We start from the raw sequence: 112,777 nt of genomic DNA, 5'->3' as shown, positions 1-112,777 counted from the left end.
GAAATCGCCAAACGCGGGCTCGATGCGCGCATCGTGCGCAACGGCTCACGCGGCATGTTCTGGCTCGAACCTCTGGTCGAAGTCGAGATTGGCGGCAAGCGCATCGGCTATGGACCGGTGAAGGCGAAGGACGTTCCCGCATTATTCGATGCCGGGCTCGCCGGAGGCGGCGAGCATCCGCTCTGTCTTGGGGAGGTCGAAAGCCTCCCATTCCTCAAAGAACAGACCCGCCTGACCTTTGCCCGCTGCGGCATCACCGACCCGCTTTCGTTGCAGGATTATGAGGCTCATGGCGGCCTGAAAGGTCTGCGTCGCGCCATCGGCATGGCTGCTGGCGATATCGTCAAGGACGTCACCGATTCCGGCCTGCGCGGCCGCGGCGGTGCGGGCTTTCCGACCGGCATCAAGTGGAAGACGGTGCTGGATGCGCCGGGGACACGCAAATACATTGTCTGCAACGCGGACGAGGGCGATAGCGGCACTTTTGCCGACCGGATGATCATGGAGGGCGATCCCTTCGTGCTGATCGAGGGCATGGCGATCGCTGGGCTGGCGACCGGCGCGACGAAGGGCTTCGTCTATACGCGCTCGGAATATCCGCATGCGATAGCCGCGATGACGGAAGCTGTCGAAATCGCGCGCGAGGCCGGTATTCTCGGCGCATCCGTGCTCGGCTCAGGCAAAGCTTTCGACATGGAAATCCGCACCGGCGCCGGCGCCTATGTCTGCGGCGAGGAAACGGCACTCTTGAACAGCCTCGAGGGCAAGCGCGGCATCGTGCGTGCCAAACCGCCGTTGCCGGCGCATAAGGGCCTGTTCAACTGTCCCACCGTCATCAACAACGTGATCTCGCTTGCCTCGGTCCCCGTCATCATGGATAAGGGCGCTGCCTTCTATCGCGATTTCGGCATGGGCCGGTCGCGCGGCACGATCCCGTTGCAGATCGCCGGCAACGTTAGATATGGCGGCCTTTACGAGACGGCCTTCGGTCTTTCGCTCGGTGACATCGTCGACCGGATCGGCGGCGGCACGGCGACGGGGCGGCCGGTCAAGGCCGTGCAAGTGGGTGGGCCGCTGGGGGCCTATTTCCCGCGCGCCCTGTTCGACACGCCGTTCGACTATGAAGCTTTCGCGGCCAAGGACGGTCTCATCGGCCATGCCGGCATCGTCATCTTCGACAATACCGCCGACATGCTGAAGCAGGCGCGTTTTGCGATGGAATTCTGTGCGGTCGAAAGCTGCGGCAAGTGCACACCCTGCCGCATCGGCTCGACGCGCGGCGTCGAGACGGCCGACAAGATCGCGCAGGGGATCGAGCCGGAGAAGAACCGGGTGCTGCTTGCCGATCTCTGCAACACGATGAAGTTCGGCTCGCTCTGCGCGCTCGGCGGCTTCACCCCATATCCCGTCATGAGCGCGATGACCCATTTCCCGGAGGACTTTTCTCCGGCTCCTTTGATTGAAGCGGCGGAGTAAGATCCATGTCCCTCGTTCCAGAAATCGATTACGGCACGCCGGCCTTGACCTCCGAAACCATGGTGACGCTGACCATTGATGGGCGCCAGATCACGGTGCCCGAGGGTACGTCGATCATGCGCGCCTCGATGGAAGCCGGCATTCAGGTGCCGAAGCTCTGCGCCACCGATATGGTCGATGCCTTCGGCTCCTGCCGCCTCTGTCTCGTCGAGATCGAGGGCCGCAACGGTACCCCGGCCTCATGCACGACGCCTGTGGCACCAGGCCTCGTCGTTCACACGCAGACGGGCCGGCTGAAGGATATCCGCCGCGGCGTGATGGAGCTCTATATTTCCGACCATCCGCTCGACTGTCTGACCTGCGCCGCCAACGGTGATTGCGAGCTGCAGGACATGGCAGGCGCCGTCGGCCTGCGCGACGTGCGCTACGGCTATGAGGGCGACAACCACGTCAAGGCGCGCAACAACGGCGACATCAATCTGAAATGGATGCCGAAGGACGAGTCGAACCCTTATTTCACCTATGATCCTTCGAAGTGCATCGTCTGTTCGCGCTGCGTGCGGGCCTGCGAGGAAGTGCAGGGCACGTTTGCGCTGACCATCGAGGGCCGCGGCTTCGGCTCGCGCGTCTCGCCCGGCATGCATGAGAGTTTCATCGACAGCGAGTGCGTTTCCTGCGGCGCCTGCGTGCAGGCCTGCCCGACGGCGACACTGACGGAAAAATCCGTCATATCGATCGGTCAGCCGGAGCATTCGGTCGTCACCACCTGCGCCTATTGCGGCGTCGGCTGCTCGTTCAAGGCGGAAATGCGCGGCGAGGAACTGGTGCGCATGGTGCCCTGGAAGGACGGCCAGGCCAATCGCGGCCATTCCTGCGTCAAGGGCCGCTTCGCCTATGGCTATTCGACCCACAAGGACCGCATCCTCAACCCGATGGTCCGCGAGAAGGTGACCGATCCTTGGCGCGAAGTGACCTGGGATGAGGCCTTTGCCCATATCGCCACCGAGTTCAAGCGGCTGCAATATCAGTATGGCCGCGATTCCATCGGCGGCATCACCTCATCACGCTGCACCAACGAGGAAACCTATCTGGTGCAGAAGCTGGTGCGAGCCGGCTTCGGCAACAACAATGTCGATACCTGCGCCCGGGTCTGCCATTCTCCCACAGGCTACGGCCTCGGCCAGGCCTTCGGCACCTCGGCCGGTACGCAGAATTTCGACAGCGTCGAGCATTCCGATGTCGTCATCGTCATCGGCGCCAACCCGACGGACGGTCATCCGGTCTTCGGTTCGCGCCTGAAGAAGCGGTTGCGCCAGGGCGCCAAGCTCATCGTCATCGATCCGCGCCGCATCGATCTGGTGCGCACACCGCATGTCGAAGCCAGCTATCACCTGCCGCTGAAGCCGGGCACCAATGTCGCCATGCTGACCGCGCTCGCCCATGTGATCGTCACCGAAGGCCTGTTCGACGAGAAATTCATCCGGGAACGCTGCGACTGGTCCGAATTCGAGGATTGGGCCGCCTTCGTTTCCGAGCCGCAGCATAGCCCGGAGGAAACGGAGAAATATACCGGCGTTTCTGCCGAACTCGTCCGCGGAGCCGCTCGTCTCTTTGCCAAGGGCGGCAACGGTGCGATCTATTACGGCCTCGGTGTTACCGAGCACAGCCAGGGTTCGACCACGGTCATGGCGATTGCCAATCTTGCCATGGTGACGGGCAATATCGGCCGTCCGGGTGTCGGCGTGAACCCGCTGCGCGGACAGAACAATGTGCAGGGCTCCTGTGACATGGGCTCCTTCCCGCACGAGCTGCCGGGCTATCGCCACATCTCCGACGATGCGACCCGCGATATCTTCGAAAAGCTCTGGGGCGTGAAGCTCAACAACGAGCCCGGCCTGCGCATCCCAAACATGCTGGATGCCGCCGTCGAAGGCACCTTCAAGGGCATCTACATTCAGGGCGAGGACATTCTCCAGTCCGATCCGGATACAAAGCATGTCGCCGCCGGCCTTGCCGCGATGGAATGCGTCGTCGTCCACGACCTCTTCCTGAACGAGACGGCCAACTACGCGCATGTCTTCCTGCCCGGCTCGACCTTCCTCGAAAAGGACGGCACCTTCACCAATGCCGAGCGCCGCATCAATCGCGTGCGCAAGGTCATGACCCCGCGCAACGGCTATGCCGACTGGGAAGTGACGCAGAAGATGGCGCAGGCCATGGGTCTCGGCTGGAACTACACGCACCCGTCCGAGATCATGGACGAGATCGCCGCAGCGACGCCGAGCTTCGCGCTCGTTTCCTACGACTATCTCGAGAAGATGGGCTCCGTGCAGTGGCCCTGCAACGAAAAGACGCCGCTCGGCTCGCCGATCATGCATGTCGACGGCTTCGTGCGCGGCAAGGGCAAGTTCATCCGCACCGAATATGTCCCGACCGACGAGCGCACCGGTCCGCGTTTCCCGCTGCTGCTGACGACCGGGCGTATCCTCAGCCAGTACAACGTCGGCGCCCAGACGCGGCGTACCGAGAATGTCGTCTGGCACGCCGAGGATCGCCTGGAGATCCATCCGCACGATGCCGAGCAGCGCGGCATCCGTGAGGGCGACTGGATCCGGCTCAGCAGCCGCTCCGGCGACACGACGCTTCGCGCGCTGATCACCGATCGCGTTGCGCCCGGCGTCGTCTACACGACCTTCCATCATCCGGATACGCAGGCGAACGTCATCACCACCGATTATACCGACTGGGCGACGAACTGCCCGGAATATAAGGTGACGGCCGTGCAGGTCTCGCCATCGAACGGTCCGTCGCAATGGCAGGTCGAGTATGACGAACAGGCCCGGCAGTCGCGGCGGATCGTTGGGAAGATGGAGGCAGCGGAGTGAGTTTGAGGATGCCTTCTCCTTCTCCCCTTGGGGAGAAGGTGCCTGCAGGGCGGATGAGGGGGTCTTTCCGCACGGGAAGAATGGGCCTTCGCTCGCGCTCAGGACGCTCGGAGCCGTCGCTCTTCGCCCCCCTCATCCGACGCTTCGCGCCGCCTTCTCCCCGAGGGGAGAAGGGGAGACCGGATAATGACTAAATTCACACCCACCACCACCGTTCCCGAAACCGCCCGCCGCAATGGTTTGGTCCGCTCGGGTACGCGTATCGTTCCCGAAGAAGTGCCGATCGCCTTTTCTTATGGCGGCACCTCGCACGCGGTCATGATGGGGACGCCCGCCGATATCGAGGATTTCGCCGTCGGCTTCAGCCTCACCGAGGGCATCATCACCGATATGGGTGAGATTGCTGCGATCGAGCCGATCGAGGACGAGCAAGGGATCGATGTGCAGATCAGTCTGGTCGATGACGCTGCGGATGCCCTGCGATTGCGCCGCCGCCATATGGCAGGCCCCGTCGGCTGTGGTCTCTGCGGCATCGAATCGATCGAGCAGGCGGTGCGCAAGGTGCCTGACGTTTCAAAGGTTGCTTTAAAGCTCACGCAAAAGGACATCGTTCGCGCCATCGCTCTCCTCAATGATGCCCAGCCGCTGCATCGCGAGACTCACGCCGTACATGGCGCTGGCTTCTATATCCCGTCCGAGGGTCTGCTTGCCGTGCGCGAGGATGTCGGGCGGCACAATGCGCTCGACAAGCTCTGCGGCGCGGTCATTCGGTCCGGCCATAAGGGCGCGGATGGCGTGGTGGCCGTCACCAGCCGCCTTTCCGTCGAGATGGTGCAGAAGGCGGCGATTGTAGGCAGTTCCGTCCTTGTAGCGATTTCCGCGCCGACGGCGCTTGCCATCCGTACGGCCGAGGAGGCCGGCATGACGCTGGTGGCGCTGGTGCGCGGCGACGATTTCGAGGTTTTCACCCATCCGCATCGCATCATCACGGGGAGCATCGCCGATGTCGCCTGACGACACGCCGCACGGCAAGACCGAAACCAAGCTCATCTACATGGCGAACCAGATCGCCACTTTCTTCAAGACGCAGCCGGCAAACGAAGCGGTGCAGGGGGTTGCCACCCATATCAATAAATTCTGGGAGCCGCGCATGCGCCGTCAGCTTTTCGCGATCATCGATCATGGCGACGGTGGGCTGAACCCTTTGGTCTTGGAGGCGGCCTCGCTGATCCACAGGCCGGCGCCGGTCGAGCAAGTTAAGTCGGCTTAATACTAGCATTGATGGTGCATTGGGATGGAGAGTGGAGGCTCCAGCCACAAATACGATTGCTGTCGAGTGAATCGGTGCCGGTCTTCGAAACAAGGAGGAGTTGTTCATGACGGCTGCGGATACCAATATTTCCCAAGGTACGACAACGGCGGGTCTGCTCGACCGCGAGCGAATCATCGCCAAGCCGGGCTTCAACCGATGGCTCGTGCCGCCGGCGGCGCTGGCGATTCATCTCTGCATCGGCATGGCCTATGGCTTCAGCGTGTTCTGGCTGCCGCTCTCCAAGGCGCTCGGCACTTCGACTCCAGCCCCTGCAGAATGCGCCAGCCTCAATCTTCTGACCGCCCTGTTCACGACGAGTTGCGATTGGCGCGTCAGCGATCTCGGCTGGATCTATACGCTCTTCTTCGTGCTGCTCGGCTCTTCCGCCGCCATCTGGGGTGGGTGGCTCGAGAAGGTTGGGCCGCGCAAGGCCGGCGTGGTGGCTGCCTGCTGCTGGTGCGGCGGTATCCTGATCGCAGCGATCGGCGTCATCTTCCATCAGCTCTGGATCATGTGGATCGGTGCCGGCGTCATCGGCGGTATCGGTCTCGGTCTCGGCTATATCTCGCCGGTGTCGACACTGATCAAATGGTTTCCGGATCGGCGCGGCATGGCGACCGGCATGGCGATCATGGGTTTCGGCGGCGGCGCGATGATCGGGGCACCGCTTGCGAGCCTGCTGATGAACCACTTTCGCACCGATGGCTCGGTCGGCGTCTGGCAGACTTTCATCGTCATGGCGGCGATCTATTTCGTCTTCATGATGGGTGGCGCCTTCGGCTATCGCCTGCCGCCGGCCGGATGGCGTCCGGAAGGCTGGACGGCACCCGCCGCCAAGAGCTCGATGATCACCACGAAGCATGTGCATCTTCGCGACGCCCATAAAACCCCGCAGTTCTGGCTGATCTGGGCGGTTCTTTGCCTCAACGTCTCGGCCGGTATCGGCGTCATCGGCATGGCCTCGCCCATGCTCCAGGAGATCTTCGGCGGCGCATTGATCGGCCTGCCGGATGTGAAATTTGCCGACCTCAGCAAGGATCAGATTGCCACCGTTGCGGCAATCGCCGCCGGCTTTGCCGGGCTGCTGTCGCTCTTCAACATCGGCGGCCGCTTCTTCTGGGCATCGCTCTCCGACAAGATCGGCCGCAAGAACACCTACTATTGCTTCTTCGTCATCGGCATTGTGCTCTATGTCCTGGCTCCCTGGGCGGCAGGCATCCACAGCAAGGTACTGTTCGTCGGCGCGCTCTGTATTATCCTCTCGATGTATGGCGGCGGCTTCGCCACGGTCCCCGCCTATCTCGCCGATATCTTCGGTACGCAGTTCGTCGGCGCGATCCATGGCCGGCTGCTGACGGCCTGGGCGACGGCCGGCATCATCGGTCCTGTCGTGGTCAACTATATCCGCGAGGCACAGAAGGCGGCCGGCGTGGAAGGCGCCCAGCTCTATACCTTCACCATGTATATCCTCGCCGGCATGCTGGCCCTGGGCCTGATCGCCAATTCGCTGGTGAGACCGCTTGCCGACAAGTGGTTCATGTCGGACGCAGAGGTGGCGGCGCTGCAGGCAAAGACCGCCGCCGCCAATGCCGGCCCCACCGGCTCTTTCGACATCGGCACGGGCGGTTTCGATGGCAAGGCGCTGATCGCCTGGGCGATCGTCGGCATTCCACTGCTCTGGGGCGTATGGGTGACGATCAAGAGCACCTACGCATTGTTTGGCTAAACGATCCTCTGCAAGACGACGAGGCCGCCCCGAAGTTCGGGACGGCCTTCTGCTTTTCAGCAAGTTTGGCGGTCAGGCTGCGCGCCGCATCACCATATCGCGGATCATCGAGTCGGCCAGGCGGAATTGCGCAAGCAGCGTGTGCAGCGTGTCCGCTTCGTTTGCGAGCCTGAGACTTGCGGCGGTGCTCTCTTCGACCATCGCAGCGTTCTGCTGAGTGGTCTGGTCCAGCGAATTGATCGCCGAATTGATTTCCCGAAGGCCAATCGTCTGTTCCTTCGAAGCCTTCACGATGGCGGCAACGTTGGTGTTGATATCGGCGACCTGGGTAACGATCTCTTCGAGTGCCTTGCCTGTCTGACCGACCAGGCCGACACCATTCTTGACGTGCTGGCTCGATGTCATGATCAGCGCCTTGATTTCCTTGGCGGCGCTGGCCGAACGCTGAGCGAGTTCGCGCACTTCCTGTGCGACGACAGCAAAGCCCTTGCCGGCCTCGCCAGCGCGTGCAGCCTCGACACCGGCATTCAGCGCCAGCAGATTGGTCTGGAAAGCGATGTCGTCGATGACGCCGATAATGTTGGTGATCTCGCGCGAGGATTTCTCGATCTGATCCATAGCGGCGACGGCGTTGCGGACCACCGTGCCGGATTCTTCGGCGCCGCGTTTGGTTTCGGCAACGAGACGCCCGGCTTCTTCTGCGCGCTGGCTGGAATCGGCGACCGTAGTGGTGATCTCTTCCAGGGCTGCGGCCGTCTCTTCCACTGAGGCAGCCTGCTGCTCGGTGCGCCTTGAGAAAGCCTCGGCCGAATCGCCGAGCTCGCGCGAGCCGGCAGCAATGGCGCTGGCATTGTGGCCGACGGTGGTCAGCGTCTCGGAAAGCCTCTCGATCGTTGCGTTGAAATCGTGACGAAGTTGCTCCATGGACGGCACGAAGGACCGCTCCAGCGTCTTCGTCAGGTCGCCTTCCGACAGGCTGCGGAGTGCGCCGGCAAGCTCGCTGATGGCGCTCATGCGCGAGGTGACATCGGTCGCGAATTTCACGACCTTGTAGACCCTGCCGTCGGCGTCGACGATAGGGTTATAGGCCGCCTGGATCCAGATTTCCTTGCCGCCTTTGCCGTAGCGGACGAATTCGTTGGCGATGAACTCGCCCTGCGCCAGGCGCTGCCAGAAGCGCTTGTATTCCTCGGTGCGGGCATAGGCCGGATCGCAGAAAATACTGTGATGCTTGCCGACGATTTCGCTGAGCGCATAGCCCATGGCGCTGCAGAAGTTCTCGTTAGCGGTCAGGATTTCACCGGTCGGCAGGAATTCGATGACGGCCTGCGAGCGCGAGAGTGCCTGAAGCTTGCCGGCATCATCAATCGCCTTCTTCTTGGCCTCCGTGACGTCGGTGGCGAATTTTACGACCTTCACCGGTTTTCCGTTGCGGAAGACGGGGTTGTAGGAGGCCTGTATCCAGATTTCACGATTGTCCTTGCCGAGCCGCTTGTAGGTGCCGGCATCATATTCGCCGCGGCCGAGACGCGCCCAGAAATCATGATAGGCAGGGGTTGTGACATAGGAGGAATCACAGAACATCCGATGATGATTGCCGACGATTTCCTTCAGCTCATAGCCCAGCGCGCGACAGAAATTCTCGTTTGCCGTCAGTATCTTACCTTGGAGATCAAATTCAATGATGGCTTGCGATTTGGAAACGGCGGAAAGAATGCGGCTGGCATCGGATGATAGACTGAACATTCCTATTCCCTCTTAGAAAAGCTCGCCTTTGTCGGGCGTCGATTAATGGCTTCGAAGCGGGCGGCCGCGCTCGTCGGCACGCCGAAAGACGACGTTCCGCAAGGGATGGTCGGAATGTAGAGATTGTATTTTCTTTCCTCGCTTCACAATCGATGATGGAGTTGCCTCCTTTAATTTTGAGTAAAAATTAGCTCATTAGAAATTATAATTTAAATAAAACATAACTAACTAAAATTATGCGATAATAAAAAACCGCCGCAAGAGAGCGACGGTTTCTTAAAAAGGACTATGCGGCGAAGTTAAGCGGCAAGTTCGTCTGTTTCGTTTTCCTTGAACATCTTGGCGAGGTTCAGGAAGCAGATCATTCCGTTCTCCGTGGCGATGATGCCTTCGCAATAGGCGCGATCGAAGGAGGCGGTCACTTCCGGCACCGGTTGCACCTGGCTGGAGGCGATCGTCAGGATGTCGGAGACGCGGTCGACCAGCATGCCGATCACCATGTTATGGACTTCGGCAACGACAATGGCGCTGCGCTCATTGGCAACCGTGCTCTGCATGCCGAGCTTGTAGGCGAGGTCGATGATCGGGATCACCGAACCGCGCAGGTTCATGACGCCGATGACATCGGCGGGCGCGTGCGGGATCGGCGTCGACGGCGCCCAGCCGCGGATTTCGCGGATCGTGGTGGTCTTGACGCAGAATTCCTGATCATGCAGCCGGAAGGCAATGATCTCCAGAGTATCGCCGCTGAAGCTGGTGGAATTGATCGTGGCCATGAACGTTCTTCCCATTGAACCCGTGACGCCGATGCGGCGCGTTATTGGCACGATAGAGGAAGAAGATTGCTTAAACCTAAACCTATACAAGCGGTTTCGATAGTATTGGCTGGCAGAACACAATGCTGGAAGTATGGAGGTTGTAGAGGGAGACTGATCACCCGCCCTCGTGGTTCGAGACGGCCCTTTGGGCCTCCTCACCATGAGGGCTCCCTTACTCCGGATTGCAACTCATTCCACCCTCATCCTGAGCTTGTCGAAGGACGAGGGTGGCCCCGGTAAGGACTGTTTCGCCCACGGCGAAGCGTATTCGATTCCTCTGCCGGCCAGATAGCGCCTCAGGCGGCCCGGGTCGGTCGATCGAAGATGCGCCGGCCGAAGAGGCTTGCGGCCATTTCCACCAGCACGCGGGCGCTCTTGCCACGATCATCGAGGAACGGGTTGAGCTCGACGAGATCGAGCGACGAGACGAGATTGCTGTCGGAGAGCATCTCCATGATGAGATGCGCTTCCCGATAGGTCGCGCCGCCCGGCACCGTGGTTCCGACGCCCGGCGCGATATCCGGATCGAGGAAATCGACATCGAAGCTGACATGCAGCAGGCCGTTGGCTTCGCTGACGGTATCGAGCACCTTGCGCATGATGGCGGCGACACCCTGCTCGTCGAGGGAGCGCATGTCGAAGACGTTGACGCCGTGTTCGCGGATTTCCTCGCGCTCGTGCGGATCGACGGAGCGGATGCCGACCTGGAAGACTTTGTTCGGGTCGACCAATGGCCGGCCGGCCGGCAGAACGCCTTCGATCTCGGCTTCGCCGCAGAAGAATGCGACGGGCATGCCATGAATATTGCCTGACGGCGAGGTGGCGGGCGAATTGAAATCGGAGTGAGCGTCGAGCCAGAGCACAAAGAGCGGACGGCCGACCTCCGCCGCATGGCGGGCCATGCCGGAGACGCTGCCCATGGAGAGACTGTGATCGCCGCCGAGGATCAGCGGGAAGCCGCCAGACGATGCGACATCATAGACCTTCGCTTCCAGCGCACGCGTGAAAGCGCCGACAATCTTCAGATTGTGAGCGTGGGGATGGTCCGGAAGATCCGCTGCCGGAACAGGATGCAAGTCGCCGCTATCCGTGACGCGATGGCCAAGTTCGGTCAGTGTGGTTTCGATGCCGGCGATGCGAAGCGCCGTCGGACCCATGCCGGCGCCGCGGCGGCCGGACCCTTCTTCCAGGGGAACGCCGATCAGGGTAACGGGAGTGGATTGCGTATTCATCGGCATTGCTCCGAGGGTTAGAGCTCTTCCGGAAGAGCCAGCAGCGGCTTTGCCGGGACGGCAGGAAAAATGGGATAGACCAGTTCGGAGAATCCATGAAGAGCCGAACCGGTCTGAATTATGTTGGCGCGCATTATCGATTGTCTGGATGACAGCAAAAAGATGGAAAATTGTCCAAAATCGACTGGGTTTCGACAGATTGATCAATCCGATTGCGCAGAATGACAAGCACGTGGACGATCTTAATGCGATCTCGCCTTGTTCGACGTGATGCTTCGTATTTCGAGGCTTCAGCCCTTCGACGGGCTCAGGAGCCTACACGTCTCAGCACGAGGGTTAATCTCTTGAGCGCTCCTCAAAATTCTCTCCGCCTCACCCTGAGGTGCTTTGACCGTCGAGCGTCAGCGAGAGCGGCAAGGCCTCGAAGGCGAGGTGGCCGCTGTTGGCTTCGACAGAAAGTTGGCTGATCTCGTTAATATTCATGTTCGTAGACGATGCCGGCTTCGCCGGCACCGTCCGAGCCTGCCGCGCCGCGCAGTTTTACGCCGCGGCCGACATTCAGGTTGATGATCGCCTTGGTGTTGTTGGAGGCGCCCTGCTGCAGTTCGATATAGGTGCGCTTGTTCAAATACTTGCCGGCGCCGACCTGCGCCTGGCCGTTCGCATCCGTGGAGATGTCGAGATCGTCGACGCCCAGATGGCTGCGTAGGCCTTCGAAGAGCGAGGTGGAGCGTCCGCCGGCCAGCTGGCTTGCCGCATCGGCGAGCTGGGCGATCTGCATCGCCGAAAGCTTCGACATGGACTGGCCGAAGATCAGCTGCGCCAGCACCTCATCCTGCGGCAGGGCCGGTGAAGACGAGAAGCCGATCTGTGGGTCGGTCGCGAGGCCGGTGACATCGACCGTTATGGTGGTGGAGCCTGCCGTCGACGTCGCTTCCATGTTGAGCGCCGGCGTCAGATCGCCACCGAAGGTGATCTTACTGGTATCGGTGAAATCCAGCCGACGGCTCAAGATGGTCAGACGCCCGCGCCGCATAGTGAAGCCGCCGGACACGATTGGTTCTGCTGCCGTGCCGCGCACCGTGATGTTGCCGCCGAGTTCGGCATCGATGCCGCGGCCGCGCACAAAAATCTGCGAGGGTGCCTCGAGTTGCAGATTGATGCCGAGCGTGGTCGATTTACTGCGCGGCGCCTCCGGCTTCTGATCCTTGAACTGGGCGTTGACCGCAGCCGGGGCATTCTTGTGCTTGATGTTGATCTCAGACAGCGAGGCGGGCAGCTTCTGCGGCACGGTGATCGATGCTTTGTTGATCCTAAGATTGCCCGTCAGCATCGGCGCGGTCATCAGCGGTCCCTTGATGCCGAGCGTGCCATTGACGGTTGCGGTAACGAGGGTTCCGTCGACATAGGTCGCATTGTTGAACTTCATCTGGATATCGGCGGGGAAGCCGCCATCCGGGGTAATGCCAACTGTGCCGCTGCCGGAAATGCTGCCGCCGCTCGTGAGATTGCCGCTCAGCCGCGAGATGACGGCCTGCCTGCCATCGAGAGTTACAGTGACGGCAAGGCCGTTGAGCGTCAGGTTTCGCCGAACATCGACCAGCTTGGCGCCGTCGGTGATAATCGAGCCGGTAATGGCAGGTGCCGCCGTCGTGCCGCCGATCTGCATGTCGATTTTCGCCGTACCCGTCATGACCAGGCCCTGGGCGGCCAGCTGGCCGGCAAGGGCGTCGAAAGGCACATTGCCGGAAAACTTCAGCGCCATCGCCTTGTTGCCGGCAATGGCGACGGTGCCGCCGCCATTCAACGCCAGGCCGCTCTGGCCGGTCAGGTTGGTGTTGATGGTGACGACATTATCGGCGAATTTGCCGTCGGCCTTGATGCCGAGCGGTGCGAGGCCGGCGGATTTCGTCTGGCTTGTTGCCGCCCCCGACCAGTTGGTCTGGAAGACAACGGCGGGCGAGGCGGCCTTGCCGGTGACCGCCACCGTGCCCGAAATCACGCCCTCCGCCGCAAGCGTCGGCGCAAAGACGTTGGCGAGGCTCGCCGGCAGATTGGCGATCTTCGCATTGATGTTCAGGGCCTGCCCGGCTGTGCCGTCGACGGTCACCGAACCGCCACCGGTCTGAAGGGTCAGGCCGTTCAGCGAGGCGATGCCGTCCCTGATGACGATCTTCGTCGGCGATGCGAGCTTCACCGGTATCGAGCGCGGTGCGCCTGCAAAAGAATCGAGATTGACCGTCGTCTGACCGCCGGCCGTCTCGACGCTACCGTGTGTCGTCAGCGGCGCGTTGTCATAGGCCGATTTCAGATCGAAATCCGTGCGGCTGCCCTGCTGGGTGAAGGTCAGGTTGAGATCGGCGATGCGGTTGGCGCCGGAGGCGATCGTATCGGCGCGGATGCTGCCATTGGCGGAGAAGACCTTGAGATCATCGACGACAAGCACCACGGCCGGCTTGCTGATGACGAGATCGTCGCGGCGGATGCCGCTGCCATTGGCATTGACCTTCAGGCCGATCTTGTCGTTGGCGCTGGCGATATCAAGCGAGCCCTTGAGGTCACCCTCGGCCTTCTGCCCGGCAAGGGCTGCCAGCAGGCTGAGATCCGGCAGGTCGAAGGTCAGTGCACCTGTCGGCTCGAAGCTCGGCGACAGATCTAGCTTGCCCTGCAGCTTGTTGGTTCCGATTTGGGCCGCCAGTGACGGGATGCTGGTGCGGCCGTCCTTTGAAACGGCATCGGCGGCGATGCGGATCGGCTTGCCGTCGATCGCTCCATTTGCCTGGATGTTTGCCTGCGGGGCCTTGGGATCGGCGGTACCGGTCAGGCTAATATCAAGCGTATCGAGCAGCCGTCCCGCCAGTTTGACGTTGACGGCCTTGACGGTCGCGTCGATGCCGAGCGCGCTCAGCGGCCCCTTGGCTTTGAGACCGATATCGGCCTGTCCCTGCGCATTCGGGACGAGCTTGGAAAGGTCGAGCACCTTGCCGGATAGATCCGATGTCAGCGATTGGTCGTTGAGCGCGACATTGCCGCTGATCTCCGCGACATTGGATTTCACCGCAAGATTGGAGAGCGTCAGCTTGGTCGGCACCGTGCCGGCGACCTGACCTTCCAGTGAGATCGTGCCTTCGAACTTGTCCGAGACACCATCCGGCAGCACGCCAGGCAGGGCAAAGAGCTTGAAATTGCCCGTCAGCGCCTTCGACGACAGCGTATATTTGCCGTTGACGGTGCCGCCGATGCTGGCGCTTTCCAATGTCGTATTGTTGAAGCCGATCGTATCGGGCGAGAGCTGCAGTGGCGCAGTCAACGCAATCGGCGCGCGGATGAGACGATTGAGGTCGGGGCTGACGAAAGCCGTCTGACCGACGACGAGGCGAAGCTGCAGCGGCCCGGACATGCTGGTGAGATTGAAGGCATCGCTTCGGGCGCTGAGATTGATCTGTCCGATGTTGCCCTGTGGCGTGCTGGCGCTGTCGAGCGCGGCTTTGGCATCGATCTTCACCGATTGGGCAGCACCCGTCAGCGCGATGTCGACCCGTGAAATCAGAGCGCGGGCCTCGCCGTTTTCCATAGGCCAGCGGAAATCGACGGGGCCGGAGGTGCCGATGAGATTGGCATTGAGGCTGTTGTTGCCGGCGGGATCGAGCGTGCCCGATGCGGCAAGCACGGCGCTGCCAGTGGCGAGATTGCCGGTCTGGATATCGATCTTGCCCTTGCCGTCGAAGGTTGCGGAGAGATCGATGGTGGTCTGGCCGGCAAAGAGCGCCCGCATGGTCGGCGGCAGGAGTGAATCGACATCGCCGCCGCCTTTGACGTCGATGTGGTGCAGGCCGTCGGCCGAGAGGCTGTGGTGGCCGGTGATGGCGACCGTCGGCTTACCGTCGAGCGCTGCCTGCAGCTTGCCGGCCCAGTTGGAAAGGGGGCCGTCGCCGGAAAGATCGATATTGACCGCCGGACCGCCCGGCAGATGCAGCAGCCCCGCCAGCATACCGTCGCGCGGCTCGGAGATCTGCGTCTTCAGTTTCAGCTTGTTGTCGGCCGGAGCAAAGGCGATATCGGCGGAAAGTTTGGCATCGGGCACATCGTGCCTGAAGGCATTGAGTGTCAGCCCCATACTGCTGCTGTTTGCCTTGACGCTGCCGTCGGCGGCGAGAATGAAGTCCTGCCCGGCAACGGCCTGTCCGATGCGAAGATCAGGCAGGGCGATGGCGCCGATATCGATGGCGATGGGCAGGGAGAAACCGCTGGAGCTTGCCGGCTGCGTTGCCGGTGCAGGGGCGACCGTCGAAACCGGCAGCCGTTCGAAATCGACGACATCGGCTTCGACGCGATCGGCATGGAAGGTGCCGGTCAGCAAGGATAGGGGAGACCAGTCGATGGCAAGGTTCTGCACCTTGGCATAGGGCCCTTTCGTGTCGGACACAGTGATCGAACCGACCCTCAGATTGCCGTTCAGCAGTCCTGAGGGCGCGGCGATGGCGATCGTGCGATCCGGCGTAGATGCGAGCTTTGCCACCTGATCGACGGCATAGCCTGTTGCAGAGGGTACCAGGCCGACGACGAGCACAGCCGCGATCACGAGCAAAAGGATTGCCACGACCGCATAGGCGATCCAGCGCACCAATTTCCCGAGAATTCGAATCAATATGCTCATGAAAGCGACAGTAGCCTCAATTTCGTAACTGTGTGCTGAAAGGCCTGCGACAACTCTGCGGTTTATCAGAAGGCCTGACCGATGCCGGCATAGATGCCATAAGATGTGCCATTGTCATATTTCTTCAACGGCACGGCGACATCGAGCCTGATCGGACCGAAGGGCGTAGCGTAGCGCAAGCCGACGCCGGCGCCAATGCGCAGATCGGACGCGTCGGGCAAGACGCTGTCGGTGACGCTACCCATATCGACGAAAGGTACGATACCGATCGTATCGGTGATCTTCACGCGGGCTTCGAAGGAGGCGGTCACATAGGAACGTCCGCCCGTTTCGTCCCCGTTGGAGTTGTAAGGCGAGATTTCCTGATAGCTGTAGCCGCGCACCGAGCCGCCGCCGCCGGCATAGAAACGCCGGGTGGCAGGAATGTCCTCAATGCTGTTTGCACCCAGCAGCGAGCCCGCGGCAAGCTTGCCGGCGAAGACCACGTTGTTGTTGGCGCCTATGCCCTTGTAACCGGTGATCGAGCCCTCGAAGGAGCTGAAAACCGTGCCGCCCATTGCCTCATAGCTCGGCTTGGCACTGATGGAAGCACGAAAGCCTTCGGTGGGATCCAGCTTGTTGTCGCGCGTGTCCCGGACGTACTCGAGCGGGATCGCGACCGTCAGGTAATTATGTTTTCCGAAAGCGTCGGTGGTATCGGATTCATAGGACACTTCGCCGCCAGCAGATACAGTGTCCTGATCGTTGATTTCATAGGCGAGGCCGCCGCTCGCCGTCACGGTGTTGGCGTCGTAGGCGTCCGGATGCAGGCTCTGCATCTTGAGGCCGGCCGTGAAGGTCGCTGAAGGATAGAAGGTAGCCGGCCGGACATAGGTAATGCCGGCGGTGTAGTCGAGCTGGCCGACATCCGTGGTCTCGCCGATGCGTGATACCGACCCTTCGATGCGCAGCGAATCCGCGCGTCCCGTCAGGTTGCGGTGTCCCCAATAGCCTTGCAGGCCGAAACCGTCGATGGTGGAATATTGCGCGCCGACACCGAAGAAGCGCTGCTTGCCCTCCGACACCTCGATGGTCGTCGGGATGCTGCCATCCGGCGCCAGCTTGTCGGCCTCGCGAATGGTGACGCTGGAAAAGACGCCGAGCTTCCTCAAGCGGTCCGATGCCTTCTTCAGCTCGTCGGGCGAGTAGGGCTTGCCTTCGTTGATGCGAGCATAGCGCTTGATGAAATCCGGATCGACCGATTTCTGGCCGGTAACGCCGACATTGCCGAAGGGAGCGACGGGGCCGCTTTCGACCTTCAACGAGACATCAACGGTATTGGTGGAATGATCGGCGACAACATCGCGCTTGTCGAGCTTGGCGAGCGGATGACCTTTGTTCTTGAAGTCGGCGACCATTTTGTCGCCCGCCTTCAGAATGGTCAGCGAGCCGGCATCGCCGCCGCGCACGAGGCCATAATCGGCCGGATTCAACCGCGCAGCGTCGCCGAGCAGGTTGATCTTGCCCAGTTTGAAGACAGGGCCGGGATCGACGCTGATCGTGACGGCAACAGGCTTGGCGCGGCTGAAGGTCGGCGTCGGCGGCAAGGCGTCGAGAGGCGTGCCGTTGATGGCGATCGTAACCACCCCGCCGTAACGGGCCTTTTCGTAAAGCGCTGCGATCAGCCGGTCACGATCGTCGCGCGCCTTCACGACGACACCAAGGTCGCCGGATACCGGCTTCTTTTCGTCGGAGATCAGCATCGAGCTATCGCTCAGTGCTTCCTTGAGGTCCTTGTCGAGATTGTCGGACTTGAAATCCACCGTGTAGCGGACGGGATCGGAAACCTGATCCGCCGTTTCGTCTTCACCCCAGAGCTTGATGCCGAAGAGTTTGAATGCAAAGGCATTTGGGGCGCACACCGGACCGAGCGCCAGGACTGCCGCAACCGCTGCCACGGTTCCTGCCTGCCGATACGCAATACTCTTTCTCGGTTCAGTTCTTTTATGCATACGCCGCTTTACGGTTACATGAGAACTTACTCAGTTTGACGTTTCCCGGGAGTTAACGCGCGGCCACCATAGAGGCAAAAGTCCCTCAGGTGTACCGTTTTGGAGTCAAAAACCGGGAAAAGATAACCTCTTGCGGGAAAAAAGCCTGCGTTTCACGGTGAGATTCCACTTGTTCTGTCGAGCTAAAAACGGCGTGTCGGAGCCATTCTTCGACAGCGAGAGCGACATCAAAGATCTTGCCGCCTGAATAAAAAATCCCGGGCTTGTGGCCCGGGACCTTCGAAATTCGATGAAAGACTGATCAATAGCCGCCGTAGCCGCCGCCATAACCACCGCGATAGCCGCCGCGCGGGCAATCATCGATGTAGCGACGTCCGTAACGATCGCGGTAGTAGCACTGGCCGGGCTGTTCCTGAACGCTGCCGATGACGGCGCCGGAGACGCCACCGATCGCTGCGCCGACTGCCGCGCCGCGGACGTTGCCGGTGACTGCGCCGCCGATGATCGCGCCGGATGCTGCGCCGATGCCAGCGCCCTGTTCTGTCGGCGTGCAGCTTGCGATAGACAAGCCGACCAATGCGAGCATAAGAACTTTCTTCATTTACTCTCTCCAACGTTAGTTAAGCCGAACCCCGGCCAACGTCGTCCCAATTCTTCAGCTCCACCACGATGGGCTGTCTTTACAGTCCTGCAATGATAGAAAATATCGTGCAAAATATGATTGTCTATTGGTGGACGTCAGTTTTTTTATTGCTGAATAAAGGCGGCCTTGCGCCTGGAGAGTAAAACAGTCCTTTGCGAGCATAAAATCAGCCTCCTCTCTAAAGTAGAGGTTGATTGGATTGCGAAAAAGTCAAATGATGCTCTTTGCCTCTGGAGGAGAGGCGAGGAGGAAAATATGGCAAAAGTGACTTTGACGGTGAATGGCCGTTCGGTCAGCGGCGAGTGCGAGGATCGCACGCTGCTTGTCCATTTCATCAGGGAAAAACTCGGCCTGACCGGAACCCATGTCGGCTGCGACACCAGCCAGTGCGGTGCCTGCGTCGTGCACATGGATGGCAAGTCGGTGAAGAGCTGTTCCATCCTGGCCGTTCAGGCTTCCGGCTCCAAGATCACAACCATCGAGGGTCTCGCCGCCAATGGCGAGCTGCATCCGGTTCAGGCCTCCTTCAAGGAGCATCATGGCCTGCAATGCGGCTTCTGCACGCCGGGCATGGTGATGGCATCGGTCGACATGATCAACCGTCATGGCGGCAAGCTGGACGAAAAGACCGTTCGCAGCGAGCTCGAAGGCAATATCTGTCGATGCACCGGCTATCACAACATCGTCAAGGCAGTGCTTGCGGCCAATGCCGAGATGAATGCCGCCAAACAGGCGGCTGAATAGAGTTTCACCGAGACCGTCTGGCTAAACGCCCGGGCTGTGATCTTGGCGGATTGCCAGGCCCGGAACCCCAATGGAGGATGTGATGGGCGTTGAAGGCATTGGCGCGCGCGCGGCGCGCAAGGAAGACAAGCGATTTCTGACGGGCAAGGGGCGCTACACCGACGACATGGTGACGCCGGGAATGAAATATGCCTATTTCGTTCGCAGCCCGCATGCACATGCGAAGATCAAGGGCATCGATGCATCGGCGGCTCTTTCCATGCCGGGCGTGATCGGCGTGCTCGACGGCAAGCAGCTGCTGGCCGACGGCATCGGCAACCTGATCTGCGGCTGGATGATCCATTCCAAAGATGGGTCGCCGATGAAGATGGGTGCTTGGCGTCCCCTGGCGGCCGATACGGTGCGCTATGTCGGCGATGCCGTCGCTATCGTCGTGGCCGACAGTCTTGGCGAGGCGCGCGATGCGGCCGAAGCCGTAGCGGTCGACTACGAGGAACTGCCTGCCGTCGTCGAGGCGGTGGATGCGCTGAAAGCCGGCGCGCCACAGATCCATCCGGAAGCGCCGGACAATCAGATTTTCGACTGGGAGCTTGGCGACGCGGCAGCGACTGACAAAGCGATCGCCGAGGCAGCACATGTCACCGAAATCGAACTGCATAACAACCGTCTATCGCCGAATGCCATGGAGCCGCGCGCCACGCTCGGCATTTATGATGCCGCCGAAGACCATTATACCTGCTACACGACCAGCCAGAACCCGCATGTGGCCCGGCTCGTCATGAGCGCTTTCTACAATGTCGCGCCGGAAAACAAGCTGCGTGTCATCGCTCCTGATGTCGGCGGCGGTTTCGGCTCGAAGATCTATATCTATCCGGAAGAAATCGTCTGCCTCTGGGCATCGAAGAAGACCGGAGTGCCTGTGAAGTGGACGGCCGACCGCACGGAAGCCTTCCTCACCGACGCCCATGGCCGCGATCATGTTTCCAAGGTCAAGATGGCCTTCGATGCGCAAAACCGCATCACGGCGCTGAAGGTCGACACGATCGCCAATCTCGGCGCCTATATGTCGCTCTTCTCTTCGTGCGTGCCGACTTATCTTTATGCGACGCTGCTGTCGGGCCAGTATGCGATCCCGGCGATCCATGCCAATGTCCGCACGGTCTATACCAACACCGTGCCGGTCGATGCCTATCGCGGCGCAGGGCGTCCGGAGGCGACCTATCTTCTGGAGCGTACGGTCGAGACGGCGGCGCGCGAACTCGGAGTTTCGCCAGCGGAATTGCGGCGGACCAATTTTGTCCGCACCTTCCCTCACCAGACGCCCGTGATCATGAACTACGATGCCGGCGACTACGAAGCTTCGCTCAATGCCGCCATGCAGCAGGCGGATTGGGATGGTTTTCCTTCGCGCAAGGCGGAGGCAGCCGCCCGCGGCATGAAGCGCGGCATTGGCATGAGCTGCTATATCGAGGCCTGTGGCCTTGCGCCGTCGCAGGCCGTCGGCGCGCTCGGTGCCGGCGTTGGCTTGTGGGAATCGGCCGAGGTGCGGGTGAATGCGGTCGGGACCATCGAAGTGCTCACCGGTTCGCACAGTCACGGGCAGGGGCATGAGACCACCTTCGCGCAATTGGTCGCCGATCGCCTCGGTGTGCCGATCGACAGTGTTTCCATCGTCCATGGGGATACCGACAAGGTGCAGATGGGCATGGGCACCTATGGTTCCCGCTCGGGCGCCGTCGGCATGTCCGCCGTCGTCAAGGCGCTCGACAAGGTGGAGGCGAAGGCGAAGAAGATCGCCGCGCATCTGATGGAGGCCGACGAAAGCGATATCGTCATCGAAAACGGCGAAGTGAAGGTGGCGGGCACGGATAAATCGCTGCCCTGGTTCCAAGTGGCGCTCGCGTCCTACACCGCGCATAATCTGCCCGCCGGCATGGAGCCAGGCTTGAAGGAAACCGCCTTCTACGATCCGGCGAACTTCACCTTCCCGGCCGGCTGCTACATCTGCGAGGTGGAAGTGGATCCGGAAACCGGCAAGACGGAGATCGTGCAGTTCGTCGCGGCCGATGATTTCGGCAACATCATCAATCCGATGATCGTGGAGGGGCAGGTGCATGGCGGTATCGCGCAGGGCATCGGTCAGGCATTGCTGGAGGGCGTGCATTATGATGAGAGCGGTCAGCTTCTGACGGCGAGCTTCATGGATTACACCATGCCGCGCGCCGATGATCTGCCGTCATTCCAGCTTTCGCACCAGAACACGCCCTGCCCGAACAATCCGCTGGGCGTGAAGGGATGCGGCGAGGCTGGCGCCATAGGCTCGCCGCCGGCGCTGATCAACGCCATCACCGATGCGATCGGCAACAATAGGCTGACCATGCCGGCAACCCCGCTCAAGGTGTGGGAAGCGGCGCAGGCCACGGCCTGAGGCAAGAGGAGGATAGGACAATGTATGCAACGAATTACCATCGCGCCTCCTCGGTCGACGAAGCCGTCAAGCTTCTGTCGAATGCCGATGAAGGCAAGTATGTCTCCGGCGGCATGACGCTGATCGCCACCATGAAGCAGCGTCTCGCATCGCCGAGCGATCTCGTCGATCTCAGGCATATTCCTTCGATCAAGGGGATACGCGTCGATGGCCGCAGGGTCACGATCGGGGCGGCGACCACCCATGCGGAGGTCGCCTCTTCGGCAGCGATCCGTGCGGTCTGTCCGGCGCTTTGCGACCTTGCCGGCATGATCGGCGATCCGCACGTCCGGCACATGGGGACAATCGGCGGGTCCGTCGCCAACAACGATCCGGCGGCGGATTATCCCTCGGCAATGCTGGCGCTGAATGCCACCATCGTTACCGACCGGCGGCAGATCGCGGCTGACGACTTCTTCCGGGGTCTGTTCGAAACGGCACTGGAAGGGGCGGAGCTCATCACCTCCGTCGCCTTCGACGCACCGGAAAGGGCAGCTTACGCAAAATTCCCCAATCCGGCTTCACGCTATGCGATGACGGGGGTCTTCGTCGCCAAGGGGACCGGGGGCGTGCGCGTTGCCATTACCGGTGCCGGTGCGGATGGCGTGTTCCGCCATACCGAACTGGAGCAGGCGCTTGCGGCGAACTGGCTGCCGGACGCGGTTACGGGCGTGACGGTCGATCCGTCATCGTTACTGTCAGACCTGCACGCCACGGCGGAATATCGCGCCAACCTGATCAAGGTCATGGCCAAGCGCGCCGTGGCCGCCGCCTAGATTCGCCATGAACAAGCCGGAGCGGCAGGGTTTACCCTCCGCTCCGGAGAGAGTGTTTCCAGCATGGTTTCGATTGTCAATTTGACGTGAATGGTTATTCTTGTCTGGAATTGTTCAAAATTAGGGGCCATTTGCCGCAGTGGGCGCGAAAGCAATGCGGAGGGGTTGACGTGTGAACCGGCATTCTCGAAAACGGTCGCACGGTACTGGAGCATATGATGGATTTCGAAGCATTTTTTAAAGGCGAGCTGGAAGGCCTGCACAATGAGGGCCGTTATCGGGTTTTCGCAGATCTCGAACGCCGCCGTGGCAATTTCCCCCGCGCTGTCAGACATACCCCGAACGGCCCGCAGGAAGTGACTGTCTGGTGCTCCAACGACTATCTCGGCATGGGCCAGCATCCGAAAGTGATCGAGGCGATGAAGCAAGCGATCGATCACTGTGGCGCGGGTGCGGGAGGCACCCGGAATATTTCTGGCACCAACCACTACCATGTTCTGCTCGAGCAGGAACTCGCCGATCTCCACGGCAAGGAATCCGCCCTGATCTTCACCTCGGGCTATATCTCCAACTGGGCGACGCTCGGCACGCTCGGCGCGCGCATTCCCGGCCTCATCATCTTCTCGGATGCGCTCAACCATGCATCGATGATCGAGGGCATTCGCTATGCGAAATGCGACAAGGTCATCTGGAAGCATAACGATCTGCACGATCTGGAAGCCAAGCTGAAGGCTGCCGATCCCAAGGCGCCGAAGCTGATCGCTTTCGAGAGCGTCTATTCCATGGATGGCGATATCGCCCCCATCAAGGAAATATGCGATCTCGCCGACAAGTATGGCGCGATGACCTATCTCGACGAAGTACATGCCGTCGGCATGTATGGCCCGCGCGGCGGCGGCATTGCCGAGCGCGAGGGATTGATGGATCGCCTGACCGTCATCGAAGGCACGCTCGGCAAGGCATTCGGCGTCATGGGCGGCTATATTGCCGCTTCCACCGCGCTCTGCGATTTCATCCGCTCGTTTGCGTCGGGCTTCATCTTCACGACCTCGCTGCCGCCGGCTCTGGCTGCGGGTGCCGTCGCCTCGATCCAACACCTCAAGGTCAGCCAGTTCGAACGTATGCGCCATCAGGATCGCGTACGCAAGCTACGTGCGCAGCTCGATGCCGCCGGTATTCCGCACATGCCGAATCCGAGCCACGTCGTGCCGGTCATGGTCGGCGATGCCGCCAAGTGCAAGTGGATTTCCGATCTGCTGCTGGACGCCGGCGTCTATGTACAACCGATCAACTATCCGACTGTGCCGAAAAAGACCGAGCGTTTGCGCATCACGCCGACGCCGCTGCATTCCGATGGCGATATCGAGCAGCTGGTCGGTGCGCTGCACGCGCTCTGGTCCCGCTGTGCGCTCGCAAGGGCCGTTGCGTAAAAGACGGCTTCCGCCTGAAAAAGTAAAATGCGCTTCATTGCGAAATATCGGTGTGATGCCGATTTCCGCAATGATTGTTTGTGCCGGCGTTAGCCGCGGCTTCCCAAAGCCAGGCGGCAGGCAAGGCCGGTAAATACCGTTGCCAGCAGATATTGCGGCAGCTTCGGAAGGCGCTTGATCGCCGAGAACCGACCGCGGATGTGGCTGCCAAGCAGGATGACAGAGCCGTTCACCAGGAAGCCGATCCCGTTGAGAATGGTGGCGAGCAAGGCCATCTGCAGGATCATCGAGCCGCTGGGATCGACGAATTGCGGGAAGAGCGCAAGCACGAATAGAGCCATCTTCGGGTTCAGAATATTGGTCGCCAGGCCCTCGACGAAGATGCGCTTACCCGAAAGGCGCTTGAGCCCGGCCGACGGCGCGAACGCAGAACCCTGCGAGCGGAGCGTCTTTACGGCCAGATAGAGCAGGTAGGCGCAGCCTGCCCAACGCACGATCTCATAAGCGACAGGCACGGTCAGGAAGAGCCGCGACAGTCCGAGGGCTGCCGCCATGGCGTGGCAATAGGTTCCGAGTGCAATGCCGGCATAAGTGAGGAAGCCGGCGGAGCGGCCTTGGCTGACGCTGCGCGAGGCGATGAGAAGCATATCGGGACCGGGCGTGGCGGTGAGCACCAGCGCGGCGGCGGCAAAAAGAATGATCGTGGAAAAGTCCGGCATCGTGATTCCCTTGAAAGTGAAGCCGGAATTTCTCTCTAGCATCATTGTCGGGAATGGCAACCGCCAGATATGCGGTTGCGTAGCGAATGCGGAGTGTTGCGATCTATTGTAAGATTATACTTACGCAGCCTTTTCCCGCTGGGCGACGAGTGCTGCGGCGCGGCCGCGCGCTTCCTCATCTGCGGCAAAGACCGCATCCATGCTGTCGGCGCTGCCGGTTGCTATCATCTCCTCCATGACGGCTTCGGCGACATCGGCCATTTCGAGGAAGCCGATGCGGCCGTCGACGAAGGCGTGGAAGGCGATCTCCTCGGCGGCGTTCATGACGGCGCCCTGCAGGCCGCCGCGCTCCAGGGCCGTGCGGGCAAGGCGCAGGGCCGGGAAACGCACTTCATCCGGCGCCTCGAAATCCAGCCGCGCGAGCTTGGCGAAATCCAGCCGGTCGACGCTGAGCTTGGTGCGGGCGGGATAGGTCAGCGCATAGCCGATGGCGGTGCGCATGTCGGGACAGCCGAGCTGCGCCAGAATGGAGCCGTCTGTATAGCCGACCATCGAGTGAATGACGGATTGCGGGTGGACCACGACCTCGATCTGATCGGGGCGCACATTGAACAGGTGCTTGGCCTCGATCATTTCAAGCGCCTTGTTGAACATGGAGGCGCTGCCGATCGAGATCTTGAAGCCCATCGACCAGTTGGGATGGGCACGCGCGATTGCCGGCGTGACATTGGCCATTTGCTCGCGCGTCCAGGTGCGGAAGGGGCCGCCCGATGCGGTCAGGATGATGCGCTCCACGGCATGCTGCTGGTCGTCTTCCAGCGCCTGGAAAATGGCGCTGTGTTCGCTATCGACCGGGATCAGCCGGCCACCGCCTTCGGCAACGGCGCGCACGAAGAGATCGCCCGCGGAGACGAGACATTCCTTGTTGGCAAGCGCGATATCGGCGCCGCGGCGCGCGGCTGCCAGCGTCGGCGCAAGACCGGCTGTGCCGACGATCGCCGCCATCGTCCAGTCCGAGGGCATGGAAGCGGCTTCGATCAAGGCATTCTTGCCGGCGCCGACGGCAATGCCGGTGCCTGCAAGCGCATCCTTCAGCTCCTGATAGCGCTCTTCATTGGCCGTCACGGCAAAGGCGGCGCCGCAGGCCTTGGCCTGCTTGGCCAGCAGCTCGATATTGTCATGCCCGGTGATGGCGGCGATATCGAAGGCCTCACGTCCGCCCAGCTGGGCGATGACGTCGAGCGTATTCTGGCCGATGGAGCCGGTCGAACCCAATATCGTCAGGCGACGACGCGCCGTGCTGCCGGTGTTCATTCAGGTATCCGCATTTGCTGCTGTTCCCCATGGCTCTACAGGGGATTGCCCGGAGCGGCAAGTCCGGAGCCATGCAACTGCTCCTCCGCCGGTACACGCGAAAAGCGACCGTGTGAATTAGTCATATTTTTTTCAATCTCGATTGAACCAAATGCAAAGTGCTGCGTTTTCCGACCACTCGAATGCGGAGGGTCACGAATGGTTTTCAAGGCGGCAACGTTTCACGGGATGGAGCTCTATCTGGAAAACGAGCAGGCCAGGCGCTCGGCGCTGGAATCCGCCGTTGCCAATGCGCTCGCCGTTGCCGGCGGAATCGATGCTTCCGATGTCACCGTGATTGCCGCAGGCCAGGAAATCCGCCTGCACGGCTCGGTCGCGACCTATCAGGAGGTGACGCGGGCAACCGCGGTTGCGGAATCCATTCCTGGCGTGCGGCTGGTGAGGAACAGGATTGCGGTGGGGTGATATGTGCGTTTTAAGTTCGCGTTCACGCCGTGCCCGATGAGGGCTTACGGCAGGGTACGTTTAATTACAAATAGTCGGCAGATCGAAGAATAGCTTCGACACGGTCGGAGAATCCGAAGCGTGGGTGCCTGTCCGGCAAAGCACGCCTCCCGCTTTCTCAATAACGCGCTTCGAAGCGAGATTATCTTCGTTGCAAACGATGCTGATATTGGCAAAGCCAGCTTTCTTGGCGCGCGGCAATAGAAGCTGCAGCGCTTTCGTTGCATATCCTCGGCCTTGCTTCCAAGGGACTACCGAATAGCCGACATGGCCAGGTAGGTGTAGGGGCAATTGATTTGTACCGGTTAAATAACGCAATGTGATGTAGCCGCAAAACTCCCCGTCCCAGATCCAGAACGGGTGGGCGACAAGGCATTGAGGTTGTCGAGTCGATACCGCTGTGGCGACGATTTCAGTCGATCTCATACGGGCGAGGAAAGCTGATCTGTCTTCCCGAAGTGTCACCAGTTCAGCTTTGATGAACGTCTTGTCGTGCTGACGCCGGGGATCGGGCGACCATCCGCGCATGAGCGCCTGCTCGAAACCCCGCAAATTGAGCAGGTTTGGCTCAACAAGGGTCAAATCATCCGCGCGCGTTGAAGCCCGATGTTCTTTCAATCTCGACCACACGATCATCATTCAGGCTGAAAATAATGGTGATCTCGACGCGATTCGAACGCGTGACCCTCAGATTAGGAATCTGATGCTCTATCCTGCTGAGCTACGAGACCACTCGGCATGATCCATACAAAAGCAAAGGCCGGAAGCCAAGCCCTTTTGCGTCTTGGGGACAATCTGTCTTCAGCGTGCGCCCGGCGCGGCCTTGGAGGCTGCGCGGGGTGATTATGCAGCCTCAGGCGTTGAGGCGCTGTTCGGCGAGGCGCACCCAGTAGGAAATGCCGTGGGCGATGGCTTCGTCGTTGAAGTCGTAGGCCGGGTTGTGCAGGCCGGCGCTATCGCCGTTGCCGACGAAGATGAAGGCGCCGGGACGGGCGAGCAGCATGTAGGAGAAATCCTCGCCGCCCATCATCGGGTCGATATTCGGGATGACATTGCCCGCGCCCGCGATTTCCTCCGCGACAGCAATCGCATGGTCGGTCTCGTCGGCGTGATTGAAGGTGACGGGGTAGTTGCGATGAAACTCGATTTCGGCTTCCGCGCCATGGCTTGCGGCAATGCCTGTCACGATCTGCTTGAAGCGCTGCTCGGCAAGGTCGCGCATTTCGGGGTCGAGCGTGCGCACTGTGCCGGCGAAGCTTGCATCGTTCGGGATGACGTTATGGGCGTTGCCGGCGTTGAACTTGGTGACGGAAACCACCACCGATTTCAGCGGATTGGCGCTGCGCGAGGCGATAAGCTGCAGGTTGGAGACGATCTGTGCGCCGATGGCGATCGGATCGATCGTCTTGTGCGGCATGGCGGCATGGCCGCCGAGGCCTTTGATAGAGACAGTGAATTCATCCGTTGCCGCCATGATCGGGCCCTTGCGTATGGCGAAGTGGCCGACGGGCAAGCCCGGCATGTTGTGCATGCCATAGACCTCGGCGATCTCGAAGCGCTCCATCATGCCGTCCTTGACCATGGCGTCGCCGCCGGCGCCGCCTTCTTCGGCCGGCTGGAAGATGACGGCGATGTTGCCGTTGAAATTGCGGTTCTCGGCGAGGTATTTCGCCGCCCCCAGCAGCATGGCGGTGTGGCCGTCATGGCCGCAGGCATGCATCTTGCCGGGCGTTTGGGAAGCATAAGGCTTGCCGGTAATTTCGGTGAGCGGCAGGGCGTCCATGTCGGCGCGCAGGCCGATCGTGCGTCCCTCGCCCTTGCCGCGGATCAGGCCGACGACGCCGGTGCGGCCGATGCCGGTCACCACCTCGTCGACGCCGAAAGCGCGCAGTTTCTCCGCCACGAAGGCGGCCGTGTTCTCAACGGCATAGAGGAGTTCGGGATGCGCGTGGATATGGCGGCGCCACTCGGTCACTTCGCCCTGGAGTTCTGCGGCTCTGTTCAAGATCGGCATATGCTGATTTTCCTGCTGCTCAATATCGATTCTGGTTCAACCTGCGGGCCCTTGGCACAGCCTCGGCCAGCTTGTCGCGGCCCTTGCGGCGTGCCATCGGGAAATAAAGTCGTCAATCGCCTTTGCCTTCTCCTAGCCATATAGGTTAAATAGACGAAGCTTTCGAGAAAATTCCGGACTTCTGAAGGATAGATCGTGCCGACGAAGCAGAATCGTTTGTATGCCGCCCTGCGGCTCGTTCCTATGGCCGCAGCAGCATCCATGCTTTTCCTGTCGACCGCTGAGACGGCCGGAGCCAATCCGCATATTCTCGTCGACGTCAGTACCGGACGCGTTCTCGACCAGCAGGAGGCGTTTCGCCGCTGGTATCCCGCCTCGCTCACAAAGCTGATGACGACTTACGTCACCTTCCGAGCCATCCAGTCCGGTCAGGTCCGTCTCGATACGCCCGTTGTCATGTCGAAGCTTGCAGCGGCACAGCCGCCGGCGAAGATGTACTTCAAGCCGGGCCAGAAGATGACGCTCGACAATGCCTTGAAGATGATGTTGGTCAAATCGGCAAACGATCTCGCCATGGCCGTCGCCGAGACGGTCGGCGGCTCGCAGCAGGGCTTCGTGGCGCGGATGAATGCGGAAGCAGCGCGCCTCGGCATGCGCGACTCGCATTTCATCAATCCGAACGGTCTTCCCGGCAAGGGGCAATATACGACGGCGCGCGATCTTGCGATCCTCAGTGTGGCGCTGCGCCGCGAATTTCCGCAATATGCCGGCTATTTCTCGCTCGAGGGCTTCACCAACGGCGTGAAGCAGGTGCCGAACATCAATATGCTCATCGGCCGCTTCGACGGTGCCGACGGCATGAAGACCGGCTTCATCTGCGCGGCCGGCTTCAACCAGATCGCCTCCGCAACCCGCAACGGCCGTACGCTGATCTCGGTCGTTCTGGGCACCGACAGCCTGGCGGCGCGCGCCGACGATTCCGCCAATCTCCTGGAAAAGGGCTTCCAGAACCAGCTGTCGACCCGCGACACGCTCGCAACCTTGAGACCCGACGCGCCGCTTGCGGCCGATGTCGCCGATGTCACCGCTGAGATCTGCAGCGCCAAGGGCGCACAGGCACGCAGCGAAACCCGCGATCCCTTCGGCCGCACCAAGGTACAGTCGCCCTATATCCACGAAATGGATCATGAGCCCAACTTCGTCTATGCCGGCTTGATCGGCGGCCAGGACATCGCAACGGCCGTAAAGGGCGACAAGGACGATGTGACGGCTAAAGGCGACAAGGCGACCAGGGACAATAAGATCGCCATCTCCGGTGGCGCATCCAATGTGCCGGTCCCGATGCCGCGGCCCACTTTCTAATATCGGACAGGAATCATGAGCGTTTCGCAGCAAAGAGTGCCGGTTGCCGTCCTGACCGGCTTCCTCGGCGCGGGTAAATCGACCCTGCTCAACCGCATCCTCAAGGATGAGGCCATGCGCGACGCGGCCGTCATCATCAACGAGTTCGGCGATGTCGGCATCGATCACCTGCTGGTGGAAAGCTCCGGCGATTCCATCATCGAGCTTTCCGATGGCTGCCTGTGCTGCACGGTGCGCGGCGAGCTGGTGGATACGCTCGCAAATCTCATGGACGCCATGCAGACCGGGCGCATCCGGCCGTTGAAGCGTGTCGTCATCGAAACGACCGGCCTTGCCGATCCCGCTCCGGTCATGCAGTCGATCATGGGCAATCCGATCATCGCCAACAATTTCGATCTCGATGGCGTCATCACCGTCGTCGATGCGGTCAACGGGTTGCAGACGCTCGACAATCATGAAGAGGCGCGCAAGCAGGTGGCGGTTGCCGACCGGCTGATCGTGTCGAAGATGGGGATTGCCGGCGCCGTGTCGGCAGCGCAGCTGGAGGGTAGGCTGAGAGCGCTCAATCCACGGGCGCAGATTCTGAATGCCGATAGTGACGAGGCGGGACGCGCCGCCATTCTGGTCAACGGCCTCTATGATCCGGCGTCGAAGATCGCCGATGTCGGCCGCTGGCTGCAGGATGAGCTTGAGGCGGACGACGATCACCATCACCATGATGAGCACGATCACCACGATCATGATCACCATCACGGCGATCATGGGCACCACCATCACCATCATGGGCATCACCACGGTCATCGGCATCAGCACGCCCATGATGTCACGCGGCATGACGGGTCCATCCGGTCGTTCTCGATCGTCGAGACCCAGCCTATCGATCCGATGGCGCTGGAAATGTTCATCGATCTCCTCCGTTCGGCGCATGGCGAAAAGCTCCTGCGCATGAAGGCGATCGTTGCCGTGTCCGACCGGCCGGAGCGCCCCGTCGTGCTGCATGGCGTGCAGAATATCTTCCATGCGCCCGTGCGCCTGCCGGCCTGGCCCGATCCGGAAGACCGCCGCACGCGCATGGTCATCATCACGAAGGATCTGCCCGAGGATTTCGTGAAGGGCCTATTCGACGCCTTCCTCAGCAAGCCGCGCGTCGATACGCCTGACAGAGCGGCGCTGGAGGACAATCCGTTGGCCGTGCCAGGGATGAAGTTTTAGTTAAACTCGATGAGATCCAACAACCCGCCTCGCCCTTCGATAGGCTCAGGGTGAGGCGGGAGCGTAGCGAACCTCGAACCACGAGGATGGCCACCGGCCGAAAATCGTCACCCCTTGCGAATCACGAAGCGATGGCCGCCATCCGTCTTCTCGCTCTCGAGAAGCGTGTGACCCTTTTCATTGCAGAGATGCGGGATGTCGATGACGGCGAGCGGATCCGTGGTTTCCACGGTCAAGATCGCACCGCTTGCCATGCCGCGCAAACGCTTCTCCGTCTTGATCGCCGGATAGGGGCATTTCAGGCCGCGCAGATCATAGATCTCGGTATCTGGACTATTCACTCTTGGCCCAGAACTTCCAGAAAGGCGGCTTCTTGGCCTCTGTCTGTGCGGTCTCGACGGCCGGGTTCGGCGCGTAGGCGAGCGCGTTGAGGCTGGAGTTCATGGGGTTTGCCGTCGGGATAGGCACATTTGCCGGAATGTTGGCTGCAACGATCGGGCCGGCCGCGGGTTGCTGCGCAGGCGCCATCGGAGCACCTGTCGCAGGGCTTGCCGTGGCCACGCGGATACTTGCCGTCGTCGGGTTGCTCGTCGGGCTGGCAACGGTGCCGCCGCGCGCCACCTGCTGGGCCGACTGGTTGGACATCATCGATTCGAGATCGGCGACCTTCATCATCTTGCCGGCGGCAAGTGCGGTGCCCGTCGGTGCATAGGCGATATCGTGGCCCTTGCGCTGCTTGGCGACGATGGCTTTGCGCTCGGCTTCGGTCGGGTCGTACCAGGCCATGCCGTCGAACTTCTTCGAGGCAGCGGCATAGTCTGCCTGATACTGCTTGTCATAGGTCGCAAGCGCCATCTGCAGGGCAGGCGGCGTGGTCATGACAGGGCATTTGCCGCTGGCGTTGAACGGACCGCTGGCCTGCTGGTTGAAGACGTATTTCTTCTCGCAGACCTCGACCTCGGGTGGGCGCTTGGTGACTTCGAAATTGTCGTAGCCGACCTTCAGCATCTTCCAGAATTCGATATTGGGGCTGAGGCGATGCTTCCACATGTTTTCCGCCGTCATGCGGAAGGGGAAGGCTTCGAGCTGAACGGCCTTCTGCCCGCCCTTGAAGGCGTCGCGCGCGAAGGCATAGATCTCCAGCACCTGCTGGTCGGTCATAGAATAGCAGCCGGACGACGAGCAGGCGCCGTGGATCATCAGATCGGCGCCGGTGCGGCCGTTGGCAGCATCGTAACGGTTCGGGAAGCCGGTGTTGATGGCGAGGTAGTATTTCGAATTCGGGTTCAGGTTAGCCGGCGTCAGCATGTAGAAGCCTTCCGGTGCCTGCCGGTCGCCTTCCTTTACCTTCGGGCCTAGACGGCCGGACCAGGCGCAGATCTTGTAATCGGCGATGACTTCGAAACGGTTGCTCTGGTTCGCCTTCAGGATCTCCATCACGCCTTCTTCCTTGAAGATGCGGATCATGATCGGCGAGTTGCGGTCCATGCCCTTCTTGGCCATGTCAGCAAGAATATGGCTGGGAAGCGGCTGTTCGACCTTGTTCTTCACCTTCGACAGGTCGATCGACGCGGTGTCCAGCGCGTCGTTGCAGCCGGCGAGCGCCAGCGCCATCAGGGAAATATAGGCAAGGTGACGAATGCGCATTCTGACTTGGTCCATAAATGCGAAGAGTGGCAGCTCGATCTGTTTCGCCACTCCCCTCGAAGCATGAAACGGAATCATAGATGGCTTATACTTGAAAATTCCTTACCAGCCTATGACGTGCCCGCAGCGCGTCGGCAAGCTTTTCTTTGCCATAAAAGCTTCGATAACGGAAATGTGGCCAAGGTTTGGCCTCATTCCCGCTTTTAGCGATCACTTTTTTCAAATGCTGCTTAGAGATTCCGACCGATGTTGAGGAATTTCTGACGGCGGTCGCTGCGCAATTGTTCGCCCGAACGGCTGGAAAGCTCTGCAAGCGCGGTCGCAATCGTTTCGCCGGCCGCGCTTATTACCGCGTTCGGATCGCGATGCGCGCCGCCGACAGGCTCGGAGATAATGCCGTCGATCACGCCGAGGCCTTTCAGATCATCGGCTGTTATCTTCATGTTGGTTGCGGCTTCCTTGGCGCGCGTTGAATCGCGCCAGAGGATCGAGGCCGCACCTTCGGGCGAAATTACGCTGTAGATCGAATGTTCGAGCATATAGACGCGGTTGCCGACGGCAATCGCGATGGCGCCGCCGGAGCCGCCTTCGCCGATGACGATGGAGATGATCGGCACCTTCACGCCGAGACACATCTCGGTCGAGCGGGCGATCGCTTCGGCCTGACCGCGTTCTTCGGCGCCAACCCCCGGATAGGCGCCGGCGGTATCGACCAGCGTGATGACGGGCAACTGGAAGCGGTCAGCCATTTCGAGGATACGGATCGCCTTGCGGTAGCCTTCCGGCCGGGCGCTGCCGAAATTATGCTTCAGACGGCTCTTGGTGTCGTTGCCTTTTTCCTGGCCGATAAGGGCGACCGGCTGGCCGCGGAAGCGGGCAAAACCTGCCTGGATCGCGGCATCCTCGGAGAATTGGCGATCGCCGGCCAGCGGTGTGAATTCCGTAAACAGCGTACTGGCATAATCGACGAAATGCGGGCGCTGCGGGTGGCGGGCGACCTGCGTCTTCTGCCAGGCGTTGAGCTTGGAATAGATGTCGGCCATCGCCTCGCGGACGCGGATTTCAAGCCGCCCGACTTCCTCGGACGTGTCGATGCTTTCGTCTTCGCTCGCCAGTTTCTTGAGCTCGTGAATCTTGCCTTCGAGATCCGAGATGGGTTTTTCGAAGTCCAGATAATTGTGCATGAGGTGCGTTTCCGATCCTTTTGCCCGTGACGAGAGATGGCGGCTTCAGCCTGTATGCCGGTCCTAATCCTGTTTTTTTGCCTGTTTGGCAAGGGGGTGATGCGTTTGGACCAGCTGATGAAGGCGTTCTTCCAGCACATGTGTGTAGATTTGCGTCGTCGAAATGTCCGAATGGCCGAGAAGTTCCTGCACGACGCGCAGGTCCGCGCCGTTGGCGAGAAGATGGCTCGCGAAGGCGTGGCGCATCACATGCGGTGAAATCATCGAAGGCGTCAGGCCGGCCCGGATGGCAAGGTCCTTGAGATCGCGCGCAAAAACCTGACGCGGCAGATAGCCCTGCCTGGAAGCAGCTGGGAAAAGCCACGGGCTTTCGGGGGCGGGGTTCTTGGCGTTTGCCGCAATCTCGGCCTGCAGCCGTCCATAGGTCTTCAGCGCCGAAATGGCCGACTGCGACAGCGGCACCAGCCGCTCCTTGTTGCCTTTGCCGCGGATCATCAGGAAGCGGCCTTCCTGATCCAGCACCTTCGCCGGCAGAGAGATGAGCTCGCTCACACGCATGCCGGTGGCATAGAGCATTTCCAGGAGCACCAGCATGCGCAGGCGCTGCAGCCGGTCCGGTCCGTCGGCAGTGGCCTCCTCCTCAGCCTGGCTCAAAAGTCTCGTCACCTGATCGACGCCCATCGTCTTCGGAAGGGCGCGGCCCTTCTTGGGAGCATCGAGGATCCCTGTCGGGTCGTCCGTGCGCAAACCTTCAGCATAGAGGAACTTATAGAATTGCCGCATGGCAGAGAGCCGGCGCGCCTGGGAGGATGGTTTGAAGCCCTGGCTCGACAGGCTGGAAAGATAGGCGCCCAGATCGCTGGAGCTGGCTTCCGTCAGGCGGACTCCCTGCCCGGAGAGGAATGAATGGAGATCCTCGAGATCACGCTCGTAGGATTGCAGCGTGTTGACGGCAGCACCCCGCTCGGCGCTCATCATTTCCAGAAAGGCTTCCAGATGCACTCGCCCCAGATCTCTCTTGACCGCTCGTACATTTTCGGCTTGCGCGCTCATGGTTTCAGCGAGCCCGTCGTCGGAGGGTTGAGGCGTTCGGGGGCAATGCGGATCGTCACATCGCGCGGCTCAGGATCGACGAAGAGCACCAGTGCCCACATTGCTCCATATATCGATCCGGCGATGACCGCGCAGATGACAAGGAAGCGAAACAGGGTTGGCATTCGAAAACTCTCCTTCGCCGTTCATTGGCGTGGCGATGCGCAATAATTATGTCCTTCAAGGGTTAGCTGAAGGATATTGCAGACATGTTTACGATAGCGGCGTCTTGACGCTACCGGCGCATTTGACGATACCGTTTCCAAAGAAATTGTGAATGGGCCGATGAGTGAACAAGTCCTGACCCTTGCCGAGAGCCTTAAAGACAGGGCGCGTGCTGCGCTCGGTCAGCGCAATCTCGTCTTCGTGGGATTGATGGGAGCAGGAAAATCCTCGATCGGCCGGCCAGTCGCGCAGCAGCTCGGTCTTCCCTTCGTCGATACGGATATCGAAATTGAGCGCGTGTCGCGCATGACGATCGCCGAACTGTTTGCCGCCTATGGCGAGCAGGAGTTCCGGGCGCTGGAAACGCGTGTCATCAAGCGGCTGCTCAAGGGCGGCCCGCGTGTCGTCTCGACCGGCGGCGGCGCCTTCATCAACGAAAGCACGCGGCTGCATGTCAAGCGCGGCAGCCTCTCCGTCTGGCTGAAGGCCGACCTCGACGTGCTGTGGGATCGGGTGAACAAGCGTGACACGCGCCCTCTGCTCAAGACCGAGAATCCGAAACAGACCCTCGAGAACCTGATGAATGCGCGCTACCCGATCTATGCGGAAGCCGATATCACGGTTCTCTCCCGCGACGTAAGCAAGGATATCATGGTCAGGGAAGTCCTTGCCGCGATTGCCGAGGGAAAGAAAGCAGAAAGCAGAATACCATGAATGCGATCACACCGGCTTCCGCTGAGCGTCTCGTGCGCGTGCCTCTCGGCGAGCGTGCCTATGACATCCTGATCGGCCCCGGCCTGATTGCCCGTGCTGGCCAGGAGATCGCAGCGCGGCTGAAGGGGCGCAAGGCGGCCGTCATCACCGATGAAAATGTCGCACCGCTTTATCTCGCTGCATTGGTTGCCAGCCTTGAAGCGGACGGTATCCAGGCTTCCAGCCTCGTTTTGCCCGCTGGCGAAAAGACAAAAGGCTTCGAGCATCTGATTACCGTTTGTGATGCGGTGCTGACGGCGCGTGTGGAGCGCAACGATGCGGTGATCGCGCTTGGCGGCGGCGTCATCGGCGATCTCTCCGGCTTCGCCGCCGGCATCGTGCGCCGCGGCGTTCGTTTCATCCAGATTCCGACCTCGCTGCTTGCGCAGGTGGATTCGTCCGTCGGCGGCAAGACCGGCATCAACACCCATCATGGCAAGAACCTGGTCGGCGTCTTCCACCAGCCTGACCTCGTCCTTGCCGATACCGACGTGCTCAATACGCTGAGCGAGCGTGAATTTCGGGCCGGCTATGCCGAAGTCGCCAAATATGGCCTGATCGACAAGCCGGATTTCTTCGCCTGGCTCGAAACCAATTGGAAGGATGTCTTCTCGGGTGGTGCTGCTCGCATCGAGGCGATTGCTGCCAGCTGCCAGGCAAAGTCCGATGTCGTCGTTGCCGACGAACGCGAAAACGGCCCTCGCGCGCTGCTCAATCTCGGCCATACCTTCGGCCACGCGCTGGAAGCCGCCACTGCCTATGACAGTCGCCGGCTGGTGCATGGCGAGGGTGTTGCAATCGGCATGGTGCTGGCGCATGAATTTTCCGCGCGCCTCAATCTGGCAAGCCCGGATGATGCCAAGCGTGTCGAGGTGCATTTGAAGGCCGTGGGCCTGCCGACGCGGATGGGCGATATTCCGGGCGAGCTGCCGCCGGCCGAAACGCTGATGGATGCGATCGCGCAGGACAAGAAGGTCAAGAGCGGTAAGCTCACTTTCATCCTCACGCACGGTATCGGCCAGTCCTTCGTTGCGGACGATGTGCCGTCTTCCGAAGTCCTGAGTTTCCTGAAGGAAAAACATCCCTGATGACCGTCGAGGGCACGCTGGCTGTTCTGTGGGAATATTGGCCCGAGATTATATCGATCGTGGTCCTGGTGCTGCTTTCCGCCTTCTTTGCCGGCTCGGAGACGGCGCTGACGGCGGCTTCGCGTAGCCGTATCCATACATTGGAAGCCAACGGCGACAGGCGGGCCGGCATCGTGCGGCTCTTGATAGAACGTCGCGACCGATTGATCGGCGCGCTGCTGATCGGCAACAATCTCGCCAATATTCTGTCGTCCTCGCTTGCGACCAGCGTGTTCCTGGGTCTGTTCGGCAATTCCGGCGTGGCGATCGCCACCGCCGCCATGACCGTCATCCTCGTCATTTTCGCGGAGGTTCTGCCGAAGAGCTGGGCCATTGCGACGCCGGATCGCTTCGCGCTGAACGTCGCCAGTACGATACGCCTCTTCGTCATCGTCGTCGGGCCTGTGTCGAGCGTCGTCAATGCCATCGTGCGCCAGATCCTGGGCATTTTCGGCGTCAATCTCTCCCGGGAAGTGTCGATGCTGTCGGCGCATGAGGAGCTGCGCGGCGCCGTGGACCTGCTTCACCGCGAGGGTTCCGTGGTCAAGGCCGATCGCGACCGTCTGGGTGGCGTTCTCGATCTCGGCGAGCTGGAACTGTCGGACATCATGGTTCACCGTACGGCAATGCGCGCCATCAATGCCGATGACCCGCCAGAAGTGGTCGTGCGTGCGATCCTCGACAGCCCTTATACGCGCATGCCGCTCTGGCGCGGCACGATCGACAACATCATCGGCGTCGTGCATGCCAAGGACCTGCTGAGGGCGCTCGCGGAACGCAATGTCGAGCCGGAAAATCTCGATATCGTCAAGATCGCGCAAAAGCCCTGGTTCGTGCCCGACAGCACCAATCTCGAGGACCAGCTCAATGCCTTCCTGCGTCGCAAGCAGCATTTCGCCGTCGTCGTCGACGAATATGGCGAGGTGCAGGGCATCGTCACGCTGGAAGACATTCTGGAGGAGATCGTCGGCGACATCGCCGATGAGCACGATCTGGATATCCAGGGCGTGCGGCAGGAGGCCGACGGTTCGATCGTGGTCGACGGCGTCGTGCCAATTCGCGACCTGAACCGCGCACTCGACTGGGATCTGCCCGATGAAGAGGCAACGACGATTGCCGGCCTCGTCATCCACGAATCGATGACCATCCCCGAAGAGCGCCAAGCCTTCACCTTTTACGGCAAACGCTTCATCGTCATGAAGCGCGAAAAGAACCGCATCACCAAGCTGCGCATCCGTCCCGCCGAAACGGAAGAGGCAAAGCCAGTGTAAGGTGTCCCCGGCACCCTACCAGCGCACCGCCTCTCCAGGAGCGGCGGGCTCCACCGCCAGTGCATGCAGACCCGCGTCCAGTTCCGGCTTCAAAAGCTCATTGATCGCCCTGTGGCGTGCAAGGCGTGGCATGCCCGAGAACTTGGCGGAAACGATTCGAATTCTTATATGAGTTTCGCCGGTCCCGGTCATCTCGGGCTGATGACCCGCGTGAAGGTGGCTTTCATTGATGACGGCAAGGCGCTCGGGCGCGAAGGCATCGGTGAGCTTCCGCTCAATGCGAGATTGCAGTGTCGTTTCCATATTCCCGCGTCGACCTCGCTTGCGAAAAAAGGCTCCCACAAAGCCTATAACATTCCTGTTTGTCAATTCTTGTTGTGGGGTTTCCAAGGCCCCATAATTAGGACGCCATGAGACTTGATTCAAAATATTTCGATCGCATCCGCACCCGCCGCAAGCGCGCGCAGGAGCCCGAACAGGGTCCGCCGACGTGCCAGTGGGACGGCTGCGACAAGCACGGTACGCATCGCGCCCCGGTGGGGCGCAATGCGGAAGGGCAATTCTTTTTGTTCTGCTTCGAGCACGTCAAGGAATACAATAAGGGCTACAATTATTTCTCCGGCCTCTCGGACGGGGAAATCGCGCGCTACCAGAAAGAAGCCATCACCGGCCACCGTCCGACCTGGACCGTGGGCGTGAACAAGGCCGCCAGGAACAGCCCGCTTCATTCCGATATCCGCTCGGGCGCCTATTCCCGCGTTCGTGACCCCTTCGGCTTCGTTAGGGAAGGCGAGGGCCAAGGTCGCGGCCCGCGTTTTCCGCAGCAGCGCAAGCTGAAAACGCTGGAGGCGAAAGCCTTCGACACCATGGGTCTCGGCGCCAATGCTTCGGCTCCGGAAATCAAGCGCCGTTATAAGGAATTGGTGAAAATGCACCATCCTGACGCCAATGGCGGCGACCGCGGCTCGGAGGAGCGCTTCCGCGCGGTCATTCAGGCCTATCAATTATTGAAGCAGAACGGTTTTTGTTAATTCCCGTCCTTGCTCTCCGCCTTCAATCAGGTATGGTCCAAATCGGCTGAAGCTGCGGGCGACCGCGGCAGGGTGCGCATTTGGCTGGCTGCACCTCGGTCAACTTTCCGGACGCGGCGTTTCTTGTCCGGGGACTCTGTTCAAGGATGCTCGCAAGCGATCATATTATCGCGCCGAGATTTTGCTTTAGTCCCGGAGAAGTATCGCCGCTGTTCCGACCGAACGGATGCGGGCAACAAGCTGCGGCGTTTCGGATAAATCGGCTAAGTTTGATATGGCAGGGTGAGAGCCACCCGCCCTGGAGACATGATGAGCAAGATTGACCTTGATATTTCCGAAGTTCCAGACACCACCGTTTCGGTCCGCGAAGTCTTCGGCATTGATTCCGACATCCGCGTCCCCGCCTATAGCCAGGGCAGCGCCTACGTGCCCGATCTCGACACGGACTACCTCTTCGACCGCGAGACCACGCTCGCCATCCTCGCCGGCTTCGCTCATAACCGCCGCGTGATGATCTCGGGCTATCACGGCACCGGCAAGTCCTCCCATATCGAGCAGGTCGCCGCACGCCTGAACTGGCCGTGCGTGCGTATCAACCTCGACAGCCACGTCAGCCGTATCGATCTCGTCGGCAAGGATGCCATCGTTGTCAAGGACGGGCTACAGGTCACCGAATTCAAGGATGGCATCCTGCCCTGGGCCTACCAGCACAATGTCGCGCTCGTCTTCGACGAATATGACGCCGGCCGCCCGGACGTGATGTTCGTCATCCAGCGCGTGCTGGAATCGTCGGGCCGCCTGACCCTGCTCGACCAGAGCCGCGTCATCCGTCCTCACCCGGCCTTTCGCCTGTTCGCAACCGCCAACACCATCGGTCTCGGCGATACGACCGGCCTCTATCACGGTACGCAGCAGATCAACCAGGCGCAGATGGACCGCTGGTCGATCGTGACGACGCTGAACTACCTGCCGCACAACAATGAAGTCGATATCGTGCTGGCGAAGGTGAAGTCCTTCCGCAACGACAAGGGCCGTGACACCGTCTCCAAGATGGTCCGCGTTGCCGATCTGACGCGCGCCGCCTTCATGAATGGCGATCTGTCGACCGTCATGAGCCCGCGTACCGTCATCACCTGGGCCGAAAATGCGGAAATCTTCGGCGATGTCGCCTTTGCCTTCCGCGTCACCTTCCTCAACAAGTGTGATGAACTGGAGCGGCCGCTGGTCGCCGAGCACTATCAGCGCGCCTTCGGTGTCGAGCTGAAGGAAAGTGCCGCCAACATCGTGCTCGAAGCCTAGGGAAGAACCCACACATCATGTCAGGTCGCGGAGACAATTCCAAAGCGAAGCCGGGTGCACCGGTGGACATGGAGCCGTTGCGCCGGGCGATCACCGGCTGTGTGCGCTCGATCGCCGGCGACGCCGAGGTCGAGGTGGCCTTTGCCAACGAACGCCCGGGGATGACGGGCGAGCGCATCCGCCTGCCGGAGCTTTCGAAGCGGCCGACAGCCCATGAGCTCGCGGTGACCCGCGGCCTTGGCGATTCGATGGCCCTGCGGCTTGCCTGTCATGATGCCCGCGTCCATGCGGTGATGTCGCCCCAGGGTGCCGATGCCCGCAGCATCTTCGATGCCGTCGAGCAGGCCCGTGTCGAATCGATCGGCTCGCTGCGCATGAGCGGCGTTGCCGCCAATCTCAACTCCATGAATACAGAGAAATACGCCAAGGCGAATTTCTCCGGCATCGAACGGCGCGAGGATGCGCCGATCGGTGAGGCCATGGCGATGATCGTGCGCGAGAAGCTGACCGGTCAGAAGCCGCCGGAAAGCGCCGGCAAGGTACTCGACCTCTGGCGTCCCTTCATTGAGGAAAAGACCGGCGGTCAGCTCGATAACCTGCTGTCTGCCATCAACGACCAGCAGAGCTTCGCCCGTGTCGTCCGCAACATTCTGACGGCCATGGAAATGGCCGAGGAATATGGCGACGAGCAATCCGAGCCCGACAGCGACGAGCAGCCGAGCGAAGAGGACAAGCCGAACGGCGAGGACCAGGATAACGACGACGTCAAGGAAGACGAAGGTGCCGATGCCGCTCCAGCCGAGGACAGCGAAGCCTCCGACGAGCAGATGGAAGACGGCGCAACCGAAGACGGCGGCGAGATCTCCGACGACGATATGAGCGAAGAGGGTGAGGAAGACTCGGAAACGCCGGGCGAAACCCGCCGTCCGAACACACCCTTCGCCGACTTCAACGAGAAGGTCGACTACCACGTCTATACGGAGGAGTTCGACGAGACCACGACCGCGCAGGAGCTGTGCGACGTGGCCGAACTCGAGCGCCTGCGGGCCTTCCTCGACAAGCAGCTCGCGCATCTGCAAGGTGCCGTTGGCCGGCTCGCAAACCGGCTGCAGCGTCGCCTGATGGCGCAGCAGAATCGTTCCTGGGACTTCGATCTGGAAGAGGGCTATCTCGATCCGGCCCGCCTGCCGCGCCTGATTATCGATCCGATGCAGGCGCTGTCCTTCAAGATGGAGCGCGATACGCAGTTCCGCGATACGGTGGTAACGCTGCTGATTGACAATTCCGGCTCGATGCGCGGCCGTCCGATCACGGTTGCCGCCTCCTGCGCCGATATTCTTGCCCGCACGCTGGAGCGCTGCGGCGTGAAGGTCGAGATCCTCGGCTTCACCACGAAAGCCTGGAAGGGTGGGCAGGCACGTGAAAAGTGGCTTGCCAGCGGCAAGCCGCAGACGCCGGGCCGGCTGAATGACCTGCGCCACATCATCTACAAGTCCGCGGACGAGCCCTATAGACGGTCGCGCAGCAATCTCGGGCTGATGATGCGCGAAGGCCTGCTCAAGGAGAATATCGACGGCGAGGCGCTGATCTGGGCGCATAACCGCCTGCTCGGACGCCGTGAACAGCGCCGTATCCTGATGATGATCTCGGATGGTGCGCCGGTCGATGATTCCACGCTGTCGGTCAATCCGGGCAACTATCTGGAACGGCATCTGCGCGCTGTCATCGACCAGATCGAGACGCGCTCGCCGGTAGAATTGCTGGCCATCGGTATCGGCCATGATGTCACGCGCTACTATCGCCGCGCGGTCACCATTGTCGATGCCGATGAGCTTGCCGGCGCCATGACGGAGCAGCTTGCCTCGCTGTTCGAGGATCAGACGAGCATGCCGCGCTCGCGCATGCGCCGCGTCAGCTGAGCCGGCTCGGGTCTTTCTTGGCATCGGCCTTGCGGCCGATGCTCTCTCGATCCGACGGCGTCGGTTCCAGGCCTTGGTCGGCTGCCGGAAGATACATATGTCTCCTCGCGGTGCTCACTGGACTGATTTCGGGTTGCAGTTTCGGAAGCGATGCCGACGAAAGTGGCCCCGCAGCAATCCGGGCCAGAGTCATTTCCACCTTCAAGCAAGGTTCGGATCAAACGCGCTTCGGCGCACTGGAATTTCTTGGCGGTCTTGAGTTCAGCTCGGATAATGCGCTTCTCGGCGCTGTTTCGGCCATTCGTTTTCGTGACGATCAGCGGCGGTTCATTTCGGTGCTGGATACCGGCCATTGGCTTACCGGCGCCATCGAACGCGACCAAGAGGGCCGGCTGACCGGCATCAGCGATGCGCGAATAGCGACCATGATCGACCGCCTCGGCGAGAGGGATTCGGGCGATGGGGTCATGGATGCCGAAGGCTTGGCGCTGCGCGGCAATCACGTCCTCGTCAGCTATGAGCAATATCACCGCGTCGATGCCTATCCCGATCCGGGTTTCGAGATTTCGCCGCCCGATGGAACCATGCCCATTCCCATCCCGAGATCGGAGCTGCATTCCAATCGCAGCCTCGAGGCGCTGATGATCGCGCCGCAGTCGAGCCCGCTTGCCGGCGGCGCTGTCATCGTCGCCGAAGACAGTCTCGATGATCAGGGTAATTTGTTCGCCGCCGTTCTGGACGGGCCGCTGCAGGGGCGCTTCACTGTGAGGCGCCATGGCGGCTTCAATGTCAGCGACGGCGTCTTTCTACCGAATGGCGACCTATTGCTGCTGGAGCGGCGCTTCGGGCTGATCCATGGCCTCGGCGTGCGTATCCGCCGCATAGCCGGTGGGGATATCAAGCCGGGTGCTGTCTTGGATGGCAAGGTGATCTTCGCGGCTGGCTCCGGAGATCAGATCGACAATATGGAGGGCCTGGATGTCTTCCGCGCAGCCGACGGCTCCCTGCATCTCGTCATGGTCTCGGATGACAACCATTCGATCCTGCAGCGCAGCCTGATGTTGGAGTTCAAGCTGCATGACGACAATATCGTCAGTCAGAATTGAGAGCGGGCGAGCGGTCTGGTTCTCGGCCGCCGCCATTCCTCTTTGTCAGGAAATGATGCCACGCGTCACATTGAGTCGCGCAGCGGACCATTCGGCTATCAGGCGGTTGGCGCCTGCGGCATCGGTTTCAGCATGTTCATCAGCGCGCCATAGGGCAGCAGCATGACGAGGCCGACGGTCACCTTGACCGAGAAATCGCCGATCGCCCAGGATACCCAGCGCGGGGCCGAGGTGGAGAAAGCGCCGAGGATCGGCGCCCACTCGATCGCGAAGGGATCGTTCGGTCCGAAGAAGACGAAGAAGGGCGCAAAGGCGAAGGAAAAGAAAATCAGCGTATCGAGCATCGAGCCGATGAGCGAGCCGAACAGCGGCGCGCGCCACCAGGCCATGCGGCGCAGGCGGTTGAAGACCGAGATGTCGAGCAGCTGGCCGGCGAGATAGGCCGAGCCGGAGGCGATCGCGATGCGTGGCTGCGCGGTGTAGAAGGACAGGGCAACGCCGACGACGAAGCCGGCAAAGACGACCTTACGCGCGGCCTTGGGACCGAACTGGCGGTTGGTCAGATCGGTGATGAGGAAGGCGACCGGATAGGTGAAGGCGCCCCAGGTGAGGATATCCGCGAGATTGATGCCGGCGAGTGTTGCCTGCAGCGGATACTGCACGAGGATGTTGGAAGCGACGACGACCAGCGTCATCAGCAGAACGTAGATAAGGGTATGACGTATCGTCAGCATTTTTTTATCCTGGGAGATGCCACCAGTTGAAAGAAACCGGACATGGAAAAAGGCTTGTCCGGATATGATCCGTTCAAGCCTCTTAGCCGGTATGAAATCGCGAAATGCTAGCGCTGCTTAGGCAGCAACGGCAGCTTCAGCGGACTTCTTGACGATCTGGCGACGCAGCAGGCGAGCGCGCATGCTGAGTTCGTTTTCGCTTGCCTTCAGGAGGAAAGCGTCCAGACCACCACGATGCTCGACCGAACGCAGCGCTGCAGCGGAAACGCGCAGGCGGTAGCGCTGGCCGAGAACGTCGGAAATCAGCGTGACCTGGCAGAGGTTCGGCAGGAACCGACGCTTGGTCTTGTTGTTGGCGTGGCTAACGTTGTTGCCCACGAGGACGGCCTTGCCGGTCAATTCGCACATGCGGGACATGGTACACCTACTTTTGTTTTTCTCGGCCATCGGATAGACATACCGGGCAAAGCCCGGCGCGCAATCCAACAGGCCATAATTGGAAAGTTGCGGTTCTATAGTCAGAGAGGCTGGCCGCGTCAAGCCAAACCTTGTGTTTTCCCGCAATTCCGTCAAAAAGCTGCTGTTGTCTGACGCTCGCAGCAGGCGAGCAAAGCAACTATATAACTTGCCTGATCCTCGTCGAAGGGCCTGAACATGGTTCAAATTCGGAAGTGGCTTATCATTTCAGCGATCGTCGCGTCGATGCCGTCGATGGCATTGGCCGATGTGCTGCGGCATGAAACGCGCTATCGCGTTTCGCTGGCCGGGCTGCCGATCGCCAGAGCGGATTTCAAGACCGAGGTCACCGGCAAGCAGTTCACCATTCGCGGCGATATCACCTCCGCGGGCCTTGCCGATCTTGTCACCTCCATCGACGCCAGGACGGATGTGACCGGCGTCGTCAACGACAGCAAGCTGCAAGCGACGCATTACACGCTCTTCTACAAAAGTGGCAAGAGAGAGCGCACCTATGATGTCGCCTATGCCAACGGCAATGTGACGTCGAATACGATCACGCCCGAGCCGAAGCGTCCGGACACCTGGGTCCCCATCACGGAAAGCGATTTGAAGTCGGTGCTCGATCCGATATCGGGCATGATCTTCCCGATCACGCCCAGCCTCAACCTCTGCAACCAGACGCTGGCTGTCTTCGATGGCGAGATGCGCATGGATCTGAAGCTGTCGCCGAAGGGATCGCATCCCTTCTCGACGGAGGGTTTCAAGGGCAAGACCATCGCCTGCGGCGTGCGCTTCACGCCGAAGAGCGGCTATAAGAGCACCCGCAAGGATTATCTCTACCTGGCCAAGAGCGACAATATGGAAATCTGGTTTGCCAAGGCGGATACCATGAATGTCTATGCCCCGGTCTACGTCCGGATTCCGACGCAATACGGGACAGTGACGATCACGGCCGTAAAATACGGCAGCTAGGCCGGGCTATAACTTCACGGAAAAGCTTGACGATTTCCGTCGTTATTTCTACGCAATTTCCAGTGGAAAATTGCTGGCATTTTCGTGGAATTGCTTTAGCGGGCTGGGGACCTCCGCGGCAAGGGGTTGGGGACAGAGATGAAATTTCGTGCGACATTGACGGGCTTTTCGGCCATTTTGATGTGGTCGTTTCTGGCGCTTTTAACCGTCGCCTCCGGCAAGATGCCACCCTTCCAGCTGCTCGCCGTCTGCTTTGCGATCGGCAGCATTCCAGGTATTATCGTTCTTCTGTTGAGGCCCGAGCGGCTGCAGCTGCTGCGCCAGCCGGCCAAGGTCTGGATAACAGGCATTGCCGGCTTGTTCGGCTACCACTTTCTCTATTTCACGGCATTGCGTCACGCGCCGGCGGTGGAGGCGGGCCTGATCGCCTATCTCTGGCCATTGCTGATCGTCGTCGGCTCCACATTGCTGCCAGGTGAGCGGCTGCGCTGGCACCACATCGTCGGCGCTCTGATGGGGCTTGCGGGTACAATCCTGATTGTCGGCCGCAATGGCTTTCATTTCGAAGGCGCCTATGCCGTCGGCTATGGCGCGGCGTTCCTCTGTGCCTTCACCTGGTCCGGCTATTCGCTGATCACGCGTCGTTTCGAGGCTGTTTCCACCGATGTGGTCACGATATTTTGCCTTGCGACATCGATCCTTTCCTTCTTTTGCCACCTTGGCCTGGAGGAGACCATCTGGCCGGAGAACCCGGCCCAGTGGATCGCCGTGCTCGGCCTTGGCCTTTTTCCGGTCGGCGCCGCCTTCTATGCCTGGGATTATGGCGTCAAAAACGGCGATATCCAGATCCTCGGCGCGGCAAGCTATGCTGCACCACTGCTTTCGACGCTGATCCTGACGCTGTTCGGTTTTGCCGAGCCGAGCTGGGGTATTGCGCTTGCCTGCCTGCTCGTGACGGGAGGGGCGGTGCTGGCCGCCCATCGCATGATCCTGCGCCGGGAAGATGCCATGCGGGCGCAGGCGGAAGCGGCGGAATAGCTCCCGCCGCCCTCGCTGCCGTTTATTTCTTGAAGACTTTTTCCAGGAAGGCCGCGAGCGATGGCCGCCAGACATCCATCTCATGCTGAAGGTCGGGGTATTCATGGTATTCGTGCTTGATCTTCTTGGCGTCGAGCGTCGCCTTCAAGCCGGCTACGTCCTTGCCGACGACCTGATCCTTGCTTCCGACCGTCACGGTGAAATTGTGCAAGGCCTTGTTGATCTTCTCAGGCTCGTTCAGCATGGCATCGACTGTCTTGTTGGGAACCGTCGTCGTGCTGACGCCGCTGAAGGTTGCGACCCAGCCGAAGGTATCCAGATGTGAAAGACCGGATACGAGGGCCTGATAGCCGCCCTGCGACAAGCCGGCAACGGCGCGGCCGTTCGCCTCGTTCCGCACCCGATAATGCTTCTTCATGTAGGGAATAAGGTCTTCCGTCAGCTCGCGATCGGCTGCCTCGGCGTTCGCCGGATAAAAATTCGCGCGACGATCGGCGGCGGGGAAGTTTTCGGCGATCGCATTCGGTACGTCGGTTTCCGTATCCGGAATGACGACGATCATCGGCTCGATCTTCTTTTCGGCAAGGAGATTGTCGAGGATCTGCGGCGCGCGGCCCTGGAGCACCCAGGACCCCACGGTGTCGCCGAAGCCGTGATAGAGGTAGAGCACCGGCAGCGGCTTGGAGGAATCGGTATAGCCGGGCGGCGTGTAGACATACATCTGCCGTTCCGAATCGAGCGCCTTGGAATGCAGGGTCACCAGCCGCAGATCGCCATGCGGCACGTTACGGATATCCAGAATGCTGCCGGGCACCAGGATGAGGCTGGTATTGACCTGCCGTTGCGGCTTCGGCGCATTGGTGCCCGTGTCGATGCTGCGGAAGCCGTCGACGTTGAAGTAATATTCGTAGAGATCCGGCTTCAGCACCTCCGTCTTGGCGCTCCAGGTGCCGTCGTCGCCGCGCTGCATGGCAATGGGATCGCGCGATCCCAAGGTGACGGAAACCGCCTTTGCCGAAGGCGCATAGAGGCGGAAGGTGATCGAGCCATCCTTTTCGACAGAGGTGACAAAGTTTTTGAGCGGCTGGCCGGCCGGCGGTGAGGCCGGGGCATCAAGGGCAAAGACAGGGGCGCTCATGACGCAGCCTGCCGCGACGAGCAAAGGAAACAACAAACGCACGAAAAAACCTCCTCCGGATGAATCAATTTTCACTTCCCCCGTGTAAAGCTGACACAGCGCGTCGCTTTTTCAAGACCGTCGCTGCGCGCTGTCTGGCCGCACCCTGCGTGATGTCAATGAAAGGTGAAAAGGTTCAGCCTGAGGTGGGCTTCCAGTCCGGCGGCGCCATCTCGAAGCTCGAAAATTCGAAGCCGGGGGAGACCGTGCAGCCGACGAGCGTGAATTGCCCGAGACTTTCGGCCGATTGCCACCAGTTGACCGGAATGATCGCCTGCGGGCGCTCCCCCTTTGCCAGATCCATGCCGAGAACGAGTTTTTCACTCGCCTTGCCGTCGGCCGACCGATGCAAAGCAAGGGGGGCGCCGGCATAGTAGTGCCAGACCTCGGCGGCGTCGTGCACCCGATGCCAATGCGAGCGCTCGCCCGCCTCCAGCAGATAGTAGATGGCGGTGGAGTGGCCTCTCGTGCCGCCGTTCTCATCGCGAAACGTCTGCACGTACCAGCCGCCCTCCGGATGCCGCTGCATGGAAAGCGTTTCGATGATCTCTTTTGCCTGCATCAGAAATTGTCCTTGCGCTTGCGGATCTCGGCGAAGACTTCTTCGTTGCTGCGGCTTTCCATCAGCAGATGGCGGCGGATTGCCGGATCGGCGGCGCGCAGGAACGGATTGGTTTCCTTCTCGAGCGCCAGCGTCGTCGGGATAGTGAACTTACCTTCCGCTCTCAATGCCTCGATATCGGCGGCGCGCGCCTTCAGCCGCTCATTGTCGGGATCGATGGTCAGCGCGAAACGCGCGTTGGAGAGCGTGTATTCATGGCCGAAATAGACGGCCGTTTCGTCCGGCAGCACGGCGAGCTTCTGCAGCGAGGCCCACATATCCGTTGCCGGCCGTTCGAACAGGCGGCCGCAGCCGAGCGCAAACAGCGTGTCGGCGGCAAAAAGCAGCTTGTCGTCGGCAAAGTGATAGCAGACGTGGCCGGCGGTATGCCCGGGCGTTTCGATGACATTGACCGTATGACCGGCGAACTCGAATGTATCGCCGTCGCCGACGGCGCGATCAAGGCCGGGAATGGCAACGGCCTCGTTGATCGGACCGATGATCTCGCAGCCGAACTGCTCCTTCAGCGCCAGATTGCCCTCGACGTGATCGGTATGGTGATGCGTGGTCAGAATATGGCTGATAGTCCAGCCGCGCCGATCGGCGGCTTTCAGGACCGCATCTGCCTCCGGCGCGTCGATCGATGCCGTCAATCCGGTTTCGGGATCATGGACCAAGACGCCGTAATTGTCGGAACGGCAGATAAAAATCTCTAATTCCAATGGTTTCATGATCGAAATCGTCCTCGTCTTTTACGTTGGTAGAGAATGTAAGCCGTTCGGCCTTGAAGTCCAACGCTCGGCTGATAACATTTGTTTCGATGCACGCCGATATTGTCGATCTCCGCCAGTTTTATCATTCCGAGCTCGGTCGCTTGGCGGAGCAGTCGATCGCCATGGCACTATCCTCCATCTGGGCGCGGATGCCGGAAGAGCGGCTTGTCGGCCTCGGCTATGCCGTACCCTATCTCGATCGTTTCCGCGCCGACACCGAGCGTACCTTCGCCTTCATGCCGGCGGGGCAGGGTGCGGTGAACTGGCCGATGGGCTCGGCCTCGGCGACGGCGCTGATCTTCGATGAAGAGTTGCCGTTGCCCGACAGTTCGATCGATCGGGTGCTGATGGTGCATTCACTGGAGTTTGCCGAAAGCCCGCGCGAGACGCTGAAGGAGCTTTGGCGCGTTCTGGCGCCCGGCGGCCGGCTGGTCATCGTCGTGCCGAACCGTACCGGCGTGTGGGCGCGCATGGAGCATACCCCATTTGGCTCCGGCCGGCCCTATTCACGCGGCCAGCTCACCTCGCTGCTGCGCGAAACAAACTTCACGCCCGGTGCTACGGCAGAAGCACTGTTCTTTCCGCCTTCGAAGCTGCGGACCGTACTGCGGCTACGCCGCGCCTTCGAGCGGGTCGGCCGGACCCTGTGGCCCGCCTTTTCCGGCGTCATCATCGTCGAGGCGCAGAAACGGCTCTATCAGGGGCTGCCCGTTGCCGTTCGCGCCTCGCGCCGTGTCTTCGTGCCGGTGCTGGCCCCGCGGGGCATACCGACGACGCGTGATGGCGCGTGACGCTTTCGCCGTAGCGCCGACACTCGACAAATTTATCAATCCGCTTTAATGCGACGGGGTATCATAAACCGGAATTTTCCGGTCTTTCCCAAGGTCGATCCCATGAGCATGGAAATGAGCAAGCCCGTCCCGCGTCCCGGCATCCTCGACATCGCCGCCTATGTGCCGGGTAAGGAGCATGCACCGGGCGTTGCGCGCGTGTTCAAGCTTTCCTCGAACGAGACGCCGCTTGGTGCCAGCCCGAAGGCCATCGAAGCCTTCCGCGACGCTGCCGGCAATCTCGAGCGCTATCCGGACGGTCAGGCCAAGGAATTGCGCCAGGCGATTGCCGATGTGCATGGGCTGAATGTGGCCAATATCCTCTGCGGCGCCGGCTCGGACGAGTTGCTTGGCCTGCTCTGCCACACCTATCTCGGCACCGGTGACGAAGGCATCATCACCGAGCACGGCTTCCTGGTTTACAAGATCCAGATCATGGCCGCCGGCGCGACGCCGGTCACGGTCAAGGAAAAGGATTGCACCGTCGATGTCGACGCGATCCTTGCGGCCGTCACGGAGAAGACCAAGATGGTCTTCATTGCCAATCCGGCCAATCCCACTGGAACCTATGTTCCTGTCAGCGAGATCCGCCGCCTGCAGGCGAGCCTGCCGAAGCACGTCATCCTCATCCTCGACGCGGCCTATGCCGAATATGTCCGGCGCAACGATTACGAAGCCGGCCTTGAACTCGTTTCGGCCAATCAGAACGTCGTCATGACCCGTACTTTCTCCAAGGTTTACGGCCTGGCAGCCCTTCGTATCGGCTGGATGTACGCCCCGGTCGATATCGTCGATGCGATCAACCGCGTGCGTGCTCCGTTCAACCTGAACGGCGCAGCCATTGCCGCCGGAGCGGCTGCCATTCGCGATCACGCTTTCACGGAAAGGGCGGTCGCGCATAATACACTCTGGATCGAGAAGATGACGGCTGCGCTCGAAGCCTTGGGTCTCAGGGTGACGCCGTCGGTTGCGAATTTCGTGCTGATCCACTTCCCCGACAGCGACGGCAAGCGCGCTTCGGAAGCGGACGATTTCCTCACGAGCCGCGGCTATATCCTGCGCGCCGTCCGCGCTTACGGCTTCCCGAATTCGCTGCGCCTGAGCATCGGCACCGAAGAGGCCAATCTCGGCGTCATCGACGCTCTGGCCGAATTTATGGGACGCAAGGCATGAGCAACATCCAGTTCGACCGCATCGCCCTGATCGGTATCGGCCTTATCGGCTCTTCCATCGCCCACGACATCAAGCGCCTCGGTATCGCAAAGGAAGTGGTGATCTCGACACGCAGCGCCGAGACGTTGAAGCGTGCCGAGGAACTGAAGCTCGGCGACCGCTATACGCTGTCCTCGGCCGAGGCAGCCAAGGACGCCGATCTCGTCATCGTCTCCGTGCCAGTCGGCGCCTCCGAAAGTGTCGCCAAGGAAATTGCTGCGCATCTGAAGCCGGGCGCTATCGTCACCGATGTCGGCTCCACCAAGGCGTCGGTCATCGCGCAGATGCAGCCGCATATGCCCTCCAATGTGCATTTCATTCCGGGCCATCCGCTCGCAGGTACGGAGAAATCCGGTCCGGATGCCGGTTTTCCGGGGCTGTTCAAGGGGCGCTGGTGCATCTTCACGCCCGTTCCGGGTACCGACGAGGCTGCGATCAAGACGCTTCGCGGCTTCTGGGCAACTCTGGGCTCCCGTGTCGACGAGATGGATCCCGAACATCACGACAAGGTATTGGCGATCGTTTCGCATCTGCCGCATCTGATCGCCTACAATATCGTCGGCACCGCCGACGATCTGGAGACGGTCACCGAATCGGAAGTCATCAAATATTCGGCTTCCGGCTTCCGTGATTTCACGCGCCTTGCCGCATCCGATCCGACCATGTGGCGCGACGTCTGCCTGCACAATCGCGATGCCATTCTGGAGATGCTGTCGCGCTTTTCCGAGGATCTGGCATCGCTGCAGCGCGCCATCCGCTGGGGTGACGGCGACAAGATCTTCGAACTTTTCACCCGTACGCGCGCCATTCGCCGCTCGATCGTCGAAGCCGGCCAGGATGTCGACGTGCCTGACTTCGGCCGTCATGCGCTGGATGTGAAGGAATAGGCATCCCTATACGACGGAGGGCGCTTATGATCATCAGGCGCGCGCATTCCGAAGATTTGTCCTGGCTCCTTGAGCATGATGACGCCAGTGAAGACTGGATCGGGCGTTGCATTGCGTTCGGTGAATATTTTGTGGTCGAGCGGGACGATAAACTCGTCGGCTTCCTACGCTTCAGCCGCTTTTGGGGCAAGATACCCAATATGGATATGATCCGCGTGCTGCCGCTGCACCGGCGCGAGGGTGTCGGAACGGCTCTGTTCCGCGCCTGGGAAAGCGCCATGATCGACGATGGCGCCAAGCATCTGATGACCTCGAGCGAATGGGCCGAAGCCGAACCACAGGCCTGGCACCGCCGCAACGGCTTCAAGGCGGCTGGCAGCATCGACCTCCGCATCGTCCAGCCAAGCCCGGAGATATTCTTTGTGAAGGATATCTCACGTCCACAGAGGATAGGCTTCAGATCGGTGGGATCTTTCCAAGCGGGATGAAGCCGCTGAGTGAGAGGCGACCCCGATCGGCGGTGAGATCGACGGAGACTTTATCCGCGCCATTGGCTAGCGCCTTCAGCATCTTCGTCGCCGTCTTGATGATGTTCTTGGCGGCGGGAAGCGTCGTGGTCAGGCTATCGCCCCAAGGGCCGATCTGGTTGATCTCCAGCTTGAACTGACCGGACAGAAAACCTTCATCATCGAAATTGAAGGGGCCGGAAAGCGTCATGATACGGCCATCGCCGATATCGATGACAGCCTGGTGCAGCATGCCTGCCGAGCCGCGAAGCCCCTCTCGGTCGCTGCCATCGAGCAGGCCGGCCTTGCCTGACAGCGTCACCTTGGCGCTGGTCGATGCGGTCGGCAATGTCTGCGGGAAGTCTTTGATGACGGCATTGGCATTTTCGACGCCGATCGCGAAATCCAGATCGCTGCCATTCTGACTGGCGTGCATCTCCGTGTGGGCAGCGGTGACATTGAGGCTCTGGCCGGTGACGGAGGAGACGATGCCGGCCTTCAGCCCTTCGATGACAGTCTGAGTCTGGGCGACGCCACGGCCCTTGGCGACGAGGTTCGATTGCAGATCGGCCCATTCAGCCGATACGGTCAGGCCCTCCGTCGTCCGCAACTGGGCGGGAGATTTCAGGCTCCAGCTCACATGGTTGGGCTGGAAGACCGGTGCGGAGGCGCTGAGCCTGTCGAAACTGGTGGAGACGCCCCGCGTCTGGTTGTCGACCGTCACAGTGTCGCAGGTCAGCCCGATGGAGAAGGGGAAGCCGTTGAAGACCATGTTCTCGCATTTGCCGGCAATGCCCGCGCTGTTCTGCTGGCCGAGCGCCTTCAGGACATTGCTCCTGACGAAACCGGTCGCATAGTACCAACCGCCGGTGTAAAGACCGGCTAGAACCACCACCAGCCCAAAAAGGATGAGCCACAAACGTTTGCCTCGACCGGTCGTTACGCTCTGGCTTGACGCTGCCATCTTGTTCTCCAATGGTTGGACTGAAGCTTCACAGTGATTTGGCGTTGGATATGGACGAATTTTGGGTGTTTGGCTACGGATCCCTCATGTGGAATCCGGGCTTTGGTTATGACGAGCGGGCCGAGGCCCTGATTTTTGGCTATCGTCGATCGCTCTGCGTCCGTTCCTGGGTCCATCGCGGCACGGAAGAAAACCCCGGCCTCGTCCTCGGCCTCGATCGCGGCGGCTCCTGCCGGGGCATGGCTTTTCGCGTGCCGGCGGCCTCCTGGGATGAGGTGCTGACCTATCTGCGCGAGCGCGAACTCGTCACCAACGTCTATCTGGAAAAGACCCTGCCGATCCGGCTCGCCGACGGGCGGCGCGTGATCGCCGTTGCCTATGTCGTCGATCGTAACCACAGGCAATATGCCGGCTCGCTGGATGCGATCGAGGCGGCGCATGTGGTGGAAGCTGCCAATGGGCGTTCCGGCCCGAACGATGCCTATGTCTTCAATACGCTGACGCATTTGCGCGACATGGGCATCCGCGATCATTGGCTCGAACAGGTTGCCGGTGAAGTGGAGCGGATGCGAAAGGCATCTTGAGCCTATCGTCTGGCATTGAGAGCTCGCTCAGACTGCCGCCGTAACGGGTTTTGCCTTGGCGATTTCCGCGAGACGCTGCGCCGCCGTCGGCGGAACCGGCAGGTTCGGGTTGTTGGCGATCGTTTCGACCAGCAGCTCGTCGCTTGCTCTTTCCGTCTCCTCGATCAGGCGCGCGAAAAAGGCATCCGGATCCATACCGGGCTCGATCGGCGGCAGGATGCGCACCTTGATATGGCCGGGATATTTGCGGAAGGTGCGGCGCGGCCAGAAAAGGCCCGGATGCATGGCAACGGCGACGACGGGAATGCCGAGGTCGCGATACATGCGGGCGATGCCGTATTTGTAGATCGGTTCGGCGCCTGGCGGTCGCCGCGTGCCCTCGGGGTAGATGATGAGCTGGCGACCCGTGGCGAGCTCTTCGCGCGTGCGCTTCAGGACATCGAACATGACTTTGCCGCGGGCGCCGCGATCGACCGGGATCATGCGCTGTTTACCGGCATACCAGCCGAACAATGGGATCCACATCAGCTCGCGCTTCAGGATATAGACGGGGTCGTCGAGATAGGGCAGCAGCGCAAATGTATCCCAGAAGGATTGATGCTTGGGCGCGAAGATGAAGCTGCCTTGGGGGATATTTTCCAAGCCCTCGATCTCGAAGGTGGTGCCGACGATCTTCTCCATCAGCCAGGTGCTGGATTTCGCCCATGCCTTGGGGATCGCATAGGCCGCCTTGCGCGGCATGAGGAAGTAAATCGGCGCCAACACGATCATGCGAATGATCAGATTGGCATAGAAGGCCGTGTTGAACAGGATCGAACGCAAGATAATCATCGAGGCTTTCCCAATGCACCGGCTTGCGCCGGCATCCGAAAGTTTGCCTACACGATTACAGCGTCAATAAAAAGTCGGTGTTTGCGTGGTTTTCGCGTCTGCGTGGTTTGACGCGGCGAGCCTCAGTCGTCGTCCTCGACAGGCTGCCGCGAGCGCAGGCCTACCGGTCGCCCGAGGCCCGTCAGGTTGCGGGCGCCGGCAAGGAGGACCTTGGCATATTCCGAGATCATCGTGCGCAGCGCATTCGGGTCCGTGAACCAATTCTTGGTCTTCAGATCGGAGTTGACGACCGGATAGGGAATGAAATCGGTCGAGGGATCGACGTATTTCAATTCTGCGAGGCTGCGGGGCATATGGTAGTTGTTCGTGACAACGAGAACGCTCTTATAGCCCCTGGCGTGAATCCACTTTGCCGCTTCGCGGGCATTGCCGATCGTATCGAGCGCGTCATAGCCGATGTCGACACAGCAGCTGAACAGGCTGGCGGAACTCTGCGTCAGCTTGCGGATCTGTGTCGGCGTGGTGGTCGGATGCGCGCCCGATATCAGCAGACGGTTGCCGGCACCGGTGCGCAGCAGCTCCACCGCCTGATCGATCCGCTGATAGCCGCCCGTCAGCACCACGATGGCATCGGCCTTGGGGTCGAGCGGCGGCTTCAAGGTGGTGATCGAATCGGCGAAATGCAGGAAGCCGCCGAAAATGATGGCGACGAGGAAGATGAAAGCGAAGCCGCCCCAGCGCAAAAGACGGCGGAACAGGCTGCGGCGCACGGGTCTATCGCCGCCGGGTCGGGCCCGCAGCGACTGCAAACTCACGGTCTTGCGAGTCGTCAGATCCATGCTCATGATTCGCTATTATACGACAATTGCGGCAAGGAACGGGCTGGCAAACGGTAAAAAAACATCGCTGAAGCGTCAATTCTGTACGCTATCCGTCCGCCCGGGATCGGAACGGATCAGATCGATCTCGTAGATCGTGCGCATGACGGTGAAACGTGCAGTCAGCGTCGTCAGCAGGGCAATGATGATCATGGTGGCGAGAATGCCGACATAGCCGAGTGCGCCGACGGAGAAAGTCCCGAACAACGCCGTCGCCTGGTCGGTCTGCGGCGTGGCGATCGTATGGCTCTGCAGAAGGCCGGCTATCGCGAAGAAGAGGGCGGCGAGCGCACTGCCGGCTCCCGAGCCTTTGAGGCTGATCTTCAGGAAATGCTTCTGGAATTCATTGGCGACAAAGGTGCTTTCGGCGCCGACGAAATGCAGGACTTCGACGATATGGCGATTGCCCGACAATGCGCCGCGCGTGGCGAAGACCACCGTCAGCACCATGGCGGTGAAGACGAGCAGGAGCACGCCGGTGCCGATGAGAACGGTGGTGTGCGCCATCGACACGAGTCGGTCGACCCAGGTGCGATGGTCGTCAAGGGTTGCCTGCGGGATCTGCGCCTTGAGCAGGCTGCGCATCGCCTCGAAATCAGGCGGATGCGTCTCGTCGATGGTGATGATGACAAGGCGCGGGACGGGCAGTTCCTTGATATTGAGGCCGGCGCCGAGCCACGGCTCGAGCAGGCGCGCAGTCGCAGCCTCGTCGACGATCTGGCCTGATTTGGTGCCGACGAAGCTCAATGCGATATCGCGGGCGCTTGCGAGCGCCTTTTCCATGTCGAGATTGTCGTCCGGCTTGATCTGGATGGTGATCTCGCGGGAAATCTGGCTTTCCCAGCTTGCCGCCGTCGAGCGCACCATACTGACCGCACCGAGCGTCAGGCAGGCAAGAAAGGCCATGATGGCGATAACGACGATCAGCGCATTGCCCTGAATGTTCGAGGACGGCACGATCGGTCCCGTCGGGCGCACGCGCATCTCCGGGCGCCTGCGTTCTGCGGGTGCTGCAGGCGCCTGCCGTGCTTGCGGAGCTCCGGTGGTCGGGGCTGTCCTGCGGGGGCGGGGGTCAGTCATAGATATCGAGATGCCCCCCGGATAGGATCATGCGCCTCGCCTCGATCTGGTCCATCAAAGCGAGATCGTGCGTGGCAATGACGACAGCGGTCCCGAGCCGGTTAAGCTCGAGAAAGAGATTGAGCAGGCGGCGCGCCATCGGTGGGTCGACGTTGCCCGTCGGTTCGTCAGCGAGCAGAATTTCCGGGCGGTCGATGAGGGCGCGCGCGATGGCGGCGCGCTGTTTTTCCCCACCGGAGAGAACCGGCGGAAGCACATTGATGCGCTCGCCGAGGCCTACCCATTTCAGCAATTCCAGGACGTCGGTGCGATAGGAGCTTTCCTCCTTGCCGCGCACGCGGAGCGGCAGGGCGACATTTTCATAAGTCGTCAGATGCTCGAGCAGCCGGAAATCCTGAAAGACGATGCCGACGCGGCGGCGCAAGAGCGGCAGTTCGTTGCGCGGGATCGAGGAAATCTCCCGGTCGAACATGCGGATCAGCCCGCGCGTCGGCTGCAGCGACATGAAGAGCAGCCGCAGCAGTGTCGTCTTGCCGGCGCCGGAAGGGCCGGTCAGGAACTGGAACGATTTCCTCGGTATGTCGAAGCTCAGGTCGCGGAGGATCTCCGGACCCATGCCGTAGCGCAAACCGACGTTCTCAAAATGAATCAACGGGCAGTCCAGTCTTCCGCAGGGTTCAATCAGGCGACTTGTTAACCAATGGCATTAACAGCCGGTAAATTTTTCTGGAAAGGCGCCCTATTCATGGCGATCTTTGCGAAGCATTAACCAATAAAATTTACGACTGGGCAGGATTCGTTTCAATGCCCAGATTGGCAATGGGCGTCGAAACCATGTGGATCACCGCAACGGGAGGCCATCATGGGCGCTTTTCGCCACCGTCAACAACAGACGGGGCTTATTTATGACCTCATTCCGCCCGAACGCGGAGCGGGGTCAAGCCCGGTGCATTACGTCACGCCGAAACCCGATATCGTCGATGCCGAATTCGTGACCGTTTCCGCCGCACGCGGGCGGACCACATCCGGTGTCAATATGCGCTATGGAGGGCATGCCCGATCGAAACCGCAGCCGGTGACGCGCAGGACTGCCTTCTCGCGCATCCTGTCCATTTTGCGGGTGACAGAAGAGGTCTTGCAGCAGGCATCGCGGCGCAGCTTCGTGGCGCTCATCGTTTGCCTCGCAATCTTGATCTTCGGTCTTTCCGGCGGTTTTTCCGGTCTCTCCAACGCCCCTGCCGAGGCGACGTCCGATCCGCTGCAGTTTTCGCATGTCACGCTGACGCCAAGGGATGAGAACGGGCTGCCGGTCTTGAGACTGAACGGGATCATCGAGAATGCCAGCGGTGCCACGCTTTCGGTTCCACAGGTGCGCGCCGATCTTTTTGCCGGCGATCAGCTGGTCAGAAGCATTGTCGTGGATACGCCCGTCGATCGCCTCGGACCGCATGAAAGCCGCGGATTCTCCACAAGATTGCAGCATCCTGGTGGAAAAACGCCAGATGTCCGGCTTTCCTTCATGCCGTAGGGGGTGTGTCCAAGCCGCTGATTGTGCTACGGGCTACTGCTTTAGAGTGCTACAGCGACCTTGGCGCGTCATACAGGACGCGCGGCGCTGTAGAGCTTGATCGGCGGCCATGGGCCGCGCAGCCATGGAGCATGCCAATCAATGCCTGTCGTACGCGGGAAGAATATCGAGCCGCTTTTCACTGCCGAGCAGATCGCCGAGCGCAATCATGCCCTGGCCAAGGAAATCGCCAGTGGACCGACGAAGGACCTCCTCGTCATCGCCATTCTCAAGGGCTCGTTCATTTTCGCAGCCGATTTGCTGCGCGCCTTGCATGAGACCGGGCTTGCCCCGGAGGTCGAGTTCATCACGCTTTCAAGCTATGGCGCCGGCACGACATCGCAAGGCGTGCGCATCGTCAAGGACATCGACAGCGACGTTCGGGATCGCGACGTGCTGCTGATCGACGACATTCTGGAATCGGGCCGCACGCTGCGTTTCGCCAAGGAGCTGCTCTATGAGCGCGGCGCCCGCAATGTCACGCTGGCCGTCCTGCTCGACAAGAGCGTCAAGCGTCAAGAAGAGCTGGAGGCCGATTATGTCGGCTTCGAATGCCCCGATTATTTCGTTGTCGGCTACGGCATGGATGTCGCCTACGCCTTCCGCGAATTGCCCTTCGTCGGCGTCGTCACGGGTGACGCCGAGGCCTGATCTTGAGTTAATGCAGGCGGCATGTCCGCCTGTCCCATTCTGCTCCGGCGATGACGAACCGTTAACCACGGAGCTTGATCGCCTGTCCGCCGTTTACCTATCGCAAACGGAATTCTGGTGATTTCGGTCGCGGAACATGACGGACCAGGAGCACGGACCATGGCAAAAATTCTGATCACGGAAGACGAAGACTCTCTTCGCACCTTCGTCGCCCGCGCGCTGCGCTTGGACGGTCACGAGACCGAAGAGGCGGCCGACGGCGCGGAGGGTTTGGAGAAACTGAAGCAGGGCGGCTACGACCTTCTGCTGTCGGATATCCGCATGCCCGTGATGGACGGCATCGAGCTTGCCCATCAGGCCCATTCGACCTGCCCGGGCATGAAGATCCTGCTGATGACCGGCTATGCGGAACAGCGCGAGCGCGCCGACGACCTCATGGAAAAGATCGTCGACGTTGTAGCCAAGCCCTTCGCGCTGCCGGATATCCGCAAGGCCGTTGCGCGGGCCTTGGCTGCCTGAAGTTCCCGACTATCGGCACAGTCGTTTCCTGTGCCGATGGCATCATCATTTGCGGATAGGACCGAAATGGTCATCCGGATAGTAGATGGTTTCTTCTCCCGGCTTTCTTGAGCCGACAACGATCATCGTCACCGCGGCGGCGGAATAGTTGAGCAGATGATGCCCATTCGGTTGCCCAGCCGGGAATCCCACAACATCGCCAGGCCCGAGAATATGGTGACCGTTTTCGTCAACTAGCGTCGGGGTGCCCGTCAGAATATAGAGAAACTCGTCTTCCGCCATATGCCAGTGGCGCGATGAAGACATTCCTCCGGGATCGAGGGTGACGAGGTTCACGCCAAATTGCGTGATGCCCACAGCTTTGGCAAGCCGAATCTCGTGCTTGCCGCTCAGCCTCGCATCCACGTCGGCAACGCCGGGCAGACCTGTCGTGACAGGCAGATCCGAAATATGGGCAAGCTTGGTCTCCATATCCTCCCCCTTTGCGAAGCATGAAGACAGGCAACTTCTTTGATGGCGAGCTGCCTTACTGACCCAGATTCAGCAAACGTTCCAGATAGCGCCGTTCTTCGGTGAGCGATGGATTGTTGCTCAGCCGCTCGCGAATGGCGTCGAGGATTTGACGGGCGCGCTCTGCGTTAATGATGTCTGGCACCATGTTGTCGTTGGGATTGTCAGAGAAACCACCGTCGTTGCGTGACCGGCCGAGCGGGTCGCGGCCGTTTTGACCTCCCTGGCCCATCTGTCCCGGCATCTGGCCCTGACCCTGGCCTTGCCCCTGCCCTTGCTGCATCTGGGCCATGAGCTGGTTCATCATCTCGCGGGTGCCCTTGCGCAGGGCATCCAGCGCGCGTCCCTGACCCTGAACGGCGCCTTCGCCATTGCCCTCGGCAAGCTGACCTGAGGCGCCCCTCATTTCCTGCTGTGCCTTGCCGTAATTCTGGTTCGGTTTCATGCCGAGTGAGCCGAGGTTTTTCTGCAGCTCACCGAGCTGCTTGCCGAGATCCTCCTGCTGCTGTCGCAGCTGCTTCAGCGCGTCGCGCAGCTGATCGGCCGTCATGCCGTCAGTGGGGTCCTTGCCCTTCTGGCCCTGCTGGTTCTGGCCTTGCTGCTGATCCTGTTGGCCCTGATTGCGCTGGCCCATGTCCGGCCGCATCGGATCGTTGAGGCCGGGCATGGGCTGATCCATCAGGCCATCGCCATCCTCGTTGGAATCGCCGCGCTGCATACGGTCGCGCATGGCCTGATCGAGCTTGAAGGTCTGATCCATCAGCTTCTGCTGATCACGCATGATGCGGCCGAGCTTGTCCATCTGTTCGCGCATCTTGTCGTTGGCCTGGTTCTGCTGCTGCCCAGGCTGCGGCTTGCCAGCCTGCAGGCTGTTCATCAGCTGCTGCAGTTCGGAAAGCATCTGCTGCGCGGCCTGGCGATTGCCGGAGCGGGCGAGATTCTCGATCTGATCCATCATGCGCTGCAGGTCCTGCTGGCGCAGGATATTGGCGGAACGCTGGTTCGGCTGGGCCGGCATGTTGCGCATGCGCTCGGCCAGCTCCTTCATATAGGCGTCCATCGCCTTGCGCAGCTCGTCGGTCAACTTCTTGATCTCGGCGTCGGAGGCGTTGCGCTGCAGGGCGTCGGAAAGCTTCTGCTGGGCGTCCCGCAAGGCCTTTTCCGCATCGGTCAGCTGCGCGTCCTCCATGCCGAGCGCGATCTGCCAGAGATAATCGGCGGTATCCTTCAGCGAGGCCTCGTTGCTCGCGAGTTTCATCCGCGTCAGCGCGGACTTGATGGCGAGATAATTGCCGAGATCGGGAATTGTCTCTTCGGGCCGTATGGTCAGCGACTTGTTGAGCTCGATCGCTTCCGGCATCTTCCGCGTGTCGAGCGCAAAGACCTGGCGTTCTTCCGCAACGGCTGCGGCAAGCGGCTGGCTGAAATTGCGTGATGGCAATACCATCTCGTAGGGTGAGCTGCGGCCCGTCTGACCGGCGCCGTCCTTGGCGACGAGGGTGATGCGGACGCGCCTGCCGGCGAGCGGGTCATGTGTCAGATCATGGCTCGCCAGACCCTTGCCATTACGGCGGTCGCGACGCGGAAGCTCCAGCTTGTATTCGGGCAGGCCATATAGAGGGGCCGCGGCCGGGTCAGATTCGACCGGCACGATGTCGGCATGGGCTTCCTCGACGCCGTAGTCGTCCTTGACCCTGAAGCCGAGTTCTAGTGCGCCGCTCGCCGTCGCATGCGGAATGCCGTCGAAGGTGATTTCCGGCGGTTTATCGACGACTACGGTGAAGGACCAGGACTTGCCGTTGACGGTGAGTTCGCCACCCTTTTCGAGCTTGAGAACATGGGTGCGGGCGACCATACCGTCCGCGGCCGGGATATTGCCGGTGCCGCTTGCTGCGATCGGCACGGCGGGAGGCGTTGCAGGTTTTGCGCCAGCAGGGCCCTGCTTGTCGGCATCAGCGGCCTGCTCGGGAATTTCGGCGCCTTTTTCCGCGTCCGTCGCCTGGAATAGTACTTTCTCATCCGTCGCAGCACCCGAAACACGCACAGTAAGCTCGGAGAATTGTGGCACGTTCAGGCTATTGCCGGCATTGTCGACATTGCCTGTCAGATAAACGGGCGCTTCGCCGGTGTAATAGGGCGGGGTAACCCAGGCATCGACGCGGACATCCGGGTTACTCGATGTCGAGCTCGATGCCGTGAAGGCATCACCGAGCGAGCCGCCGCTATTGGACATGGAAAAGCTGAAGGCTGTTACCAGCAGCAGAGCCGGAACGGCGCGCAATGCAAAGCGGTCGTAGCGGGTGATATCCGGCCTTGGCAGACCGGCGTCCAGGGCGGCGATGCGCTCGGCCATGCGCGTCTGGTGTTCGCGCCAGAGGGCGCGGGCAAACGGGGTGTCGAGCGCCGGTTCGTCTTCCTGAACTGTAACGGGCTGGTGTGCGAGGCCATTGCGCTCTTCCAGCAGTCGGTCTGCCTCCGTGGTGCCCGGCCAGCGCAGGCGGCGTAGCGGATAGAGCGAGATGGCGAAGCCGACCGCGAAGACGCCAAGCAGCAGAAAGCGCAGAATATCCGGCACCATGCGGAAAATGCCGAACCAGGCGACGGACAGGAAAAGGGCAAGAATAGAGGCCGGCAGCAGCAGCCGCGGCAGCAGCTGTTCGCTGACAAGTACCAGCCGCGCAAAGAGACGCTTGACCGCAACCATGCGCGCCAGCGCCGGACGGGTGGCAAAAGCGCCCTTCTTAGGGTTGCTGGGGCTGGTCATCGGTCCGGTCTTCTCCGATCTGACGTTGATGGCTAGAAGCCGGCGCGGCGTCCCACACGCTCACGCACGCGGCGCCCGGCGAGACACCATTCAATCAAAGATAACATTCTTTGTGGCGAAGACGAGGGCAACGGGCATGAAAGGCTGTTTTTTCACCGGACTTCGCCGAAACGTGATCGGGCAGGGCGGCTATTCCACCGTCCCCCCCGAAATCATCGATTGAAGCCGATTATCCCTCAAGCCAGGCCGGGATCGAATCCAGGCCGATCAACTCTTCATAGGTCGCGCGGGGGCGGATGACGTGGAATTCATTGCCCTTGACCAGCACTTCGGGAACCAGAAGCCGGCTGTTATAGGTGCCGGCCTGCACGGCGCCATAGGCACCGGCCGAGCCGACGGCCAGCAGATCGCCGGGCTTCGGCAGCGCCATCTCGCGGTCGAGTGCCAGATAGTCGCCCGTCTCACAGACCGGGCCGACGACATCGGCCTTGATGCGCGGCGTGCTCACATCGCCGACCGCAATCGGCCTGATTTCGTGATAGGCCTCATAGAGTGTCGGACGGATGAGGTCGTTCATGGCGCCATCGACGATGACGAAGCTCTTGTCACCGCCATCCTTCACATAGATGACTTCGGTCACGAGAATGCCGGCATTGCCGACGATCAGGCGGCCTGGCTCGGTGACGATCCGGCAGTTGAGGCCGCGCAGCTGGTTCTTGACGATTTCGGCATAGGCATCCGGCAAAGGCGGCGGATTGTTGTCGTCGCGATAGGGGATGCCGAGGCCGCCGCCGATGTCGACATGATGGATGTCGTGACCGTCGCCGCGCAGGGTCTCCACGAGATCGCGCAGCAGCTTGAAGGCGTCGTCGAAGGGCTGCAGCTCGGTAATCTGGCTGCCGATATGCATGTCGATGCCGGTGACTTTGATCCCAGGCAGGTTGGCGGCGCGGTCATAGACGGCGCGGGCGCGCTGCCATGAAATGCCGAACTTGTTTTCTTTCTTGCCCGTCGAAATCTTCGCATGGGTGCGGGCATCGACATCGGGATTGATGCGGAAGGAGACGGGGGCCACCTTATCGGCGCGGACGGCGCGCTGGTTCAGCACTTCCAGTTCCGGCTCGGATTCGACGTTGAAGCAGTAGATGCCGGCTTCGAGCGCCACGTCCATTTCCTGCGCGGTCTTGCCGACGCCGGAGAACATGATACGGCTTGCCGGAATGCCTGCGGCCAGTGCGCGACGCAGTTCGCCGACGGAGACGACATCGACGCCGGCGCCGAGGCGGCCGAGCGTCTTCAGCACCGCCTGGTTGGAATTGGCCTTCATGGCGTAGCAGACCATGGCATCGACATCGCCGAAGGCTTCCGCGAAGACGCGATAGTGGCGCTCCAGCGTTGCCGTCGAATAGACATAGAAAGGAGTGCCGACCGCCTTGACGATCTCTGGAACCGGAACATCCTCGGCGTGGAGGATGCCGTCGCGATACTCAAAATGGTTCACGGTCGTCGCCTAATCAGAGAAGCGGGTCGAGGAAGAACTTCTTGTCTTCGGTGCCCGGCTCCTTCGTCGGCTTGGAGACGTCACCGCCTTTGGTCGCATGAGCACTCGGCGGATCGAGCGGGCCTTTGCGGCCACATCCGACGACGGCAAGGCCGACGACCGAAAGCACGACGGTCAGGCGGATGATGTGCGGCATGTTGATCTGCATCGAAATCCTCTTGGGCGACAAACGCGGAAGCAGTCCTTCATAGCGAAGTTTCCGAGCCTTGTGCACCCTGATTGTTGGTTGTGACTTTCGGCGATTTTCTCAGTTGCGAGCGCGCCAGAAGGCGATCTGCTTGCGCACTTCCGAGGGCGCCGTTCCGCCAAAACTCTTACGGCTGGCAACGGAGGCTTCGACTGTCAGGACATCGAAGATCTTGTCGGTGATATCGGGGTGGATCGCCTGCAGGTCCGCAAGCGAGAGTTCCGCCAGCTCGCAGGATTTGCTTTCGGCAAGCGCCACGGCGCGTCCCGTCACGTGATGGGCATCGCGGAAGGGCAGGCCGGCTTCGCGCACCAGCCAGTCGGCTAGATCGGTGGCGGTCGAATAGCCGGAGCCGGCGGCCGCCTTCATGCGGGCAGTGTTGATCGTCATGTCGCGCATCATGCCGGTCATGGCGGCAATGGCCAGTTCCAGGCTCTCGGCAGCGTCGAAGACCTGTTCCTTGTCTTCCTGCATGTCCTTGGAATAGGCGAGCGGTAGGCCCTTCATGATCGTCAGCAGCGCCACCAGCGAGCCGTTGATACGGCCGGTCTTGGCGCGCACGAGTTCGGCGGCATCCGGGTTCTTCTTCTGCGGCATGATGGAGGAGCCGGTGGAGAAGGCGTCGGAGAGGCGCACGAAGCCGAATTGCGGCGTCGACCAGATGACGATCTCTTCGGCAAGGCGCGACAGATGCATGCCGGCGATGGCGGCGATCGACAGGAATTCGAGGGCGAAATCGCGGTCGGAGACGGTGTCGATCGAATTGCGGGTCGGCTCGCGGAAGCCGAGCGCCTTGGCCGTCATATGGCGGTCGATCGGGAAGCCGGTGCCGGCAAGGGCAGCGGCGCCGATCGGCGATTCGTCCATATGCTCGATGGCGTGGCGCACGCGCGAGCGGTCACGGCCGAACATTTCGACATAGGCCATGCAGTGATGACCGAAGGTGACGGGCTGTGCCGTCTGCAGATGCGTGAAGCCGGGCATGACGGTTTCGGCATGTTCCTCTGCGCGATCGAGGAAGGCTGCGATCAGATCGGTCAGCGCCTGCTCGCACTTCTGCAGCTCTTCCTTCACCCACAGACGAAAATCGAGCGCCACCTGATCGTTGCGCGAACGGGCGGTGTGCAGGCGGCCGGCGGCTGGGCCGATTAGGGTCGCAAGCCGCGCCTCGACGTTCATGTGGATGTCTTCGAGGCGCCGCGAAAACTCGAAATTGCCGCTTTCGATCTCTGACAGGATCGTGTTCAACCCGTGAACGATCTTGTCTTTATCCTCGGTTGAAATGATGCCTTGATTGGCGAGCATGCTCGCATGCGCGATTGAGCCGCGGATATCCTGGGCAAACAGCTTCTTGTCGAAATCGATCGAGGCATTTATCTCCTCCATGATTGCCGCGGGGCCGGAAGCGAAACGCCCGCCCCACATCTGGTTGGAGGATTTGGTGTCCGTGCCGTCAGTCATGAGATGCCCACCTGGAGAATGAAATGACAGCAAAGAAGCCGTTCGGTCTGCCGTCCATGAAACTCGTTATGCTTGCTGCCGTCGCTGGGGTTATTGCCGGTGCGGCAGCGGTATACGTGAAGGAGGCGGGGTATGGCAATGGCATTGGTGAAACGGCTTCGGCCGATCAATGCGGGACCGCCAGGGATCGCGCCGCTGCCCTGACGCCCTTTACCAAGGGCCAGGTCGCTGCCATGAGCGTGCCGCCGGCGCCGATCTCGCTTCAGGGCGTTTCCTTCAAGGGGGCTGAGGGACAGCCGCTGTCGATCGGCAGTTTCGCCGGCAAGACCGTGCTCTTGAATGTCTGGGCGACATGGTGCGTGCCGTGCCGCGAGGAAATGCCGGCACTGAACGCGCTCGAGAAGACCGCCGGCAGCGACAAATTCGAAGTGGTTGCCGTCAACATCGACACCGGCGACGACGAAAAGACCAAGGCCTTTCGTGCGGAATATGCGATCGACAAGCTCGGCTACTATCGCGACAATACGATGGGCGTGTTCAACGTATTGAAAAAGCAAGGCCTTGCCTTTGGTTTGCCGGTGACCTTGTTGATTGACGACAAGGGCTGCCTGCTGTCGGCCATGAACGGACCGGCGGCGTGGGACAGCGATGATGCCAAGAACCTGGTGAAGGCTGCGGCTGGGATTTAATTTTCTCCTTCTCCCTTTGGGGAGAAGGTGCCCGGTAGGGCGGATGAGGGGGAGTGTGTCATAACAAACGCGTCGCTGGATAAAGCAGCACCGTCTTGCCGGCGGCCCCCGCTCATCCGCGCTGTCGCGCGACCCTCCCCCCGATGGGGCGACGGTGTTTTACCGCGTCGGAACCGGCGTCTCGCCGCGATAGTCGTAGAAGCCGCGGCCCGATTTGCGGCCGAGCCAGCCGGCTTCGACGTATTTTACCAGCAGCGGGCAGGGGCGATACTTAGAGTCGGCGAGCCCGTCATGCAGCACTTGCATGATCGAAAGGCAGGTATCGAGGCCGATGAAGTCGGCCAGCTGCAGCGGGCCCATCGGATGGTTGGCGCCGAGCCGCATGGCGGTGTCGATGGCATCGACCGTGCCCACGCCTTCGTAGAGTGTGTAGATCGCCTCGTTGATCATCGGCAGCAGGATGCGGTTGACGATAAAGGCGGGGAAGTCTTCGGCGACGGTGATCGTCTTTTCCAGCGAGGAGACATAGTCCTTGGCTGCGGAGAAAGTCGATTCTTCGGTCGCGATGCCGCGTACCAACTCCACGAGCTTCATGACCGGAACCGGGTTCATGAAGTGGATGCCCATGAAGCGTTCGGGACGGTCGGTGGCGGAGGCAAGGCGGGTGATCGAGAGCGACGAGGTATTCGTTGCGAGCAGCGCTTCGGGTTTCAGCACCGGACATACCTGCGCATAGATCTTGCGCTTGACGCTTTCATCTTCCGTCGCCGCCTCGATTGCGAGATCTACCTGGGCGAGATCGTTGAGATCGGCCGAGCCAGTGATGCGGGCAAGGGCTGCCTTGCGCTCCTCGTCGGTCGTCTTGCCGGATGCGACCTGGCGGGCGAGATTACCGTTGATGGTGGCAAGGCCGCTTTCGATGCGATCCTGCGAGAGATCGTAGATATGGACCTTGTAGCCGGCCATGGCGGACACATGGGCAATGCCGCAGCCCATCTGGCCTGCGCCGATAATACCGATCGTCTTCAGCGAACTCATTGCCAACTCCCCGGCGCGCTCCTGGCGATGCGCTATGCTCTTAATTCAAATTTGCCGGGCCATTTCTAGCCCGGCAAAGATTGATAGACCTATAAAAGACGATTTTCCAGTCTCTCGCAACTGCGAGAAACCGGATCGGTGCGATCAGAGCGCCTTCTGGAGTTCCGGCAGCGCTTCGAAGAGGTCAGCGACGAGGCCGTAGTCGGCGATCTGGAAGATCGGCGCTTCCTCGTCCTTGTTGATGGCGACGATGACCTTGCTGTCCTTCATGCCGGCCAGATGCTGGATGGCGCCGGAAATGCCGCAGGCGATATAGAGCTGCGGTGCGACCACCTTGCCGGTCTGGCCGACCTGCCAGTCGTTCGGCGCATAGCCGGCATCGACGGCAGCGCGGGAGGCACCGACGGCGGCACCGAGCTTGTCGGCGACGGGAAGGATCACTTCGCGGAACTTCTCGGCAGAGCCGAGTGCACGGCCGCCCGAGATGATGATCTTGGCGGAGGTCAGCTCCGGACGGTCCGATGTCGACAGTGCATCGCCGACGAAGGTGGACAGCGCCGGATCAGCAGCCGCAGAGATCGTCTCGATTGCAGCCGAACCCCCTTCAGAGGCGGAGGCGAACGAAGCCGTGCGCACGGTGATCACCTTCTTCGCGTCGGTGGATTGCACCGTCTGGATGGCATTGCCGGCATAGATCGGCCGCTTGAAGGTGTCGGCGGAAACGACTTCGATGATTTCCGAGACCTGGGCGACATCGAGCAGGGCGGCAACGCGCGGCAGCACGTTCTTGCCGACCGAGGTCGCGGCGCCGATGATCACGTCGTAGGAACCGGCAAGCGATACGATCAGTGCCGCTAGCGGTTCTGCGAGATTGTTGGCGAGGCTTGCATCCTCGGCAACCAGCACCTTGGAGACGCCGGCAAGCTTTGCCGCCTGCTCGGCCGCAGCCTTGGCGCCTGCGCCGGCAGCGAGCACATGCACATCGCCGCCGATCTTGGAGGCAGCCGTCAGCGCCTTGGCGGTCTGGTCGGAGAGGTGGGCATTGTCATGATCAGCCAGAAGAAGAATGGCCATATGTCTAACTCCTCGTTCGGACTGGGTTAAAGCACGCCGGCTTCGGTCTTAAGCTTCTCGACCAACTCGGCAACCGAGGCGACCTTGACGCCGGCCTTGCGGCCGCCGGGCTCTTCGGTCTTCAGTACCTTCAGGCGCGGCTCGGTCGAGACGCCGAAATCGGCGGGCGATTTCTTGTCGAGCGGCTTCTTCTTGGCCTTCATGATGTTCGGCAGCGAGGCGTAGCGCGGCTCGTTCAGGCGCAGGTCGGTCGTAACGACCGCCGGAAGCTTGACCTCGATGGTCTGCAGGCCGCCATCGACTTCGCGGGTGACCTTGGCGCTGCCATCACCGATCTCGATCTTCGAGGCGAAGGTCGCCTGCGCCGTGCCGAGCAGGGCCGCCAACATCTGGCCGGTCTGGTTGGAGTCGTCATCGATCGCCTGCTTGCCGACGATGACGAGGCCCGGCTGTTCGGCCTCGGCGACGCCCTTCAGGATTTTGGCGACGGCGAGCGGCTCGACGGCATCATCGGTTTCGACCAGGATGGCGCGATCCGCACCCATGGCGAGCGCCGTGCGGAGCGTTTCTTCAGCCTTGGCAGGTCCGATCGATACGACCACCACTTCCTCGGCCTTGCCGGCTTCCTTCAGACGCAGCGCTTCTTCGACCGAAATCTCGTCGAACGGGTTCATCGACATCTTCACGTTCGAAAGCTCAACGCCAGAACCATCCGGCTTCACGCGAATCTTGACGTTGTAGTCAACAACCCGCTTAACGGGGACGAGAATCTTCATGGAATCCTTCCTTCAACATGACCGCCCGAGAACATGCGCTGTTTAGCGCCATTCCATTTGTCGAATGGCGACATGGATACGCGTTTTTTTCCCAATTACAACGCTTCCAGGCCGCCTAGAGACGAATTGCTTGAAAGGCATAAATAACGTTTACGTCAACGTCAATACGTATGCCTTCGGTGATCGAATTCGCGCCGCTATCGATTCTTGCCGGGAACCCAGAGAACATCGGCCTGTCCGCGATCATTGGCGTGCCTTGCCGCGACAAAGAGAAAATCGGAAAGCCGGTTGATATATTTCAGCGCCGCCGGGCTCACCCGTTCGCCTTGCTCACGCGACAGCGCCACCATGAGGCGCTCTGCGCGACGGGCTATCGTGCGGGCAAGGTGGAGATGGGCGGAAGCGGGGCTACCGGCGGGCAGGACGAAAGATCGCAAAGGCTCGAGATCGGCGTTCAGCCGGTCGATATCCTGTTCGAGGCGCTCGACCTGGGGATCGATGATGCGCAAGGGTTCATAGGCCGGCGGCTCGTCCGTTTCGGGGGTCGAAAGATCGGCGCCGAGATCAAAGAGATCATTCTGGATCCGCATCAGCATAGCGTCGATCTCGGGCATGTCCGACGTGTGCAGCCGTGCGACGCCGATTGCGGAATTGGTCTCGTCGACCGTGCCGTAGCTTTCGACGCGCAAATCGTGCTTCAGCCGCCTCGGGCCGGCGGCAAGGCCTGTTGTGCCGTCGTCGCCGGTCTTGGTGTAGATCTTGTTGAGCTTGACCATCGGGTTCCTGTGGTTAGAGCCTTTCGCCTTTTTTGATCGCGAAATGCCCTAACCTTTTATTTTAAGCAATTCCGGAGGGAAAACCGCTTCGCACCTTTCCTGGAATTGCTTTAGGCCGGGCGGCCGCCGCCCGTCAGCCAGAGCGTCAGCATGATCAGGATCACCGCGACTGCCTGCAGCAGTACGCGCAGCTGCATCAGCCGGTTCGAAAGGTTCGGGTTGTCGCCTTTCATCATGTTCAGCAGGCCGCGAATGAGAACGATCGCGACAAATCCCATGACAATGATGGCGGCAACATAAGTAACGGTAGACATGGCTCCTCCATCCTTGTCTTCTTTTAAGCAATCTCAAGCGGAAAAGGCTCTTTGCCCTTTCGTGAGGTTGCTCTAATCCAGCCGGCGCATCAGACGATAGAAAAGGTTAGCCGGCAATAGCCTTTTCAAGAGCACGCCCTGCTTGGCGGGCGTCGTTACCAGATAATGTGGGCGTGGATTTCTCACGTTCAAAGCGGATTTTAGCACATCATAGACCGCTTCCGGACCCAATTTATGTTTATTGATCGGGCCTGATCCATCAAGCCGTTTCAGCTGCCTGCGATATTCCACCGCATGGGGCGAGCCTTCGAGGTCGATATGCTCGTTGATCTTGGCGAGCGCATTGGCGGTAAACTTCGTTGCGATCGGGCCGGGCTCGATGAGGCTCACATGGATGCCGCTATCCTGCAACTCCATTCTGAGCGTGATCGTCAGCCCTTCGAGCGCGAACTTCGAGGCGGTATAGGCGCCGCGGAAACGGTAGGGAACCAGCCCGAGAATGGAGGAGCAGTTGATTATGCGGCCATGCCCCTGTTTGCGCATCAGCGGCAGGATCTGGCGCGTGAGCTCGTGCCAGCCGAAGAAATTGGTTTCGAACTGTTCGCGCAGCACATCGGTCAGCAGATCCTCGACGGCGCCTGGCTGCCCGTAGGCGCCATTGTTGAAGAGGGCGTCGATGCGGTCGCCCGTGCGCTCACGCACTGTCGCCACCGTGGCAGAAATGGTCTCGGGCCTTGTATAGTCGAGGAGCAGCGCTTCGATGCCGTCGGTTTCGAGCGGGGCGAGATCGTCTTCCTTGCGCACGGTTGCAAAGACGCGCCATCCATCGCCGCGCAACGCTCGCGCGCAATAAGCGCCGATGCCGGAGGAGCAACCAGTGACGAGGATCGTGCGTTGTTCCGTCATGGAAAGATGATTCCTGTACAAACCGGGACTCGTTTCCCATATTCAGGAACCCGATACAATCGACAACCGGCGGTATCAGCCGGATGAATGCCGACGCCGAGCGGAGATGGAATGCCGACAGCCCTGCGGACGACTTACAAGGTGATCTACGACGCAGTGTTCCATTTCGTCGAGGATGACGGGTTCGCCATGGCAAGCCATGTGGCGCTGTCAACGCTGCTGGCGGTTTTCCCCTTCCTGATCTTCGGCACGGCGCTCGCAAGCTTTCTCGGCGCCAGCCAGTTTTCGTCGACGGCAGTACACCTGATTTTCGATACCTGGCCGGAGGCGATCGCCAAGCCGCTCGCCGATCAGGTCGTGCAGGTGCTCACAATCCCGCGCGGCGGGCTTTTGACGATCTCCGTGCTTGCGGCCGCCTATTTCGCCTCGAACGGCGTCGAGGCGCTGCGCATATCGCTGAACCGCGCCTATCGCGTGCCTGAGACACGGCCGTGGTATTTCAATCGCCTTGCCAGCCTTGGTTACGTGCTGATCGCGGTGCTGATCTTCGCCATCCTCAGCATTCTGCTCGTCGCCGTGCCGCTCGCCCTCAATTACACCAGACAATGGCTGCCGAAGCTTGCCGATATTCTCGACATCGTCTTCAGCTGGCGGATCTACGGCACCATCTTTCTGCTCTTGGCCGGGCTGATGATCCTGCATCTATGGCTGGCAGCCGGCCGCAGGCGTGTGTTCGACGTCATCCCCGGCGTGATACTGACGCTGGTGTTCTGGTCGATCGGCGCTGTGCTCTTCGCCTATTATCTCTCCACCTTCGCCAATTACACAGCCACTTATGCCGGTCTGGCGTCGGTGATGATCGTGCTGATCTTCCTCTATATGCTCGCCGTGATCTTCATCATGGGGGCGGAGATCAATGCGGCGCTGATGAAATTCCGCGTGCGCCGCCTGCTGTTCGGCAAGGCGGCAAGCCGCCCAGCTGAGGTGCCGACGGAGAAGGCATCGCCGGAACCAAGGGCCGGATCAGAGGCCGATGCGGCGGCGAAGCTCCGCCGGTGAGAGGCCCTGCCGGCGCCATTCGGCAATGCCGGTATCGCCCATGCTCTTTGAGAGTTTTTTGCCATCCTCTCCAAGGACGAGGCGGTGGTGATGATAGAGCGGCTCCGACAGGCCGAGCAGCGCCTGCAGCAGGCGATGGATCGAGGTGGCGTGGAAGAGGTCGAGCCCGCGCACGACATGGGTGATGCCCTGCACGGCGTCGTCGACGACAACAGAAAGATGATAGCTGGAGGGCGCGTCCGAGCGCGACAGCACGACATCGCCCCAGGCCGCGGGATCGGCGGGGATGACGCCCGTCTCACCGTCGCCGCTTTCCTGCCAGTGCAATGGTTCGTCCACTATCGCCAGTGCCCTTTCCATGTCGAGACGCCAGGCGTGCTTGATGCCTGATGCCAGCAGGCGCTGCCGCTCGGCATCGCTGCGCTCGCGGTCATCGGGCGGATAGAGCGGCGTGCCGTCCGGATCGCGTGGCCAGGAACTGCCCTCGGCTTCGAAAGCGGCGACGCGTGATTTGACCTCGCCGCGCGTCAGGAATGCGGGATAGACGAGGCTGCGCTCGATAAGTGTCTGCAACGCCGTTTGATAGGCCGCAAAATGCTCGGATTGCCGGCGCACCGGCTGCTGCCAGCGAAGGCCGAGCCACGAGAGATCGGTATAGATGCCCTCTTCGAAATCGGGTGTGCAGCGCGCCTGATCTATGTCTTCGATACGCAAGAGGAAATCGCCGCCTGCCTTTGCCGCCATGTCGTGATTGAGGATCGCCGACAGCGCATGGCCAAGATGCAGCGGGCCGTTCGGGCTCGGGGCAAAACGGAATTTCGGCTTTTGACGGGGAATCTCGATCATGCTTTCTTCTGCCACGAATTTGAACCAGGGACTACGAGACTTCATGCAGATCATTCGCAACGAGCGCGATATCGAACAAGGACTGGCCGCACTACTGAAGATCGATCCGCGCCTGCGGCCCGTTGCCGCAGAGGCGGGTAGCTTGCCGCTGCGCCTGCGCGAACCGGGCTTCGAAGGGCTTGCCCATATCATCGTTTCGCAGGTCGTTTCGCGCGCCAGCGCCGATGCGATCTGGGGGAAGATGATCGCCGGGATGGAGCAGGTGACTGCTGAAGGTTATGTCGGGCTGGAGCCGGAGGCATGGCGAAGCTTCGGCCTGTCGCGAATCAAGCACGAGACGTTGGCGCGCGTGGCCGAAGCCGTTGCCGGCGGCAGCCTCGATCTCCCTGCGCTCAGCGCCGAATCACCTGACAAGGCGCTTGCCGAATTGACGTCGATCAAGGGAATCGGGCCTTGGACTGCCGAGGTCTACCTGATGTTTTGCGGCGGTCACGCAGATGTGTTTCCGGCTGGCGACGTCGCGCTTCAGGCGGCCGTCGGCATGGCTTTTGGCCATGAAGCCAGGCCCTTGGCCAAGGCAGTTGCCCGGGAAGCCGTGGTTTGGGCACCCTGGCGCTCGGTCGCCGCCCGGCTTTTCTGGGCTTACTATGCCGTGAAAACGCGCCGGGATGCACTGCCTATCGTTTAATCGGCCGCGTCCTGAAATCGCCTTTATGCACTGAATTTATTGGACTTCACAATCCTGTAACAACCGGCCTAATATACAGGTGCAGATGCCGAATCGATCAGGAGGGTTCCTTGACGATTGCAGTCTCCCCGCAGTCCCTGCCAGCGCTCGTCCTGAACGCTGACTACAGACCGCTGAGTTACTATCCCTTGTCGCTCTGGTCCTGGCAGGACGCGATCAAGGCGGTTTTTCTTGACCGTGTGAACATCATCGCAGAATACGATCAGTGCGTGTCCTCACCGAGCTTTTCGATGCGGCTGCCGAGCGTCGTATGCCTGAAGACCTATGTGCAGCCGTCCCGCAATCCCGCCTTCACCCGCTTCAACGTCTTCCTGCGCGACAAGTTCGAATGCCAGTATTGCGGCTCCCATGACGACCTGACCTTCGACCACGTCATTCCGCGCGCCCATGGCGGCGAGACCACTTGGGAGAACGTCGTGGCCGCATGTTCGCCGTGCAACTTGCGCAAGGGCAGCAAGCTGCCGAAGCAGGCCGGCATGTTCCCGGCGCAGAAGCCATACCAGCCGACCGTGCAGGACCTGCACAACAATGGCCGCCTGTTCCCGCCGAACTATCTGCACGACAGCTGGCTCGACTATCTCTACTGGGATTCGGAACTGCAGCCGTAGGTTTTCCTTCTCCCCTTGGGGAGAAGGTGGCCCGAAGGGTCGGATGAGGGGGAGCGGCGGCACGCAAATTTGCCTTTCGCTTGCCGCTCAAGGCCCTCGTCGCTTCGCTTCTCGTCCCCCTCATCCGGCCGCTTGCAGTTTCGCTTTGCTCACCTGCTCGCGCCCATCTTCTCTCCGCGGGAGAGAAGGGGTCAACCCGCCTTCTTCGCACCCACAAAAGCAATAGCGGCCAGGATCACGCTGGCGATCACATTCCAGCCGGCCATCGACAGGCCGAGGATGCGCAGTGCTGCTTCCGTGCAGGACGGGCCTTTGATGGTATTCAGCTGGCCAAGCAGGTCGCCGGCATTCTGCGTGACGCTGCTGGCCGTCGTCGAGCAGGTGGTCGGGCCTTCCCAGAAGTGCCATTCGACGCCGGCGTGATAGACGCCGATGCCGCCGCCGACAACCATCATCAGGCCGGCGATGATCAGCAGCCCGCGGGTGATCCAGGAGGGCAGGCCGGCGACTGCCGTCAGCACGGCGATGATGGCGACGGGGATGCCGTAGTAATAGGGCTGGCGCTGGTCGAGGCAGAGCGCGCAGGGGATATAACCGCCGATATATTGGAAGCCGAGCGCCGAGCCGATGACGACGATCATGCCGATCGTCAGCAGGACGCCATAGCCGAGGCCGGCGCGGGAGGAAGGCAAAGTCGTGGACATGCGTTGGGGGCTCCTTGGATCAGCTCGCCAGGGCAAAATGGAAGATGCCGTAGAGGGCGATGAGAACGGCGGCGGCTGCCATGGTGATCTGGCCCAGGCGCTTCTCGATGAAATGGCGGATGGATTCGCCATAGCGGCGAAGCAGGAAGGCCAGGAGAAAGAAGCGCCCGCCGCGCGCGACGATGGCGGAGATGATGAACAGGCCGAGATCGATATGGGCGACGCCGGAGAGGATGGTCACCACCTTGATCGGCGGCAGATGCGCCAGACCCGATGTGACCAGCAGCAGGAGCACCCATTCATAGGTGATGCCGGAGCTCATCTGGTTGAAGGCATCGAGTTTGCCGTAGAATTCAAGGATCGGCTTGGCGATGGTCTCGAAGGCATAATAGCCGAGCGCCCAGCCGGCAATGCCGCCCAGCACGGAGGCAACTGTCGCCGTCAGCGCGTAGCGCCAGGCACGCTCTGGTTTCGCCAGCGACATCGGCAGGAAAAGCACATCGGCCGGAACGAGAAAGATGGAGCTCTCGACGAAGGCAATAACGGCCAACCAGATTTCCGCCGATTTGCGGCCGGCGAGCGACATGGTCCAGTCGTACAGTCTACGAAGCATAAGGCCCCCTTTTTGCTGCGTTGCAAACCTTTAGGGGGCAGGATTATGGCTGTAAATGGTCGGGGAGGGACGGAAGCGGCGGAAAGGCAAAATTTTTCGTGATGGGGTGGGGAGAACATGAAGTACTTGCAGCAGTTTTTGAGGTCTGCTGAAGGAAGGCACATCAAATGATAGTGGTTTTGGTGCCCCATGCCGGAGTCGAACCAGCACTTCTTTCGAAACTCGATTTTGAGTCGAGCGCGTCTACCAATTCCGCCAATGGGGCAACGGGGTACTGACGAGGCGGCTGTCTAGCATGTGACCGGCGGGGCGCGCAAGCCGGGTGCGGCAGATATTGCGAGTGTTTCCGCAGGTTGCGGTTTGGCCCATGGCGTGGGTGGACGCCATGGGCTTTTGCCGTTTGAGGCTCAGTGCGCCATGGCCGGGCCTTTGCTGGTGGAGCCGGACTTTTGCAGCGTGATCGCCAAGATCGCGGCGAGCAGGCAGAAGGCGCCGGCGACGAAGAAGGCGGGCAGGTAGGTGTTCAGTTCCGTGCGGGTCAGGCCGGCGCCATAGGCGGCGGTGGCGGCACCCAGCTGATGGCCGGCGAAGACCCAGCCGAAGACGAGGCCGGCCTTTTCGCGGCCAAAACGGTCGGCGGCGATCTTGACGGTCGGCGGTACGGTGGCGATCCAGTCGAGGCCGTAGAAGACGGCGAAGATGGACAGGCCGTAGAAGGTGAAATCGCTGAAGGGCAGGTAGACCAGCGACAGGCCGCGCAGGCCGTAATACCAGAAGAGCAGCCAGCGATTGTCGAAGCGGTCGGAGAGCCAGCCGGAGCCGATCGTGCCGAAGAAATCGAAGATGCCCATGACGGCAAGCACGCTGGCAGCTGCGACCGGCACGATGCCGAAATCGCCGCACAGGGTGACGAAATGCGTCTGGATCAGGCCGTTGGTCGACAGGCCGCAGATGAAGAAGGTGGCGAACAGGATCCAGAAGGTCGAGGTGGTGGAGACTTCCCGCAGGATCGCGATCGGCGAGGCGAGTGCTGCCTTCAGGTTCCTGGTCGCCGTCGGCGGCGGCGTGATGTGGATTTCGCCGACCAGCGGCAGGTTGACGTCCGAGGGGCGGTCGCGCATCAGGAGCAGCACGACGAGGGCGGCAACGACGATCATGCCGCAGACGAAGAGCACGGTGGTGCGCCAGCCATAGCGCGTCGTCAGCTCCGCCATCAGCGGCAAGAAGACGAGTTGCCCCGTGGCCGAGCTGGCCGAGAGCATGCCGATGACGAGGCCGCGATGCTTGGTGAACCAGCGCGTCGATACGGTTGCCGCCAGTACCATGGCGGTGAGGCCGGTGCCGAAGCCGATGATGATGCCCCAGCAGAGCAGCAGCTGCCAGACCTGCGTCATATAAAGCGAGCCAATGAAGCCGACGCATATGGTGCCCAGCGCGAAGACGATGACTTTGCGCACGCCGAAATGGTTCATGAAGGCGGCGGCAAAGGGACCCATGAGGCCGAACAGCACGAGGCGGACGGCAAGCGCGGACGAAATCGAGGAAGTGCTCCAGCCGAACTCGTCCTCCAGCGGCTTGATGAGCACGCCGGGCGCGCCCATGGCACCGGCGGTGACCAGCATGGTGAGGAAGGTGGCGGCGACGACGACCCATCCATAATGGATGTTGCGCCGGGCGAGCGTCGAGGCAAGGGCAGTGGAAACCATGAGCTGCGTTCCAATCAGGTTGGGTATCGTGTCGCCAGGCCGGACTTGCGAAAACACCGGATCGCGGACAGTCGGGGGTACCGTACCACGTCTAGCGCTCTGCCGTTCTTCCGGCTTGAACGTTTGTGCAAAGGCATTTACATGATTGCTATCATATTTGTTGCGTATTGATGATGGTCATCATATAAATTGTCAATACAGATTTATTGATGCTCTGATGGAGTTTATTGATGAGAGTGAGCCGGGAGAAATTCGCCGAGAATCGCGAGAAGATCCTTGCCGTGGCAGGCGAGCTCTTTCGCGAGAAGGGTTTCGACGGCATCGGCGTCGCCGAGATCATGAAGGCGGCGGGGCTGACGCATGGCGGCTTTTACGGCCATTTCGACTCGAAGGACGAGCTTGCCTGCGAGGCGAGCAAAGCGCTGGTGGCCCGCTCGCTGGAGCGCTGGAAGGAAGTAGCGTCAAGCTCGCCCGACCAGCCGCTGGAAGCGCTGCTCGCCCATTATCTCTCGCACCGCAACGTGGTGGAACATGCGACCGGCTGCGTCTTCGCGGCGCTGACGCAGGAGGTCAGCCGACACGGCCCCGAAATGCAATCCACCTTCACCGGCGGCCTGATGGGGCTGGTCGAGGTGCTGGAAGAGATCGTTCCCGGCGAAACGCCGGAGGAGCGCCGTCGCAAGGCGTTTGCCAGCCTTTCAGCCATGGTCGGCGCAGTCATCCTGGCACGCGCGATGGACAGTTCCGAATTGTCGCAGGAATTCCTGTCGGCGACCCGGCAGGAGCTGTCGCCGCCGCCTGGTGAAAGCAACGGCTAAGCTTGCCTAATCGCGGAAGGCGAGCAGCCCGTTCGCCTCGACGACCTCCCTGAACTTGCCGTCGGACGCGACCGCCAGCAGCTCGGTGCGCAGAGCCGCCTCGAAATCGGCTGCCTTGTCGCCCAGCGCCTGCGGCGAAGTCGACGACATCGAGAAGATGCGGCCGACGATCTCTTCGATATCCCTGGTGTATTCCGAGATGATGCCGATCCGTTCGAGGTTGCGGAAAGGCGAGGTGAGCAGCATGGCTTCATGCGGCGCCCATTCCTTGCTCCGGCGCATCTGCCGCTCCGCGCTGCGCTCGGGCGAATAGGTTTCCATCAGCGGCTCGAGGATACCGCGCCAGTTCGGCTCCGCCAGAATGCCCTTATCGTGGAAGAGCACGACGGCGCCGCCCGGCTCAATCAGCTTGTCGAGCGCTTCCAACGTTGCGGGCCTGTCCATCCAGTGGAACGAGCGGCCCATGACACAGAGGTGCAGCCTGCCGATATCGGGGCCGAGATCGTAGGAGGACCCTTGGCGGATGCTGATATCAATGCCGGCTGCCTTCGCGCCGAGCGCGGCTTCGGCGAGCATTTCCGGCTCCGGATCCATGGCGGTGACGGCGGCACCCTGCAGCCGCGCGAAGGCGATGCCGAGCTGGCCGGGGCCGCAGCCGAGATCCAGTACATGATCGCCGGGCTTGAGGCCGCTGCGCTCCACGACGCGGGTAATCAGCCTGTCCGGATAGGGGATACGATAGCGCAGGTAATAGGCCGCGGTCGATTGAAAGCGCCGTGCTTCGAAGGGGACTGTGATCATGGGCTGTCATCCTCGGGTAGGGAATCATGACCTGTTAAGCCTCAACTGTGACCCGTTCGTGAAGTCACTTTTGCGCGATTTACCGTAGGGTCAATCGGCTTCAGAGGATGTGAGTGCCCCCTCACTTCCTTCTCCCCTCGGGGAGAAGGTGCCGCCAGGCGGATGAGGGGGCCTGCCGAGAGCAGGAAGTCCATGAATTCAGGTCGGCCAGCCCGTCCCCTCATCCGACCCTTCGGGCCACCTTCTCCCCGCTGAGGAGAAGGAGTTGCGCGGCAACCACTTCATTCATATGCGGATTGCTCTGCCGGAAGAGAGTTGAGGGACCAGGCAGACAGCTAGCCGCAATATCACCAGCCCAACCTAGCCAGCTTCAAAATCCCCGATCACTTAAACCCAGCAACCCCGTGCGGAACATAAGGGCTCTCCAGCGCCTCGACTTCCTCCGGCGTCAATTTGACCTCCAGGGAGGCGACGGCATCCGTGATGTGGCCGGGCTTGGAGGCGCCGATGATCGGGGCGGTGACGGCGCTCTTTTGCAGGATCCAGGCGGTTGCGACCTGCGCGCGCGGGATACCGCGGGCCTTGGCGACGGTGCCGACGGCATCGACGATCTTGCGGTCGGCTTCGAGCGCCTGGGTGTAGAGCGTCTTACCGAATTCATCCGACTGAGTGCGGGCCGTCGCCTCGTCCCAATCGCGCGTCAGGCGGCCGCGGGCGAGCGGGCTCCAGGGGATGACGGCGATCTTCTGGTCCTCGCAGAAGGGCAGCATCTCGCGCTCTTCCTCGCGGTAGAGCAGGTTCAGGTGGTCCTGCATGCTGACGAACTCCGTCCAGCCGTTGAGGCGCGAGGTGTAGATCGCCTTGGCGAATTGCCAGGCATACATGGAGGAGGCGCCGATATAGCGGGCCTTGCCGGCCTTAACGACATCATGAAGCGCTTCCAGCGTTTCCTCGATCGGCGTCGTATAGTCCCAGCGATGGATCTGGTAGAGATCGACATAGTCGGTGCCGAGGCGGCGCAGGCTGTTGTCGATCTCGTCGAAGATCGCCTTGCGCGACAGGCCGGCGCCATTCGGGCCGGGGCGCATGCGGTTGAAGACCTTGGTGGCAAGCACGATATCGTCACGCTTGGCGAAATCCTTGATGGCGCGGCCGACGATCTCTTCCGAGGAACCATTGGAGTAGGTGTTGGCTGTGTCGAGGAAGTTGATGCCGGCCTCGATCGCCTGGCGCAGCAGCGGCCGGCTGTCCTCCTCCTTCAGCGACCAGGCATGCGTGCCCTTGTTGGGGTCGCCATAGGTCATGCAACCCAGGCAGATGCGTGAGACTTCAAGACCGGTCCTGCCGAGCTTTACGTATTCCATCGCTATTCTCCGTCCATTCGATTATTCGGGGCAATGAGGACCACCGCCGGAAGAGCGGTGGAATATGTGCGTCGCGAAAGCAAATCGGCGGGTAAGATCGTCGCCGGACGACGCATCAGTTCGTGAAGAGCTTCGAAGTATTCTTCAATAAATAAGGCAATTCGCCCGGCAGAGAAGATGGCAACCTCAAATGTTTCCTTGAACCCCAAGGGCGACAGGTGTTAGCTGCACCGCACCATTTTCTGGAACTGCGCATGAAATTGCCCCCGCGTGATACTTATGAAGCCCTCTATCGCGACTTTCGTTGGGAGATTCCGGCGAAATTCAACATGGGGCATACTGTTTGCGATGCCTGGGCCGAACGCAAGCCCGACCGGATCTGCCTTCAGCATTTCAATCCGGACGGCAATCACTTTTCCATGAGCTACGGTGAGTTGAGCGATCGTTCCGCCTCTTTCGCCAATGCGCTTGTCGCGCTTGGGGTTGGGGCGGGAGATCGGGTGGCGCTGCTGCTGCCGCAGGGTTTCGAGACCGTCGTGGCGCATGTGGCGATCTACAAGATGGGCGCCATCGCCCTGCCGCTGGCCTTGCTGTTCGGCGCCGAGGCACTGGAATACCGGCTGCAGGCAGCCGGGGCGTCGGCCATCGTCACCAACCGGTTCGGCCTCGAGCGGCTGCGCCCGATCAGGGACCGGCTGTCCGAACTGACGCAGGTGATCAGCATCGATGGCGCCGAAGAGGGCGTTTCCGGCTTTGCCGATCTGGTGGCGGCACATCCGCCGCTGTTCGAGGTCGCCGATACCGGCCCGGACGATCCGGCCCTGATGATCTTCACGTCAGGCACGACCGGCCCGCCCAAGGGTGCGCTGCATGGCCATCGTGTGCTACCGGGGCATATTCCAGGCATGCAATTCGCCCATGAAGGCTTTCCGCAAGCTGGCGACCGGCTATGGACGCCGTCGGACTGGGCCTGGGCCGGCGGTCTCCTGAATGCGCTGTTGCCGAGCCTGATGCTTGGCGTTCCCGTCGTTTCCTCGCCGGCACAGAAATTCGATCCGCACATGGCCTTCCGCATCATGGCCGAGATGGAGGTGCGCAATGCCTTCATTCCGCCGACGGCGCTGCGCCTGCTGAAGTCGGTCGACAATCCGCGGGCGCATTACGATCTCAAGCTGCGTACCATCGGTTCGGCCGGCGAAGCGCTTGGCCGCGAAACCTTCGAATGGGCGCGGTCCGCGCTTGGCGTGAGCGTCAACGAATTCTTCGGTCAGACGGAATGCAATTTCGTGCTCTCTTCCAGCGAAGCCTTCGGCGTCAGCCGTGCTGGCGCGACGGGCAAACCAGTACCCGGCCATCGTGTCGCAATCGTCGATGCCGATGGTATCGAGGTTCCCGTGGGCGAGACGGGACAAATCGCGATCAAGCGGCCTGATCCGGTGATGTTCCTCGGCTACTGGCAGAACGAGGCGGCGACGGAGGCGAAATTCGCCAATGACTGGCTGCTGACCGGCGATATCGGCCGGCAGGATGCGGATGGCTATATTTCCTTCGTCGGGCGCGATGACGATGTCATCACCTCGTCCGGCTATCGCATCGGCCCGAGCGAGATCGAGGATTGCCTCGGCGGCCATCCTGCCGTGCAGCTTGCCGCGGCTGTGGGAAAGCCGGATGCGGTCAGGACGGAAATTGTCAAGGCCTATGTCGTTCTCGTGCCCGGCCACGAGCCAAGCGAGGCGCTCGCGGCCGAAATCCGCAAGTGGGTGAAGACCCGGCTTTCCATGCACGAATATCCGCGTGAGATCGAATTCGTCGACGCTCTGCCGCTGACGACCTCTGGCAAGGTGATCCGCCGCCTGCTGCGCGAGCGGGCGATTGCCGAGGCGCCATCTTCAAAAAACTAGAACGCGCGGCGTTCTAGCGTTTCGTAAGCGACAGGATCTTTTCGCGCAGCAGCTTCGCCATGTTGCGGGTGCTGCGATACATGTGCAACTGCGTGGTCACCTGGCGGACGTCGCGGTCGCCATTCGGCGTCAGGCCGATGATGAGCGTGCCCATCTCCTCGCGTTCGTGCCAGAAACGGCTCATGATCGGATGATCCGGCACCGCGCAGGAATCGGAGCGGACAACGTTGGCGTCATCGAGATGCCATTCCGTCAGCTCGCCCATCAAGAGCTTGCCCGGCGAATAACGGGCATAGGCCTCGTCGAATGCCGTCTTCCACGTATAGGCTTCGCCGCCCATGATCAGCACGATCATCGAGGCGACAGCCTTACCATTGAGATCGATGGTGTGGATGCGCACCGCGTCGATGGCTGCAAGATTAGAAATTGCCTCACGGGCGAAGGCGGCATGGTGGCGATCGGTGACCAGCGCCGAGCGCTTCTTGCCCTTCCAGCCGCTTGCTTCCAGCGCCAGGAATTCTTCCATGCGCCCGTGAATATCGCGGGGCTGGCGCGCGACGCTGTAGGTGACTTCGCCCAGGCTTTCCAGCAGCCGCCACTGCCGGCGCATTTCTCGCAAGTGCGCGTTGGAAATCGTCCGCTTGAGATAGGTAAGCGCGTCGTCATTGCTCTGGAGCATCGGACGCTGGAATGGGTTGGCGACGGCGATCGGCAGGTTCCGGCCGATGGCGATGACCTTGGCCATTTGGACGAAGTGACCGTTGAGACGAACATCCGGCAATACGAGCGTGCTCGGCAGATGCAGCTCCGGCCGGGAGAGCGCCTCGAGGAGGTTGTCAAGCGTTTCGCCAGCATCCTCGGCGTCGAGCAAGGGTGTGCCGAGTGGGCCAAACGAGTTCGACCAGACCCGGATAATGGACGGCCCTATTGCAAAGCCCGGCTTGTCGACGGTGAAGGGCATCAGCAGGCGGATGCGGCTGCGCGTGCTGCTGTTGTCGCGCATCAGTGCCAGCCGCACCTGCCGATCCTCAAGGCGAGGCATGGCGGGCGCGAGGAAGCGGCCGGAGAAGAAAACGTTCGGCTCCATGGCACGGTTGGAGAGAAAGTCCAGCTCATCCTGCAGCTCATAGCCGAGCTTGCCGGGATAGAGGCAGAATTCGCGGCCGACACGACCGATCTCGACGCGAGCCTCGGCCTTCGGTGCTTCGAAATGCAGTGCTGCGAGTGTATGCGTCAGGGCGTTCACTTGGCTGTCGGTGGTTTCGGTATAGGGTGGACGTGCCATGATCAGAGGGCCCTCGTTGCCGGTGGCGCTGCAGAACGCCGGATAAGGGCGAATAGGGTGATACCGAGCGCACGGCGCACGGCGATATGCAGGAGCAGGGCTTCGATCGCCATGGCGACCGCTCCGGCAATCGCCGCTCCTTCGATGCCGAGATGCGGGATGAGCGCAACGTTCAGGCCGACATTGGCAATGAGCGCCACAGCATAGAGATAGACGCAAAGCATCTGCTTGTCCGCCATGGTCAGGAGCACTTCGGCAGGGCCGACGAGCGCTCTTGCGAGAATGCCGGCAAGCAGGAGCGCCATCACGATTTGGCCCTCGGTGAAGGCGGCGCCGAACAGCGACAGCAAGAGCTGCCCTGCCGCCAGCACCACGAGACCGAGGGCAAGCGCCGGAAAGAAGGACCAGCGTGTCGCCTCCGTGGCAAAGGCTGCGAGCTTGCTTCGGTCACCTTCCGCAAGGATGGCGGCAAAGCGCGGCCCGATGGCTGCCCTGACGGCGAAGGAGACGAAGAGCACCAGCGCCATCGTCTTGGCGGCGGCGAAATAGACGGCGACTTCATCTGGATCGAGGAAGATGCCGACGACGATGACGTCGGAATTGGTGAGCAGGTAACCCACGCCTTCGACCAGGAAGATCGGCAGTGCCACGGCCGTCCAGGCGTTGAATTCGATGGCTTTCGGACCGCTTGGGTAATGGCGGCGCAGACGGAACGTCACTGCGAGATATTGCAGCAGGACACTGGCGAAGGCGCCGGCGAGTGCCGCCGCCATGGCGGTGACGGCATCGCGTGGCGCGCCGGCAAGGATCGCAGCCACCATGAAGAGCAGGATCAGCGTCGGGCGGATGAGAAAGGTCGGGCTGAGCGCCATGATCGGCCAGTGCTTGGCGCGGGCCGTACCGTCCAGAACGTCTCCGAGCGCGATCATCGGCACGGCAACCAGACCGAGGAAAACCGGCATGACGTAATAGTGTTCGACCATGCCGCGGAAGGCAAAGAGCAGCAGCGCGCCGATCAGTGCTAGAGTGCCCGAGACGGCGACCACAAACAGGCGTGCCGTGGCGTTCAAGCCACGAATGGCATCATGATTGCCGCCGGCGTCATATTGCGGCAGGAAGCGGATGATGGCGGTCGGGAAGCCGAGGCAGGCGAGATTGCCGAACAGGATCATCAACACCCAGACGAAGACGAAGATGCCGTATTCGAACCGTCCCATCAGGCGGGCCAGGATGATCTGCGAGAGAAATGCGAGGGCGGCGCCCGCAACGCGGATTGTGAAGGCGATCAGCGCCATGCGCTGCGAGACTGCCTTTTCGTCCCGGCCGGTTAGTAGAGCGGCGACTTTGCGCAGATACGGCGATAGCGCGGCCCGCAATGCGGACGGCAACATTCTTTCCGCTGTTTGAAAGACTGCCATGATCGATACGCAATACTTTAAGTATGATCCCAAACTCGCGTTAGTCTTGGCAGAGGAGAGTTAAGAATCGGTTCTTGCGGCATGTAAAAGTGGCTTTACCGAAGTGGAGAGTTGCTTATCAGTCAAGGCGGAAAGCAACCATAAGATGCAATTGGCCCTCGGGTTGCCGCGCCATGTCGTTCGGCAGGAAACGGGTGGCGGAGGTTTGGTCGACATGTAGAATCCAGGGTCTATCGGAGGAGGATCTCATGCTCACACTTTACGATTATTTGCCGTCGCAGAATGGCTGGAAGGCCAGAGTTCTGTTCGGATTGCTTGATATCCCCTATCAGACCCGCCTGGTGTCCATCTTCGAGGGCGAGGGGCGCACCGACGCCTTTTTCGATCTCAATCCGGCAGGGGGCATTCCCGTTCTCGAACTGGAGGATGGGCGAACGATTGCGGAATCGAACGCTATTCTCACCTATGTTGCTGAAGGCACGCGGTTTCTTCCAGTGGATCGCTATCGACATGCCAAGGTCATGCAATGGCTGTTCTTCGAGCAATATCATGTCGAGCCGATCATCGGTACGCTGCGCTTCTGGACGCTGACGGGGCGCTTGGAATCCAATGCCGTCATAGCAGAAGCCAAGCGCTCGGCTGGTCTTCGTTCGCTTGCAGCGCTCGAGCGCGGGCTGAAGAATACGCCGTTCCTTGTTGGCGACGAGTTTTCGATCGCGGATATCGCGGTTTACGCCTACGCGCATAGAGCGGCGGATTGCGGCTTTGATCTTGCCGATTATCCCGCGTTCACAGCTTGGCTCGGCCGTGTGCTTGACGTCATCGGACCAGGCTATCCGGTCCATCTTTATAGTGAGGATCCGCATTCCGCTGTCTGAATGCGCTAGGCCTGCCTGTCGCCTGTCGACCAACGGTGAGATCTGGATCAGTACAAACAAAAATGCCACCCGAAGGCGGCATTTTTGTTCATGGCTATGGGTTTGCTTCAGACCACTTCGCTGCTTTCGAAGGCGCCGTGGCAATGCTTGTACTTCTTGCCGGAGCCGCAGGGGCAGGCCTCGTTGCGGCCGACGCGGCCCCAGGTCGCCGGATTGCGCGGATCGCGATTTTCCGGGGCCACAACGCTCTCACTTGCAAGTGTGAACGGTGAGAATTCGTCCTCGCCCGTCGTCGCGTCGATGTGGCGGGCCTGCATCGGCGGCGTCTCCGGCTCGGCTGGCTGCTGCACCAGTTCGACGCGCGAAAGCTGCGCGGTCACGGCCTGGCGAAGATTGTTCAACAACGCCTGGAACAGTTCGAAGGCTTCCGCCTTGTATTCCTGCAGCGGATCGCGCTGGGCGTAGCCGCGGAAACCGATGACCGAGCGCAGATGATCAAGGTTGACGATGTGCTCACGCCAGAGATTGTCCAGCGTCTGCAGCACGATGGAGCGCTCGACATAGGTCATGATCTCAGGGCCGAAGCGTTCAGCCTTTTCGGCCGCAGCCTTTTCGGCAGCTTCCGTCAGGCGCGCACGGATGTCGTCTTCGCCGATGCCTTCCTCCTTGACCCAGTCATGAATGGGCAGGTCGAGATCGAAGAAGTTGGCGACAGCCGTCTTCAGGCCGTCGGCATCCCACTGTTCGGCATAGGCGCGCTCTGGAATATGTCTGGCGACGAGATCTTCGATGACGTCGTGGCGCATATCACCGACGAATTCGGAGAGGTCCTTCGATTCCATCAGTTCGACGCGCTGGTCGAAGATGACCTTGCGCTGATCATTCAATACGTCGTCATACTTCAGAACGTTCTTGCGGATGTCGAAGTTGCGGGCCTCGACCTTCTTCTGGGCGCGTTCAACCGCCTTGTTGATCCAGGGGTGGACGATCGCTTCGCCTTCTTTGAGGCCGAGCTTCTGCAGCATGCCATCCATGCGGTCGGAACCGAAGATGCGCATCAGGTCGTCCTGGAGCGACAGGTAGAATTTCGAGCGGCCCGGGTCGCCCTGGCGGCCGGAACGGCCACGCAGCTGGTTGTCGATACGGCGGCTTTCATGGCGTTCGGAGGCGATGACGTAGAGGCCGCCGGCAGCGATCGATTTCTGCTTGAGTTCCTTGATCTCTTCGGCAATGCGGGCAATGGCCGCGTCGCGCTCCGGACCGGGTTCCATTTCGTGCAGGTCTCGCTCGACCCGCATTTCGAGGTTGCCGCCGAGCTGGATGTCGGTGCCACGGCCGGCCATGTTGGTGGCGATCGTCACCGCGCCCGGAACGCCGGCCTGAGCGACGATGTAGGCTTCCTGCTCGTGGTAGCGCGCGTTCAGAACCTGAAAGTTGCTGAAGCCCCGCTTGCGCATGAGATCGGCGAGAAGTTCGGACTTCTCAATTGAGGTCGTACCGACCAGCACGGGCTGGCCGCGCTTGTGCGCATCGAGGATCTCGTTGATGATGGCGTTATATTTCTCGGCGTGCGTGCGATAGACCTCGTCGTCCTCATCGATACGCTGGATCGGCAGGTTGGTCGGCACTTCGATCACGTCGAGACCGTAGATGTTGCCGAATTCCTCCGCTTCCGTCGATGCCGTACCGGTCATGCCGGCGAGCTTTTCGTACATGCGGAAATAGTTCTGGAAGGTGATCTGCGCCAGCGTCTGGTTTTCCGGCTGGATCTGCACATGTTCCTTGGCTTCCAGCGCCTGATGCTGGCCGTCCGAATAACGCCGGCCCGGCATCATGCGGCCGGTGAATTCGTCGATGATGACGACTTCACCGTTGCGGACGATATAGTCCTTGTCGCGCTGGAACAGCTTGTGCGCCTTGAGCGCGTTGTTGATGTGGTGGACGATCGCGACATTCTCTACGTCGTAGAGCGATTCACCCTTCAAGAGGCCGGCTTCGCGGAGCATGTTTTCCAGCTTCTCGGTGCCTTCTTCGGAGAAGTTGGCCGAGCGCTGTTTTTCATCGATTTCATAGTCTTCCTTCGCCAGGCGGGGAATGAAGGCGTCGATGGTGATATAAAGATCGGAGCGGTCGTCGAGCGGACCGGAGATGATCAGCGGCGTGCGCGCTTCGTCGACGAGAATCGAGTCCACTTCGTCGACGATCGCGAAACTATGGCCGCGCTGGACCATCTGGGCGCGCTCATATTTCATGTTATCGCGCAGATAGTCGAAGCCGAGCTCGTTGTTGGTGGCGTAGGTAATGTCGCAGGCATAGGCGTCATGGCGCTGTTCATCCGACAGGCCATGGACGATGACGCCCGTCGTCAGGCCGAGGAAGCTGTAGAGGCGGCCCATGGTGCCGCTGTCGCGCTGCGCCAGGTAATCGTTGACGGTAACGACATGCACGCCCTTGCCGGCCAGCGCGTTCAGATAGACCGGCAGGGTTGCAACCAGGGTCTTACCTTCACCGGTCTTCATTTCGGCGATGGCATTGGAATGAAGGATCATGCCGCCGATCAACTGCACGTCAAAGGGTCGCATGCCAAGAACGCGGCGCGATGCTTCGCGGGCGACCGCGAAGGCGGGCACAAGGATATCGTCCAGCGTCTTGCCTTCCGCGAGCTGCTGGCGGAACTCAACCGTCTTGGCGGCCAGAGCTTCATCGGACAGCGCACGCATCTCCGGTTCGAGCGCATTGATTGCAGCTACTTTCGGCTGGAACGATTTGACCCGGCGGTCGTTGGACGAGCCGAACAACTTGCGGGCAATTCCACCTAGGCTGACCATGTGACTGGTCCTTTCTGAGATTTCATCCTGCCGTTTCCTGCTTTATCCCTTCCCGAAAAAAACGGGAGTATAGCACAAAACGGCCGGAAACTGTTCTGGACGCGAGGTTGCGTGACAGATAAGAGGGGGGTCGATTGATGTCAACGGGATTTGGCCGATACAGAAAGGCCACATTCTCCTGCTGAAGGCTTTTTCACGCCGGATTCACATCTGTCGAGCCGGTCGAGATCACCGAAGGGTTATTTTATGTTGAAGTATAACAAACTTGCTGCGGTTGCTTTCGCAACAATCGTTACCTTTCAGGCTCCGGCCTTCGCGGCCGATGCCAAGGACCCCGTTGTCGCCAAGGTCGGCGATGTCGAAATCCATCAATCCGAACTCGATCTGGCAATCGCCAACCTCGATCCGCAGCTCGGCCAGCTTCCGGACGACCAGAAGAAGGTCGCAGCGCTTTCGGCCTCGGTCGATGTAAAGCTGCTGTCGCAGAAGGCCGCCGCCGAGAAGCTCGATCAGACGCCGGACTTCCAGGCTCACATGGCCTATCTGCGCGACCGCGAGCTGCATAATGCCTACTTCAAGGCTCACGTGGCCGACGCCATCAAGGATGATGAAGTCAAGGCTCGTTACGACAAGGAAGTCGCAGCCCTGCCGAAGCAGGAAGAGGTTCATGCCCGCCATATCCTCGTGAAGACCGAGGACGAAGCCAAGGCGATTATCAAGGAACTCGATGCCGGCAAGGATTTTGCCGCACTTGCCAAGGAAAAGTCCACGGATCCGAATAAGGCTGACGGCGGTGATCTCGGTTATTTCGGCCATGGCCGCATGGTCAAGGAATTTGAAGACGCGGCTTTCGCGCTTCCTGTGGGAACCTACACGAAGACCCCGGTCAAGACCGATTTCGGCTGGCACATCATCAAGGTCGAGGACAAGCGCAATGCTCCTCCTCCGCCGTTCGATCAGGTCAAGGACCAGGTTCGTCAGCTTGTCATGCGCGACAAGTATCTTGAGCTCCTGAACAAGGCCAAGCAGGATACCAAGGTCGTCATCAACGATCCGGCGCTCAGCAAGGCTTATGACGACGCGCAGAAGCAGCAGGATGCAGCACCGGCTGACGACGCCGTTGCTCCTACTGATGGTGCGGCAGCGCCTGACGCTCAGCCGCAGCAGTAATTGACAGCAGTCAAACAATCAGGGCCCGGTTTTCCGGGCCCTTCACTATTAGGTGGCTCTCATGTCCGGTTCCGTCTCTCCGCTCGCTCCTAAAACCTTTGCTGCCATGCCCGCCCTTCGCGGCGTGCGCATGACCACGGCATCCGCCGGTATCAAGTACAAGAACCGGACCGACGTCCTGCTGATGGTCTTCGACAAGCCGGCGGCCGTTGCCGGTGTCTTCACCCGTTCGAAGTGCCCTTCGGCTCCGGTCGATTTCTGCCGTAAGAACCTGGCGCACGGCAGCGCGCGCGCCGTCGTCGTCAATTCCGGCAATGCCAATGCCTTCACCGGCCTGAAGGGACGCCAGGCGACGGAACTGACCGCCAAGTCCGCGGCGGCCGCCGTCGGCTGCGGAGAAAATGAAGTTTATCTCGCCTCCACCGGTGTCATCGGTGAGCCGCTTGACGCCACCAAGTTTGCCGGCGTGCTTGATACGATGGCGAAGGATGCGACAAGCGATTTCTGGTTCGAGGCCGCCAAGGCGATCATGACCACGGATACCTATCCGAAGGTCGCGACCCGCACCGCCGAGATCGGCGGCGTCAAGGTCACGATCAACGGCATTGCCAAGGGTGCCGGCATGATCGCGCCCGACATGGCGACGATGCTCTCTTTCGTGGTCACCGATGCCGATATTTCCTCCACCGCGCTGCAGACGCTGCTGTCCGAAGGCGTTGGCCCGAGCTTCAATTCGATGACCGTCGATAGCGATACCTCGACCTCGGACACGTTGATGCTGTTTGCCACCGGCGCTGCCGCAGCTGATGGGCAGGCGCATATCGACCGCGCGGACGATCCGAAGCTTGGTGCCTTCCGCGCAGCGCTCAACGAGTTGCTGAAGGATCTCGCCATTCAGGTCGTTCGTGACGGCGAAGGCGCGACGAAGATGCTCGAAATTACGGTGACTGGCGCCGAAAATGACGCGGCCGCCAAGCGCATCGCCCTTTCGATCGCCAATTCGCCGCTGGTCAAGACCGCTGCCGCCGGCGAAGACGCCAATTGGGGTCGGGTCGTCATGGCTGTCGGCAAGGCGGGCGAAATGGCGGATCGCGACAAGCTTGCCATCTGGTTCGGCGATGTCCGCGTCGCCGTCAACGGCGAGCGTGACGCTTCCTATTCGGAAGAAGCCGCCTCGAATGTCATGAAGCAGCAGGATATTCCCGTGAAGGTCGATCTCGGCCTCGGCAATGGCCGCGCAACGGTCTGGACCTGCGACCTTACCAAGGAATATGTTGCCATCAATGGCGACTACCGGAGCTGATACCTAGCTGATGCAAGCGCAGTCCACGATAAACAAGCTGCCCCTGGTGCGCAGGCTGGAAGCCGTCGGCTTCCGGGCCTGGCCCGCCTCGTCGGTGCAATATGATGGCAGCTGGCAGATTCGGCTAACAGCGGGTCATCCGTCGAAGCGGCTGAATTCTGTCGTGCCGCTCGATCCCTCAGACCATCGCGATCTCGAAATCAGGCTGGCTAAGGCACAGCGCAAGTTCGAGGCCTATGGCAGGCCGATGGTCGTGCGCGAGACGCCTCTCGCCTCGCCGAAGCTCATCGATCTGCTACGGGAGCGCCGTTGGACGTGTTTTGATGAGACGATCGTCATGACCGCCAATCTCGTCGATCTCGAACTGCCTGACATGCTGGACCATCTGCCGAGCCACGATGTTGGCCGTTTTGTCGATGCTAGCCTTATCGTCGATGAGGCCGATCCGGCTTTGAAGCCGGCATTGGCCGAGGTGGTGAGCGGCATCAAGCCGCCATCGGGCCTCTTCGTCATCGAAAATGATGATGCCGGACCGGTGGCGACAACGCTCTGCGTGCAGGACAATGATCTTGCTGGCGTCATGTCGGTTGCCGTCTCGCCGCAGCATCGGCGCAAGGGCCTCGGAGCCGAGATCCTGACTTCGGCGCTTCGCTGGGCGCGCATGCGCAGCGCGAAGACCGCCTGGCTTCAGGTCAGCGCCGACAATACTCCGGCTTTAGCGCTCTACGTTCGTTTCGGCTTCCGCGAAGCCTATCGTTATTGCTATTGGCGACCGCCGGGGGCTGCATGAACGAGATTGGCCGCAAAATCGTTCTCGTGGCCGCCTGCGCGCTCATCGACGCCGATGGCCGTATCCTGCTGGCACAGCGCCCCGAGGGCAAGTCGCTTGCCGGCCTCTGGGAATTTCCCGGCGGCAAGGTCGAGGCTGGCGAGACGCCGGAGGAGACCTTGGCGCGCGAGCTCCAGGAAGAACTCGGCATCCAGACGAAAATCGCCTGTCTCGCGCCGCTGACCTTCGCCAGCCACACCTATGAAACCTTCCATCTGCTGATGCCGCTGTACATCTGCCGGCGTTACGAAGGAATCCCGCATGGCCGGGAAGGGCAGGCGATCAAATGGGTGCGGCCGCAGGCTCTGCGTGACTATCCCATGCCGCCCGCCGACGAGCCGCTGATCCCGTTCCTGCAGGATCTGCTTTAACTTTTTATGGCAAGGGCTGAGGGAGCGCCGCCGTGGGGCGGCGTCGCGCCGTGTCTAGATATCCTTGAATTTGAAAGTCGATTTTGCCAGCTGATCGAGGGGGAAGACGCCCGGTCCTCTAGGGATGCATCCGTCTTCGGCATTTTGCGGAGCAAATCCGTCAGCATGTCAGATTGCCTGTCACATTCGCGGCGAATTGCCTCCAGATGTTCGAGCATCAGTCCAAGGGCAAAAATCACGGCGCCGCTAAAAGCCTAGGAAAGGGCGCCTATCAGCCCTGCCGCTACGCCGGCTGCACTTCCAATAAACAACGTCGCAATCCCAGGATCGCAATACCAATCACCAAACCACCAACCGCCTTGAGCAAACCTGCCATGTGTAAATTCCTGCAACCCAAGATAATAAAATATGACTTGGGCAGTATATCATGGCGCGCAAGCGTCAGCCTCTATTATTTGGTGTATGGAGGAAATTCTCTGGCAGCGCGTGTGTCTGCGAGGCGAGTTTGATGTCCCGTAGCGGGCCGCACCATTTTCGGGTTTACGCGGTGACGGTGTGAAATGCGTTAAGGCGGTGCATCGCATTTATGGTTAACGAGAATTAGCCATTTAATATCAGCCTGATAATGCGAATCACGTACTGTCCCGGAACTTTACGTCTCATTAATTTGCATGTGGATATTAAGGGATCGTTTATGACCTTCTGGCATTGAATTCTCTCAATCAAGCGGTTGTTGGGTGCGTTAAAGAAGGCTTGACATAATGGACGACGATTTCTGGAAAGCTGTTCAGGAGAAAGAGCAGTCCTATTCCACGTCGCGCAGGACGGGCGCGTTGAATATCGCTTTGCTGTTCGGTACGGCGGCGGTGGCGCTTTCGCTTATTCTCACGCCGATGCTCTCCGACAAATCAAAATCGCGCGTGCTTGCAAGCGCGCCGGATATTGACAATATTACCACGGGTTCGATCCCGCAGACGGAAAACGGCAAGCGGTATACGATCCGCCGCAGCGTTTTGCAGCAGGAACCGGGTTCGGTTTGTATCGTCCAGGGCTATGGTGCCGACAGCGGCTGCCAATAGAGAAATTCCAGGAAAAGTGCCTAGCGGTTTTCCGTCCGGAATTGCGTAGAAACAAAAAGATGGAGCGTTTTGCGATTCAAAAGAAAGCACAAACGCTCTGGCGCATGAGCATAGCCTGCCGGATGCCATGACGAGCATCGGATTTATCAGTTGTCCAATGCTGGGAGCTTCGAGCTTATGCGTTCCGTTCGGCGTATTTTCACCGATAAGACCGGTGCCACGGTCATTGAATACGGCCTCATCGCAGCCTTGATGTCGGCTGCAATCATCAGCGGTGTCGGCGCCTTCGGGGGCAGCCTCTCACGTACATTCAACCTTCTGTCCGATACGGTTCAGAATTCGGCTGCGTCCCAGAACTGACACGGCTGCCTACTGCTTCAGCTTGTGCTCTTCAACCTTGAGCGCATCGGCCAACCGCGCCTTGGCGGAACCAGGCCGCAGCGGCTTCTGCTGACTTTCATGCGGGGTCCAGCCCGAGACGTAGATGATCGAGAATGTCGCCTTGATCCGCCCGTCCGGATCGGAATAACGTTCGGCGTAAAGCTCGGCCGCACGCAGAAAGAAGGCACGCGTCAGCGGCTTGCGGCTGCGATCGACCAGCGGATTGGTCATGCCCATGGCGCGCAGGTCGCGCATCAGGGCAAACAGATTGTCGTAGCGTACGGTGTAGTTTTCGGCATCTATGACGGGCAGGGTAAAGCCGGCACGCTGAAGGAGACCGCCGACATCGCGGACATCGGCAAACGGGATGACGCGCGGGCTGGCGCCCCCCGTCAGCTCGATTTCGGTTGCGAGCAGCACGTCGCGCAATTCCTGCAGGGTTCCGGAGCCGGGGATCGCCGCCAGGAAAAGCCCGTCGGCCTTCAGCGCGCGGCGGATCTGGATGAAGACGCCAGGTGTGTCGTTGGTGACGTGCAGGCTGAGTGGCGAAAGTACGAGATTGACCGATTCCGCCTCAAGCGGCAGTTCCTCTGGCGGCGCCTCGATGATAGTCTCGCCGGGAGCGGCAAAACCCATTTCGCTTTCGATCCTTTTCAAATGACCGATCTTGCCCGTCGCCAGGGCGAGCCGCGCAGCGATGCCGGTCGCTCCATGCAGTTCGACGGCTTCGTCGAAATGGCGTTCGGTGACGCCAAGCCGTTCTGCCAGTTCGCCGGCGGCAATGTCGAGCAGGAATGCCGCTTTCGGGTCGCCTTGTCTCAAGGCCCGGCGCTTGCGGGCTGCAAGCAGCGATTGGTCGAATACGATTTCCATGGTGGTTTCCTGCACTATCATCAATTCGGCGGGGCGTGCCGGCACGCGCGTTTTCTCTTGCGCAATTCCGGACGGAAAACCGCTATACACTTTTCCCGGAATTGCTAGTCTCAATCATATGGGGATGATGGGACGTGAAATCACCTTGTCGATGCTGGGCGCCGGGCTGAAAAGACCCTGGGTAGCGCTTGCTGACCTTGTCTATCCGCCGGCCTGCCCAGGTTGTGGAGTGTCCGTCGGCGCGCATCGCGGTCTTTGCCCGGCATGCTGGTCAGGCATTCGCTTTATCGAGCGGCCCTATTGCGAGGTGCTCGGCAGTCCGTTTTCCCATGATCTTGGTGCCGGCATTTTGAGTGCCGAGGCAATTGCCGATCCGCCCGTCTTCGATCGCCTGCGTTCCGCCGCCGTTCACGACGGCATCGTGCGCGATCTCGTTCTCAGCCTGAAATATCGCGATCGTACCGATCTCGCTCCGATGATGGCCGGCTGGATGCTGCGCGCCAGCGACGGCACGATTGCGGATTGCGATGCGATCATTCCGGTGCCGTTGCATCGGGCCCGGCTGTTTGCGCGCAAATACAATCAGGCTGCCGAGCTTGCTCGCCACATTGCCCGTCTTTCGGGCAAACCGCTGCTCGCCGTAACGCTCCTGCGCGTCAAACGCACGAGCCAGCAGGTGGGTCTGGGAGCCAAGGCGCGACAAGACAATGTGCGCAGGGCTTTCGCCGTCTCCGAGCATCGGGCGGCCGATATATTCGGGCGGCGCATCGTTCTGGTCGACGACGTTTATACGACCGGCGCCACGGTTGCGGCTGCTGCGCGGGCCCTGAAGAAAGCAGGGGCTGCCGATGTCACGGTTTTGACCTTTGCAAGGGTCGTCGGCCATCTTATATGACAATCGATATAGGCTTTTCCGGAGTGGATCATGGCATCCGTCGTTATCTATACGCGTGAATTCTGTGGCTATTGCGCCCGTGCGAAATCCCTGCTCGAATCCAAAGGCGTCGACTATGTCGAGCACAACGCGACCTATTCGCCCGAACTGCGGCAGGAGATGATCGCGAAGTCGAACGGCGCCGCCACCTTCCCGCAGATTTTCATCAATGGCGAGCATGTCGGCGGCTGCGACGACATCCATGCGCTCGACCGGGCCGGCAAGCTTGATTCGATGCTGGCAGCCTGATCCATATTGACGAGGGAGAAACCGATGAGCTTCAAGGCTGCTGCCATCCAGATGTGTTCCGGTGTCGATCCGGTGAAGAACGCGGCTGACATGGCGCGCTTGGTGCGCGACGCCGCTTCACAGGGCGCCATCTACGTGCAGACGCCGGAGATGACCGGTGCCGTGCAGAAGGATCGACCGGGCCTGCGCGCCGTGCTGCGTGACGAGCCGAACGATATTATCGTCAAGACGGCGTCCGAGCTGGCAAAAGAGCTCGGCATATACCTGCATATCGGCTCGACCGCCATTGCGCTGGATGACGGCAAGATCGCCAATCGCGGCTTTCTCTTCGGTCCCGATGGCAAGCTCATCAACCGATACGACAAGATCCATATGTTCGACGTCGATCTCGATAATGGTGAGAGCTGGCGCGAAAGCGCCGTCTATCGGCCGGGGTCGGAGGCGCGCATCGCCTCGCTGCCTTTTGCCGAACTCGGCTTTTCCATCTGCTACGATGTGCGCTTTCCGCAGCTTTTCCGCGCTCAGGCAGTTGCCGGTGCCGAGGTGATGACGGTACCTGCCGCCTTCACCAAACAGACGGGCGAGGCGCATTGGGAAATCCTGCTGCGCGCCCGTGCCATCGAAAACGGCATGTTCGTCATTGCCGCCGCGCAGGCCGGCAAGCATGAGGACGGCCGTGAGACTTTCGGCCATTCGATGATTATCGATCCCTGGGGCAAGGTGCTGGCATCCGCCGGTGGCGCGGGCGAGGCCGTGGTCATCGCCGAGATCGATGTTACCGCTGTCAAGTCAGCTCATGACAAGATACCGAACCTGAAGAATGCGCGTGAATTTTCGCTGGAGAAGATCGCGACGCCGGCGGCTGGAGGCGTCGCTGCTTGATCCGTTATTCGCTTACCTGTGACAATGCCCATGAGTTCGAGGGCTGGTTTTCTGAAAGTGCCGATTTCGACCGCCAGGTCGCAAGCGGTTTCCTCACCTGTCCGGTCTGCAATTCGGCTGCGATCTCCAAGCAGCTGATGGCGCCTTCGGTTTCGACCGCGCGCAAGAAGGACGAGATGCAGACGCTTGCCATGGATACTGCCCGCAAGCAGGCGATGGCAAAGCTCAAGGAAGCGATAGACGCCATCAAGGCCAATGCCGAGGATGTCGGCGCCAAATTCCCGGAAGAGGCCCGCAAGATCCACTACGGCGAAGCAGATGCGCGTGGGATCATCGGCAAGGCGACGCCAGACGAGGCGCAAGCCTTGGTCGAGGAAGGCATCGAGATCGCCGCCATTCCCGTTCTGCCCGACGACGTCAACTGATGCCGGCGACCGGCAGCAAACATCTCGCCATGTATAATTTCGGGCTGCATGTTGCCTATGAGAGCCCCGAGGTCGAGGGATTTCGGCTGCGCGAGGCGGCGAATTTCGAAGCCGCTGCCCGCGCTGATGGCTTTATTGGCCGATCCGGTTACTCCGGCGAGCCGGGCATTCCCTGTTGGGGTCAACAGGTCTTTCCGCGTTTCATAGAGGGCAGTGGCTTTCAGACGGCGCCATCGTCGCTGTCGCTTTGGGCCGATATCGAATCGCTGATGGCATTTACCTATAGCGGCGTGCATGCCGAAGCCCTGAAACATGCGCGGCACTGGAATGTCAGGCAGAGCTGGCCGCCATTGGTCCTCTGGTGGGTGGATGCAGGGGTCGTTCCGCAGTGGAAGGACGGCGTGGAGCGGTTGGAATATCTTCACGATCATGGTGCCGGCCCGGCTGCCTTCTCGTTCAAGCAGCCGTACGGGCCTGATGGTCGGCCTCAGGAGATCGACCGCCTTCGCATTAAAGAGATCGTTGCTCGCAATGCCGTAGGCCAGAGTGAGTTGCTGGCGCATGTGCTGACATTGAAAGTTTGAAACGAAGGTCTGAGGCAGGTTTGCAGTCGCGCGATCAGCTCAGGTTCGCGCGTTTCGCCAGCAGCATATAGTTGACGTCCATATCCTTGGATAGATTCCAGCGGTCCTGCAGCGGTGAATAGAAGACGCCGGTGCGGGCGGTGATCTCGAGACCACCTGCGGCAAGCGGCTTTTCGATTTCTTCCGGACGCACGAGCTTTTCATACTGGTGGGTGCCGCGTGGCAGCCAGCGCAGAACATTTTCGGCAGCGAAGATCGCAAGGGCCGCTGCCTTCATGGTGCGGTTGATGGTCGCAACAAACATCAAGCCGCCGGGGCGCACCATTTTCGCGCAGGTCAACAGGAAGAATTCGACGTCGGCGACATGCTCGACCACTTCCATGTTCAGCACGATATCGAAGGTTTCGCCGGCTTCGGCCAATTGTTCGGCGGTGACGGCGCGGTAGTCGACGGGAACGCCGGAGGCTTTCGCATGCGTCGAGGCGATGCCGATGTTCTTTTCCGACGGGTCGGCGCCGATGACGGTGGCACCCATGCGCGCTACCGGCTCCGACAGCAGGCCACCGCCGCAGCCGATGTCGAGCACCCGAAGGCCCTCAAGCGGTCGGCTGCTCTTCGGATCGCGGTCGAAATTCTCGCAGGCGCGGTCGCGGATATAGGCCAGACGGACCGGATTGAACTTGTGAAGCGGCTTGAACTTGCCGGTCGGGCTCCACCACTCGGCCGCCATGGCGGAAAAACGGTCAACTTCGCTCTGGTCGATTGTACTCTTTGCCGTTTCGCTCATGGTTCACTCCATCATTTGCGTCGTTCTGTGGTTCGGACGACTGCAAGCAATAATTCTACCTGAAGGGTGAAGTCGGACGATCGATGCGCGATGTCAAGGGCCTGCGGTCTTCGATCAGCTGTGGGGTATCTCGATTGCGCGATGCGAATTGCGGTGCGGAGGTTGACATGGCGGTATTTTATGGCCGATCAATCGCCAGGTTGTGAAATGGACTTTCGGAACCGGGATCGATTGCGATCGACTGGCCTGTAGAGGAGCTCCTCATGAGACCACTCCGTCTCGCGACGGTCGTCGCCATGTGCTGGTTTGCGGCCAGCCATGCATGCGCCGGGGACGGCAAGGGGTTTCGCCTGACGATCGATGGAGTCAGCGTCGGCATCAATCCCGGCGATACGCTCGAAGTCACCATGAAGGATGGCCGCAAGGTCCCGGTGGAGCTGCAGCGCAGCGAGACGGTGACCTTCACCGGCGGCAAATTCTCCTTCGATCATGATGGCAAGTTCACGGTCGCAAAGACGGATCTCGGCGACGGCGTGCAGCAATATGCGCTGATGACGCCGATCGGCACCGGCATCATCGTGCAAGTCTATAAGGGTCTCAACCCTTCCAGCTATACCGATGTCGTACTCCAGCAGATGGTGCAGGAGAGCATCAATGGCGGCGCGAAAATCAGCAAGCGATCAACCCAGCGCACATTGCCGAGCGGCACAGTGCTGAAGGGCGTAAAGGCCGAGACGACCACGGACGACGACGTCATGGAGTATGAGATCGTCGCGACCGGCCGTCCGGAAGGCGGCGTGCTTGTCGCCACGTTCCTCAACAAAGAAAATATCCCCAAGGAAGGGGGTATTCTCGACAAGCTCTGGTCGACTTTAAAAGTGGATTTTTAGAGTAAACTTTTCATCGCCTCTGCGTCCGATGCTATTGCGCCTGCCCGACAAACTCGCTAAGAGACGGCCCCATTGAGATCACGCTTTTCCGGCTACCGAACCGGGAGGGCGATTTTGCATGTCGGGCTTTCCGCATTCGGCCGCCCGGCGCAGGGTACTGGTAGAGGCACATGGCACGCATCGTGATGAAATTCGGCGGGACCTCCGTCGCGGATCTGGACCGTATCAAGAACGTCGCACGCCATGTGAAACGCGAGGTCGATGCCGGTCACGAAGTGGCAGTCGTCGTTTCCGCCATGTCCGGCAAGACCAACGAACTGGTCGGCTGGGTCCAGAACATGCCGAAAGTCTCCGGCGCCAATCACTCGATCTACGATGCGCGCGAATATGACGCCGTCGTGGCGTCGGGAGAGCAGGTCACCTCCGGTCTGCTGGCGATTGCGCTGCAGGCCATGGGCATCAACGCCCGTTCGTGGCAGGGTTGGCAGATCCCGATCCGCACCGACAATGCGCATGGTGCGGCCCGCATTCTCGACATCGACGGCGAAGACATGATCCGCCGCATGAAGGAAGGGCAGGTCGCTGTCGTCGCCGGGTTCCAGGGTCTAGGCCCGGATAATCGCGTCGCGACGCTCGGCCGCGGCGGTTCCGACACTTCGGCCGTTGCGATCGCCGCCGCCGTGAAGGCCGATCGCTGCGATATCTATACGGATGTCGATGGCGTTTACACGACCGACCCGCGCATCGAGCCGAAGGCGCGCCGCCTCAAGAAGATCGCCTTCGAGGAAATGCTCGAAATGGCGTCTCTTGGCGCGAAGGTGCTGCAGGTGCGCTCGGTCGAGCTCGCCATGGTGTTCAAGGTCCGCACTTTCGTGCGCTCTTCTTTCGAGGATCCCGATGCTCCGGGCATGGGCGATCTGCTTAATCCGCCCGGAACGCTGATTTGTGACGAGGAAGAAATCGTGGAACAGGAAGTAGTCACCGGCATTGCCTATGCCAAGGATGAGGCTCAGATTTCGCTGCGTCGTCTTGCCGACCGGCCGGGTGTTTCCGCCGCCATCTTCGGGCCGCTGGCCGAAAACCACATCAATGTCGATATGATCGTCCAGAACATTTCCGAAGACGGCTCCAAGACCGATATGACCTTCACGGTCCCCTCGGGCGATGTCGAAAAGGCGCTGCGCGTTCTTGGCGAAAACAAGGAAAAGATCGGCTACGACGTCGTCCAGAGCGAATCAGGTCTGGTCAAGGTTTCGGTCATCGGCATCGGCATGCGCTCGCATGCAGGCGTGGCTGCGACCGCTTTCAGGGCACTTGCCGAAAAAGGCATCAACATCAAGGCCATTACGACGTCAGAAATCAAGATTTCCATCCTGATTGACGGTCCTTATGCAGAACTCGCAGTCAGGACTTTGCATTCCTGCTACGGTCTGGATAAGAGTTGAGTCACGACTGCTGACGACGGACCGTGACGGAGGCGAATTTCGGCCGGCCCTGACGTGGGCAAGACGGGCATGACATCTTGATTCGGGAGCTAGTGGCGCAATGAGAGACCTATCCGGCGGTCCACGCGTTCTGCTCAAGCGGCTACGCGAATTGATGGCGGAGCCGCTGGAGCCGCAGGAGCGCCTTGACCGGATCGTCCGCCAGATTGCCAGCAACATGGTTGCCGAGGTTTGCTCGGTCTATGTGCTGCGCGCCGACGGTGTCCTTGAGCTTTATGCCACCGAGGGTCTGAATAAAGAGGCCGTCCACCTTTCGCAATTGAAGATGGGGCAAGGCCTCGTCGGCACGATTGCCGCATCCGCCCAGCCGCTCAATCTATCCGATGCACAATCGCATCCGGCCTTCCGCTACCTGCCGGAAACCGGCGAAGAGATCTATCACTCCTTCCTCGGCGTGCCGATCCTACGCACCGGCCGTTCGCTCGGCGTTCTCGTCGTCCAGAACAAGGCGAGCCGCAATTATCGCGAGGAAGAGCTTGAGGCGCTCGAAACGACGGCCATGGTGCTGGCCGAGATGATCGCGACCGGCGAGCTGAAGAAGATCACCAAGCCTGGCCTGGAACTCGATCTCACTCGCTCCGTCACGATCGATGGCGACAGCTACAATGAAGGCATCGGCCTCGGCTATGTCGTGCTGCACGAGCCGCGCATCGTCGTTACCAACCTGCTGAACGAGGATGCCGACAAGGAAATCGGCCGTCTCGCCGAAGCGCTCGGCTCGCTGCGCATTTCGATCGACGACATGCTGTCGCGCCGCGACGTTTCCATGGAAGGCGAGCATCGCGAGGTGCTTGAGACCTACCGCATGTTCGCGCATGACCAGGGCTGGGTGCGCAAGCTGGAGGAAGCCGTCCGCAACGGCCTGACCGCCGAAGCCGCCGTCGAAAAGGTGCAGAGCGACACGAAGGCGCGCATGATGCGCCTGACCGATCCCTATCTTCGCGAGCGCATGCACGATTTCGAAGATCTGGCGAACCGACTGCTTCGGCAGCTCATCGGCCATTCGGGCCGCACCAGCGCGGAAGGTTTTCCGAGCGATGCTATCATCTTTGCGCGCGCCATGGGTGCGGCAGAGCTGCTCGACTATCCGCGTTCCAATATTCGCGGTCTTGTGCTGGAAGAGGGCGCGGTCACGAGCCACGTTGTCATCGTGGCGCGTGCCATGGGCATTCCGGTCGTCGGACAGGCGGTAGGTGTTGTCGCGCTGGCGGAAAATGGCGATCCGGTCATCATCGATGGCGATGGCGGCCATGTTCACCTTCGGCCGATGGCCGATCATCAACGTTCCTATGAAGAGAAGGTGCGGTTTCGCGCCCGCCGGCAGGAGCAGTTCCGTGCGTTGCGCTCCGTCGAGCCGGTCACCAAGGACGGGCAGCGCATTTCTTTGCTGATGAATGCCGGTCTCTTGGTCGACCTGCCGCAGCTCTCCGAATCCGGCGCCGAGGGTATCGGCCTGTTCCGCACCGAGCTGCAGTTCATGATCGCCTCGACCATGCCGAAGGCGGATGAGCAGGAAGTCTTCTATCGCAATGTCATGAAGCAGGCGGGCGGGCGCGTCGTCACTTTCCGCACGCTCGACATCGGTGGCGACAAGGTCGTGCCCTATTTCCGGGCACATGAGGAGGAGAACCCGGCGCTCGGCTGGCGTGCCATCCGCCTCTCGCTCGACCGGCCGGGCCTGTTGCGCACACAGCTGAGGGCCATGCTGAAGGCTGCAGCTGACAACGAATTGAAGATGATGGTGCCGATGGTCACGGAAGTTTCCGAGATCAGGGCCGTCCGTGAGCTTTTGCAGAAGGAAGTGCAGCACCTCTCGCGCTTCGGGCATGGCCTGCCGCGCAAGCTGCAGTTCGGCGCCATGCTTGAGGTGCCGGCGCTGCTGTGGCAGCTGGATGAACTGATGGCGGAAGTCGATTTCGTCTCGGTCGGCTCCAACGACCTGTTCCAGTTCTCGATGGCTGTCGATCGTGGCAATGCCCGCGTTTCGGATCGCTTCGATCCGCTCGAGCGGCCGTTCCTGCGCATCCTGCGCGATATCGTGCGGGCTGGCGAACGCAACAAGACGCCGGTGACGCTTTGCGGCGAACTGGCGGGCAAGACGATTTCGGCCATGGCCCTGCTCGGCATCGGTTTCCGCTCGGTTTCGATGTCGCCGGCCTCGATCGGCCCGGTCAAGGCGATGCTGCTCGGGCTCGATCTCAAGGCCTTGTCCGAAGTCATGGAAGCCGCGCTCGATGACAAGCAGCCGACGAGTTCCATGCGGGATATCCTTGTGCGCTTTGCCGAGAGCCACAATATTCCGCTTTAGCGCGCGATCCTGAAAAACACGAAGCGGTTTGCAGGCGGGATCATGCGCATCACAACATCAAAGCAGAGATAATAAGAAGAATTGGAGTAGAGGGTGGCGAAGCTCCCTGTTGAAAAAATGCGCGAATTGGAACGCCGTTTCGGTGAGATCGAGGCGCGCATGTCTGCCGGTCCGGCTGCGGATGTCTATGTGAAGCTTGCTTCCGAATATTCCGAGTTGCAGCCGGTCGTGACCAAGATCCGCGATTATGAGCGCGCTCTTGCCGAAGCAGCCGATCTCGAGACCATGCTCTCCGACAAATCGGTCGATCGCGATATGCGCGATCTCGCCGAAATGGAGCTGCCCGAGGTCAAGGAGCGCATCGAGACGCTGGAACAAGCCATCCAGATCGAGCTTCTGCCGAAGGATGCGGCTGACGAAAAGAGCGCGATCCTCGAAATCCGGGCCGGCACCGGCGGCTCCGAGGCCGCCCTTTTTGCGGGCGACCTTTTCCGGATGTATGAACGTTTCGCCGCCAGCAACGGCTGGAAGGTGGAGGTGCTTTCGGCGAGCGACGGCGAAGCGGGTGGTTTCAAGGAAATCATCGCCACCATCAGCGGCAAGGGCGTGTTTTCGCGGCTGAAGTTCGAATCCGGCGTCCATCGCGTGCAGCGTGTGCCGGAAACGGAGGCGAGCGGCCGCATCCACACCTCGGCGGCAACGGTCGCCGTGCTGCCGGAAGCCGAGGAAATCGATATCGAAATCCGGCCCGAGGATATCCGCATCGACACCATGCGTTCTTCGGGCGCCGGCGGCCAGCACGTCAACACGACCGACTCCGCCGTGCGCATCACGCATCTTCCCTCCGGCATCGTCGTCACGAGCTCGGAAAAGTCGCAACACCAGAACCGCGCTAAGGCCATGCAGGTGCTGCGGTCTCGCCTGTTTGACATGGAGCGCCAGCGGGCCGACAGCGAGCGTTCCGCCGACCGCAAGAGCCAGGTCGGCTCCGGCGATCGGTCTGAACGCATCCGCACCTATAATTTCCCGCAGGGGCGCGTGACCGATCACCGCATCAACCTGACGCTCTATAAGCTCGACCGGATGATGATGGGCGAGATCGACGAGGTGGTCGATGCGCTGCTGGCGGATTATCAGGCGAGCCAGCTCGCCCAGCTCGGCGAACAGGCATGAGTGGCGGGCAGGGGCCAACCATATCCGGGCTCCTGCAGGAGGTGCGCGCGCGTTTTACCGGGGCCGATCTCGATGATCCCGCCACGGAAGCACGCATTCTTGTTGGCGGTCTTCTGCATCTTTCCGCGACCGGCCTCGTGACGCACGGTTCCGAGCCCGTATCCGAGGATGATGCGGTGATGGTACGCGCGGCGATCGCCCGCCGGCTCAATCATGAGCCGGTCTATCGTATTCTCGGCGAGCGGGAATTCTATGGCCTGCCGCTGCGGCTTTCGGCTGCGACGCTCGAACCGCGGCCCGATACGGAAATTCTCGTCGATACGATGCTGCCGCATGTCAGGCGCCTTGAATCCCAGATCGGCAATATCCATATACTGGACATCGGAACGGGAACTGGGGCCATTTGCCTGGCCCTGCTTCATGAATGCCCTAAAGCGATGGGCGTTGGTTCCGATATTTCCAGCGAAGCGCTGGAAACCGCTCGCGGGAACGCGGAGCGAAATGGCTTGGCGGCGCGGTTCAGAACTGCGCAGGGAAGCTGGTTTGAAGCCATCCACGAACGTTTTCACGTGATTGTCTCAAATCCGCCCTATATTGCGTCTAATGTCATTTCCACTCTCGCTCCAGAAGTAAAGGATTTCGATCCTCCCATGGCCCTTGATGGGGGCCTTGACGGGCTGGATGCATACAGGGCGATCGCAAAAGATGCGGCTCGATTTCTATATCAGAATGGTATGATTGGTGTGGAGATCGGCTACGATCAGCGTGAAACGGTTACTTCGGTTTTTGAAGGAGCAGGATTTTCCCTTGTCGAGGCGGTTCGGGACTACGGCCAGAACGACCGGGTTCTTGTGTTTGAATTTCAACATTAACGTGACATTTTGCAGCGGATTTGTGGAACCCCGTTGTTATCGCAAAGAAAAAGCTTGGATTTCCTGAGGAAGCAATATAGGTTGCGCTCACGCGTTGGGCGGCTGGGAATGAACGAGACGATTCGCTCATCTTGGACAGCCTCGGGGATCCGCTCTCTGATAAGAGTGTCAAAGGTTGAAGATAACCCAATGCGTGATCAGTTAATCTGACGTAGTCGAGCGGCAGACGAGCGCTAAAGCGCAGTTTGCTTGCGGCACGCAGGCCCCGGTTCGGAAGTGTCCGATCCGCGGCGGCAGGTGCCGTGTATGATTTTATCCCAACGAAGAGAATTCAGGTGAAGGATCTATGAGGCCAGGACAGCAAAACAAGCGCGGTCGGGGGCGTGGTAATAACAACAACGGCGGCGGCGGAAATAACAACAACAATTTCAACCGCAAGGGCTCGAACCCGCTGACCAGGACTTACGACAGCTCCGGTCCCGATGTGAAAATCCGCGGAACCGCACAGCACATCGCCGAGAAGTACGCGGCCTTGGCTCGCGATGCTCAAAGCTCCGGCGACCGTGTCATGGCGGAAAACTACCTGCAGCATGCCGAGCACTACAATCGGATCATTGCCAGCGCCCAGGCGCAGATGCAGGAGCGTTACCAGCGCGACGATCATCACAACTATAATGACCGCGATAATGCCGAACGCGATATCGACGATATCGATGCGCAGGAGATCGACGATCAGCCGCAGATGGCTCAGCCCCACGGTCGCCAGCAGCAGGCTGCTCCAGTGGTTGCTGCCGCTCCGGCCAGCGAGCCCGAGGTCATCAACGGCACCGGTCCACAGCCGGTGATCGAAGGGATTCCGGCCGAAGTGGCGATCGAAGAGGAAACTCCGGCTGTGGCAGCCACCGAGCGCCAGCCGCGCCGCCGCAGTGCCGGCGGTAACCGCCCGCGCCGCCAGCCGCGCCGCAGTGCTGCCGGTGGCGACGGTGAGGGCGAAGCCGCTTCCGGCGAAGCTCCGGCCTTGGCGGACGCAACCTCTGAATAAGACTTCTGCGCCTTCTGGCGCAGGTGGTCACAATATTGAAACGGCAACGGCAGTGCGAGATGCGCTGCCGTTGCCGTTTTGCTGTGGGCGAATGGAATGGGCGGAATGGTTACCAGGTCGCGAGAGGAAAGATTCGATGTCATCGACGACCGAAGCCGGGGTTGAGCTGGTTGAGCCGGCCAATAAGTCGGCGGGCTGTGGCGACAAATCTCGCGCTTTTTTCGCGTTTTATACCCTTTAAACTCTCCAGATATCCTCCCATATCTCCTCCAGTTGTCTTGCCGCAAATCTCAATGGCGGAAAGGCGGGGCCTGCCTCTAGAGGGGGCTCAATCTCAATCATCGGTCTGTGCCGGATCCGGGCAGAGCGATTCATGGAGGTCTCATATGAATATTGAAAAATACTCCGAGCGGGTACGCGGTTTCCTGCAATCCGCCCAAACCAATGCGCTTGCACAGGGTAATCAGCAGTTCACGCCCGAGCACGTTCTCAAGGTGCTTCTGGACGACGACCAAGGCATGGCCGCTTCGTTGATCGAACGTGCCGGCGGCGACGCCAAGGCTGCCCGCATTGCCAATGATGCCGCACTTGCCAAGCTACCCAAGGTTTCCGGCGGCGATGGCCAAGTCTATCTCTCGCAGCCGCTCGCCAAGGTCTTTGCCACTGCCGAAGATGCCGCGAAGAAGGCGGGCGATAGTTTCGTTACCGTCGAGCGTCTCTTGCAGGCTTTGGCGATCGAACCCTCGGCTTCCACTTCGGCAACTCTAAAGAATGCCGGCGTGACGCCAGTTGCTCTCAATCAGGTCATCAACGATATCCGCAAGGGCCGTACGGCCGACTCTGCCAATGCGGAGCAGGGCTTCGATTCCCTGAAGAAATATGCCCGCGACCTCACCGCCGAGGCTCGCGAAGGCAAGCTTGATCCCGTGATCGGGCGTGACGATGAAATTCGTCGCACGATTCAGGTTCTGTCTCGCCGCACGAAGAACAATCCTGTGCTGATCGGTGAGCCCGGCGTCGGCAAGACGGCGATCGTCGAAGGATTGGCGCTGCGCATCGTCAATGGCGACGTGCCGGAATCGCTGAAGGACAAGAAGCTGATGGCGCTCGATATGGGCGCGCTGATTGCCGGTGCGAAGTTCCGCGGCGAGTTCGAAGAGCGGCTGAAGGCCGTGCTCAACGAGGTGCAGTCGGAAAACGGCGAGATCATCCTGTTCATCGACGAGATGCACACCCTTGTCGGTGCCGGCAAGGCCGACGGCGCGATGGATGCATCCAACCTGCTGAAACCGGCCCTTGCGCGCGGCGAACTTCACTGCGTCGGCGCGACCACGCTGGATGAATACCGCAAGCATGTCGAGAAGGATCCGGCCCTTGCTCGCCGTTTCCAGCCCGTCATGGTCGAGGAGCCGACGGTCGAAGACACGATCTCGATCCTGCGCGGCTTGAAGGAAAAGTATGAGCAGCACCACAAGGTGCGTATCGCCGATGCCGCTCTGGTGGCCGCTGCAACCTTGTCGAACCGTTACATCACCGACCGCTTCCTGCCGGATAAGGCCATCGACCTGATGGACGAGGCCGCAGCGCGTTTGCGTATGCAGGTGGATTCCAAGCCGGAAGAGCTCGATGAACTCGATCGCCGCATCATCCAGCTGAAGATCGAGCGCGAGGCGCTGAAGAAGGAAACCGACCAGGCCTCGGCTGATCGGCTGAAGCGGCTGGAGGGGGATCTTGCTTCGCTGGAAGAGGAAGCCGATGCGCTAACCGCGCGCTGGCAGGCCGAAAAGCAGAAGCTCGGTCTCGCCGCCGATCTGAAGAAGCAGCTCGACGATGCCCGCAACGAGCTCGCCATTGCCCAGCGCAAGGGTGAATTCCAGCGTGCCGGCGAGCTTGCCTATGGCGTGATCCCCAATCTGGAGAAGGAACTCCACGCCGCGGAAGAGCAGGATAGTGCCCGCGATTCCATGGTGCAGGAGGTCGTTACCGCCGACAATATCGCCCAGGTCGTTTCCCGCTGGACCGGGATCCCCGTGGATAAGATGCTGGAAGGCGAGCGCGACAAGTTGCTGCGGATGGAAGACGAGCTGGCAAAATGGGTCGTCGGCCAAGGTGACGCCGTTCAGGCTGTGTCGCGTGCCGTTCGTCGCTCGCGTGCCGGCTTGCAGGATCCGAACCGGCCGATCGGCTCGTTCATCTTCCTCGGTCCGACGGGTGTCGGCAAGACGGAGTTGACGAAGGCGCTTGCACGCTTCCTTTTCGACGACGAGACGGCAATGGTGCGTATCGACATGTCCGAGTACATGGAGAAGCACTCCGTAGCGCGGTTGATCGGTGCCCCTCCAGGCTATGTCGGCTATGAGGAAGGCGGTGCATTGACCGAAGCCGTCCGCCGCCGGCCCTATCAGGTCGTACTGTTCGACGAGATCGAAAAGGCACATCCCGATGTCTTCAACATTCTGCTCCAGGTTCTGGATGACGGACGTTTGACGGACGGACAGGGCCGCACGGTCGATTTCCGCAACACGATGATCATCATGACCTCCAATTTGGGTGCCGAGTATCTCACCCAGCTGAAGGATGGCGATGACAGCGATCTGGTGCGCGAACAGGTGATGGAAGTCGTCCGGTCGCATTTCCGGCCGGAATTCCTGAACCGTATCGACGAGATCATCCTCTTCCATCGCCTGAAGCGCGATGAGATGGGCGCGATCGTGGACATTCAGCTCGAACGTCTGCTGAAGCTGTTGTCAGAACGCAAGATCACGCTCGAACTTGATGACGATGCCCGCCATTGGCTGGCCAACAGGGGTTACGATCCAGTCTACGGTGCACGGCCGCTGAAGCGGGTGATCCAGAAATATGTCCAGGATCCGCTCGCCGAGCAGATCCTGTCAGGCCAGATTCCGGATGGCTCGCTCGTCAAGGTCACCAGCGGTTCGGATCGGCTGTTGTTCCGTGCAAAGCAAGCTGTGAACGAAGCAGCCTAAGCGGCAGCTGGTGAATGAATAGGGATGGCGGTCTTCGGGCCGCCATTTTTCTTTCAGGCCGAACAGTGATGAGCGGGCAAGGCAATATCCGCGACAGCCGCTACTTGCTGGCTATCTGCTTCGTCTTCTCGTCGGTGAGCAGGGTGTCGATGCGCTTGCGCTCTTCCTGGAACTTGGCGAGTGCATCGCCTTCCAGCGATTTGCCGCCGGGAAGGCGGATGCGTAGCGGGTCGACTTTCGTACCGTTGACGATCAGCTCGTAGTGCAGGTGCGGGCCGGTCGCGAGGCCTGTTGAGCCGATAAAGCCGATCACCTGTCCCTGCACCACCTTTGCGCCCGGCACGACGCCTTTGGCAATCGCGCTCTGGTGGTTGTAGGAGGAGACGTAGCCATTGGCATGGCGGATCAGTGTCTGATTGCCGAAGCCACCTGAATCCCAACCGGCTTTTTCGACGATGCCGTTGCCGGCCGCGATGATTGGGGTGCCGCGCGGGGCTGCCCAATCGACGCCGGTATGCATGCGCGCAAAACCGAGGATCGGGTGGCGGCGCATGCCGAAGCCAGATTTGAAGACGCCCGTCGGAACGGGGTTGCGCAGCAGGAACTGCCGGATGCTCTTGCCGTTCTCGTCGAAGTAGTCGATCGAATGATCGGTCGGATCCTCGAAGCGATAGAAGCGGGTGACGTTGTCGCCGAACCTGGCGTTGACGTAGAGCAGTTCGGAATCGGCCGTCGCCTGTCCCTTGTCGTCGGTGACCGAGAAGAAGGCTTCCAGTGAATCCGTCGGTTTCAGTTGCGCCTGGAAATCGACATTGCTCGCAAGCAGCTTGACGATCTGCGCCACCATCTCCTTGGTCATGCCGTAGGAAAGGGCGGCGCGATAGATGCCGTCATAGACGCTCGGCAGGTCGCGGCCGGCCGCAACAGCTGGCAGGTCGTTGTCGAAGGCCGTGGCGATGGCATCGAGCATCGGCGGTGCGCTGCCGGCGACGAATTCGCCGTGGTCGTTCTGCGCGATGGTGAGCAGATGTTTCGTGCCGCGATAGATGCTAGCGCGGATGATCTTCGCCTGCTCACCCTTCTGAAGGATGCCGATACGCAACACGTCGCCGGCGGAGACATCGGACGAACCGAAGAGCGGCTGGATCTTGGCTGCGACATCGTCCGCGTCGGCCTTGAGGTAACCGGATCCGATCAACGCTGCGGCAATCGACATGTTTTCGCGGACGGGAATGATGTCGTCGGCAAATTCTTCCGTCTGTGCGGTCACGGCTTCCGGAGCGGAAACCGACATGTTCTCTTCAACGATGCGGGCTGCAAGGCCCGCCGTCAGGTCGACGTCGGATTCGTCATTGGCGAAACGACGCGGATCGACATAATAGAGCGCGGAAAGCTGGGTATTACCGTCGGCCAGCACCGAACCGTTGGAACGGACATTCTCTTCGACCTCATCGAGCGACATGGAGCCGGCGAGCTGGAAGGGAATATCCTTTGTGGGAAAGGCAATCGTCTTCAGGCTGACTTCGGATTCGACGTCCGATCCATAGATGGCGCCGGTCTTGTTGGCCGGCTGCGGTATGTTGTCATCCGTCGAAAAGATCGCCAAGGGATCGAAGGGCGGGTAGCTCTCGCTGGCGATGCGATTGGTGGCGAGGGCAATCTTCACATGGGCGAAGGGCTGGCGGCGCACCACCTCCTTGTCGCCATCGCGCACAACGGTCGATACTTCGAGAATATTGCGGTCGGACGGCTTCGAGGCGATCGCGGTGGAAATCAGCCGGCTGCCGCGGGTGACCTGGTCGTCGGTGGCATTATGATTGTCCGATGTCGCATAGGCTTCCGCGGGGATCGCCAGCTGCTGGCGGCCGTCAAGTGCGGCAAACAAAGCCACGCCCATCAGGATGCTCGACGTCAGGCCTGTCAGGAAGGTGCCGGAAAGCCAACGGAGAGACACTTCACGCCGATCCGGCGCCCGCCGGCCATCGGCCAGGATAGGCGGCTCGTTGCCGAGCGATCGAAGCATCATCTTGTCCGTCATCATGCCGATCGTGATCCGCTTCCTTCATGCGAGCCGCAGGCTGGGGGCGAAGATGTGCATATTTATGACAGGAGTGTCAAATCAACGGGCCGTTTTTTGCGGCGATCCGTATGCTGTTTCCCACAAAATGGCAGGGTCGCCGATGAAGATAGGGACGTAGAAATGCGGTTTTGCGGCTCGTTCCGTCATCATGCAGGCCGCCCGACGCTCCCCATAGGATATCTCTGGGTGTTTTTGCAGGCTATTCTCGATGACCACAGGGATATTCACAAAACTAACATAAGAATCAATCAGTTATTCGTTTTTTGATTTTTTTCAAAATAGGCCTGTTGACTTGGTTCGGAGGTAGGGTCTATAAGCCCGATCACTGACGAGGGCGGCGGCGCTGCTGGCGACGAAGTCTCTCGCTCTGGTGTTTCCTGGATTGGCTGCGATGCTGATTGTTGGTTCTGGGCTGGGCCTGGGATTGAAGGAAGCTCTGTTTTTGACTGGGATTACTGGTCTGTTATTTGACAATTGAAGATGAGAAGAAAGAGAAACGTGGGCGGCGGAGCTTCGCGGGACCTGGAGAGATCTG

103 protein-coding genes and 2 tRNA genes (1 of these 105 cut by a window edge) are annotated in these 112,777 nt (G+C 60.7%); 54 read left to right on the top strand and 51 right to left on the bottom strand.

Annotation, left to right across the window (positions count from 1 at the left end):
• The 5 genes from PH558_RS19520 to PH558_RS19500 all read left to right on the top strand — a co-directional run.
• Positions 1-1,476, top strand: partial view of a formate dehydrogenase beta subunit gene (locus tag PH558_RS19520; protein WP_285206095.1) — the 3' portion only. 81 nt of this gene lie to the left of the window's left edge; only the last 1,476 of its 1,557 coding nucleotides appear in the window; the start codon falls outside the window, past its left edge; its stop codon occupies positions 1,474-1,476.
• A gap of 5 nt (positions 1,477-1,481) precedes the next feature.
• Positions 1,482-4,361 (top strand): formate dehydrogenase subunit alpha, encoded by a 2,880-nt coding sequence (gene fdhF / locus PH558_RS19515; protein WP_285206094.1) that lies wholly within the window; start codon positions 1,482-1,484, stop codon positions 4,359-4,361.
• 186 nt (positions 4,362-4,547) lie between these two features.
• Positions 4,548-5,375 (top strand): formate dehydrogenase accessory sulfurtransferase FdhD, encoded by an 828-nt coding sequence (gene fdhD, locus PH558_RS19510; protein ID WP_285206093.1) that lies wholly within the window; start codon positions 4,548-4,550, stop codon positions 5,373-5,375.
• Positions 5,365-5,631, top strand: coding sequence for a formate dehydrogenase subunit delta (locus PH558_RS19505; protein WP_285206092.1), 267 nt, complete (start codon positions 5,365-5,367; stop codon positions 5,629-5,631). The genes fdhD and PH558_RS19505 overlap by 11 nt, the downstream gene beginning before the upstream one ends.
• A gap of 106 nt (positions 5,632-5,737) precedes the next feature.
• Complete coding sequence (locus PH558_RS19500) at positions 5,738-7,399, top strand: OFA family MFS transporter (protein ID WP_285206091.1); 1,662 nt, start codon at positions 5,738-5,740, stop codon at positions 7,397-7,399.
• A gap of 72 nt (positions 7,400-7,471) precedes the next feature.
• Here PH558_RS19500 and PH558_RS19495 read toward each other — a convergent pair whose 3' ends face one another.
• From PH558_RS19495 to PH558_RS19470, 6 genes are all read right to left on the bottom strand, one after another.
• Positions 7,472-9,145, bottom strand: a complete 1,674-nt coding sequence (locus tag PH558_RS19495; RefSeq protein ID WP_285206090.1) for a methyl-accepting chemotaxis protein — start codon at positions 9,143-9,145, stop codon at positions 7,472-7,474.
• Positions 9,146-9,444: 299 nt separating this feature from the next.
• Complete coding sequence (locus PH558_RS19490; RefSeq protein WP_095436032.1) at positions 9,445-9,921, bottom strand: chemotaxis protein CheW; 477 nt, start codon at positions 9,919-9,921, stop codon at positions 9,445-9,447.
• A 338-nt stretch (positions 9,922-10,259) separates the two neighbouring features.
• Positions 10,260-11,195 carry an arginase gene (rocF, locus tag PH558_RS19485; protein ID WP_113409035.1) on the bottom strand — a complete coding sequence of 312 codons (936 nt, stop codon included), beginning with the start codon at positions 11,193-11,195 and terminating at the stop codon, positions 10,260-10,262.
• Positions 11,196-11,667: 472 nt separating this feature from the next.
• Entirely contained in the window at positions 11,668-15,852 is a 4,185-nt protein-coding gene (locus PH558_RS19480; protein ID WP_285206089.1) for a translocation/assembly module TamB domain-containing protein, read from the bottom strand.
• 65 nt (positions 15,853-15,917) lie between these two features.
• Entirely contained in the window at positions 15,918-17,843 is a 1,926-nt protein-coding gene (locus PH558_RS19475; protein ID WP_113409020.1) for an autotransporter assembly complex protein TamA, read from the bottom strand.
• 301 nt (positions 17,844-18,144) lie between these two features.
• Positions 18,145-18,444, bottom strand: a complete 300-nt coding sequence (locus PH558_RS19470; protein WP_069612891.1) for a glycine zipper domain-containing protein — start codon at positions 18,442-18,444, stop codon at positions 18,145-18,147.
• 297 nt (positions 18,445-18,741) lie between these two features.
• On the opposite strand from PH558_RS19470, the gene PH558_RS19465 reads away from it, so the two are divergent.
• The 4 genes from PH558_RS19465 (at position 18,742) to hemA (ending at position 23,903) form a co-directional block, all read left to right on the top strand.
• Entirely contained in the window at positions 18,742-19,230 is a 489-nt protein-coding gene (locus PH558_RS19465) for a (2Fe-2S)-binding protein (protein ID WP_095436029.1), read from the top strand.
• A gap of 82 nt (positions 19,231-19,312) precedes the next feature.
• Complete coding sequence (locus tag PH558_RS19460) at positions 19,313-21,658, top strand: xanthine dehydrogenase family protein molybdopterin-binding subunit (RefSeq protein ID WP_285206088.1); 2,346 nt, start codon at positions 19,313-19,315, stop codon at positions 21,656-21,658.
• A 20-nt stretch (positions 21,659-21,678) separates the two neighbouring features.
• The gene (locus PH558_RS19455) at positions 21,679-22,473 is read left to right on the top strand and encodes an FAD binding domain-containing protein (protein ID WP_113409019.1); all 795 of its coding nucleotides are present in this window, start codon (positions 21,679-21,681) and stop codon (positions 22,471-22,473) included.
• A 218-nt stretch (positions 22,474-22,691) separates the two neighbouring features.
• Positions 22,692-23,903: a 5-aminolevulinate synthase gene (hemA, locus tag PH558_RS19450; protein WP_069612971.1), complete on the top strand. Its 1,212-nt coding sequence runs from the start codon at positions 22,692-22,694 to the stop codon at positions 23,901-23,903.
• Positions 23,904-23,992: 89 nt separating this feature from the next.
• Here the strand turns inward: hemA and PH558_RS19445 are convergent, their stop codons facing one another.
• Positions 23,993-24,622 (bottom strand): LysE family translocator, encoded by a 630-nt coding sequence (locus PH558_RS19445; protein WP_113409018.1) that lies wholly within the window; start codon positions 24,620-24,622, stop codon positions 23,993-23,995.
• Positions 24,623-24,742: 120 nt separating this feature from the next.
• Entirely contained in the window at positions 24,743-25,936 is a 1,194-nt protein-coding gene (gene dxr / locus PH558_RS19440; protein WP_285206087.1) for a 1-deoxy-D-xylulose-5-phosphate reductoisomerase, read from the bottom strand.
• Between the two features lie 198 nt (positions 25,937-26,134).
• On the opposite strand from dxr, the gene PH558_RS19435 reads away from it, so the two are divergent.
• Complete coding sequence (locus PH558_RS19435; protein ID WP_113409016.1) at positions 26,135-26,401, top strand: BON domain-containing protein; 267 nt, start codon at positions 26,135-26,137, stop codon at positions 26,399-26,401.
• A 60-nt stretch (positions 26,402-26,461) separates the two neighbouring features.
• On the opposite strand, the gene PH558_RS19430 is transcribed toward PH558_RS19435, so the two are convergent.
• The 3 genes from PH558_RS19430 to PH558_RS19420 form a co-directional block, all read right to left on the bottom strand.
• On the bottom strand, positions 26,462-27,076 hold the full coding sequence (locus tag PH558_RS19430; protein WP_285206187.1) for a GNAT family N-acetyltransferase: 615 nt from the start codon (positions 27,074-27,076) through the stop codon (positions 26,462-26,464).
• An 18-nt stretch (positions 27,077-27,094) separates the two neighbouring features.
• A tRNA-Arg gene (locus PH558_RS19425) sits at positions 27,095-27,171 on the bottom strand.
• A 122-nt stretch (positions 27,172-27,293) separates the two neighbouring features.
• Positions 27,294-28,454: a M20 aminoacylase family protein gene (locus tag PH558_RS19420; protein WP_285206086.1), complete on the bottom strand. Its 1,161-nt coding sequence runs from the start codon at positions 28,452-28,454 to the stop codon at positions 27,294-27,296.
• Between the two features lie 195 nt (positions 28,455-28,649).
• On the opposite strand from PH558_RS19420, the gene PH558_RS19415 reads away from it, so the two are divergent.
• Both PH558_RS19415 and PH558_RS19410 read left to right on the top strand, forming a co-directional pair.
• Positions 28,650-29,816, top strand: a complete 1,167-nt coding sequence (locus PH558_RS19415) for a D-alanyl-D-alanine carboxypeptidase family protein (RefSeq protein WP_483314166.1) — start codon at positions 28,650-28,652, stop codon at positions 29,814-29,816.
• A gap of 15 nt (positions 29,817-29,831) precedes the next feature.
• On the top strand, positions 29,832-31,028 hold the full coding sequence (locus tag PH558_RS19410; RefSeq protein WP_285206085.1) for a CobW family GTP-binding protein: 1,197 nt from the start codon (positions 29,832-29,834) through the stop codon (positions 31,026-31,028).
• A gap of 107 nt (positions 31,029-31,135) precedes the next feature.
• On the opposite strand, the gene PH558_RS19405 is transcribed toward PH558_RS19410, so the two are convergent.
• From PH558_RS19405 to PH558_RS19385, 5 genes are all read right to left on the bottom strand, one after another.
• Entirely contained in the window at positions 31,136-31,369 is a 234-nt protein-coding gene (locus PH558_RS19405; protein WP_285206084.1) for a sulfurtransferase TusA family protein, read from the bottom strand.
• Positions 31,362-32,675 (bottom strand): L,D-transpeptidase family protein, encoded by a 1,314-nt coding sequence (locus tag PH558_RS19400; protein ID WP_095436020.1) that lies wholly within the window; start codon positions 32,673-32,675, stop codon positions 31,362-31,364. The genes PH558_RS19405 and PH558_RS19400 overlap by 8 nt, the downstream gene beginning before the upstream one ends.
• A gap of 230 nt (positions 32,676-32,905) precedes the next feature.
• Positions 32,906-33,859, bottom strand: coding sequence for an acetyl-CoA carboxylase carboxyltransferase subunit alpha (locus PH558_RS19395; RefSeq protein WP_285206083.1), 954 nt, complete (start codon positions 33,857-33,859; stop codon positions 32,906-32,908).
• A gap of 63 nt (positions 33,860-33,922) precedes the next feature.
• Positions 33,923-34,912, bottom strand: a complete 990-nt coding sequence (gene xerD, locus PH558_RS19390; protein ID WP_285206082.1) for a site-specific tyrosine recombinase XerD — start codon at positions 34,910-34,912, stop codon at positions 33,923-33,925.
• Positions 34,909-35,076, bottom strand: a complete 168-nt coding sequence (locus PH558_RS19385; protein WP_092717636.1) for a hypothetical protein — start codon at positions 35,074-35,076, stop codon at positions 34,909-34,911. The genes xerD and PH558_RS19385 overlap by 4 nt, the downstream gene beginning before the upstream one ends.
• A 160-nt stretch (positions 35,077-35,236) precedes the next feature.
• Here PH558_RS19385 and PH558_RS19380 point away from each other — a divergent pair, with 160 nt between their 5' ends.
• Genes PH558_RS19380 through PH558_RS19370 form a run of 3 tightly spaced genes read left to right on the top strand, consistent with a single transcriptional unit; the run spans position 35,237 to position 38,267 of the window.
• Positions 35,237-35,830 carry a shikimate kinase gene (locus tag PH558_RS19380; protein ID WP_069612905.1) on the top strand — a complete coding sequence of 198 codons (594 nt, stop codon included), beginning with the start codon at positions 35,237-35,239 and terminating at the stop codon, positions 35,828-35,830.
• The gene (gene aroB, locus PH558_RS19375) at positions 35,827-36,957 is read left to right on the top strand and encodes a 3-dehydroquinate synthase (protein WP_095436018.1); all 1,131 of its coding nucleotides are present in this window, start codon (positions 35,827-35,829) and stop codon (positions 36,955-36,957) included. The genes PH558_RS19380 and aroB overlap by 4 nt, the downstream gene beginning before the upstream one ends.
• Positions 36,957-38,267, top strand: a complete 1,311-nt coding sequence (locus PH558_RS19370; RefSeq protein WP_285206081.1) for an HlyC/CorC family transporter — start codon at positions 36,957-36,959, stop codon at positions 38,265-38,267. Before aroB ends, PH558_RS19370 begins: the two co-directional genes overlap by 1 nt.
• A gap of 15 nt (positions 38,268-38,282) precedes the next feature.
• Here PH558_RS19370 and PH558_RS19365 read toward each other — a convergent pair whose 3' ends face one another.
• Positions 38,283-38,570 (bottom strand): BolA family protein, encoded by a 288-nt coding sequence (locus tag PH558_RS19365; RefSeq protein WP_285206080.1) that lies wholly within the window; start codon positions 38,568-38,570, stop codon positions 38,283-38,285.
• 107 nt (positions 38,571-38,677) lie between these two features.
• Here PH558_RS19365 and PH558_RS19360 point away from each other — a divergent pair, with 107 nt between their 5' ends.
• From PH558_RS19360 to PH558_RS19345, 4 genes are all read left to right on the top strand, one after another.
• Positions 38,678-39,298 (top strand): J domain-containing protein, encoded by a 621-nt coding sequence (locus PH558_RS19360; RefSeq protein ID WP_069612909.1) that lies wholly within the window; start codon positions 38,678-38,680, stop codon positions 39,296-39,298.
• Between the two features lie 309 nt (positions 39,299-39,607).
• Complete coding sequence (gene cobS / locus PH558_RS19355; protein ID WP_069612910.1) at positions 39,608-40,597, top strand: cobaltochelatase subunit CobS; 990 nt, start codon at positions 39,608-39,610, stop codon at positions 40,595-40,597.
• A gap of 17 nt (positions 40,598-40,614) precedes the next feature.
• On the top strand, positions 40,615-42,516 hold the full coding sequence (gene cobT, locus PH558_RS19350) for a cobaltochelatase subunit CobT (RefSeq protein WP_285206079.1): 1,902 nt from the start codon (positions 40,615-40,617) through the stop codon (positions 42,514-42,516).
• A gap of 110 nt (positions 42,517-42,626) precedes the next feature.
• Positions 42,627-43,622, top strand: coding sequence for an esterase-like activity of phytase family protein (locus PH558_RS19345; protein WP_285206078.1), 996 nt, complete (start codon positions 42,627-42,629; stop codon positions 43,620-43,622).
• 98 nt (positions 43,623-43,720) lie between these two features.
• On the opposite strand, the gene PH558_RS19340 is transcribed toward PH558_RS19345, so the two are convergent.
• Complete coding sequence (locus tag PH558_RS19340; RefSeq protein ID WP_095436013.1) at positions 43,721-44,356, bottom strand: queuosine precursor transporter; 636 nt, start codon at positions 44,354-44,356, stop codon at positions 43,721-43,723.
• Positions 44,357-44,473: 117 nt separating this feature from the next.
• Positions 44,474-44,773 carry a 50S ribosomal protein L28 gene (gene rpmB, locus PH558_RS19335; RefSeq protein ID WP_069612914.1) on the bottom strand — a complete coding sequence of 100 codons (300 nt, stop codon included), beginning with the start codon at positions 44,771-44,773 and terminating at the stop codon, positions 44,474-44,476.
• Positions 44,774-45,010: 237 nt separating this feature from the next.
• Here rpmB and PH558_RS19330 point away from each other — a divergent pair, with 237 nt between their 5' ends.
• Both PH558_RS19330 and yddG read left to right on the top strand, forming a co-directional pair.
• On the top strand, positions 45,011-45,787 hold the full coding sequence (locus PH558_RS19330) for a DUF3108 domain-containing protein (protein WP_285206077.1): 777 nt from the start codon (positions 45,011-45,013) through the stop codon (positions 45,785-45,787).
• A gap of 138 nt (positions 45,788-45,925) precedes the next feature.
• The gene (yddG, locus tag PH558_RS19325) at positions 45,926-46,825 is read left to right on the top strand and encodes an aromatic amino acid exporter YddG (protein ID WP_285206076.1); all 900 of its coding nucleotides are present in this window, start codon (positions 45,926-45,928) and stop codon (positions 46,823-46,825) included.
• Between the two features lie 22 nt (positions 46,826-46,847).
• On the opposite strand, the gene PH558_RS19320 is transcribed toward yddG, so the two are convergent.
• From PH558_RS19320 to gloB, 3 genes are all read right to left on the bottom strand, one after another.
• Positions 46,848-48,005, bottom strand: coding sequence for an esterase (locus PH558_RS19320; protein ID WP_285206075.1), 1,158 nt, complete (start codon positions 48,003-48,005; stop codon positions 46,848-46,850).
• Between the two features lie 133 nt (positions 48,006-48,138).
• Entirely contained in the window at positions 48,139-48,564 is a 426-nt protein-coding gene (locus PH558_RS19315; RefSeq protein WP_095436009.1) for a cupin domain-containing protein, read from the bottom strand.
• A complete protein-coding gene (gene gloB, locus PH558_RS19310) occupies positions 48,564-49,334 on the bottom strand; it encodes a hydroxyacylglutathione hydrolase (protein WP_095436008.1) in 771 nt (256 codons plus the stop codon). Before gloB ends, PH558_RS19315 begins: the two co-directional genes overlap by 1 nt.
• A gap of 53 nt (positions 49,335-49,387) precedes the next feature.
• Here gloB and PH558_RS19305 point away from each other — a divergent pair, with 53 nt between their 5' ends.
• The 4 genes from PH558_RS19305 to PH558_RS19290 all read left to right on the top strand — a co-directional run bounded on the left by PH558_RS19305 (position 49,388) and on the right by PH558_RS19290 (position 52,793).
• Positions 49,388-50,167: a class I SAM-dependent methyltransferase gene (locus tag PH558_RS19305; protein WP_095436372.1), complete on the top strand. Its 780-nt coding sequence runs from the start codon at positions 49,388-49,390 to the stop codon at positions 50,165-50,167.
• Positions 50,168-50,269: 102 nt separating this feature from the next.
• Positions 50,270-51,379, top strand: coding sequence for a histidinol-phosphate transaminase (gene hisC, locus PH558_RS19300; protein WP_285206074.1), 1,110 nt, complete (start codon positions 50,270-50,272; stop codon positions 51,377-51,379).
• Complete coding sequence (locus PH558_RS19295; RefSeq protein WP_285206073.1) at positions 51,376-52,305, top strand: prephenate/arogenate dehydrogenase family protein; 930 nt, start codon at positions 51,376-51,378, stop codon at positions 52,303-52,305. The genes hisC and PH558_RS19295 overlap by 4 nt, the downstream gene beginning before the upstream one ends.
• A gap of 26 nt (positions 52,306-52,331) precedes the next feature.
• Positions 52,332-52,793, top strand: a complete 462-nt coding sequence (locus PH558_RS19290) for a GNAT family N-acetyltransferase (protein WP_285206072.1) — start codon at positions 52,332-52,334, stop codon at positions 52,791-52,793.
• Here PH558_RS19290 and PH558_RS19285 read toward each other — a convergent pair.
• Positions 52,762-53,775, bottom strand: coding sequence for a DUF2125 domain-containing protein (locus PH558_RS19285; RefSeq protein WP_285206071.1), 1,014 nt, complete (start codon positions 53,773-53,775; stop codon positions 52,762-52,764). The two genes, PH558_RS19290 and PH558_RS19285, sit on opposite strands and share 32 nt — an antisense overlap.
• An 11-nt stretch (positions 53,776-53,786) precedes the next feature.
• Here PH558_RS19285 and PH558_RS19280 point away from each other — a divergent pair, with 11 nt between their 5' ends.
• The gene (locus tag PH558_RS19280) at positions 53,787-54,359 is read left to right on the top strand and encodes a gamma-glutamylcyclotransferase (protein WP_095436004.1); all 573 of its coding nucleotides are present in this window, start codon (positions 53,787-53,789) and stop codon (positions 54,357-54,359) included.
• 27 nt (positions 54,360-54,386) lie between these two features.
• Here PH558_RS19280 and PH558_RS19275 read toward each other — a convergent pair whose 3' ends face one another.
• The 4 genes from PH558_RS19275 to ftsE form a co-directional block, all read right to left on the bottom strand.
• A complete protein-coding gene (locus PH558_RS19275) occupies positions 54,387-55,190 on the bottom strand; it encodes a lysophospholipid acyltransferase family protein (protein ID WP_113408998.1) in 804 nt (267 codons plus the stop codon).
• 122 nt (positions 55,191-55,312) lie between these two features.
• A complete protein-coding gene (locus PH558_RS19270) occupies positions 55,313-56,035 on the bottom strand; it encodes a YdcF family protein (protein WP_285206070.1) in 723 nt (240 codons plus the stop codon).
• A 69-nt stretch (positions 56,036-56,104) separates the two neighbouring features.
• Entirely contained in the window at positions 56,105-57,052 is a 948-nt protein-coding gene (locus tag PH558_RS19265; RefSeq protein WP_285206069.1) for a cell division protein FtsX, read from the bottom strand.
• 88 nt (positions 57,053-57,140) lie between these two features.
• Positions 57,141-57,800: a cell division ATP-binding protein FtsE gene (ftsE, locus tag PH558_RS19260; RefSeq protein ID WP_004107686.1), complete on the bottom strand. Its 660-nt coding sequence runs from the start codon at positions 57,798-57,800 to the stop codon at positions 57,141-57,143.
• A gap of 210 nt (positions 57,801-58,010) precedes the next feature.
• On the opposite strand from ftsE, the gene PH558_RS19255 reads away from it, so the two are divergent.
• The 3 genes from PH558_RS19255 to PH558_RS19245 all read left to right on the top strand — a co-directional run bounded on the left by PH558_RS19255 (position 58,011) and on the right by PH558_RS19245 (position 59,885).
• The gene (locus PH558_RS19255) at positions 58,011-58,676 is read left to right on the top strand and encodes a hypothetical protein (RefSeq protein ID WP_285206068.1); all 666 of its coding nucleotides are present in this window, start codon (positions 58,011-58,013) and stop codon (positions 58,674-58,676) included.
• Positions 58,677-58,817: 141 nt separating this feature from the next.
• Entirely contained in the window at positions 58,818-59,366 is a 549-nt protein-coding gene (gene hpt / locus PH558_RS19250; RefSeq protein ID WP_095435999.1) for a hypoxanthine phosphoribosyltransferase, read from the top strand.
• Between the two features lie 159 nt (positions 59,367-59,525).
• Complete coding sequence (locus tag PH558_RS19245; protein WP_069612925.1) at positions 59,526-59,885, top strand: response regulator; 360 nt, start codon at positions 59,526-59,528, stop codon at positions 59,883-59,885.
• Between the two features lie 45 nt (positions 59,886-59,930).
• Here PH558_RS19245 and PH558_RS19240 read toward each other — a convergent pair whose 3' ends face one another.
• The 5 genes from PH558_RS19240 to argH all read right to left on the bottom strand — a co-directional run bounded on the left by PH558_RS19240 (position 59,931) and on the right by argH (position 66,368).
• Entirely contained in the window at positions 59,931-60,356 is a 426-nt protein-coding gene (locus tag PH558_RS19240) for a cupin domain-containing protein (RefSeq protein WP_113408995.1), read from the bottom strand.
• 55 nt (positions 60,357-60,411) lie between these two features.
• The gene (locus PH558_RS19235) at positions 60,412-63,159 is read right to left on the bottom strand and encodes a TIGR02302 family protein (RefSeq protein ID WP_285206067.1); all 2,748 of its coding nucleotides are present in this window, start codon (positions 63,157-63,159) and stop codon (positions 60,412-60,414) included.
• Between the two features lie 229 nt (positions 63,160-63,388).
• On the bottom strand, positions 63,389-64,660 hold the full coding sequence (lysA, locus tag PH558_RS19230) for a diaminopimelate decarboxylase (RefSeq protein WP_285206066.1): 1,272 nt from the start codon (positions 64,658-64,660) through the stop codon (positions 63,389-63,391).
• A 13-nt stretch (positions 64,661-64,673) separates the two neighbouring features.
• Positions 64,674-64,868 carry an LPS translocon maturation chaperone LptM gene (lptM, locus tag PH558_RS19225; RefSeq protein ID WP_015341316.1) on the bottom strand — a complete coding sequence of 65 codons (195 nt, stop codon included), beginning with the start codon at positions 64,866-64,868 and terminating at the stop codon, positions 64,674-64,676.
• 99 nt (positions 64,869-64,967) lie between these two features.
• Positions 64,968-66,368 carry an argininosuccinate lyase gene (gene argH, locus PH558_RS19220; RefSeq protein ID WP_145636286.1) on the bottom strand — a complete coding sequence of 467 codons (1,401 nt, stop codon included), beginning with the start codon at positions 66,366-66,368 and terminating at the stop codon, positions 64,968-64,970.
• A gap of 23 nt (positions 66,369-66,391) precedes the next feature.
• Here argH and tlpA point away from each other — a divergent pair, with 23 nt between their 5' ends.
• Positions 66,392-67,057 carry a thiol:disulfide interchange protein TlpA gene (tlpA, locus tag PH558_RS19215; protein WP_285206065.1) on the top strand — a complete coding sequence of 222 codons (666 nt, stop codon included), beginning with the start codon at positions 66,392-66,394 and terminating at the stop codon, positions 67,055-67,057.
• Positions 67,058-67,216: 159 nt separating this feature from the next.
• Here tlpA and PH558_RS19210 read toward each other — a convergent pair whose 3' ends face one another.
• The 6 genes from PH558_RS19210 to PH558_RS19185 form a co-directional block, all read right to left on the bottom strand.
• Complete coding sequence (locus PH558_RS19210) at positions 67,217-68,095, bottom strand: 3-hydroxybutyryl-CoA dehydrogenase (protein WP_095435992.1); 879 nt, start codon at positions 68,093-68,095, stop codon at positions 67,217-67,219.
• A 144-nt stretch (positions 68,096-68,239) separates the two neighbouring features.
• Positions 68,240-69,169 (bottom strand): electron transfer flavoprotein subunit alpha/FixB family protein, encoded by a 930-nt coding sequence (locus PH558_RS19205; protein ID WP_113408990.1) that lies wholly within the window; start codon positions 69,167-69,169, stop codon positions 68,240-68,242.
• Positions 69,170-69,195: 26 nt separating this feature from the next.
• Positions 69,196-69,945 (bottom strand): electron transfer flavoprotein subunit beta/FixA family protein, encoded by a 750-nt coding sequence (locus tag PH558_RS19200; protein WP_095435990.1) that lies wholly within the window; start codon positions 69,943-69,945, stop codon positions 69,196-69,198.
• Between the two features lie 197 nt (positions 69,946-70,142).
• Positions 70,143-70,721 (bottom strand): cob(I)yrinic acid a,c-diamide adenosyltransferase, encoded by a 579-nt coding sequence (locus PH558_RS19195; RefSeq protein WP_113408988.1) that lies wholly within the window; start codon positions 70,719-70,721, stop codon positions 70,143-70,145.
• Between the two features lie 110 nt (positions 70,722-70,831).
• Entirely contained in the window at positions 70,832-71,035 is a 204-nt protein-coding gene (locus PH558_RS19190) for a twin transmembrane helix small protein (protein WP_285206064.1), read from the bottom strand.
• A gap of 72 nt (positions 71,036-71,107) precedes the next feature.
• On the bottom strand, positions 71,108-71,941 hold the full coding sequence (locus PH558_RS19185; RefSeq protein ID WP_095435988.1) for an SDR family oxidoreductase: 834 nt from the start codon (positions 71,939-71,941) through the stop codon (positions 71,108-71,110).
• Positions 71,942-72,052: 111 nt separating this feature from the next.
• On the opposite strand from PH558_RS19185, the gene PH558_RS19180 reads away from it, so the two are divergent.
• Positions 72,053-73,000 carry a YihY/virulence factor BrkB family protein gene (locus tag PH558_RS19180; RefSeq protein ID WP_095435987.1) on the top strand — a complete coding sequence of 316 codons (948 nt, stop codon included), beginning with the start codon at positions 72,053-72,055 and terminating at the stop codon, positions 72,998-73,000.
• Here the strand turns inward: PH558_RS19180 and gluQRS are convergent.
• Positions 72,965-73,846: a tRNA glutamyl-Q(34) synthetase GluQRS gene (gene gluQRS, locus PH558_RS19175; protein ID WP_113409031.1), complete on the bottom strand. Its 882-nt coding sequence runs from the start codon at positions 73,844-73,846 to the stop codon at positions 72,965-72,967. The genes PH558_RS19180 and gluQRS overlap by 36 nt on opposite strands.
• Between gluQRS and PH558_RS19170 the strand changes: the two genes are divergently transcribed.
• The gene (locus tag PH558_RS19170; RefSeq protein WP_285206063.1) at positions 73,845-74,534 is read left to right on the top strand and encodes a DNA-3-methyladenine glycosylase family protein; all 690 of its coding nucleotides are present in this window, start codon (positions 73,845-73,847) and stop codon (positions 74,532-74,534) included. The two genes, gluQRS and PH558_RS19170, sit on opposite strands and share 2 nt — an antisense overlap.
• Before the next feature lie 110 nt (positions 74,535-74,644).
• Positions 74,645-75,202 carry an HNH endonuclease gene (locus PH558_RS19165; protein WP_015341304.1) on the top strand — a complete coding sequence of 186 codons (558 nt, stop codon included), beginning with the start codon at positions 74,645-74,647 and terminating at the stop codon, positions 75,200-75,202.
• Between the two features lie 191 nt (positions 75,203-75,393).
• On the opposite strand, the gene PH558_RS19160 is transcribed toward PH558_RS19165, so the two are convergent.
• The 4 genes from PH558_RS19160 to PH558_RS19145 all read right to left on the bottom strand — a co-directional run bounded on the left by PH558_RS19160 (position 75,394) and on the right by PH558_RS19145 (position 78,225).
• Entirely contained in the window at positions 75,394-75,906 is a 513-nt protein-coding gene (locus tag PH558_RS19160) for a disulfide bond formation protein B (protein ID WP_095435985.1), read from the bottom strand.
• A 19-nt stretch (positions 75,907-75,925) separates the two neighbouring features.
• Positions 75,926-76,519 (bottom strand): YqaA family protein, encoded by a 594-nt coding sequence (locus PH558_RS19155; RefSeq protein WP_095435984.1) that lies wholly within the window; start codon positions 76,517-76,519, stop codon positions 75,926-75,928.
• A 180-nt stretch (positions 76,520-76,699) separates the two neighbouring features.
• A tRNA-Leu gene (locus PH558_RS19150) sits at positions 76,700-76,784 on the bottom strand.
• Between the two features lie 142 nt (positions 76,785-76,926).
• Positions 76,927-78,225: an MFS transporter gene (locus tag PH558_RS19145; protein ID WP_095435983.1), complete on the bottom strand. Its 1,299-nt coding sequence runs from the start codon at positions 78,223-78,225 to the stop codon at positions 76,927-76,929.
• A gap of 230 nt (positions 78,226-78,455) precedes the next feature.
• Between PH558_RS19145 and PH558_RS19140 the strand changes: the two genes are divergently transcribed.
• Entirely contained in the window at positions 78,456-79,043 is a 588-nt protein-coding gene (locus tag PH558_RS19140; protein ID WP_285206062.1) for a TetR/AcrR family transcriptional regulator, read from the top strand.
• A 6-nt stretch (positions 79,044-79,049) separates the two neighbouring features.
• On the opposite strand, the gene PH558_RS19135 is transcribed toward PH558_RS19140, so the two are convergent.
• Positions 79,050-79,844, bottom strand: a complete 795-nt coding sequence (locus PH558_RS19135; RefSeq protein WP_285206061.1) for a class I SAM-dependent methyltransferase — start codon at positions 79,842-79,844, stop codon at positions 79,050-79,052.
• Between the two features lie 383 nt (positions 79,845-80,227).
• Positions 80,228-81,208 carry an aldo/keto reductase gene (locus PH558_RS19130; RefSeq protein ID WP_095435980.1) on the bottom strand — a complete coding sequence of 327 codons (981 nt, stop codon included), beginning with the start codon at positions 81,206-81,208 and terminating at the stop codon, positions 80,228-80,230.
• A gap of 254 nt (positions 81,209-81,462) precedes the next feature.
• On the opposite strand from PH558_RS19130, the gene PH558_RS19125 reads away from it, so the two are divergent.
• Positions 81,463-83,109, top strand: coding sequence for an AMP-binding protein (locus PH558_RS19125; RefSeq protein WP_285206060.1), 1,647 nt, complete (start codon positions 81,463-81,465; stop codon positions 83,107-83,109).
• Between the two features lie 13 nt (positions 83,110-83,122).
• Here PH558_RS19125 and PH558_RS19120 read toward each other — a convergent pair whose 3' ends face one another.
• Together PH558_RS19120 and PH558_RS19115 are read right to left on the bottom strand one after the other, a co-directional pair.
• On the bottom strand, positions 83,123-84,394 hold the full coding sequence (locus tag PH558_RS19120; RefSeq protein WP_095435977.1) for a GNAT family N-acetyltransferase: 1,272 nt from the start codon (positions 84,392-84,394) through the stop codon (positions 83,123-83,125).
• Between the two features lie 2 nt (positions 84,395-84,396).
• The gene (locus PH558_RS19115) at positions 84,397-85,812 is read right to left on the bottom strand and encodes a lipopolysaccharide biosynthesis protein (protein WP_285206059.1); all 1,416 of its coding nucleotides are present in this window, start codon (positions 85,810-85,812) and stop codon (positions 84,397-84,399) included.
• Positions 85,813-86,060: 248 nt separating this feature from the next.
• On the opposite strand from PH558_RS19115, the gene PH558_RS19110 reads away from it, so the two are divergent.
• Complete coding sequence (locus PH558_RS19110) at positions 86,061-86,690, top strand: glutathione S-transferase family protein (RefSeq protein ID WP_285206058.1); 630 nt, start codon at positions 86,061-86,063, stop codon at positions 86,688-86,690.
• A 107-nt stretch (positions 86,691-86,797) separates the two neighbouring features.
• Here the strand turns inward: PH558_RS19110 and secA are convergent, their stop codons facing one another.
• Entirely contained in the window at positions 86,798-89,518 is a 2,721-nt protein-coding gene (gene secA / locus PH558_RS19105) for a preprotein translocase subunit SecA (RefSeq protein WP_285206057.1), read from the bottom strand.
• Positions 89,519-89,764: 246 nt separating this feature from the next.
• On the opposite strand from secA, the gene PH558_RS19100 reads away from it, so the two are divergent.
• The 6 genes from PH558_RS19100 to PH558_RS19075 all read left to right on the top strand — a co-directional run bounded on the left by PH558_RS19100 (position 89,765) and on the right by PH558_RS19075 (position 94,630).
• Positions 89,765-90,688, top strand: coding sequence for a peptidylprolyl isomerase (locus PH558_RS19100; RefSeq protein WP_095435973.1), 924 nt, complete (start codon positions 89,765-89,767; stop codon positions 90,686-90,688).
• 61 nt (positions 90,689-90,749) lie between these two features.
• Positions 90,750-91,991 (top strand): bifunctional glutamate N-acetyltransferase/amino-acid acetyltransferase ArgJ, encoded by a 1,242-nt coding sequence (gene argJ, locus PH558_RS19095; protein ID WP_095436369.1) that lies wholly within the window; start codon positions 90,750-90,752, stop codon positions 91,989-91,991.
• A 10-nt stretch (positions 91,992-92,001) separates the two neighbouring features.
• Positions 92,002-92,781, top strand: coding sequence for a GNAT family N-acetyltransferase (locus PH558_RS19090; protein ID WP_285206056.1), 780 nt, complete (start codon positions 92,002-92,004; stop codon positions 92,779-92,781).
• Positions 92,778-93,191, top strand: a complete 414-nt coding sequence (gene mutT, locus PH558_RS19085) for an 8-oxo-dGTP diphosphatase MutT (RefSeq protein WP_285206055.1) — start codon at positions 92,778-92,780, stop codon at positions 93,189-93,191. Before PH558_RS19090 ends, mutT begins: the two co-directional genes overlap by 4 nt.
• Before the next feature lie 761 nt (positions 93,192-93,952).
• The gene (locus PH558_RS19080; RefSeq protein WP_069612953.1) at positions 93,953-94,270 is read left to right on the top strand and encodes a hypothetical protein; all 318 of its coding nucleotides are present in this window, start codon (positions 93,953-93,955) and stop codon (positions 94,268-94,270) included.
• Between the two features lie 177 nt (positions 94,271-94,447).
• On the top strand, positions 94,448-94,630 hold the full coding sequence (locus PH558_RS19075) for a Flp family type IVb pilin (RefSeq protein ID WP_095435969.1): 183 nt from the start codon (positions 94,448-94,450) through the stop codon (positions 94,628-94,630).
• Positions 94,631-94,639: 9 nt separating this feature from the next.
• Here PH558_RS19075 and PH558_RS19070 read toward each other — a convergent pair whose 3' ends face one another.
• Positions 94,640-95,524 carry a methyltransferase domain-containing protein gene (locus PH558_RS19070; protein ID WP_095435968.1) on the bottom strand — a complete coding sequence of 295 codons (885 nt, stop codon included), beginning with the start codon at positions 95,522-95,524 and terminating at the stop codon, positions 94,640-94,642.
• A gap of 118 nt (positions 95,525-95,642) precedes the next feature.
• Between PH558_RS19070 and PH558_RS19065 the strand changes: the two genes are divergently transcribed.
• Genes PH558_RS19065 through PH558_RS19045 form a run of 5 tightly spaced genes read left to right on the top strand, consistent with a single transcriptional unit; the run spans position 95,643 to position 98,598 of the window.
• Positions 95,643-96,419: a ComF family protein gene (locus PH558_RS19065; protein WP_285206054.1), complete on the top strand. Its 777-nt coding sequence runs from the start codon at positions 95,643-95,645 to the stop codon at positions 96,417-96,419.
• A 30-nt stretch (positions 96,420-96,449) separates the two neighbouring features.
• The gene (gene grxC, locus PH558_RS19060) at positions 96,450-96,707 is read left to right on the top strand and encodes a glutaredoxin 3 (RefSeq protein ID WP_285206053.1); all 258 of its coding nucleotides are present in this window, start codon (positions 96,450-96,452) and stop codon (positions 96,705-96,707) included.
• 24 nt (positions 96,708-96,731) lie between these two features.
• Positions 96,732-97,589: a carbon-nitrogen hydrolase family protein gene (locus PH558_RS19055; protein ID WP_095435966.1), complete on the top strand. Its 858-nt coding sequence runs from the start codon at positions 96,732-96,734 to the stop codon at positions 97,587-97,589.
• Positions 97,586-98,014, top strand: coding sequence for a DUF1178 family protein (locus PH558_RS19050; RefSeq protein ID WP_113408973.1), 429 nt, complete (start codon positions 97,586-97,588; stop codon positions 98,012-98,014). Before PH558_RS19055 ends, PH558_RS19050 begins: the two co-directional genes overlap by 4 nt.
• A complete protein-coding gene (locus tag PH558_RS19045) occupies positions 98,014-98,598 on the top strand; it encodes a DUF3291 domain-containing protein (protein WP_285206052.1) in 585 nt (194 codons plus the stop codon). Before PH558_RS19050 ends, PH558_RS19045 begins: the two co-directional genes overlap by 1 nt.
• Positions 98,599-98,632: 34 nt before the next feature.
• On the opposite strand, the gene ubiG is transcribed toward PH558_RS19045, so the two are convergent.
• On the bottom strand, positions 98,633-99,385 hold the full coding sequence (gene ubiG / locus PH558_RS19040; protein ID WP_285206051.1) for a bifunctional 2-polyprenyl-6-hydroxyphenol methylase/3-demethylubiquinol 3-O-methyltransferase UbiG: 753 nt from the start codon (positions 99,383-99,385) through the stop codon (positions 98,633-98,635).
• Positions 99,386-99,648: 263 nt separating this feature from the next.
• Between ubiG and PH558_RS19035 the strand changes: the two genes are divergently transcribed.
• The 7 genes from PH558_RS19035 (at position 99,649) to clpB (ending at position 110,162) form a co-directional block, all read left to right on the top strand.
• Positions 99,649-100,275 (top strand): hypothetical protein, encoded by a 627-nt coding sequence (locus PH558_RS19035; RefSeq protein WP_113408970.1) that lies wholly within the window; start codon positions 99,649-99,651, stop codon positions 100,273-100,275.
• Positions 100,276-100,445: 170 nt separating this feature from the next.
• Positions 100,446-101,720 carry an aspartate kinase gene (locus PH558_RS19030; RefSeq protein WP_069612962.1) on the top strand — a complete coding sequence of 425 codons (1,275 nt, stop codon included), beginning with the start codon at positions 100,446-100,448 and terminating at the stop codon, positions 101,718-101,720.
• Positions 101,721-101,820: 100 nt separating this feature from the next.
• Positions 101,821-104,088, top strand: coding sequence for a phosphoenolpyruvate--protein phosphotransferase (ptsP, locus tag PH558_RS19025; protein WP_285206050.1), 2,268 nt, complete (start codon positions 101,821-101,823; stop codon positions 104,086-104,088).
• A 93-nt stretch (positions 104,089-104,181) separates the two neighbouring features.
• On the top strand, positions 104,182-105,261 hold the full coding sequence (gene prfA, locus PH558_RS19020; protein ID WP_285206049.1) for a peptide chain release factor 1: 1,080 nt from the start codon (positions 104,182-104,184) through the stop codon (positions 105,259-105,261).
• A complete protein-coding gene (gene prmC / locus PH558_RS19015; protein ID WP_285206047.1) occupies positions 105,258-106,133 on the top strand; it encodes a peptide chain release factor N(5)-glutamine methyltransferase in 876 nt (291 codons plus the stop codon). The genes prfA and prmC overlap by 4 nt, the downstream gene beginning before the upstream one ends.
• A gap of 346 nt (positions 106,134-106,479) precedes the next feature.
• Positions 106,480-107,175, top strand: a complete 696-nt coding sequence (locus PH558_RS19010) for a DUF4167 domain-containing protein (RefSeq protein WP_285206046.1) — start codon at positions 106,480-106,482, stop codon at positions 107,173-107,175.
• Positions 107,176-107,561: 386 nt separating this feature from the next.
• On the top strand, positions 107,562-110,162 hold the full coding sequence (clpB, locus tag PH558_RS19005; protein WP_095435958.1) for an ATP-dependent chaperone ClpB: 2,601 nt from the start codon (positions 107,562-107,564) through the stop codon (positions 110,160-110,162).
• Between the two features lie 100 nt (positions 110,163-110,262).
• Here the strand turns inward: clpB and PH558_RS19000 are convergent, their stop codons facing one another.
• Complete coding sequence (locus tag PH558_RS19000) at positions 110,263-112,203, bottom strand: M23 family metallopeptidase (RefSeq protein WP_095435957.1); 1,941 nt, start codon at positions 112,201-112,203, stop codon at positions 110,263-110,265.
• Between the last annotated feature and the right edge of the window lie 574 nt (positions 112,204-112,777).

The organism is Rhizobium pantanalense, assembly GCF_030182525.1.
Lineage (GTDB): Bacteria > Pseudomonadota > Alphaproteobacteria > Rhizobiales > Rhizobiaceae > Rhizobium.
Note: the sequence above shows the minus strand (reverse complement) of the source record. Positions and strands in the feature narration are given on the sequence as shown.

What these genes read in the sequence shown, in the direction of transcription:
- fdhF (WP_285206094.1), top strand. Translation starts at nt 1,482, where the DNA reads ATGTCCCTCGTTCCAGAAATCGATTACGGCACGCCGGCCTTGACCTCC.
- fdhD (WP_285206093.1), top strand. Translation starts at nt 4,548, where the DNA reads ATGACTAAATTCACACCCACCACCACCGTTCCCGAAACCGCCCGCCGC.
- PH558_RS19505 (WP_285206092.1), top strand. Translation starts at nt 5,365, where the DNA reads ATGTCGCCTGACGACACGCCGCACGGCAAGACCGAAACCAAGCTCATC.
- PH558_RS19500 (WP_285206091.1), top strand. Translation starts at nt 5,738, where the DNA reads ATGACGGCTGCGGATACCAATATTTCCCAAGGTACGACAACGGCGGGT.
- PH558_RS19495 (WP_285206090.1), bottom strand. Translation starts at nt 9,145, where the DNA reads ATGTTCAGTCTATCATCCGATGCCAGCCGCATTCTTTCCGCCGTTTCC.
- PH558_RS19490 (WP_095436032.1), bottom strand. Translation starts at nt 9,921, where the DNA reads ATGGCCACGATCAATTCCACCAGCTTCAGCGGCGATACTCTGGAGATC.
- rocF (WP_113409035.1), bottom strand. Translation starts at nt 11,195, where the DNA reads ATGAATACGCAATCCACTCCCGTTACCCTGATCGGCGTTCCCCTGGAA.
- PH558_RS19480 (WP_285206089.1), bottom strand. Translation starts at nt 15,852, where the DNA reads ATGAGCATATTGATTCGAATTCTCGGGAAATTGGTGCGCTGGATCGCC.
- PH558_RS19475 (WP_113409020.1), bottom strand. Translation starts at nt 17,843, where the DNA reads ATGCATAAAAGAACTGAACCGAGAAAGAGTATTGCGTATCGGCAGGCA.
- PH558_RS19470 (WP_069612891.1), bottom strand. Translation starts at nt 18,444, where the DNA reads ATGAAGAAAGTTCTTATGCTCGCATTGGTCGGCTTGTCTATCGCAAGC.
- PH558_RS19465 (WP_095436029.1), top strand. Translation starts at nt 18,742, where the DNA reads ATGGCAAAAGTGACTTTGACGGTGAATGGCCGTTCGGTCAGCGGCGAG.
- PH558_RS19460 (WP_285206088.1), top strand. Translation starts at nt 19,313, where the DNA reads ATGGGCGTTGAAGGCATTGGCGCGCGCGCGGCGCGCAAGGAAGACAAG.
- PH558_RS19455 (WP_113409019.1), top strand. Translation starts at nt 21,679, where the DNA reads ATGTATGCAACGAATTACCATCGCGCCTCCTCGGTCGACGAAGCCGTC.
- hemA (WP_069612971.1), top strand. Translation starts at nt 22,692, where the DNA reads ATGGATTTCGAAGCATTTTTTAAAGGCGAGCTGGAAGGCCTGCACAAT.
- PH558_RS19445 (WP_113409018.1), bottom strand. Translation starts at nt 24,622, where the DNA reads ATGCCGGACTTTTCCACGATCATTCTTTTTGCCGCCGCCGCGCTGGTG.
- dxr (WP_285206087.1), bottom strand. Translation starts at nt 25,936, where the DNA reads ATGAACACCGGCAGCACGGCGCGTCGTCGCCTGACGATATTGGGTTCG.
- PH558_RS19435 (WP_113409016.1), top strand. Translation starts at nt 26,135, where the DNA reads ATGGTTTTCAAGGCGGCAACGTTTCACGGGATGGAGCTCTATCTGGAA.
- PH558_RS19430 (WP_285206187.1), bottom strand. Translation starts at nt 27,076, where the DNA reads ATGATCGTGTGGTCGAGATTGAAAGAACATCGGGCTTCAACGCGCGCG.
- PH558_RS19420 (WP_285206086.1), bottom strand. Translation starts at nt 28,454, where the DNA reads ATGCCGATCTTGAACAGAGCCGCAGAACTCCAGGGCGAAGTGACCGAG.
- PH558_RS19410 (WP_285206085.1), top strand. Translation starts at nt 29,832, where the DNA reads ATGAGCGTTTCGCAGCAAAGAGTGCCGGTTGCCGTCCTGACCGGCTTC.
- PH558_RS19400 (WP_095436020.1), bottom strand. Translation starts at nt 32,675, where the DNA reads ATGCGCATTCGTCACCTTGCCTATATTTCCCTGATGGCGCTGGCGCTC.
- PH558_RS19395 (WP_285206083.1), bottom strand. Translation starts at nt 33,859, where the DNA reads ATGCACAATTATCTGGACTTCGAAAAACCCATCTCGGATCTCGAAGGC.
- xerD (WP_285206082.1), bottom strand. Translation starts at nt 34,912, where the DNA reads ATGAGCGCGCAAGCCGAAAATGTACGAGCGGTCAAGAGAGATCTGGGG.
- PH558_RS19385 (WP_092717636.1), bottom strand. Translation starts at nt 35,076, where the DNA reads ATGCCAACCCTGTTTCGCTTCCTTGTCATCTGCGCGGTCATCGCCGGA.
- PH558_RS19380 (WP_069612905.1), top strand. Translation starts at nt 35,237, where the DNA reads ATGAGTGAACAAGTCCTGACCCTTGCCGAGAGCCTTAAAGACAGGGCG.
- aroB (WP_095436018.1), top strand. Translation starts at nt 35,827, where the DNA reads ATGAATGCGATCACACCGGCTTCCGCTGAGCGTCTCGTGCGCGTGCCT.
- PH558_RS19370 (WP_285206081.1), top strand. Translation starts at nt 36,957, where the DNA reads ATGACCGTCGAGGGCACGCTGGCTGTTCTGTGGGAATATTGGCCCGAG.
- PH558_RS19365 (WP_285206080.1), bottom strand. Translation starts at nt 38,570, where the DNA reads ATGGAAACGACACTGCAATCTCGCATTGAGCGGAAGCTCACCGATGCC.
- PH558_RS19360 (WP_069612909.1), top strand. Translation starts at nt 38,678, where the DNA reads ATGAGACTTGATTCAAAATATTTCGATCGCATCCGCACCCGCCGCAAG.
- cobS (WP_069612910.1), top strand. Translation starts at nt 39,608, where the DNA reads ATGAGCAAGATTGACCTTGATATTTCCGAAGTTCCAGACACCACCGTT.
- cobT (WP_285206079.1), top strand. Translation starts at nt 40,615, where the DNA reads ATGTCAGGTCGCGGAGACAATTCCAAAGCGAAGCCGGGTGCACCGGTG.
- PH558_RS19340 (WP_095436013.1), bottom strand. Translation starts at nt 44,356, where the DNA reads ATGCTGACGATACGTCATACCCTTATCTACGTTCTGCTGATGACGCTG.
- rpmB (WP_069612914.1), bottom strand. Translation starts at nt 44,773, where the DNA reads ATGTCCCGCATGTGCGAATTGACCGGCAAGGCCGTCCTCGTGGGCAAC.
- PH558_RS19330 (WP_285206077.1), top strand. Translation starts at nt 45,011, where the DNA reads ATGGTTCAAATTCGGAAGTGGCTTATCATTTCAGCGATCGTCGCGTCG.
- yddG (WP_285206076.1), top strand. Translation starts at nt 45,926, where the DNA reads ATGAAATTTCGTGCGACATTGACGGGCTTTTCGGCCATTTTGATGTGG.
- PH558_RS19315 (WP_095436009.1), bottom strand. Translation starts at nt 48,564, where the DNA reads ATGCAGGCAAAAGAGATCATCGAAACGCTTTCCATGCAGCGGCATCCG.
- gloB (WP_095436008.1), bottom strand. Translation starts at nt 49,334, where the DNA reads ATGAAACCATTGGAATTAGAGATTTTTATCTGCCGTTCCGACAATTAC.
- hisC (WP_285206074.1), top strand. Translation starts at nt 50,270, where the DNA reads ATGAGCATGGAAATGAGCAAGCCCGTCCCGCGTCCCGGCATCCTCGAC.
- PH558_RS19295 (WP_285206073.1), top strand. Translation starts at nt 51,376, where the DNA reads ATGAGCAACATCCAGTTCGACCGCATCGCCCTGATCGGTATCGGCCTT.
- PH558_RS19290 (WP_285206072.1), top strand. Translation starts at nt 52,332, where the DNA reads ATGATCATCAGGCGCGCGCATTCCGAAGATTTGTCCTGGCTCCTTGAG.
- PH558_RS19285 (WP_285206071.1), bottom strand. Translation starts at nt 53,775, where the DNA reads ATGGCAGCGTCAAGCCAGAGCGTAACGACCGGTCGAGGCAAACGTTTG.
- PH558_RS19280 (WP_095436004.1), top strand. Translation starts at nt 53,787, where the DNA reads ATGGTTGGACTGAAGCTTCACAGTGATTTGGCGTTGGATATGGACGAA.
- PH558_RS19275 (WP_113408998.1), bottom strand. Translation starts at nt 55,190, where the DNA reads ATGATTATCTTGCGTTCGATCCTGTTCAACACGGCCTTCTATGCCAAT.
- PH558_RS19270 (WP_285206070.1), bottom strand. Translation starts at nt 56,035, where the DNA reads ATGAGCATGGATCTGACGACTCGCAAGACCGTGAGTTTGCAGTCGCTG.
- PH558_RS19265 (WP_285206069.1), bottom strand. Translation starts at nt 57,052, where the DNA reads ATGCGCGTGCGCCCGACGGGACCGATCGTGCCGTCCTCGAACATTCAG.
- PH558_RS19255 (WP_285206068.1), top strand. Translation starts at nt 58,011, where the DNA reads ATGGGCGCTTTTCGCCACCGTCAACAACAGACGGGGCTTATTTATGAC.
- hpt (WP_095435999.1), top strand. Translation starts at nt 58,818, where the DNA reads ATGCCTGTCGTACGCGGGAAGAATATCGAGCCGCTTTTCACTGCCGAG.
- PH558_RS19245 (WP_069612925.1), top strand. Translation starts at nt 59,526, where the DNA reads ATGGCAAAAATTCTGATCACGGAAGACGAAGACTCTCTTCGCACCTTC.
- PH558_RS19240 (WP_113408995.1), bottom strand. Translation starts at nt 60,356, where the DNA reads ATGGAGACCAAGCTTGCCCATATTTCGGATCTGCCTGTCACGACAGGT.
- PH558_RS19235 (WP_285206067.1), bottom strand. Translation starts at nt 63,159, where the DNA reads ATGACCAGCCCCAGCAACCCTAAGAAGGGCGCTTTTGCCACCCGTCCG.
- lptM (WP_015341316.1), bottom strand. Translation starts at nt 64,868, where the DNA reads ATGCAGATCAACATGCCGCACATCATCCGCCTGACCGTCGTGCTTTCG.
- argH (WP_145636286.1), bottom strand. Translation starts at nt 66,368, where the DNA reads ATGACTGACGGCACGGACACCAAATCCTCCAACCAGATGTGGGGCGGG.
- tlpA (WP_285206065.1), top strand. Translation starts at nt 66,392, where the DNA reads ATGACAGCAAAGAAGCCGTTCGGTCTGCCGTCCATGAAACTCGTTATG.
- PH558_RS19210 (WP_095435992.1), bottom strand. Translation starts at nt 68,095, where the DNA reads ATGAGTTCGCTGAAGACGATCGGTATTATCGGCGCAGGCCAGATGGGC.
- PH558_RS19205 (WP_113408990.1), bottom strand. Translation starts at nt 69,169, where the DNA reads ATGGCCATTCTTCTTCTGGCTGATCATGACAATGCCCACCTCTCCGAC.
- PH558_RS19200 (WP_095435990.1), bottom strand. Translation starts at nt 69,945, where the DNA reads ATGAAGATTCTCGTCCCCGTTAAGCGGGTTGTTGACTACAACGTCAAG.
- PH558_RS19195 (WP_113408988.1), bottom strand. Translation starts at nt 70,721, where the DNA reads ATGGTCAAGCTCAACAAGATCTACACCAAGACCGGCGACGACGGCACA.
- PH558_RS19190 (WP_285206064.1), bottom strand. Translation starts at nt 71,035, where the DNA reads ATGTCTACCGTTACTTATGTTGCCGCCATCATTGTCATGGGATTTGTC.
- PH558_RS19185 (WP_095435988.1), bottom strand. Translation starts at nt 71,941, where the DNA reads ATGACGGAACAACGCACGATCCTCGTCACTGGTTGCTCCTCCGGCATC.
- PH558_RS19180 (WP_095435987.1), top strand. Translation starts at nt 72,053, where the DNA reads ATGCCGACAGCCCTGCGGACGACTTACAAGGTGATCTACGACGCAGTG.
- PH558_RS19170 (WP_285206063.1), top strand. Translation starts at nt 73,845, where the DNA reads ATGCTTTCTTCTGCCACGAATTTGAACCAGGGACTACGAGACTTCATG.
- gluQRS (WP_113409031.1), bottom strand. Translation starts at nt 73,846, where the DNA reads ATGATCGAGATTCCCCGTCAAAAGCCGAAATTCCGTTTTGCCCCGAGC.
- PH558_RS19160 (WP_095435985.1), bottom strand. Translation starts at nt 75,906, where the DNA reads ATGTCCACGACTTTGCCTTCCTCCCGCGCCGGCCTCGGCTATGGCGTC.
- PH558_RS19155 (WP_095435984.1), bottom strand. Translation starts at nt 76,519, where the DNA reads ATGCTTCGTAGACTGTACGACTGGACCATGTCGCTCGCCGGCCGCAAA.
- PH558_RS19145 (WP_095435983.1), bottom strand. Translation starts at nt 78,225, where the DNA reads ATGGTTTCCACTGCCCTTGCCTCGACGCTCGCCCGGCGCAACATCCAT.
- PH558_RS19140 (WP_285206062.1), top strand. Translation starts at nt 78,456, where the DNA reads ATGAGAGTGAGCCGGGAGAAATTCGCCGAGAATCGCGAGAAGATCCTT.
- PH558_RS19135 (WP_285206061.1), bottom strand. Translation starts at nt 79,844, where the DNA reads ATGATCACAGTCCCCTTCGAAGCACGGCGCTTTCAATCGACCGCGGCC.
- PH558_RS19130 (WP_095435980.1), bottom strand. Translation starts at nt 81,208, where the DNA reads ATGGAATACGTAAAGCTCGGCAGGACCGGTCTTGAAGTCTCACGCATC.
- PH558_RS19125 (WP_285206060.1), top strand. Translation starts at nt 81,463, where the DNA reads ATGAAATTGCCCCCGCGTGATACTTATGAAGCCCTCTATCGCGACTTT.
- PH558_RS19120 (WP_095435977.1), bottom strand. Translation starts at nt 84,394, where the DNA reads ATGGCACGTCCACCCTATACCGAAACCACCGACAGCCAAGTGAACGCC.
- PH558_RS19115 (WP_285206059.1), bottom strand. Translation starts at nt 85,812, where the DNA reads ATGGCAGTCTTTCAAACAGCGGAAAGAATGTTGCCGTCCGCATTGCGG.
- PH558_RS19110 (WP_285206058.1), top strand. Translation starts at nt 86,061, where the DNA reads ATGCTCACACTTTACGATTATTTGCCGTCGCAGAATGGCTGGAAGGCC.
- secA (WP_285206057.1), bottom strand. Translation starts at nt 89,518, where the DNA reads ATGGTCAGCCTAGGTGGAATTGCCCGCAAGTTGTTCGGCTCGTCCAAC.
- PH558_RS19100 (WP_095435973.1), top strand. Translation starts at nt 89,765, where the DNA reads ATGTTGAAGTATAACAAACTTGCTGCGGTTGCTTTCGCAACAATCGTT.
- argJ (WP_095436369.1), top strand. Translation starts at nt 90,750, where the DNA reads ATGTCCGGTTCCGTCTCTCCGCTCGCTCCTAAAACCTTTGCTGCCATG.
- PH558_RS19090 (WP_285206056.1), top strand. Translation starts at nt 92,002, where the DNA reads ATGCAAGCGCAGTCCACGATAAACAAGCTGCCCCTGGTGCGCAGGCTG.
- mutT (WP_285206055.1), top strand. Translation starts at nt 92,778, where the DNA reads ATGAACGAGATTGGCCGCAAAATCGTTCTCGTGGCCGCCTGCGCGCTC.
- PH558_RS19080 (WP_069612953.1), top strand. Translation starts at nt 93,953, where the DNA reads ATGGACGACGATTTCTGGAAAGCTGTTCAGGAGAAAGAGCAGTCCTAT.
- PH558_RS19075 (WP_095435969.1), top strand. Translation starts at nt 94,448, where the DNA reads ATGCGTTCCGTTCGGCGTATTTTCACCGATAAGACCGGTGCCACGGTC.
- PH558_RS19070 (WP_095435968.1), bottom strand. Translation starts at nt 95,524, where the DNA reads ATGGAAATCGTATTCGACCAATCGCTGCTTGCAGCCCGCAAGCGCCGG.
- PH558_RS19065 (WP_285206054.1), top strand. Translation starts at nt 95,643, where the DNA reads ATGGGGATGATGGGACGTGAAATCACCTTGTCGATGCTGGGCGCCGGG.
- grxC (WP_285206053.1), top strand. Translation starts at nt 96,450, where the DNA reads ATGGCATCCGTCGTTATCTATACGCGTGAATTCTGTGGCTATTGCGCC.
- PH558_RS19055 (WP_095435966.1), top strand. Translation starts at nt 96,732, where the DNA reads ATGAGCTTCAAGGCTGCTGCCATCCAGATGTGTTCCGGTGTCGATCCG.
- PH558_RS19045 (WP_285206052.1), top strand. Translation starts at nt 98,014, where the DNA reads ATGCCGGCGACCGGCAGCAAACATCTCGCCATGTATAATTTCGGGCTG.
- ubiG (WP_285206051.1), bottom strand. Translation starts at nt 99,385, where the DNA reads ATGAGCGAAACGGCAAAGAGTACAATCGACCAGAGCGAAGTTGACCGT.
- PH558_RS19035 (WP_113408970.1), top strand. Translation starts at nt 99,649, where the DNA reads ATGAGACCACTCCGTCTCGCGACGGTCGTCGCCATGTGCTGGTTTGCG.
- PH558_RS19030 (WP_069612962.1), top strand. Translation starts at nt 100,446, where the DNA reads ATGGCACGCATCGTGATGAAATTCGGCGGGACCTCCGTCGCGGATCTG.
- ptsP (WP_285206050.1), top strand. Translation starts at nt 101,821, where the DNA reads ATGAGAGACCTATCCGGCGGTCCACGCGTTCTGCTCAAGCGGCTACGC.
- prmC (WP_285206047.1), top strand. Translation starts at nt 105,258, where the DNA reads ATGAGTGGCGGGCAGGGGCCAACCATATCCGGGCTCCTGCAGGAGGTG.
- PH558_RS19010 (WP_285206046.1), top strand. Translation starts at nt 106,480, where the DNA reads ATGAGGCCAGGACAGCAAAACAAGCGCGGTCGGGGGCGTGGTAATAAC.
- clpB (WP_095435958.1), top strand. Translation starts at nt 107,562, where the DNA reads ATGAATATTGAAAAATACTCCGAGCGGGTACGCGGTTTCCTGCAATCC.
- PH558_RS19000 (WP_095435957.1), bottom strand. Translation starts at nt 112,203, where the DNA reads ATGATGACGGACAAGATGATGCTTCGATCGCTCGGCAACGAGCCGCCT.